We start from the raw sequence: 115,343 nt of genomic DNA, 5'->3' as shown, positions 1-115,343 counted from the left end.
GACTTCGCGAACGCGTCGCCACCGTCGAGCCAGGAGGCCTCGTAGGGGTTCGACTCGTTGCGGACCTGGCCGACCAGCTTGACGTCGGCCGGGTCACAGGCGCCGGCCTTGTCGCTGCCGCCGGTGCCGGCGTTCGACTCCTCGCTGCAGCCGGTCAGCGCGATGGCCGCCAGCGACAGGCTCAGCAGAGCGACTGCGGGACGTGACTTGAAGTTCATCGTTGATCCTCATTTTCTTGACGCCAGATGCTCCGGCGGTTGGCCCGAGAGGTCAGGGGTCCGCTGTTGCGGAGATTAATGCGGGTTGCTTACTGCGGTGTGGCGGGGGTCACTTTTACGATCAGCGGGCCATCCACCCTCCGTCGACGACCAGGACGTGCCCGTTCACGTAGTCGGCCGCCGACGAGCTCAGGAAGACCGCCGCACCGGCGATGTCGTCGGGCGTGCCCCAGCGACCGGCCGGGATCCGCTCGAGGATCGCGCGCGAGCGGTCCGCGTCGGCGCGGAGCGCCGTGGTGTTGTCGGTGGCCATGTAGCCGGGCGCGATGGCGTTGACCTGCACCCCGGCGGCGCCCCACTCGTTGGCGAGGGCCTTGGTGATGCCGGCGACGCCGTGCTTGCTGGCGGCGTACGAGATGACGCGGATGCCGCCCTGGAAGGCGAGCAGGCTCGCGATGCTGACGATCTTGCCGTGCCCGCGCTCGACCATGGGGCGGCCGAGGTGCTGGCTCAGGAAGAACAGTCCGCTGAGGTTGATGTCGACCACGCGGTTCCAGGACTCGGGAGTCAGGTCGACGGTGTCCTCTCGCTCGATGATGCCGGCGTTGTTGATGAGGATGTCGACCTCGTGCGTGGCCGTGATCTGGGCACACACCCGCTCGATGGCGGCGTGGTCGGAGACGTCGAGGTCGATGACCTCGACCTCGCGGCCCAGCTCGGCGACCTGGTCGCGGGTGCCGTCCTGGCTGCCGGCCAGGCCGACCAGCACCAGGTCGGCGCCGGCCTCGGCCAGCCCGAGCGCGACGCCCTGGCCGAGCCCGCGGCCGGCCCCGGTCACGACCGCGGTCTTGCCGTGCAGGTCGAAGGGGGAACGCCGTTCGGTGGCGGTCTGGGTGGTCACAGGTCCTCCAGGGAGACAGGGGTGAGGTCGGTGTACGCGTTGTTCTCGCCGGCCATCGCCCAGATGAAGGCGTAGGAGCCGGTGCCGGCGCCGGAGTGGATCGACCACGGGGGCGAGATGACGCCCTGGCGGTTCCGCAGGACGAGGTGGCGGGTCGCGCCCGGCTCGCCCATGAAGTGGAAGACGCGGTCGTCCTCGGGGAGGTCGACGTACATGTAGACCTCGGTGCGCCGGTCGTGCAGGTGCGGGGGGAAGGTGTTCCAGACGGAGCCGTCGGAGATGACGGTGACGCCGAACTGCAGGACCGAGGTCTGCAGCTCCTGCCCCCAGGCGTAGCGGTAGAGGCTGCGCTCGTTGGCGCACGCCGGGGTGCCGAGCGCGACCGGCTCGACCTCCTGGTGGTTCAGCAGCACCGCCGGGTGCGTGGCGTGGGCGTTCGCCGAGACGAAGTAGAAGGCGGCGTCGGCACCCGCGAAGGTGACGTCGCTGCCGCGGCCGACGTACAGGCCGTCGAGGTGGTCGAGCTCGAACTTCTCGCCGTCGACCAGGACGTGACCCGAGCCGCCGACGTTGATGACGCCGAGCTCGCGACGCTCCAGGTGCTTCTCGGCACCGAGGACCTCGGTCCAGGCCGGCAGGTCGAGCTGGCCGGTGCCGGGTACGGCGCCGCCCACCACCATCCGGTCGTCGTGGGTGTAGACACCCTGGACCTCCCCGGCGACGAACAGGTCCGCCAGGAGGAAGTTGTCCCGCAGGTCCGCGGCGGACGCTGTCTCCACGCTCGAAGGGGCTGTGGAATATCGGACCTGAATCACGCGGGAACTCCTCGGTCTTATGAACTACGTTCGGCTATGTGAACTGGCAGGAACGTACACGTGGCCGTCATCACAGGTCAAGTGATCGAAACTGGTTTACGGATGTGAACTGGCGTACTGTCATGCCACCATTGACCGACGACCTGACCATCACCTCGGAAGGCCCTCCGCGATGCAGCTGGAGAAGACGATCAACGGCGGCCCCGCCGCCGCCCCCGTCAAGTCGGCAGCGCGCGCGCTCGATCTGCTGGACGAGATCGCCGCCAACGGACCCGGCACCCAGCTCCAGCTCTCGACGCGACTCGGCATCCCCAAGAGCAGCCTGCACGCGCTGCTGCGGACGATGACCGACCGCGGCTGGCTCGAGACCGACCCGACCGGCAGCGTCTACAAGCTCGGCATCCACTCGCTGGTCGTCAGCTCCGCCTTCCTCGACGGCGACTCCGTCCTGGCCCGGGCCTCGCACCTGCTCGACGAGGTCGCGGCCGCCACCGAGGAGACCGTCCACCTCGGTCGGCTCGACGGGGCCCACGTCATCTACACCGCGAAGCGCGAGTCCGCGCACCCGCTGCGGATGCACTCCGCCGTGGGTCGCCGGCTCCCGGCGTACGCCACCGCCCTCGGGCGGGCGATCCTGGCCGAGCAGCCGCTCGACGAGCGGGCCGGTCACGTCCCGGACTCCATCGCCCCGATGACCACGCACACCACGACCGACAAGGGCGCGGTGCTGGACATCATCGACCGCGCCTCGCAGGTCGGCTACGCCGTGGAGAGCGAGGAGTCCTGCCTCGGCGTCCGCTGCTTCGGCGTCACCCTGCCCTTCGGGCGCGAGGCCGTCGACGCGATGAGCGTCGCGGTGCCGATCAGCCGGCTCGGCGACGGCCGCGAGGACTTCATCATCGAGACCCTGCTGAGCGTGAAGGCCCGCCTGTCTGTCGTGAACGACAACAGCATCGTCCGCTGACCCCTACCGGACGCTCCGGTCCCGGATGCCCCGCAGCATCCGCGCGCTCATCACGCCGCTGACCCCGCTGAGCACCGCGACGAGCACCCGGGCCGCGCGCGTCGGGCAGCGGTAACGCTCCCGGACCACCAGCCGGGAGCCCCCGGTCCCACTGTCCGGGAGCACCACGAACGCCCAGCCGAAGTCGTACTCCAGCCGCGACCGGCCGGTCGGCTCCGGCCCGCTCAGGACCAGCGCCCGCCCCGGACGGACCTCCCGGACCGCGAGCGCGACCCGCGGGTGCAGCCGCACCTCGTCCCCGACCCGGACGTCCTGCCACTCCGGCACGACCCGGTCGGCGTTGACGATCCGGCAGCCGACCAGGTTCTCCAACCAGGCGTGGCTGTAGAACCCGGCCCGGCCCTGGCCCAGCTGTGCGATCCAGGGCCAGACCGCCGCGGGTGGCGCCGCGATCGCGATCTCGCGGGTCGTGACCCGGTCGGCGTCGGGGAGCAGCTCGTCGCCGGGCAGCGTCTCGTCGTGCACCGCACCAGCCAACCGCGATCGCGACCGCCGGGGCAGGGCCGAAGGTCTCGGTCCGACCGGGACCGTCAGTCGTCGACCCGCACGGAGCACCACACGGTCTTGCCGGACTCGTTGGTGCGGGTGCCCCAGCTCTCGCTGAGCACCTCGACGATGTTGAGGCCCCGGCCGTTCTCGTCGCTCTCCTCGGGCCGGCGCCGCCGCGGGCGCAGCTGCGCGCGGTCGCGGACCTCGAGCACGACCTGGTGACCGGTACGACGCAGCCGCAGGTCGATCGGCGGCCGGGCGTGCACGAGCGCGTTGGTCACCAGCTCGCTGGTGATGAGCACCAGGTCGTCGACCGCCTCGGCCCGGACGCCCCAGCGACCGAGCTGGTCGGCGACCGCGCGCCGGGCGTCGCGCGGGGCGGTGCCGACCTCGGCGAGGCGGGCGGTGAAGGTGAGCTCCTGCGGCTCCTCGACCTTCACCAGCACCAGGGCCACGTCGTCGTCACCGCCGTCGTCGCCGACCAGGCTGCGGACCAGGGTCTCGGGCAGCCGGCGCAACGGCTGGTCGCCGTGGGCGCGGACCAGGTCGGCCAGCTGGGAGATGCCGGCGAACAGGTCCTCGCCCCGCCGCTCGACCAGGCCGTCGGTGTAGAGCACGACGACGTCGTCGGCGCGGACGTCGTACACCTCGGCGGTCATGCCGAAGTAGCCGGCGCCGAGCGGCGGGCCGGTCGCCTCGATCCGAGCCATCGTCTCGACCAGGTCGTGACGGGCCAGCAGCGGCGGGAGGTGGCCGGCGTTGGCGTAGGTGAAGGTCTGCTCGGCGGCGTCGTGGACGGCGTACACGCAGGTGACGATCTGGTCGGCGGCGAGCTCCTGGACCAGGTTGTCGAGGTGCTCGAGGACCTCCGCCGGCCCGAGGTCGAGGGTCGCGAACGCCCGGACGGCGGCGCGCAGCTGACCCATCACCGCGGCCGCGGGCACCCCCCGCCCCATGACGTCGCCGATCACGAACGCGGTGCGGCCCGCACCCAGGTCGATCACGTCGTACCAGTCGCCGCCGACGTAGGTGCCCTCGACGCCGGCGCGGTAGAACGTCGCCACCTCGAGGGAGTCGACCTCGAAGTCGCTGGCCGGGAGCAGGCTGGCCTGGAGCTGCTCGGCGACCCGGCGCTCGCGGACCGCGGCCTCGCGCTCGGCCTCGGCGGCGACCAGGCGGCGCCGGGTGACGTCCTGCTCGGTGACGTCCTGGAAGGAGCCGCGCAGGATCCGGGCCCCGTCCGCGCGCGGGACGACCTCGCCGCGAGCGTGGAACAGGCGCTGCTCGCCGGTCGGGAGCACGATCCGGGTCTCGTACTCGATGACCTCGCCGTCGATGGCCTCGCCGAGGCGCTCGCGGACCATCGGCAGGTCGTCGGAGTGGACCAGGGACTCGATCACCGCGGTGGTGCCGAGCCGATCCATGGTCTCGCGGTCCATCTGCATCAGCTCGTGGAACGTGTGCGAGGCGACGATCGTGTCGGTGTCGAGGTCGATCTCCCAGCTGCCGATCCGGGCCAGCCGCTGGGCCTGGTCGAGCAGCTCCTCGTTCAGCTCCAGCGCGTGCCGGACCCGCTGCTCGCGGTCGAGCTCGAGGTTGACCCGCACCCGGGCGAGCAGCTCGCGCGCCGAGAACGGCTTGACGAGGTAGTCGACCGCGCCGGCGGCCAGGCCCTCGAGGGTGCCCTCCTCCCCCGCGCGGGCCGACAGCATCACCACGGGTACGACGGTCAGCACCGGGTCGGCCTGCATCCGCTGGAGCAGCCCGAAGCCGTCGAGCCGCGGCATCATCACGTCGGTGACGACCAGGTGCGGCCGCCGCTCGGCCATCAGGGCGAGCGCCTCGACGCCGTCCGAGGCGACGCTCACGTCGTACTCCTCGCGGAGGATCCCCGCGACGTAGGTGCGCATGTCGGCGTTGTCGTCGACGACCAGCACCCGGGGCTGGTCGGCCTGGTCGGCCCGGTCGGGGTCCGGTGCGACGGCGTCGGTCGCGTCGTCGTTCTCCGGCAGCCAGCTCAGCGCCTGCGCGACCATCTGCCCGGTCCGCCCGTCGACGATCGCGCCCGCCGAGGTGTCGTCGACGAGGTGCGCCGGGTCGAGGTGGTCGCGTCCGAGCGGCACCGCGACCGTGAGGGTGGTGCCCTCGCCGAGCCGGCTCGCCACCCCGACCGTGCCGCCGTGCAGGGCGACCAGCTCGGCGACCAGGGCCAGGCCGATGCCGGAGCCCTCGTGGGTACGCGACCGCGCGCCGGCCACCCGGTGGAACCGCTCGAACAGGTGCGGGACCTCGGACTCGGGGATGCCGCTGCCGGTGTCGCGCACGGTCAGCACGGCGCGGTCGCCGTCGACCCCGAGGCGGACCGAGACCTCGCCCTCGAAGGTGAACTTCAGCGCGTTCGACAGCAGGTTGAGCACGATCTTGGCCCAGTGGTCGCGGTCGACGTACGCCTCGGTGCCGGGACGTACGTCGATCTCGAGCCGCAGCCCGGCCCGCTCGGCGGCGGATTGGAACATCGCCGCCAGCTCGCCGGTGGCCTGACCGAGGTCGGTCAGGCGGAGCTCCGGGGCGGCCCGTCCGGCCTCGAGCCGGGAGAAGTCGAGGAGCGTGTTGACCAGCTGGAGCATCCGCTGGCCGTTGCGCAGCACCGTGGCCAGCCGGTCGCGGTGGACCGGCGCGAGCGGCTCGGCCGCGTCGGCGAGGGCGTCCTCGGTGGGGCCGAGGAGGAGGGTGAGCGGGGTCCGCAGCTCGTGGCTGACGTTGGCGAAGAAGTCGGTCTTCGCCTGGTCGAGGCGGGCCAGGGTCTCCGCCCGCTGCGTCTCGGCCTCGATGGCGCGAGCGTCCGAGACGGCCGCGGCGAGGTGCCCGGCGACCAGGTCGACGAAGCCCCGGTAGGCATCGTCGAACGGGCGGTAGCGGTTGAGCCCGGCGACCAGGAAGCCGTAGGGGTGGGCCTGGGCCGGCTGCAGCAGCGGGGTGAGATAGGCCTGGAGCGGCGGCTCCGGCCAGGCGCCGCGCGGCAGGTCGGCGAACCGGTCGAGGCCGTCGACCAGGGCCTCGCCCTCCCACAGCAGCGGCGCCGGCCACGTCGCCGCAGGGTCGTCGGCGGCCACGAGCGGCGGGAACGCGGCGTGCTCACCCTCGACCCCGGCCGCCCCCGCGAGCCGGGCCGTGCGGCCGTCGTCCTCGAAGAGGTAGACCGCGGCGAACGGCAGCGACCGCGGGTCCTGGGCGAGCTGCGCGCACGCCGTGCGTACGGCGTCGCGCTCGTCGCGGGTGCCCGCCACCCGGATGCCGAGGTCGCGCAGGGTCGCCATCCGCCCGGTCGCCACCACCTGCTCGGTGTCCTCGGTGACCACGCAGAGCATCCCGGCGATCTGCCCGTCGTCGTCGGCCAGCGGGCTGTAGGAGAAGGTGTGGTAGGTCTCCTCGGCGTACCCGGAGCGCTCGAGGAAGAGCAGCAGCGCCTCGTCCCAGGTGGCCTCGCCGGTCGACATCACCGTCTCGATGCGCGGCGCGATGTCGGTCCAGATCTCCGACCAGACCTCGGCGGCGGGCCGGCCCAGCGCCCACGGGTACTTCCCGCCGAGCGTGTCGCGTCGGTAGGCGTCGTTGCAGAAGAAGGTCAGCTCGGGACCCCAGGCCATCCACATCGAGAACTTCGACGTGAGCAGGATCCGGACGGCGTTGCGCAGGCTGAGCGGCCAGCCGTCGGGCCGACCCAGCGGCGTGCCCGACCAGTCGACGCGCAGCAGGTCCGCGCCGACCTCGCCGCTGGCGGCGAGCACGTCCTCCATCGAGCGCGCGGGGCTCACGGCGACCGCGGTCCGCGGCGGGCCAGCAACGGCCGGAGCACCAGCGCGAGCAGCAGCACGCCGCCGCCGAGGACGCCCCACCACACGGCGTCGCGCCGGGTCGCGGCCATCGTGTCGACCTCCGGCTCGGGGGCGACCGCCCGGCGGTCGCTGCGCTCGGCCGTGGTGTCGAGGGTGCCGTCCTCGGCCGGCGTGACCGGACGACGCAGCGCGTCGAGCGGCTGGACGACGCCCGCCCCGGTCATCGGGCTGCGCACGTCGGTGCGACCGTCGGCCGTCGAGAGCAGGCGGGCCACGAGCTGGTCACCCGTCGCGTCGGGGTCGGCCGTGCGCATCAGGGCGAGCACGCCGCTGACCTCGGCCGCGGCCCAGGAGGTCACGACGTCGTCGACGGTGCAGGTGCCGCCGTCGACGCCGACCGTGACGCCGCCGACGACCGGGGCGGCGACGTCGGTGCGGCTGTTGGGCAGCACGTACGCCGCCGCGTCCTCGCGGTCGCCGAGGCCGTCGACCGTCGCGCTGACGGCGACCACCGACGGGTAGCCCGCCGGAAAGACCCGGAGCGCGGCGTCCTGACCGGCCTCCGGCGTGCCGAAGTCGTCGTACAGCGGCTGGTCGTCCTCGGTCGGCCGGTTGCCAGCGGCGGCGACCACGACGACCCCACGGCGGTGCAGCCGGGTGAGCAGCTTCGCGATGCGGGGGTCGGGCTGGTCGACGAAGAGCGAGACGTTCACGATGTCGACCTCGCGGTGCGCCAGCACGACGCCGAGCCCCTCGACCAGGCCGTCGGCGCTGACCGGCTTGCCCTCGGTGCTGGCCGCGTCGCCGGAGTCGAAGACCCGGACGTCGAGGATCTCGGCGTACGGCGCGATGCCGACGAGCCCGCCCGCGTCGTCCGCGCGCGGGGTGCCCGCGATGAGCCCCGCGACCGCGGTGCCGTGCCAATCGTCGAGCTCGCCCTGCCGACCGGTGACGCTGACGTGCTCGGAGACCCGCACGCCCCCGCTGGCCGTGACCCCGGAGTCCAGGACCGCGACGGTCACCCCCGCGCCCGGCTGCTTGCCGCGCGCGGCGAGGTAGGCGTGGGCCTCCTCGATCCGCAGCTGCTCGAGCGGCGCGCTCTCGCGGGTGGCCGCGGACCGGGCCTCGCCCGCCTCCTTGACCTGGACCGCCCCGCAGTCCTCCTCCACCGCCATCGCCGGGGCGGCCGGCAGGATCACCGGCACCGACGCCGCCAGCGGAAGCAGCAGCACCGCGGGCAGCAGCCTCACTCGCACGTGCGGCTCGCCCCCTGCTCGCCCTGCACCGGCGGACACAGCGCGCTGTCGCGGGACAGCGGGACCCCGGGCTCGAAGAGCTCGACCCACGGGTCGGGCACGAGCGGGGCGTCGTACGAGCCGTAGCCGAGCTGGTCCGCGGCCCCCGGACCGACCAGCGGGTAGGCGACACCCTTGGCGTCGACGACGTACGACGAGCGGCTGGTCGTGCTGTCCCAGTCGCCGACCCGGACGTAGGCGCCGTGCCCGGGGTCGACCGAGACCCGCTCGGCGGGGGCCACCAGGTCGCCGGCCGAAGCCGCGTCCGTCGGGTCGGTGGCCAGCATCGCCACCGGCTTCTCGCCGTCGGCGGTGACCAGCAGCGCACAGTGCTCGTCGAGCTCGTCGTCGAGGAGCCGGTCGGGCCAGTGCGCCGCGTCGAAGGGCGGGAGCGAGCCGCTGACCTGGGGTGCCGCGTCGAGGGTGACCGGCGTGAGGTCGAGGGGCTGAGCCAGCGACGGCTTGGCCGTGGTCTCGTAGACGGCCTTCGCGAACGGGTCCAGGTCGGCCGGGCCGTCCTTGGTCAGCAGCTGGAACGACTCGCCGTCGAGGGTGATGATCTGCCCGATCCGGGACCCGGTCGGCAGCTGGCCGGGACCCTGCTCGGGCGCGGGGTCGCCGTACCCCTCGAGGCCGAGGCTCGAGAAGGCGAGCGGCCCCCCGACCGGGAAGAGCCGCAGCCACTTCTCGGGGACGTCGCGGGCCTCGTCGGTGATCGGCAGCCCGAGCGCGCGGAGCAGCGGGTCGAGCGGCACCCCGGCGGGCAGCGCGTAGCTGTAGGCCCGCTGCGGCTCCCCGGACTCGTCGCGACCGGTCGCGATGACGTAGTAGCGGTCCTGGCTCATCACGACGAAGCCCTTGTCGGGGATCGGCTGGACCACCGGGTCGTTGGACATCGTGACCGCCATCCCCCCGTCGGCGGAGGTGCACGCCGACCAGCCGCTGTCGATCAGCCGCGCGGTGTCGGGGACGGTCTGCGGGGCGCCGAGGATCCCCAGGTCGGAGCCGAGGTCCTGGGCGGCGATGGTGTCCTCGGCGAGGATCTTGGGCTCGAGGTCGGGACCGAGGATCAGCTGGGCCGAGGTGATGTTGAGGATCGAGTGGAGCTCGGGGTCGTCGCTCTCCTCGAGGATGACGTAGAGGCCGCCCTTGTCCTCCGAGATGAGCAGCCCGGGCTTGTTCCAGTCCTCGGGGTCGCGGCCGACCAGGATCCCCGCGACCGCGGCGCCGGCCACGAGCAGCACCGACAGCGCGAGGCCCCCGACGATGGTCCGGCCCGGACGGGCCGGCTCGACCTCGCGCCCGCCCGGCGCGCCCGAGACGAAGGCCGTGACCAGCCGGCGACGGCTGAAGGCGTGCGCCTCGACCAGGTCGCGCTTGGTCGCCACGCCTCAGCCGCCGATCGACGACAGGACGCCCGTGGACACCACGAGCAGGGGCAGCAGCGCCAGCAGGCCGATGGTCTCGACGACGTCGCCGAGCCGGCCGCGGCGCACCGACGGCGGCGAGGGCAGCAGGGTCACGGCGAGCAGCACGGCGCCCGAGGCCGCCAGCGCGACGGCCGCGGTCGGGCGCCAGTCGGGCCACCAGGCCAGGACCGAGACGGCCACGACCGCCAGGCCGACGACGCCGGAGACCAGGCCGACGAGGACCTCGGCGCCGGTGCGGTACTGACGGGTCCGGAGCATCACCAGGCAGCAGGCGACGATCGCGAGGACGGTCCCGGTGACGCCGAGCCGCACGGCCAGCGGCGCGATCATCACGAGCAGCAGGCCGACCGTGCCGGAGATGGCGACCAGGATCTCGTGGGCGACGCGGGCGTCGGCCCGGACCCGCTGCGGGTCGACCTCCGCCGGGTCGGCGGTGATGTCGGCGTCGGTGTAGAGCTGCTCGACGGTGGTGCCGGTGACCCCCAGGGCCAGCCACGGGAAGACGCTGCCGGCGAGCACGACCAGGACCAGGGCGGTGGTGAGGACCACTTCGGCGTCCACGTCGGCGACCCGCATCAGCAGGCCCGTGGCGAGCACGACCGCGCCCACCACCACCGGCGGGATGACCAGGGTCCGGCCGTCGCCGATGCCGACCAGCGCGAGCAGCCCGGCGAGCAGCGCACCCGCGCCCGCGCACGCGAGGGGGAGCCCGAAGAAGGGCTCGTCGGTGAGGAGCATCAGCCCGGAGACCGCGGCGTACGCCGTGCCCATCCAGGCGACCGCGACCGCGGCCTCGCGCTCGTGCTGCACGCGCGAGAGCACGACCGCGCCGCCGACCAGGACCACGGAGACGACGACCGCGGAGACGGCGGCCAGCAGCGAGCCGCGCTGGATGAGCAGCGCGATCGCCCCGAGGGCCATCAGCAGGGCCGCGGCCCACAGCGCCGTACGGCGACCGGCCTCGGGGCGCCACGGCTCCAGGTCGCGCTCGACCACGTCGGTCATCGCCTCGACGACGTCGTCGTAGACCCGGGGCGGCTCGTCGTCGACGCCGGCGGAGACGGAGAGCAGCCCGCCGTCCTCGATGCCCTGGATGACCAGGCCGCTGTCGAGGGCCAGGACCCGGCCCTCAGCGGTGACGAGGCGGTAGCCGCCGTAGACCGTCAGCGCGTCGAGCAGGCCCACGCTGCGCGCCAGCTCGGGGAGCAGCTCGGCGACCGGGACCGAGCCCGGCAGCACGAGGTCGACCCGGCGGGTGCCGGAGGCCACGGTGACGCGGACCAGGCCGGAGGCCCCGACGGCGGGCGCCTGGGTCATCGAGTCTCCTTCGAGCGGGACGGTGAGGGTGATGCCGGTCGTGCAGGTCGTGCGGGTCGTGCAGAGAGAGCACCGCCCGGACCGGCGTCAGCCGGTCCGGGCGGAGTGCCCGAGGGGCGGTCAGGCCTTGATCTGGAAGGCCTGCGCGCCGCGCTGGTCGGCGGCCGCGTAGTCGGCGTTCGACTGGTAGACGGTGCGGCTGCTCTCGTCGAGCAGGTCCTTCATCTCCTGGATGGCCCAGTCCCACTTCGCCTTGGCGGTGTCGTAGGCGGTGCGGGCGTTACCGGCCCACTCGTTGCGGAGAGGGCTCAGCTCGCTCTCGAGCTGGTTCATCCGGTTGTCGATGTCCTTGACCTTCTTGTACATGTCCTGCGCGGCCTGGTCGAGACCGGCGTGGTTGACGCGGATGCCATCGAGATCCATGACTAGCTCCTGAAGGGTGAGGGCCGGCGCTCAGACCGCGTCGAGGCGGCCGGCGGTGCGGACGTAGTTGGAGGACTGGGTCTCGTCGGTCGAGACGTTGTCGTGCTCGGTCGAGACCAGCGAGGCCTCGAACTCGTTGAGGGCCTGGACGATGACCGTCTGCTTCTCGGTCCAGGCCTGGTGCAGCGTGAAGAACGCCGCGCCGCCCTGGCCGACCCACTTGCCCTTCAGGGCGCTGATCTGGTCGTCGAGCTGACGGGCCAGGCCGTCGAAGTCACGCTTGGCGTCGGCCACGAGACCGGCGGCCTTGGTCAGGGTCTTCTCGCCCTGCCCGAACTCGGATGCTCCTTGCGACATCTCGCCTGCTCCTTCCCCGTGGCGGTCGATCACCGCGCGCCGAGATCTGTGGTGATGGTGGTTGGATCGACGTGGCCGACCACGAGTCGGTCGGACACGGCTGGATCTACCCGAGGCACCCTCGGGTAAACCTCAAGAAGTCAGTTCCCACAGGCCGCGGAACAGCCCCACGGCCACGAAGACCGCTGCGATGGCACCCGAGCCGGCGAGTCCCTCGGCGACCTCGGCCCGGCGCGACCACCAGGCCGATCGCCAGCCGCGCCCGGTGGCCACGGCCACCACGACGACGACCGCCGCGAGCCCGACGGACACCATCGCGAGCGCGGTCAGCTGGCCCTCGCCCAGGCCGGGCAGGAGCTCGACGGCGAGCGCCACCCAGGCGACCAGCCCCGCGGCACGCAGCAGCACCCGCGCCGGGACGTGCCGGTAGCTGCGGGCGGCCAGGAGCAGCGCGGCGCCGACCAGACCGACCAGCACCCGGGCGCCGATCCGGTCGATCGGCAGCGTCGCCGTGGCGAGCAGCATCGGCGCGGACACGGCCACCAGCGCGAGGACGGCGGCCGCGGACGCGACGACGAGCCGCGTGCCCCGTCGGGCGATGTCGGCCACCGCGCCCGCAGGGACGACGGTGCGGCCGCGCCGGCCGGTCGGCCGCTCGCGGGCCGACCAGGCCGTGACGGCCAGCCGCTCCAGGTCGAGCAGGTAGTGGTCGGGCACGTCGACCGCCAGCGCCGGCACGAAGCGCGACATCAGCACGGCCGCCACGAGCAGCAGCGCCCAGGGCACCCGCGGGGGCAGATCGGCGAGCGTGCACAGTCCGGTCAGCACGAACACGCCCGACCCCACGAGCATCCAGGTCCGGAGCACCTCGTCCGCGCTGCGGTCCAGCGCCCGGGCGACGGCCGCGACGACCGCGGCCGTCAGGGCCGCGACGCCGACGGCGACGGGGAACCGCTCGGCATCGGGGTGCCAGGCCAGCACGAAGGCCGCCGAGGCGCCGAGGACCGGACCGACGGCCAGCCGCTGCGGGGCGAACCGGCCCCCGGGCAGCAGGGTGATCAGCACGCCCAGCCCCAGCAGCCCGAGGGTGATCTCCTGCAGCAGCTCATCGTCGGACCGGGCCGCGCACCAGCCGGCCAGGACGGCGACGGCCGCGGCGACCGCGGACCACCACACGCCCGCCCGCCCGGACGGGAGCGGGGCACCGGACTGGACCAGTGGGACGGCGCCGACCGTGCCGGGAGGCGCGTCGGGCGGGGTGGCCACGAGCAGGTCGCCGGGGCGCACCCCGGCGTCGGCGAGGGTGCCCTCGACGGGGAACGGGCGGCCGAGACGGTCCCGGAGCGCGGGGCGGGGCGTGCCCGCGAGTGCGGCGTACTCGGCCGCCACGTCAGCGGCGGTGGCGCCCGGGGGCACCATCAGGTCGAGGACGCCGGCCGGTCCGTGCACGCTCACCGGGAGGTTCTCGGCGAGCCGCCGGGATCCGGCCATGGGCGTCGCCTCCTCGGGCACGACGGGGGGCCGCCGGGCATCGGCGGTGCTCTGGAGAGTTGCCCCGCCGCGCGCGGGGGAAACCACGCGACGTTTGCGAAGACGGCCGGGAGGAAGTGTCTCCCTCGTGAGTACGACGCTGCGGCGGACCCGCCTGGACGAGCCGGAGCTGCCGACCGGACAGATCGTCCTGCAGGCGCCGCCCGAGATCCAGCCCCACGAGGGCGCCGGCGGCGTGCTCATGAACGCCATCCCGATGCTGGGCAGCCTGGGCTCGATCGTGCTCGTCGCGACCATGGGCAGCGCCACCGCGGGCCGCAGCTACATCGCCGCGGGCATGTTCCTCTTCGCCACCCTCGGCTTCATCGTCGTGCAGATCGACCGGCAGCGGAAGCAGCGCACCCAGCAGGTGACGGGCTCGCGCACCGAGTACCTCCGCTACCTGGCCAACGTCCGCAAGCTGGCCCGGGAGGCCGCCGACCAGCAGCGCCGCGCCCTGACCTGGCACCACCCCGACCCGTCCTCGCTGCCGTCCCTGGCCGAGGAGCGGTCGCGGCTGTGGGAGCACGGCGCCTCCGACGAGCGCTTCCTCCAGATCCGCTACGGCCTGTGCCACCAGCCGCTGTCGCTGGAGCTGGTGCCGCCCGAGAGCGCCCCCATCGACCAGGTCGACCCGGCGGCGGCCTCGGCGCTGCACCGGCTGCTGGTCGTGCACCGGCTCCAGCCCGACCTCCCGGCCTCCATCGACCTGCGCGCCTTCGACCGGGTCGAGGTGTGCGGACCCGAGGAGCCGGTCCGGTCCCTGGCCCGGGCGCTGATCTGCTCGGCGACCGCCTTCCACTCCCCCGAGCACCTCGTGGTCGCCGTGCTCGCCTCCGACCAGACCCTCGCCCACTGGGACTGGGTGAAGTGGCTCCCCCACGCGGCCAGCCCTCAGGAGTCCGACGCCGTCGGCCCGCGGCGGATGGTGTCGACGTCACTGGCCGAGCTGGCCTCCCTGCTCCCGCCCGACCTCGGCGACCGGCCGCGGTTCGGGGCCGACGAGCGGCAGCCGACGCCGCACATCCTGCTCGTCACCGACGGGGCCGAGCTGCCGCCGGGCAACCACGTCGTACCCCCGGACGGGCTGCACGGCGTCACCGTGCTCGACCTGCCGACCCGGTGGGACGCCCTGGAGGACTCCAGCCGGCTGCGGCTGCAGGTCGAGGACGGCGAGGAGCGCGGGGGCCGCCCGGCGATCTCGGCGCTGCGGCTGCGCGAGGAGCCGATCCGGGCCCGCGCCGACCAGTGCGACCTCGCCACGGCCGAGGCGTTCGCCCGCCGGCTGGCGCCGCTCCACACCGTGACCCTGGTGGCCGACCCCGACAGCACGGCCGGCGAGATCGCCGGCCCCACCGACTTCATGGACCTGCTGGCGCTCGGCGACGTACGACGCTTCGACCCCGGGGCCGCCTGGCGACCGCGGCCCGCCCGCGACCGGCTGCGCGTGCCGATCGGCCTCGGCGAGGGCGGCGCGCTGGTCCACCTCGACATCAAGGAGTCGGCCCAGCAGGGCATGGGTCCGCACGGCCTGGTGATCGGCGCGACCGGCTCCGGCAAGTCGGAGTTCCTCCGCACCCTGGTGCTCGGCCTGACGATGACCCACTCCCCCGAGCAGCTCAACCTGGTGCTGGTCGACTTCAAGGGCGGCGCGACGTTCGCGGGGATGTCGGAGCTGCCGCACGTCTCGGCCGTGATCACCAACCTGGCCCAGGAACTCACCCTCGTCGACCGCATGCAGGACGCGCTGTCGGGCGAGATGGTGCGCCGCCAGGAGCTGCTGCGCGAGGCCGGCAACTTCGCCTCGGTGCGCGACTACGAGCGGGCCCGCACCAACGGCGAGGACCTGGCCCCGCTGCCGTCGCTGTTCATCGTGGTCGACGAGTTCTCCGAGCTGCTGACGGCCAAGCCCGAGTTCATCGACCTGTTCGTCGCCATCGGCCGACTGGGACGCTCGCTCGGGCTGCACCTCCTGCTCGCCTCGCAGCGGCTGGAGGAGGGCCGGCTGCGCGGGCTCGAGTCCCACCTGTCCTACCGGATCGGCCTGCGTACCTTCAGCGCCCAGGAGTCGCGCGCCGTCCTCGGCGTCCCCGACGCCTACGAGCTGCCGCCGGTCCCGGGCCTCGGCTACCTCAAGCCGGACCCGACCACGATGCTGCGCTTCAAGGCGGCGTACGTCTCCGGGCCGCCGTCGGGCGTCCAGCGGGTACGCCGCGACGACGGCGGACACGTCGAGGGCATCCTGCCGTTCACGATCGCGGAGGTGCTGAAGCTCGACGTCCCCGAGCCGGAGCCCGAGCCGGTCCCGGTCGCGCAGGAGCAGGACGACCAGGCCTCGCTGCTCGACATCGCCGTCGAGCGGATGGAGGACCGCGGACCCGCCGCCCACCAGGTCTGGCTGCCGCCGCTCGACGTACCCGACACGCTGGACCGGCTGATGGGCGACCTGGCTCCCGATCCCGAGCTGGGCCTGGTCTCGCAGCAGTGGCGTCGGGTCGGCGGGCTCACCGTGCCGCTCGGCATCATCGACCGCCCGCGCGAGCAGCGCCGCGACACCCTCAGCGTCGACCTCAGCGGCGCGGCCGGCCATGTCGCGGTGGTCGGCGGCCCGCGCAGCGGCAAGAGCACGCTGCTGCGCACCGTCGTCACGAGCATGTCGCTGACCACCACCCCGCTGGAGTCGCAGTTCTTCGTGCTCGACTTCGGCGGCGGCACCTTCGCGCCGCTGGCCAAGCTGCCCCACGTCGCGGGTGTCGGCACCCGCGCCGAGCCCGACGTCGTACGACGGGTGATGGCTGAGGTCCAGGGCATCGTCGACCGCCGCGAGGCCTACTTCCGCGCCCAGGGGATCGACTCGATCGAGACCTACCGGTCCCGCCGCGCCCGGGGCCGGGCCGACGACGGCTGGGGCGACGTCTTCCTGGTGGTCGACGGCTGGAGCACCCTGCGGGCCGACTTCGACGACCTGGAGATGGAGATCCAGCAGCTGGCCGCGCGCGGCCTGACCTTCGGCCTGCACGTCGTGGCCGGCGCGTCCCGCTGGGCGGACTTCCGGGCCGCGATGCGCGACGTGTTCGGCACCCGGCTGGAGCTGCGCCTGGGTGACGCCATGGACTCCGAGGTCGACCGCAAGGCGGCGGCGCTGGTGCCGACCGGTCGTCCCGGCCGCGGCCTGATCGCCGGCAAGCTGCACATCCTGGCCGCGCTTCCCCGCATCGACGGCGTGACCGAGGGCGACTCGCTCGGCGACGGCGTCGACGACCTGATCGCCCGGGTGACCGCCGCGTGGCAGGGCCCCGCCGGTCCCAAGCTGCGGCTGCTGCCGGAGCGGATCGGCCTGGAGCGGATCCGCGAGCTGGCCGGCGTACCGACGACCGACGACGGCGGCGAGAAGGACGGCGGGCGGCTGCTCGTCGGCATCGACGAGAAGGAGCTGGCCCCGGTCTCACTCGATCCGGACGCCGAGCCGCACCTGCTGGTCTTCGGCGACGGCCAGTCCGGCAAGAGCTCGCTGCTGCGCTCCTACGTCCACGAGGTGATGCGCACCCGCACGCCGAAGCAGGCGCAGCTGGTCGTCGTCGACTACCGGCGCTCGCTGCTCGGCGAGGTGCCGGAGGAGTACCTGCTCAACTACCTCACCTCCGCCAGCCAGGCCGGACCGGCGCTGAAGGACCTCGCGGCGTACCTCGAGAACCGGCTCCCCGGGCCGGACGTCACGCCCGACCAGCTGCGCAACCGGTCGTGGTGGTCGGGGGCCGAGGTGTTCGTCGTGGTCGACGACTACGACCTGGTCGCGACCCAGCAGAGCTCGCCGGTCCAGGTGCTGCAGCCGCTGATGGCCCAAGGCCGCGACACCGGCCTGCACGTCGTGGTGGCCCGGCGCTCCGGTGGCGCGTCGCGCGCGCTCTACGAGCCGGTGATCCAGTCGCTGCGCGACCTCGCGATGCCGGGCCTGCTGCTCTCGGGCGCGCCCGACGAGGGTCCGCTCATCGGCAACCTGCGTCCCTCCCCGGCGCCGCCGGGCCGGGGTCGGCTGGTCACCCGCGAGCGCGGCCTCGAGGTCGTGCAGACGGCGTGGACGGAACCGTCCCTCTGATCAGGACGCCGGGACGTGCGTGTGCACGCCCGGGCCGGTGATCTTCACGCCCGGCAGGTCGTTGAGGTCATAAGACATCTCGAACGTACGGCGGTAGCCGGTGTGGGCGATCCGCCAGCCCTCGGGCGTGCGGACGTAGCGGTCCTCGTAGAACGCGGCGCCCTCGAGCATGAACTTGAACGCCTCGACGATCACCTTGTCCTGGAGGTACCAGCGGCCGGTGGCCGTGTCGCCCTCCACGGTGATCTCGGGGTGGTGGGCCTGGTGCAGGGTCAGCATCCCCTCCCCGAGGTTCTCCCGCATGTAGGCGACCAGCGCACCTCGGTCGTCGAAGACCAGGCCGTTGTAGTCGCCCGTGGCGTCGGGGTGGAAGCAGGCCTCGAAGTCGTCCCACTGCTTGGTGTCGAGCGCCCGGAGGTAGCGGTACTTCAGCTGCGCGATCGCGGTGATGTCGTCCACGCGACCAATCTAGAACATGTTCTTGTTGCTGTGGTGGTGATCACCTTTCCCGGAACATGCTCGTAACCGGCCATCAACACCCTGCTCACGTTCGCAGCGCACCCTGGGATCACCGCTTGGAACGATCCACACCGATGATCCACCCCACGGACCCAGGAGGCCGAGATGGAGAACCCCACCACGACCGACGTCATCGTCGACAACGAGCTCGCCCGCTTCAGCGATCACCGCAACGAGCTGCGCACCCGCCACTCGCAGGCGCTCGCGAAGCTGATGGACGAGCGCGCCGACCTCTACGGCGTGAACGCGCTGGCGGACCTGGTGTCCGACTCGCTGCGCTGGTCCGCCTGATCACCGACCCCCGGCCGCGTCACCGTCGCTCCCCCCCAGCCACGGTGGCGCGGCCGAGGCACGTCCTGACCAGGTCTCGTTAGACTCCCCCGCGTGATCTTCAAGCGCATCGGCGACGGGCGCCCGTACCCCGACCACGGGCTGTCCTCTCGAGCCTGGGCGGCGGTGCCACCCCGGCAGGTGCGCCTCGACGAGCTGGTCACCACCAAGGACACCCTCCAGCTCGCCGCCCTGCTCGACGAGGACTCCACGTTCTACGGCGACCTGTTCGCCCACGTCGTCGAGTGGCGCGGGGAGTACTACCTCGAGGACGGTCTGCACCGCGCGCTGCGGGCGGCCCTGCAGCAGCGCCACGTCCTGCACGCGCGCGTCCACCCGGTCGGAGCCTGAGCCCGTGTCCCAAGCCGCCCGCACCGCCACCACCCTCCTGGTCCTGCTCGCCCTGCTCGTCGTGGGGCTCGCCTGGGGCTGGTCGGCCGCCACCTCGCCGCTGCCCGAGTCCGCCGTCGAGGTGGACGACTGCACCAGCACCGACGTCAGCGAGGGCGACACGGTCCAGGTCGACCAGGTCCTGGTCAGCGTCCTGAACGCCGGCAAGCGCAGCGGCCTCGCCAGCCGCACCATGCAGCTGCTCGTCGAGCAGGGCTTCGCGGCCGGCGACCGCGGCAACGCCCCCGACAACGTCGAGGTCGGCAAGGCCCAGATCTGGACCGACGAGCCGAACAGCCCGGCGGTCCGGCTCGTGCAGTCCTGGCTCGGCCGCGGCGTCGAGGTGGTGCCGGCCCCGGTCACCACCACCGTCTCCGGCGTGGTCGTGGTGGTCGGCGACGACTTCCGCGACCTCTCGTCGGCCGGACGGGACAAGGCGACCTCCAAGGTCGCCACCACGATCTGCAGCCCGCCCCCGCCCGAGCTCGCCAGCTAGCGCCCCCGCCGACCCGTCACTGAATGACCGGGATCCGCGGCGTGTCGGTCGGCGATCGACGGGTCGATCCACGCGTCGGGCCGGTCCGCGCAGCGCCGAGTCGTCGACCTCGGACCGACACGCCGTACAAAACGGTGCTGGAGTGACGGGTCGGCGTCGCTAGTCGGCCTTCTCCTCGGGGAGCCACTGGGCGAGGCGGCCGCCGAGGCTGACCTCGCGGAGCCGGTCCTCGGTCTTCCAGCGCAGCCGCCGGGGCGTGACGACCAGCAGGTCGTCACCGTGGCGCAGGACGGTACGACGCTCCGGCACCAGCGTCGTCTCGCCCCGGACGATCATCGACACCGACGCACCCACGGGCAGCCGCAGCTCGCCCACCTCGACGCCGTGCATCCGCGACGCGGGGCTGATCGTGATCTGCAGCAGGTCGGCGGCCACCCGTTCGAGCGGGGCGGCCTCGAGCTCGAGCTCACGCGGCTCGGAGCGGCGGGCAACCCGCAGCACCCGGGCGACCACGGGCAGGGTCGGGCCGGTCAGCAGGGTGTAGACGACGACCATCACGAAGACGATGTCGAAGAGCTTCTCGGCCCCGTCGATGCCGTCGGCGAGCGGGATGGTCGTGAAGACGATCGGGACCGCACCGCGCAGGCCGGCCCATGAGATGAAGCCCAGCTCGCGCCAGGGCATCGGTTGCACCAACGAGCTGATCAGCACCGAGATGGGCCGGGCCACGAAGGTCAGCAGCAGACCGGCCATCAGGGCCAGGCCGACGACCTCCCAGGTGAGCCGGTCGGGGCTCAGCAGCAGGCCGAGCATCACGAACAGCCCGATCTGGGCGATCCAGGCGATGCCCTCGGAGAACGATCGGGTCGCGGCGCGGTGAGGCAGCTCGGAGTTGCCGAGGACCAGCGCGGCGACGTACACGGCGGCGAAGCCGGAGGCGTGCACGGCCGCGCCCGCGCCGTACGCGAGGAGGGTGAGGACAAGCACGGCGATCGGGTAGAGGCCGGACGACGGCAGCGCCGCGCGGCGCATCACCCAGGCGCCGCCGACGCCGACCGCGAGACCGATCAGCACGCCGACGACCAGCTCGAAGAGGATCAGCGCGAGCATCAGCAGCGGGCCGTCCTCGGCGGCGGCGCCGGACGAGACCAGGACGACGAGCACCACGACCGGGGCATCGTTCAGGCCGGACTCGGCCTCGAGGACGCCGGTCAGCCGGCGCGGCAGCGGGACCGCGCGGAGCACCGAGAACACCGCGGCGGCGTCGGTGGCGGAAGTCGCGGCGCCGAGCAGGATGGCCAGCTTCCAGTCCATGCCGAGCAGGTAGTGGGCGCCCACGGCCACGATGCCGACGGAGATGCTGACCCCGACGGTCGCGAGCATCACCCCCAGCCGCATCGACGGCTTGATCTCGCGCCAGTTGGTCGTGAGACCACCCTCGGCGAGGATCAGCACCAGCGCCCCGAAGCCCAGCGCGTGCGCGAGCTCGGCGTCCTCGAAGTGGATGCCGAGGCCGCGCTCGCCGAGCAGCACCCCCATCAGGAGGTAGACGAGCAGGCTCGGGAGCCCGGCCCTGCTGGAGGCCCGGACCGCGAGGATCGCCGCGAGGGTGACGGCCGAGCCGACCAGCAGGAACAGGTCCAGCTGATGGGCGTCGAAGGTCATCTCACCTCAGGTGTCGGCGTGGCACGTGGGGCGAGTCTACCGTTCCCGGAGACTGCCTCCGGTCACCGGTCGCTCAGGTGGTCGGCGTGTAGCCGGGGCGTCCCGAGGCGTCCCACTCCTCCCAGAACGAGGTGAACTCCTCACCGAGGAACGGGTCGCCGCCGGTCATCATGATCCCGCCGCGGCGCACGGTCCAGTCCCACGGCGCGAGCTCCTGCGCGGCCGCCAGGTGGGCCTTGGCGGCCTCGGTGCGCCCGCCCCGCTGGAGGTACGCCGCCACGCGCCGCTCGGCCAGTGCGCGCTGCTCGTCGTCCGTGCGCTCGGGCAGCGCGCCCGCCGCGCTCTCGGGGAGCACGCCGTCGCGCGCCCAGGCCCGGAGCAGGTCGTGGTGCTGCTCGCTGGGGATCAAGGTGTAGTCGACGAACTGGTCGTCCCCGGGGGCGATGGTGGGCGGCTTGACCACCCGGTCGTCCTCGTCGACCCAGACCACCGACGGCACGTTGGTGATGCCGTACCGCTCGGCGGTGACGTGGGCGGTGTCCACCGCCACGGGGTACGACGGGGACGCCGCCTCGATCCAGGGGCGGCTGTCCTCCGGATCGGCGTCGAGCGCGACGGAGAAGATCCGCAGCCCGGTGTCGGCGAGCTCGTCCTGGAGCTTCTGCCAGCCGGCCAGCTCGTGGCGACAGCCGCACCAGCTGGCCCAGGTGACGAGCACCCGCTTGTGGCCGGACTGCTCGTCGAAGGAGACCGGGTGGCCGTCGACGTCACGCAGCGCGAGGCTCGGGGCCCGTCCGTCGGCGACGTCCTGCTGACGGGCGGCGGCGGAGGGCGCGAGCGCGGCCACCCCCTCGGCCGGGTCGTGCGCGAGCAGGAGGCCGAGCGCGGCCGCCCAGGCCGCGAGGTCGATCCGCCCGTCGTCGGCCGCGACCACCTTCCCGAACAGCGGGACGCACACGTCGCCGCGGCACAGGCCGGCCGGCTTCAGGTCCCAGCCGGTCGCGGCGGTCAGGTCGGCGGCGTCGACGTACGTCCCGTCGGCGCGGACGTCGTGCGCGCTGCCGTCGACGTCGATCAGGGTGAGGGTCTCCACCTGCCGAGGATCGCACGGAACTGGAACATGTTCTACCTTTGCCGCATGAGCAAGGGCACCGCGCTTCCCGACGTCCTCCCCGCCTCCGTGCTGGCCGACGACACCCCGTCGTACGACGTGGTCGTGGCCGGGTTCGGCATCGCCGGCGGGTGCGCGGCACTCGAGGCGGCCCGGGCCGGCGCGCGGGTGCTGCTGCTGGAGAGGGCGGCGGTGCACGGCGGGACCTCGAGCATGTCCGGCGGCCACTTCTACCTCGGCGGCGGCACGGTCGTGCAGCGCGCGACGGGACAGGAGGACTCGGTCGAGGAGATGTACCAGTACCTCGTCGCGGTCTCCAAGCAGCCCGAGCACGACAAGATCCGCGCCTACTGCGAGGGCTCGGTCGAGCACTGCGACTGGCTGGAGGCGCTGGGCTTCGAGTTCGAGCGGTCGTTCTACCCCGAGAAGGCGGTCATCCAGCCCGGCACCCAGGGGCTGATGTACACCGGCAACGAGAAGGTCTGGCCCTTCAAGGAGCAGGCCGTGCCGGCGCCGCGCGGCCACAAGGTGCCGGTGCCGGGCGACACCGAGGGCACCAAGATGGTGATGGACCTGCTCCGTGACCGGATCGAGGAGGCGGGCGTCGAGGTCCGCTACGAGACCGGGGTGACCAATCTCGTGACCGCCGACGACGCCGTGGTCGGGGTGGCCTGGAAGTCGTTCGAGCAGACCGGGGTCGTCCGCGCCCCCGCGGTGATCGTCGCCGCCGGTGGCTTCGTGATGAACCCCGACATGGTCGCCGAGCACACCCCGGCCCTGGCCGAGAAGCCCTTCACCCTGGGCTCGACGTACGACGACGGCCTCGGCATCCGACTCGGCGCGTCGGTCGGCGCGGAGCTCAAGCACATGGAGGAGCCGTTCATCACGGCCCCGATCTACCCGCCGGCCGCACTGCTCACCGGGATCCTGGTCAACTCCGACGGCGAGCGGTTCGTGGCCGAGGACAGCTACCACTCGCGCACGTCGCAGTTCGTCATGGAGCAGGCCGACCACACGGCGTACCTGATCGTGGACAGCGAGCACGTCGAGTACCCCAAGTTCCCGCTGGTGCCGCTGATCGACGGCTACGAGACGGTCGAAGAGCTCGAGGACGCGCTCGCGCTGCCCGCCGGCTCGGTGGCCAAGGCGCTGGCGCGTTACAACGAGGGCGCCGCCCGCGGCGAGGACCCCGACTTCCACAAGAGCAGCGAGTACGTCGCCCCGCTGACCACCGGTCCGTGGGCCGTCTTCGACCTGCGACTGGGCAAGGCGATCTACGCCGGCTTCACGCTCGGCGGGATCCGGGTGTCGGTCGACGGCGAGGTCCAGCGGCCCGACGGCTCCGTCGTACCCGGGCTGTACGCCGCCGGCGCCTGCGCGTCCAACCTCGCCCAGGACGGCAAGGGCTACTGCTCCGGCACGCAGCTCGGCGAGGGGTCGTTCTTCGGCCGGCGGGCGGGGCGGCACGCGGCGGGGAGAGTTTCATCGGCTAGCCGATGAAACTCACACCGGGACGACAAAGGTTCATCGTCCCGGCATGAGGCTCGTCGGCCAGCCGATGAAACTCACGCCCGGACGACGACGGCTCGTCGTCCGGGCGTGAGTCCCGGGGATCAGCGCACGCGGACCTTGGTCCGCGCGGTCGAGCCCTGGATCGAGCCGTTGCCGAGGTACTGCACCCGGATCGTGCGGACGCCCGGGCGAGTGGCCCGGAACCGGATCACGGCCCGGCCGTTGCGCACCTTCGCGGTCCCGACCCGCTTCGCCCCGTCGAGCACCCGCACCTGGCCGTCGGCGCTCAGGCCGCTGACGGCCACGCGGACCGTCACCCGCACCACGGCACCACGCCGGACCCGGGCCGGGCGGGTGACGCTCAGCCGGGAGGTGGCCTTCGCGACGCGCTGCGGCCGGACCACCTGGGCGGTACCGGTCGCGTGCCCGGCCTTGGTCGCGGTGACGAGTACGCCGACGCGGGCCCCGAGGTCCGCCCGGGTCAGCACGTACGACGTCCCCGTGGCGCCCCGGACGGGCGCGCCGTCGCGGGTCCACTGCACCGAGGTGCGCACCCCGGCGACGTCCCAGACGCCGGTGGTGGTCCGCAGGCGCTGACCGATCCGTGCCGTCCCGGTCACGACCGGGGCGGTGCTCGCCTGCGGTGCCGCGGCCGGCCCGGTCGGGACCGCGGCGAGGGTGGCCGAGGCCTCCGCACCGACGTTCCCGGCGAGGTCGGTGGCCCGGTGGGTCACGGTGTGGGCGGCGCCGTCGAGGGCGATCGGGTCGACGTACGTCGTCCACTCACCCGCGTCCACGCGGTACTCCAGCATGGCTACGCCGGAGCCGCCCTCGTCGTCGCCGGTCAGGGCGAAGGTGCGCCCGTCCCAGGTCAGCGCGCTGATCGGTGCCCCGAGGTCGACCTTCACCGTGAGGGTGCCGACCGGCGAGAAGGCGCCCCGGTCGGTGGCCCGGTAGTCGATCACGACGGTGCCCGCGGGCAGCGGGACCGCGGCGGTCCAGACCTGCCACTCGCCGGCGTCCAGCCGGTACTCGAGGCTGTCCGGCTCGCCGGTCGCCGCGAGCGTCAGCGCCGCGCCGGTCCCGTGCCAGCCGCCCTCCCCGGCCTGCGAGACCGTGGCGGTCACCGGGCCCTCGGCGTACTCGGCGTCGATGGAGACGGTCTGCGACCGGGTCTCCTCGACGTTGCCGGCCGCGTCGGTGCTGGCGAAGCGGACCACGTGGTCGCCCGCGCCGGTGATCTCCGGCGCGGTCTGCCCGAGCACCTGCCACTCGCCGTCGCCGATCCGGTAGCGGGTCGTCGCGACCCCGCTGCCCGCGTCGGAGGCCGCGATCGTCAGCCGCCGGGTCTCGTGGCCCGCCGCGATCGCGGCGAGGGTCGTGACCGGAGCGGTGGCGTCGATCCGCACGGTCATCGACCGCGGGGCCGAGGTGTTCCCGGCGGCGTCGCGAGCCCGGTACTGCAGGGTGTGCTCGCCATCGGTGTCGAGCACCACCGGTGCGTCGTACGACGTCCAGCCCGCGCCGCGGTCGACCTCCACGACCGGGGCGTCGTCCCGGTCGTCGGCCGCTGCGACGGTGGCCGTGACCGGACCGCGGTCCCAGCCGTTCTCGCCCGGCGTCTCGCGGTCCAGCTCGATCGAGGTCGCCGGCGCCCGCCGGTCGACGCCCGAGGTGACCCACAGGTCGGCCACCGACGGGTCGTAGAACCCCGTCGCACCGACCGGGAACTCGAACTTCACCCGGACCTTGCCCTGGTGCGCGAGCACCGCCGGGTCGTCGACCAGGAAGCGGTACATCTTGGTCGACTGCCCCGGGCCGGCGAGGGTCCGCTGGTCGACCAGCACGTCGTTGACGTAGACGTGGTACTTCTTCGTCACCGGGTTGTTGAACGTCTCCCGGACCTGCAGCACCAACGGCTCGCCGGGGATCGCGTTCACCTCGGCGGAGAACCACGAGCCCGGGTAGTTGGAGTGCGCGTACCGACGCGTGAAGCCGGCCTCGCTGCTGATCCCGCTGTTCGGGGCGGCCAGGAGGGCGTGGGCCTGCTCCGAGGTCGGCTCACCGAAGTCGACGTGGTCGAGCAGGACCGCCGCCTCCGGGACGTCGAGCTGCAACGTCAGCGGCGCGGTCGCGGTGGCCAGCACCTGGTCGCCGCCGAACGAGACCCGGATGTCGCGCAGGTCGCCCCCGACGTAGCCGATCGGGACGAAGACCCGGATCCGCTGGGTGATCTCGCCACCCGGCGCGACCGTGCGTACGGCGGGCGCCGCCTGCCGCCAGCCGGTCGGCAGCTCGGCCCGCAGCCGACCGGTCGCAGCGACCGACCCGGCGTTGCGGACCGTCGCGACGATCTCGGCGACCTCGTTCGAGAAGTCCACCGGGTGGGTGGCGGCAACGTCGACCAGGCTGACCTGGGAGTCGACACTCGCCCACTCCCGCTCCAGCGCGATCGGGTACGTCGTCCCGCCGTCGGTGAAGCTCAGCGTCACCCCGGCCCGGACCGGGCCGGAGGCCTGGCCGGACGGGACCCGTGTCGTGAACGTCAGGTCGGTGCTCGCCCCGGCCGCGAGGGCCGCCGGCGCGGTGTCGTCGCTGGCGACCGCCCAGTCGGCGACGGTGAAGCCCGCGGTGAACGGCCCTACCGGGGCGTCCCCGCCGTTGGTCAGGCGCACCGTGCCGGTGACCTGCTGGCCGCGGTTCACCGGGGCCTCGACCGGCGCCAGGGTCAGCGTCAGACCCCGGATCGCGAGGGCCACCTCGACCATCAGCGGCTCGATCGTCGCCAGCCGCGGCGTGAGGTCCGCGACGACCGTCTCGTCGGCCACCCGGTCGGCCAGCGAGCCGCGCAGGTCGCGCAGCCCGTCCAGCGCGTCACCCAGGTCGGCCCGGGCCGTGGCCCCGTCGGCGGCGGTGTGTGCCGCGGACGCGGAGCGGACCAGGGTCTCGATCGCCTCGATCCGTCCGGAGAGGTCGGACGCCTCCTCCGGCTCGAGGTCCCCGGCGGCCAGGTGGCCGTCCACCCGGTCGCCCAGGTTCAGCAGCTCGTCGAGGACGTCCTGGAAGACCCCGAGGTCGTCGGCGGCCTTCGGGCCGAACGTCCAGGCACCGGGGCCCACCCGGAAGGTGGCGTAGGTGCCGCCCGGCAGCTCGGAGCGGCCGACGTACTCGGCCGCCTCGGGGTGGCTCGGGACGTACTCCGCACGCACCGTGCTCGGCAGCGGGACCTGCACGGTGGCGGTCGTGTTGCCGGGCACCGTCACGGACAGCTCGGTGCGGCCGCGGCGGTCGTGCTCGAAGGCGGCCGAGATCTGGCCGCGCACCGTGGGCACCGTGATCTCGGCCGAGGCCAGGTCGCCGGGCTGCGGCTTGACCTGGAACTCGCCGTAGCCGTTGCTGAGCGGCTGGATGCCGAACAGGCCCGAGGGCACGTTGAACGCCGGCGAGGCGGCCCACGGGTGCGAGTAGGTCAGGTTGCTCTTCTGCGACGGGTCCCAGGCCTCCATGGTGGAGCCCGCACCGAGCCGGATCATGTTCATCCAGCTGCTGGTGCCCTCGTCGGTCAGCGCGTCCAGAGCCGCCTGGCCGTTGCCGCCGTCGTACAGGCCCTTCACCAGGAAGGCGGCGCAGTAGACGCTGCAGGCCATCCCGCGGGAGTCGACGAACTCGGCGACCCGGGCGACCTGGTCGTCCTCCGGCACGCCGAAGGCCAGGGCGAAGGCGCTGGCGTGCACCGAGTAGTGCCCGGTCTTGGCGCCGGCGGCGTTCATGCCGTCGTCGTACCGGCCGCCCTCGGCGTCGTAGAGCCGCTCGTTGATCTGGGTCCGCAGCCGGTCGGCCTGCTGGGTGAACTGCTCGGCCTCGGCGTCCTTGCCGAGGATCCCGGCCATCGCGGCCATGTCCCGGGTCGCGCGGTAGTAGAGCGAGTTGATGACGGTGTTGTACTCGCGGAACTGGTAGCCGTCGCGCTGGCTGGTCGGCCAGTCGACGATGTCGCAGTCGTTGCAGCTGCTGGAGCCGTTCGAGCCGGTGGTCTTGCGCACCAGGCCGGTCGAGGCCTCCAGCCAGGCCGGCCGCAGCTTGGTCTTCAGGTTGTCGTAGTAGTCGGCGACCTGCTCGGTGTTGCCGGTCTGGCGCCACGCGTCGTAGACCGAGAGCACCACGAAGATCGGCCACTCGGTGGGCCAGGTCCGGTTGCTCTTGAAGTAGTTCATCGAGTAGCGACCCAGCGACAGGTCCTCCATGAGGTAGAGCGACGAGAGCTGCTGGAGGTAGCCGTCGGCCTCGTAGTTGGTCCGCTCACGGGTCCAGGAGTCGGTGTAGAAGTTGACGTTCAGCGACTCGATCGAGTTCTTCGAGAGCTGGTAGACCTGGTTGAGGTTCTCGTCCGACGACGTGAACGACGACGCCTCCTGGTCGAACGGGTAGACCAGGGCGAGGGCCTTCAGGCTCTCCGCGGTCACCGGCTCGGTGGCCCCGACGATCTCCAGGTAGCGGAAGACCCGCATGCCCCAGGTCTCGAGGCGCTGCTGGCCGTCCTTGAGGGTGACGATGTCGCGGTACTTGTTGGTGGTGTTGAGCTCCCAGCGCACGGTGTTCGCGCTGGAGGTCACCTCACCGAACCGGAGCTCGACCCGGTCGCCGGCGGTGCCGTCGGCGACGTCGTACTGCACGCCGCCGATCCAGGTGCGGCCGAAGTCGACGAAGTAGTTGCCGTTGCCCTTGTCGACGATCTTCACCGGGTCGTGCAGCTGCTGCTCGACCTTGCCCATCGGCGTCGACTCGAGCTGCGGGATCGCGGGCCGCGCCACGGCGGGTGCCCAGGCGCTGTCGTCGAAGCCCGGGGACGCGAAGCCGAAGGGGAACTGGCGGGCGTCGAGGTTCTCCATCGGGGCGGTGAAGTAGCTGGTGCCGATGCTGCCGGCCTCGGGGAAGACGAGCGCCCCGTTGAGCGACGTCCAGCTCGGGCCGGACCCGAACACCTGGGTCGTCCCGTCGGTGTAGGCGACCTTCAGCTGCGCCTGGAAGCGACGGTTGGCGTTGGTGGTGTAGGCCAGCGCGGCGACCGCGTTGGTCTCGCCGCGCCGGAGCAGGCCGGTGACGTCGAAGCCGTCGTACCGGGCCTCGGTGCCGATCCGGTTGGTCGGGCCGAGGCCGACGAAGGTGCCGTTGACGTAGGTCTTGTAGACGTACTGCAGGTGGTTGCGGAACTCCGTGGCGGTGGCGTTCAGGGTCGCCCAGGCGATCTCCTTGTCGGCCAGCTCCACCTCACCGCGCAGGAACGCCCAGTTGGCGGGGACGTTGGCGGGGTTGACCAGGCCGCAGTTCTGGGCGTTGCCGACGTTCAGCACGCCGCCCGAGACCGAGCCGCACGGGAACGGGTTGGTGCCCTCGAACGCGTTCTCGAACAGGACCCGGGCGGTGCCGGTCTCGACGACCCGGAGGTCGTCGAGCTGGCCCGACTCGGTGTTGCCGGTGCGGACGCCGACGGTGCCGTTGACGTTGCGCGAGTCGGTGCGCTGGTCGACCTGGACGTTGTTGATGAAGGTGGTGAAGGTGGTGCCGGCCACGACGATCCGGAAGTCGGCCCAGGTGTTGGCCACCAGCGTGCCGGCGGGCAGCGGGACCGAGGCGCCCAGGGTGGAGTAGGTGCCGTTGACCTGCACGTGCGGCGTGAGCCGGTTGTCGGAGGCCCGGAACTGCCACATGAAGGAGTTGCCGGCGTCGAAGGCGCGGAACCGGACGCCCAGGGCGCCGGCGGTGATCCGCATCCGGCCGCTCACGGTGTAGTCGACCCACGGGGCCGCCGCTTCCCCGGGCAGCTGCGCGCTCGCCCAGATCGGCTCGCTGCCGGCCCAAGTGACGCCGGGCGCCGTACCGAAGGAGGTCACGTCGGACCAGGGCGAGGCCTGCGCGCCGTCCCAGGTGCGGACCTTCCAGTAGTAGCGCTCGCCGGCCACCAGGTCGGGGCCCCCGTGGGCCACGTTGAGCTGCTGGGTCGAGTCGACCTGCCCGGAGTCCCAGACGTCGCCCTCGTCGGCCTCGGCCTTCGCGGCGCTCGTCGAGACGACGATCCGGTACGCCGACTGCATGCCGGCGCCGACCTGCCAGGAGTAGTCCGGGTCGGTGAGGTCGCCGAGGTCGGCCGGCTCGGCCAGACCGTTCACGCGGAGCCCGCGCGGCTCCGCACCGGTCGCCGCCGCGGCGGCCTGGGCGGCCTGGGCGACGGGTGCTGCGGTCGCTGCCGGGGCGGAGATCGCCAGCCCGGCGGTCAGGAGGGACGTCGCCACGCTGGCGGCAAGGACGCGATGGATCAGGGAGTTCACCCGGGCACAATTCCTTCGTTTCACACGCCACCCCGAGCGACGCTGGTCACACTGTGACGGTCACCATATGAAACGTTTCGTTAATCCGCCACCCGATGACCGAATCTGGTCAGCGACACCATCCGGACAGCGCTCGACGACACGCCACCTACAGTCGGGCCCCGTGAGCCGCCTCGCCGTCGCCAGCCGCGCCAACGTCCCGCCGTTCCACGTGATGGACCTGCTGGCGGCGGCCACCGAGCGGCAGCGGACCCACGGCGACCTGCTCAACCTGCTGGCCGGGCAGCCGAGCACCGGGGCGCCGGGCCCCGTGAACGCGGAGGCGGTGCGGCTGCTGGGCAGCGGCGACCCGCTGGGCTACACCCCCGCGAGCGGGATCCGGGAGCTGCGCGAGGCGATCGCCGGCCACCACGCGCGGGCGCACGGGATCGCGGTCGACCCCGAGGAGGTCGTCGTGACGACCGGGAGCAGCGGGGGCTTCCTGCTCGCCTTCCTGGCCGCCTTCGAGGTCGGCGACAAGGTCGCGATGGCCCGGCCCGGCTACCCCTGCTACCGCAACGTGCTGACCGCGCTGGGCTGCGAGGTCGTGGAGATCCCGACCGGCCCGGAGACCCGGTTCCAGCCGACCGTCGACCAGGTCGCCGCCCTCGGGCCGGACGTCCGCGGACTGGTGGTCGCGAGCCCGGCGAACCCCACCGGCACGATGCTGCTCCCGAGCGAGCTGGCCGCGCTGGCGTCGTATTGCGAGAAGCAGGGGATCCAGCTGATCAGCGACGAGATCTACCACGGCATCGAGTACGCCGAGGAGCACCTGGCCCGCAGCGCGTGGGAGACCTCGCGGGAGGCGGTCGTGTTCTCCAGCTTCTCGAAGTACTTCTCGATGACCGGCTGGCGGATCGGCTGGATGCTGGTCCCCGACCGGCTGCGCCGCGCGGTCGACGTGCTGACCGGCAACTTCACGATCTGCCCGCCGGTGATCGCCCAGCGCGCCTGCCTGGCCGCGTTCGCGGACGCGTCGTACGCCGAGCTCGACGGCCACGTCGCCCGGTACGCCGGCAACCGCCGCCTCCTGCTCGACGGCCTGGCCCGGCTGGGCGTCACCCGGCTGGCGCCCGCGGACGGCGCGTTCTACGTCTACGCCGACGTCGGGCACCTCACCGACGACACGATGGCCTTCGCCCACGACCTGCTGGCCCGCACCGGCGTGGCGATGGCGCCCGGCATCGACTTCGACACCGTGGACGGCGGTCGCTTCGTGCGGATGAGCTTCGCCGGCCCGGGCGCCGACATCGAGGAGGCGCTCGAGCGGATCGCGCCGGTCTTCGAGCGGGGTCGCGCGTGAGCGCCGACGCGGACATCGCGATCACCGCCGCCCTCGCGGGGGCGGCCGAGGTGCGCTCGAGGTACGGCGCACCGGTCACCCGACACAGCAAGGGCGGGATCGACTTCGCCACCGAGGCTGACCTGGCCGCCGAGCACGCCGTGCGCGCGGTGGTGCGGGCGGCCCGCCCCGACGACGCGTTCGTCGGCGAGGAGGAGGGTCTGCAGGGTGACCCCGACGCCGTACGGCGCTGGCTGGTCGACCCGCTCTGCGGCACCCTCAACTTCGCCGCCGGGACCCCCGGCATCGGCGTCAACGTGGCCCTGCTGGTCGCGGGCGAGCCCGGTCCGGCCGCGGTCGCCGACCCGCTGACCGGCGAGGCCTTCTGGACCGACGGGACCGGTGCCTGGGTCCGTGGCGTCGACGGCACCGATGCGCCTCTCGTCCCTTCGGCGGACTCCCGGCTGGTCGACGTGGACGTCGACCATGAACGCGCCTGGGCAGCCGCCGTACTGGCCTCGCCCGGGCTGGCGTCGTACGCCTTCCGCGGGTTCTCCACCAGCCTGGCCCTGGTCTGGGTGGCGGCGGGGCGGCGCGCGGCGTACCTCCAAGCGGGCGACCTGCGCGGCAGCGTGCACTTCGCGGCCCCGCTGGCGATCTGCCGGGCGGCGGGGGTGGTGCTCAGCGGGCTGGCGGGTCAGCCGGTGCTGGCCGACGCCGGCGGGTTGGTCGCGGCTGCCGACCGGACCACGCACGCCCGCATGCTGGACGTCGTGTCCGAGGCGTGATCCGGGCGCCGTTTCAACCGCCCCCCGGAGGGAATGCGCCCCTCGGAGCGACGAGCGGGGAGGGCGAGGGCGATGTACGGCGACACCGAGGTCATGCGCCGCCGCGCGGGCCAGCTGCGCGAGCAGGCCGTCGACCTGCGATCGCTCGCCGACCGGGTCGTCGCCCAGACCGAGGCCGTCGCCTGGTCGGGCCGGGCCGCCGACTCGCTGCGCGAGCGGGTCCGCGACCGCGCCACCCACCTGCGCCGCTCGGCCGCGCGGCACGAGGCCGCCGCGGAGTCCCTGGAGCGCCACCTCCTCGAGGTCGACCGGCTCAAGGAGCTGATCGCCGAGAGCGAGCAGCAGGCCACCCGACTCGACCCCGACTCCTTCGCCGCCCCGCCCCCGGGCCACCGCGGCTGGCTGAGCACGGCGCTGCCCGGCCGGGCCGGGGGCGACGGGCCGTGACCCTCATCGACCTCAGCGCTCCCCCGCCGGTGCCCGCCGGCATCCTGGACGCGCTGCCGCGCCGGGTCGCCCTGACCCTCCTGGAGCTCCAGCACGTCGCCGCCGCGGCGGGTGGCGCCCCGCTGCCGTTCGAGGTCCGCGACCCCGAACGGCCGGACGGCACCGGCCTCGACGACCGACTCGGCCGGAGCCGTCCCGCGTCCGACGCGGCGGCGTACGCCGAGGCGCTGGCCGCGCTCCACGACCCGGTCTCCTCGCTGGCCCGACGCGGCCTGGTCGATCCGGAGGGTGCGGTCGACCCCGGCCTCGCCGGCGCCGTCGGCCTGCTGGCCAGCCCGACCGTGGCCCTCGACCTGGAGGTCGTCGCCGAGGGCGTGCACGCCCGCGCCTGGCACCGCCTGTCGGCCGACGCCGTGGCCACCCTCGCGACCGTCGACGGCCTGGTCTTCGAGCTGGCCTGGTTCCCGGCGGCCCAGTGGCCGATCGAGCTCGCCCGGATCGCGGCGCTGCCGGAGGAGGCCGCCCTGCGCGACTCCGCCGTCCCACGCGTGGTCGAGCTGCCCTACGAGCTCGCCGACGCCGCGGCCGAGGCGGTGCGGACCGACCGCGCCGACCTGCTGGCGGTGCTGGCCGAGCAGCACGCTGCCGTGACCGACGCGACCGGCTCCCCGCTCAGCGCGGTCGACGCGGGGGCCGTGCTCCGCGGACTGGCCCTCGAGGCGCGCGGCCGGCTCCGCGCCATGGTCGCCGACGCCTCCCGGACCCCGACCGCGACGGTCGGCGTCGTCTCCTGGACGCTGCTGGCCGACGGCTGGCACGCGCTGCGGACCCGCCGCGCGGCCGACGGCGACCGCGTCGAGGTACGCCGGGTCGACGCCTCCGACCTCGCCGCCGAGCTGGCCCCGGTGCTCGCCGAGGTGGCCCGATGACCGACGAGCCCCGCGTGACCGACCCGTACGACGACCTGGTGCGGCTGGCCGACGTCCTCGACCGGGTCGGGGCCGAGGTCCGCGCTCGCTCCGAGCTCGGCGACGCGGTGCTGGGCGACCCCGCGGTGGCGGAGTCGGCCGAGCTCGCCCCGCCGACCTGGAGCCAGGTCGAGGAGGACGTCCGGGCCGCGACCGGGGGCCGCCAGGGCCTGCGCGGGCGCTCGCTCGAGCTGGACGCCGACGCGGTGGTGCTGCGCGCGACGGTGCTGACCTACCGCTGGATCGACGAGCTGCAGCGCGCGGCGTACGAGACGATCGGGACGATCGCCGGGCGGGCCATCGGCTACCTCGCGCCGGAGGTCGCGCTCGGCGGGGCGATCGTGTCGGCCGGGCTGATCGAGACCGACGCGCTCGACCGCGACGACGTCGCCGGCTACCTCGGCGAGCTGGCCGAGAACAACCCCGAGCTGATGGACCACGTCTCCAGCGGGGGCGGCGGGCTGCTCGACGGACTGCGGATGCGCTCGCTGCTGACCTCGGCCGCACTGGCCGGCGACGCCGGGGCCGGTGCCGCGCGAGCGGGCATGCGCGCCCTCGGCGCCGGGCCGTTCGACGCCGGGTTCGGGCCGGCCCTCCGCGACGTCGCGGGCGGCCTCACCACCCCCACCCCGGCGGCGGCCGAGGCCGGGTCCTCGGTGCCGGTCGAGCGGCTGCCCGGCTCGATCGCCGACCTGATGCGCCGGCTGGGCCGCGAGGAGCAGCCGGTCGCGGTGGAGCGGCTCGGCCCCGGCCGGTACGTCGGCTACCTCCCCGGGCCGACCGGCGGACCGGGTCGCCGGCTGCGGCTGGTCGGCGGCGACCTGTCGTCGTACTCCTCGCAGGTGGTGCGGGCCCTGGAGGCGGCGGTCGCCGGGGACGACCGCCACCCGCACGTCCTGCTCGTCGGCAGCGGCCAGGGCGGCATGACCGCCACCGAGATCGCCGTCGCGGCGCCGTCGGCGGCGTTCACCGTCGACCAGGTCGTCACGGCCGGTGCCCCCTCGGCGCAGCTGCCACTGATCCCCGACGGCACCCACGTGCTGAGCGTCGAGGACCGTTCCGACCCCGTCGTACTCCTCGGCTCGCTGCTCAACGCCGGCGCCGCGAACCGGGTGACCGTGGTCTTCGACAGCCGCGAGGAGGGTGACGACGACGTCCACGTCGCCGGCGGGCTGGCCTGCGACGCCGCCCGGCACCCCGAGCTGGTGGCCGTCGTCGACCGGCTGCGCGCGTTGGGCTACCTGAGCGCCTGAGTCACGCGGGGTCGTCCGGCAGGGCGGCGAAGGCGGCCTTGGTGTCGCGGTACCAGCCGAGAGACTTCTTCGGGTGCCGCCAGCGGCCCTTCATGGCGTCCCGGGCCTCCTGGTGGGTCGCGTCGCCCGCCTTCTCGGCCTCCTTCAGGTGCTGGTCCTGGGCGTTGATGACGTCGTCGGCGCTCTCGCCGTGGTGCTCGAGGTCGCAGGGCCCTCCGAGGGCTCGGCAGGTCATGGTCTTCACGGTCGTCTCCTTCGGGTTGGTGTGCTGATCTGCTGACGAGTGGGAGCGGTCGGGTGTGACCGGCTCAGGTGCGCGGCATCCCGCCGTCCCGTCGTACGACGGTCGCCAGGACCTCGGGTGCGGCGCGGAAGGTGATCGACCGGACCAGGCCGTCCTCGATCGTGAAGTCGAAGACCACCTTGGCCTCGCCGAGGTGGAACCAGGCGGTCCCGGGGCGGTCGCCCACGAGGACGGGCAGGGCCGCGTGGGCGCTGCCGTTGAAGAACGTCGCCACCTCGTCGCGCCCCTCGATCCGGCTCGGGGTGCCGGCCAGCACGGCGGCGTCGTCGGCGCTGACGCCGGCGTCGGGGGCGAGCAGGCGGAGCAGCCGCTCGAAGTCACCGCCCTTGGCCGCGGCCATGAAGGCGTCGACCACCTCCCAGTCGGCCAGCCGGTCCTCGGGCCGGGGCTGGGCGACCTTGGCCCGGGCCCGCGACGCCAGCTTCCGCGCGGCCACCGGCGTCGTGTCGAGCAGGGTCGCGATGGTCGGGAAGTCGAAGCCGAAGCTGTCGTGGAGCACGAAGGCGACCCGCTCGCGCGGGGCGAGCCGGTCCAGCACGACGTTCAGCGCGAGGCCGACGGTGTCGGCCAGCACGACGTCGTCCGCGGGGTCGTCGGCCGTCTCCTCGGGCTCGACCTCGTCGGCGGGCACGGGCGTCCGGGCCCGCAGCCGGTCCAGGCAGAGCCGGGTGGTCACCGTCGTCAGCCAGCCGGGCAGGTTGTCGATCTCGGCCGTCGTGCCGTGCAGCCGCAGCCAGGCCTGCTGGACGACGTCCTCGGCCTCGGCGTGGTCGTCGAGCACCCGCGCGGCGATCCCCACCAACCGCGGCCGCTCCGCCTCGAAGCGCTCCGTCAGGTCCACGGTCGTCCCCTTCCCTCGATGACTGGTCATCTTCCTGACGGGTGGGCCGCGGCGAAGGTGACCGGGTCACAGGATGTCGTGCACGAACTCCCCGAGCTGGGTCAGGTTGCGACACTCGGCCATCGGCACGACCTCGCCGTACGCGCGGGCCGCGGAGTCGCCGGTGTCCCAGTGCCGGCGGTGCTCGGGGTTGAGCCACCAGGAGTGCCGGGCGGTCGCGGCCATCTCCTTCAGCGGGCCGAGCGCGAGGTCGCTGTAGTTGGAGCGCGCGTCGCCGAGGACCAGCAGCGAGGACTTCGGCCCCAGGGCGTCGGGGTGATCCTCGGCGAACTTGGTGAACGCCCGGCCGTAGTTCGTGCGTCCCCACAGGGCGGCGTGCGAGGTGCTGGCGGCCAGGTCGGCCATCACGTCGACGACGTCCGCCCCCGGGCGGAAGTGCTGGGTGACCTCGTGGACGTGGTCGATGAAGGTGAAGGCCCGCACCTTCTGGAACTGGTCGCGGAGCGCGAAGACCAGCAGCAGGGTGAACTGCGCGAAGTTGGCCACCGAGCCGCTCACGTCGCACAGCACGACCAGCTCCGTGCGGTGCGGCCGCTTGGGCTTGTGGTGGGTGGTGAGCGGCACGCCGCCCGTGGACAGCGAGGCCCGGACGGTACGACGGAAGTCCAGCGCCCCGCGCCGGTGCGCGTGGTGCTCCTGGGTCATCCGGGTCGCCAGCCGGCGGGCCAGTGGATAGATCTCGCGGCGCATCTCCTCCAGGTCGGACCGCCGGGCCTGCAGGAAGTCGAGCCGGTCGATCGTCGGCCGTACGGCGACCTTCGCGACGTGGTCGGGCCCCTTCTCCTCGGCGATCCGCCGGCGGGCGTCGTCCTCGACCATCCCGGTGAACCCGCCGAGCCGCCGCCCGGCCACCCGCTGCGCCTCCTCGCCGGTGCGGCCCTGGGCGAGCAGCGCGGCGACGATCTTGTCGACCAGCTCGCTCGGCGCGACCCGCTGCAGCGCGGTGTAGGCCGACCAGCTCGACAGGCCCGGTCCGCGCCCGGGCATCGCGCCGAACCGGCCGACCATCTCGGCCGCGAGCCGGGCCAGGGTCTGCTGGTCGCCCTCGGCGAGCGCGTCGAGCAGCTGCTCGCGGAACGCCGCGAGCGCCGGGCCGTTGTCGCGGGGGCCGGCCGCGTCCTCCCCCGCCCCGGCCTCGTCGTCGGGCCCGCGGTCCGCCCCGGCCCCGACGAGCCGGGGGAAGTACAGGTCGAAGAGCGTGTCGAACGTCGGCCGGAAGGACGGCTTCTTGACCAGCGTGGCGGCGTACCCCTCGCGGAGGGTGGCGCGGTCGTCCCACGGCAGCGCCTGCAGGGCGGCGACGGCGTCCAGGTCCTCGGCCAGCGACACGGGCAGCCCGGCGGCCCGCAGCGCCTCGAGGAAGGCGAGGTGGCGGTCGAGCAGCCCGGACCGGCTCACTTGCGCAGCCGCAGCTCTCGGACGGCGCGGTCGGTGTCGGAGGCGTGCTTGAGCACCACCCCGAGGGTGTCGTCGACGGCCTTGTCGTCGAGGTCGCGGATCTCCAGCGCGACCAGGGTCCGGGCCCAGTCGACCGACTCGGCGATCGAGGGGGCCTTCTTCAGCTCCAGCTCGCGCAGCCGGCCGACCATCGCGACCAGCTGCTCGGCCAGCCGGTCCTCGAGCTCCGGGACCTGCGACGACACGATCTCGCGCTCGCGCTCGGCGTCGGGGTAGTCCAGGTGCAGGAAGAGGCAGCGCCGCTTGACCGCCTCGGACAGCTCGCGGGTGGCGTTCGAGGTGAGCACGACGAACGGGCGTCGTACGGCGCTGACGGTGCCGAGCTCGGGGATGGTGACCTGGAAGTCCGAGAGCACCTCCAGGAGCAGGCCCTCGACCTCGACGTCGGTCTTGTCGACCTCGTCGATGAGCAGCACCGTCGGCTCCTCGCGCCGGATCGCGGTGAGCAGCGGGCGGGTCAGCAGGAACTCGTCGGTGAAGATGTCGTCGTGGGTCGCGTCCCACTCCTGCTCGCCGGACGCCTGGATGCGGAGCAACTGCTTCTTGTAGTTCCACTCGTAGAGCGCGCGGGCCTCGTCGAGCCCCTCGTAGCACTGCAGCCGGACCAGCTCGGCGCCGGTCGCGCGGGCGACCGCCTTGGCCAGCTCGGTCTTGCCGACGCCCGCCGGACCCTCCACGAGCAGCGGCTTCTCGAGCGAGCCGGCGAGGAAGGCGGTGGTGGCCGTGGCCCGGTCGGCGAGGTAGCCCGCGGTGCCGAGACGGTCGACGGCGTCGGCGGGCGAGGCGAACCAGGTCGTCATCGCCCCATCCTCACCCACGCCCCGTCACCCGGTGCGGCCTGTGTCGTTGAACGGAACATCATGGCGCCCCGCTCCCTCCCCGCCCTGCTGCTCGTCGGCCTGCTCGCCGTCGGGCTCTCCGGCGGCGGGTCCGCCCCGGCGCCGGCCACCGAGGACAGCTACGAGCGGGTGGTCCGGCCGCTGCTCGTGCAGCACGGCTGCCGCCCGGTGGGCTTCGACGCCGTCGAGCGCCCCCGCGCCGCCCTGGTCCGCACGCCCCGGGGCCGCCTGGTCCTGGTCTCCGCCGCCCGCGGCCGCGCCGTGTACGACGGCCGCCGCTCCGGCGTCCTTGTCGCGGTCTGCACGCAGCGGCCCTGAGGTCCCGCCCTCCGGTGGGCTAGTCCGTCACAGGAGGGTTGCTAAGAGGGCTCTTGCCAACCCTCCTATGACGGACTACCCCGCCGACCCCTCCACGGCCCGCGCCCCGTCGCGGTGCCGTGCGGCGAGCTCGCCGTAGTAGGCGGCGTTGGTCTCGACCCAGAACTCCGAGGAGGTGCCCTCGATCGGCTTGCGGGCCGACGCCGGCGAGCCCGCCGCCACCACGCCGCCGGGGATCTCGGCCCCGGGCGTCACCACCGAGCCGGCGGCGACGAGGGTGCGCGGGCCGACGGTGGCGCCGTCGAGCAGGATCGAGCCGTTGCCGACCAGCGACTGCTCGCCGACCGACGTGCAGTGCACGACGCAGGCGTGGCCGACGGTCGCGTTCGGGCCGACCACGAGGGTCTGGTCGGGGCCGGCGTGCAGGACGGAGTTGTCCTGGATGTTGCTCCCCTCGCGGACGACGATCGTGCAGACGTCGCCGCGGAGGACGGCGCCGTACCAGACGCTGGCGCCCTTCTCGACGGTCACGTCACCGATCAGGGTGGCGGTGGGGGCGATCCAGGCGTCGGGGTGGACCGAGGGGCGACGCCCCTCGAACTCGATGAGGTGCATGGGCTCATTCCACACGGTCCGGGCGCCGGAAGGGGGTGCCGGTCCCGAGACCGGCACCCCCGACGGGCTCAGCGGAAGACCACGCGCCCGTTCTTGCGGACCACCAGGTGGAGCACCTCGACGGTCCGCGCGTCCGTCCGGACCCGCAGCTGGTAGCGACCGGCCCGGACCGACCGGAGGGTGCGCAGCTTGCCCAGCGGACCGCGGGCGACGACCTGGTCGCCCCGCTTCAGCACGCTCCAGCGCCCGGCGACCTGGCGGTAGCGGACCTGGCAGCGCACCTGGCGCCGCCCGTCGCGGGACCGTACGACGCAGCTCACCCGCGCGGTCTTGCCCCGGGGGCCGCGGAGGCCGCGAGGACCACGGTCACCCCTGTCCCCCTTGTCGCCCTTCACGCCGCCGGGACCCTGGGGCCCCTGCGGACCGCTCGCCCCGGGGGTGCCGGACTCGCCGCCCGGACCGGTCGGACCCGTCGGCCCGGTCGGACCCGTCGGTCCCGGCGGTCCGGTCTCACCCGGCTCGCCCTGCTCCCCGCGCGGGGCCACGGTGCTGAGCCCGGACAGCGGGACCTCCACCCGACCCTCGGCGGTGTTGGTCTCCAGCACCAGCTCGCCGGTCGAGGTCACCTCGGCCACCGACGGCGAGAACCGCACCAGGACGGCGCACGAGGCGCCCGGGGCGATCTCGGCGTCCCGGCACTCCTCGCCGGCCAGCACGAACTCACCGGCCGGGCTGGTGCCGGTACGGCGGAGCGCCACGTCGGTGATCCGCAACGGCTGGTCGCCGGTGTTCGTGACGACCACGGTCTGGCCGACCCCGGTCGTGCCGACCGGCTGGGTCGGGAACACCGGCGTCGGCGCGTCGACACGGGGTCCGGGGCCGGAGAACGGGACCACCCGGACGACCCGCTCGCCGACGACCGGCGCGAGCGACGACTCGTCGGTGAGCTCGCGCATCGACTCGCTCGACACCCGCAGGGTCACCGAGCCCGCACGCAGGCCGGTGAGCTGCCGGGTCTGCGGGTCGAGGATCGCCACCTTGCGGGCCTCGCGGGCCGCACGGACAGCGGCCTCGCCGGTGCCGACGGCGAGGTTCTCGTCGCCGGACCAGTCGACCGAGACCGGGTAGGACAGCGGCACCACGCGACTGCCGGGCGCGACGCCCGACGGCTGCACCAGGTGTCCGCCGACGGTGGCGGTCCGGCTGACCTCGACGGTCTCGGGGGCGTCGACCACGGTCTCCTGCGAGAACGCCTTCACGTCCGCGGTCAGCCACTGCTGGGCCGCGGACGCGTCACGGTCGACGCCCCACTCGAGCCAGCCGGTGATGCCACCGCGGTCCGGCACGCCGTACGGCGACTTGCCGGAGGACGGGAGGACGACGTACGGGACGCCCTCGACGCGCTGCACGTTGGCGATCTGCGCGTGCGAGCCCACCATCGCGACGCCCTTGTCGCTGGTCGCGCGGAAGTCGGAGAGCAGCTTCTTGACCAGGCGCACCTCGGTGCGGTCGGTCAGCTGGCTCGACTTGGTCGCGGCCGGGTCGTCGACGGGGTGGTGGGCGAAGACCATCACGTTGTCGACGGCCTCGTCGGCCGCCGCGTCGGTGAGGGCGTCACGCAGCATCGGCAGCTGCTCCCAGTCCGAGGCGCGCAGGTTGCCCAGCGCGCTGTTGAGCAGGATGAAGCGGGTGCCCTTGTGGTCGAAGGTCCGGTACGGCGTCCCGAACTCCGCCTCCCAGTTCTCCAGCGTCGACTGCACGTTGTTGAGGCCGTAGGACTCGTGGTTGCCGGGCACGTAGTAGCAGGGGATCTTCCCGCTGGCGTGGTCGGGCGTGCTCTCCGGGTCGGGCTCGGCGCCGACCGCGATCAGATCGCACCCGGCGGCCTCGAGGGTCTGGCGCGCGAGGGTCACGTCGGCGGGCAGGGCCCGGTCGATGATGTCGCCGTTGAGCACGACCAGGTCGGGCTGCTCGCGCCGGATCCGGGCGAGGGCCGCGGCCGCGACCTTCGTCAGCTCCTGGGAGTCCGAGGTGAACTGGACGTCCGAGAGCGTCGCGAACGTCCAGTCGGCGTCCTCGTCCGCCTCCCCGTCGGCGGAGAACAGCGGGTCCGAGCGGAGCGGGTCCTGGGCGGGCAGCTCGATCTCGGACGGGACGTCGGCCTCGACGCCGCCGAAGACGAAGCTGCCGGCCCGCTGCTGGTCCACGGCGGTGTTGATGCCCTGGAAGGAGTTCCAGCGCACCGGGAAGGTCACCCCGGTCGTCGGGATGGTGAAGGTGACGTACTGCCACGGGTCGCCGGGCCCGACGCCGAGCGGCTCCAGGCCGGTCCCGTAGAGGCCGTGCGACTTGGCTGCGGCGTCCCAGAAGCCGGCGTAGGTGAGACCGGCGGGGACGAAGACGTCCGACTTGACCTTGATCCGGACGCGGAGGGGCTGGCCGGGGACCTCCACCCACCGGTTCGCGGCGCCGGCGGCGGTGATGCCCTTGTTGCGCGCCTGGACGAAGTCGAGGCGCACCCCCTCGGCCACCTTGCTGATGCTCGTCACGGAGGAGACCGGGTTCCCGGTCCACCGGCCGGTGCCGGCGGCCTCGTCGTCGAACGCGTACGGCGTCACGCTCTGCACGCCCACGGTGATGGGCAGCCTGACCGTCTGCCCGCCCGCGGAGGCGACCAGCACGGTGCCGCCGTCGGTCAGCGGGGTGATCCGCAGGCCGGTGCCGGACGGCTGGACCCGGATGACGCGCTCGTCGTACTCGAGCTCGAGGTCGGGCAGCTCGACCGGGGCGGTGAAGCCCTGGGCGTCGCGCCCCGTGACGGTGACGCGTACGGCGTTCGCCGCGACCGGGTCGGTGATGGACAGCCGGTTGCTGGAGGTCTCCAGCGCCTGCAGGCGACCGAGCACCCGCACCCGGGTGGAGCCGGTGGCCCCGTCGGCGGTGCCGCGGACCGTGATGGCGCCGGACGCGTCGCGCGGGGCGGCCAGCAGGCCACTGTCGATGGTGCCCTGCGAGGTGCTCCAGCGGACGTCGCCGCGGGCGAGCGGGACCGGCGTCAGGTGGTCGTCGACGGCCTTGGCGGTCAGGGTCCGGTGCATGCCCGGGAAGACCTGGGCGTCCTCGGGGGCGGGGGTCACGACGAGCTCCTCGACCGTGCCGGTCCCGGGGCTCACGAAGACGCCGACGCCGTTGGGGTCGAGCCGCTCGGCGCCGTCGGACGGGCTGTTGCGCACCGTCGCCCGGGTCTCGCCGAGGGGCCGGGCGACCATCGTGGTCGACCCGCCGCCGTCGAGGTTGAACGCGGTCTCGGCTCCCTGGCTGACCATGAACGCGGCCAACTGACGCATGGTCATGCCGTTGACCGGCGCCTGCCGACCGTCGTTGGTGACGAGCAGCATCGTGCGCCCGCCGTCCTTGAAGCCGATCACCGTGCGCGGGTGCACGTCGTTGTCGAGCTCGCTGTCGGGGCGGGCCACGCCGTCACGGACCAGCTCGCGGTTGGAGCCGATGACGAACTTCATCTGCTGGGCGACCGTGTCGCTGAGGCCGTAGTCGAGCGAGGCCGGGTCGCCAGCCGTCAGCGCCCGGATCGCCGCGGCGCCCGCCTCGCGCCCCACGAGGACGAAGGCCCCGTCGGGGATGGCGCCGGTGCCCGCGGCCGCGGGGTCGACCGAGACGACGACGCCGTCCTGCACGAGGACCGAGGCGACGTCGGCGACCCCGGGGACGGCGACACCGCGGTTGTACTCGCCCCACCCGGAGGTGAACGCGATGATCGAGCCCGCCGGCGTCCCCTCGGGGTTCTTGTTGGGCGCGTTGAGCGAGACGACCGGGTGCGTCGTACCGCCGAAGGTCGCGGAGGCCTGCAGCGCCATGTCGACGGCGCGGCCGATGCCGTCCCGGCCGACACCGACGTGGTTCCAGGAGCCGACGTCGGAGGACTTCAGGAGCCGGCCGTCCTTGACCGACGCCCCGCGGGGGGCGCCGGAGGCGTCGATGTCGAAGAAGTCGCCGTTGACGCCGGCGACCGCGCCGGCGGCGTCGGCCTTGCCCGAGATCGGGCCGCGGTCGGTGACGTGCTCGCCCGCGAGCAGGTCACTCGACACCGCCGGGTTCGCCAGGTCGGCCGTGAGGACCTGCTGGTCGAACCAGCCGGACGGCGTGACGGTCGTCAGCCGCCGCAGGCTGATGCCGGGACCGAGGGACTCGGTCTCGTCGGTGAGGGTCAGGCTGTCGGCCGCCGCCAGGGCGGGGGCCCGAACGGACGTGGTGACAGGCGGGGCGGCAGCGGCCTGGGCAGGAGGCGTGGCGGCGAGGGTGCCGGCCGCGACGCCGGTGACCGCCAGCACCGAGATCGACGACCACCACCGTCGACTCGGGCGTAGGGAAACGTGGGGCATGGGGGTCCTTGGGATCCGTGCGGGCGCCCCGCGGTCGCGAGGCATCCCTTCCTCTCACCGGGAGACCACGAGCCCCTGCCCAAGATGGTTCTTTAAGGTAAATGTCCGACGAACGACGACGACTACTCCTGCTCGCGGATCCGCGCCCTCTCGCGCTGCGCCAGGCGGCGTACGGCGGAGCCCCGGACGCCTCGGCGGATCGCGTCGGCCAGCACCGCCCCGGCCTGCTGCTCGCAACCGCAGGCCCACAGCGCCGCGGCCCGCTGGACGAGCAGCAGCGCGAGGGCGTCGTCGGTGTTCGTCATCCCCTCGGTCAGCTCGACCAGGTCGTGCGGGCGTTCGGTGCGGCGGTAGAGCTCGGCCAGCGCCAGGGCCGCGACGACCGACGGGTCCAGGTCCTCGGCCACCTCCACCGCGGCGTCGAGGTCGCCGAGGTCCCGCTCCACGGCGACCAGGGCCAGGCCGACGGCGTCCCGCGAGATCGGTACGGCGGCCTGGACGTCCTCGGTCAGGTCGATGCGCACCGTCGCGTGGGCGAGGTGGTCGAGCAGGAACGGGTGCCGCTCCACGGGACAGCCGGCCTGCCAGGCGTCGCGCAGCAGGGGTCGCGCCGAGCCGGCGTCGGCGGCGTACGCGGTCAGCCCGGCGAGGCTGGCCCCGAGCACGGCGTGACCGCGGCGGGTGGCGACCTCGTGCACGCGGTCGGGGTCGCCGAGCAGCAGCGAGCGGTGCAGCCGGTGCTCCCAGGGCGGGCAGCGCCGTCCGGGCGGGCGGGGTGACCGCTCCGGCGCGAGGGGTACGACGGAGCGCAGCGCGAGCGGCCGCTGCACGCCCGTCCCGGGTTCCCGGAGGGTGAGGCGGACGCCCGGCAGGACCTTGTAGGCCGTGCTCCGTCGGAAGCCCATGACGGCGTGGTACCCACCGTCCGGCCGACTATCGGACAGTTTTCAGCCCGCGACGTGACCGACCCGGGAGCGGTCGAGGGCCCCGGAGAGGGCGTCCAGGGTGACCGGCTTGCTGACGTAGTCGTCCATGCCGGCCGCGAGGAACCGGTCGCGGTCGCCGGAGAGCGCGTTGGCGGTCAGGGCCACGATCCAGGGCTGCACCGGCAGGTCGGTGTCGCGGATCAGGCGGACCGCCCGGAGGCCGTCCATCACGGGCATCTCGACGTCCATCAGGATGGTGTCGAAGGCCCCGGTCCGCACCGCCTCGACCGCTTCGCGGCCGTTCTCGACGACGGTCGGCACGATCCCGATCCGACCGAGCATCCGGACGACGACCTTCTGGTTGACGACGTCGTCCTCGGCGACCAGCACCCGCCGCTCGGAGTGGTCGAGGATCGCCTGCGCGGCGCGCGGCACCGGCGGCGGCTCCTCCTCCACCCGGTCGTGCACCATCCGGATGGTCACGGTGGTGCCGACCCCGACCTCGGACTCCAGGTCGATGGTGCCGCCCATCGCCTCGACCAGCCGGCGCGAGATGGCCAGGCCGAGGCCGGTGCCGCCGTACTGCCGGGTGCTGGAGGCGTCGCCGCGGACGAAGGAGCGGAACAGGTCGGGGATCCGCCAGCGCGGGATGCCGATGCCGGTGTCGGTGACCCGCAGGACCACCTCGAGCCGGTGGCCCCACGGCGAGCCGACGAGGTCGCAGTCGACGCTCACCGAGCCCTGCTCGGTGAACTTCATCGCGTTGCCGACCACGTTGACCAGCACCTGGCGTAGCCGCATCGCGTCGCCGCGCAGTGCGGGCGGTACGTCGGGCGACTGGCGCAGCCGCAGCTCGATCCCCTTGGCCTCGGCGTTCGCGACGAACATGGTGAGCGTCTCGTCGAGGAGCTGGGCCATCGAGAACGGCTGGTTGGCGTACTCGAGGCGGCCGGCCTCGAGGGCGGAGTAGTCGAGGACGTCGTTGACCAGGGCCAGCAGGTGGTTGCCGCTCTGGTGGGCGGTCTCGGTGTAGTCGCGCTGCTCCTCGTCGAGCTCGGTGAGCAGCAGCAGGTCCGTCAGGCCGAGTACGGCGTTCAGCGGCGTGCGGATCTCGTGGCTCATGGTGGCCAGGAAGCCGGCCTTCTCCTGCGCCGAGGCCTCCGCGGCCTGGCGCGCGGCGGTGAGCAGCTCCTCGGCCTCGTGCCGCTCGGTGATGTCGGTGAGGACGCCGAAGAAGCCCTCCAGCTCACCGGCGTCGCTGTGCAGCGGCGAGAGGTCGAGGGACACCCAGAACTCCTCGCCGTCGGCGGTGTACTGGGCCAGCTCGGTGCGGATCGGCAGGCCCCGCGCGCCGGCCTCGTCGATCTGGCGGAGCACCTCGCGGCTGGTCGTCTCGCCAGTGAGGAAGTCGGCCGCCCGGCGGCCTCGGATCTCGTCCAGCCGGTAGCCGGTGGTGCGCTCGAACGCCTCGTTGACCCAGGTGACGTGGCCCATGCGGTCGGTCGCGACCAGCGCGCTGTCGGTGGCCTGGACGACCCGGGAGTAGAAGGTGAGCTCCTCGTTGAGCTCCTCCAGGTTGCGCAGCGCGGAGAGGCGGTGCCGGTTGGTGCGGACCAGGAGCCAGGCGCCGATGACGGTGAAGGCGATGCCGGCGATGAAGAGCAGGCTCAGCAGCACCAGCATCCGGCGCATGTCCCACAGCATGTCGGCGGTGGTCTCGCTGGCGGCGGCCGCCTGCTGGCGGCGGTTGATCTCGCCGGCCGCGGCCAGGGTGTTGTAGTCCTCCTCGAGCCGGCTGATCCCCTCGATCGCCGCCAGCCGGGCGTCGGCGGCCCGGTCGCCCTTCCCGAGCGACTCGCGCACGTAGGGCCGGACCTGGGTCAGCCAGCGGTCCTCGACCTCCTGGGCCTCCTGGACCAGGGCCTCGGAGCCGAGCACGTCGCGCTGCTTGGGCAGCGCGCTCTCGCGGACCCGCTGGGTCACGAACTGCTCGCCCAGGCGCACGTCGGCCGGCCTGGCCCGCTCGAGGAGCAGCAGCTCGAGTCGCAGCAGCTCGCGCTGCACCTGCCCGAGGGTCCGCGGGTCCGCCTCGATCAGCGCCTGGGTCTCGTCGATCCGTCGGGCCGTGTCGCGCGACCCCACCACCAGGTCGGCCGAGACCGCGACGCTGACCGCGAGCATCAGGAACCCGAGCACGCCCAGGGCGACGCCGCGGGGACCCTGCCCACGGAGCAGACGCATCATTCGACCTCGATGCTCCTCAGCTGCCAGATCCAGCGGGGGTCGTAGGTGACGGGGTCGAGCCCGTATCCCTCGGTCGGGTAGACGAAACGGGTGGGCCCGTAGTTGGCGACGCTCATCCGCTTGCCGTTCATGCGGGTCGCCAGCATCGGCGGCAGCTCGGTGGCGTCGGTGACCGGCACGTCGACAAGGTAGTCGTTGAGGGCCTCGGTGCGCATCGTGGTGCCCTCGTCGGCGCCGGCGAGCGCCAGGACGGAGCGCACCAGGGGACCGCTGAAGGTGGCCCGACCACCGGTCGCGAGGTCGTCGTCCACCGCGTACTCGACGATGCCGAGGGAGTCGAGCTGGGCCAGGTCGAGCCGGAGCTCGTCGCCGACGTTCGTCGTCGTACCTCCCCGGACCACGAGGACCACCTTGCCGGACGGCCGCGGGACGGGGTCGCCCGGGTGCAGCGTGGCCTCGGAGACCCGGAGGTCGGCCTGCTCGTCGTCCCCGCCGGCGCCGGCCACGGCGACCGCGCCGACCGCGTCGTCGCCCGACGCCGAGCACCCGACCAGTCCGAGGAGCAGCAGGACGGAGGCCAGCAGGGTGAGGGCGGGGCGGACGTACGACGGACGGGCAGGAAGCATGCCCTCAGGCTGGTCCACGCAGCCCAAGGGATCGACAAGCGAAGTTCAGGATTCCGACAAGATCAATCGGCATTCGTACTCCCGCCCTGGTCGGACCTCTTAGGCTCGACGCATGGAAGCTGTCGACCGTGCGGTGCTGGACCGCCTCGCGGACGAGCTGGGGGACCACGAGGCGGTCGTCGAGATCGTCCGCGGGTACCTCGACCTGCTCCCGAGCCGGCTCGACGAGCTGGACATCGACCCGGCCACCGAGACCGGCGACGAGGCCACCCGCCCGCGCAGGCTCGCGGCGCACACCCTGAAGTCGGGCGCGATGCTGCTCGGGGCGAGCGCCCTCGCCGGTGCCGCCGAGCAGGTCGAGCACGGCGGCGGGTCGGTCGAGGCCGTGCGCCTCGAGGCCCGGTCGGCCGCCCGCGACTGGCGGCGCTGGCTGGCCAGCGCGCTGGCGCGGAACCCGCGCCACCAGTAGCCGACCCTCGTGGGTCAGGTGCTGGGGTCGAACTTGTAGCCCACGCCCCGCACCGTGCGGATCGGGTCCTCCTGGGCGAGGGCCTCGCGGAGCTTGCGGCGCAGGTTGCCGATGTGGACGTCGACGACGTGGGCGTCGCCCTGGGCGTGACCCCAGACGGTCTCCAGCAGCTGGACGCGGGAGAAGACCCGTCGCGGCGCGCCGCTGAGCACGTGGAGCAGGTCGAACTCGATCCGGGTCATCGCGACCGGGTCGCCGTCGACGGTGACCTCGCGGGCGTCGGCGTTGAGCTCGAGGCGGCCGAACGAGGAGCCGCTGCCGGTCTTGGGCTGGCGCGGACGTCGCCGCATCGCGGCGATCCGCGCGGACAGCTCGACCGGGGAGTAGGGCTTGGTGACGTAGTCGTCGGCCCCGACGCGGAAGCCGACGATCTTCTCGACCTCGGCACTGCGGCCGGTGACCATCAGGACGTAGGCGTCGCTGAAGGTGCGCAGCTCGCGGCAGACGTCGAAGCCGTCCATGCCGGGCAGCGCCACGTCGACCAGGACCAGCTCGAAGTCCTGCTCGCGAGCGGCCATCAGGCCCCGCTCGCCCGAGGTCGCGACGTGCACCTCGAAGCCTTCTTGCTCCAGGATCCGGCGGTTCAGACGCACGAACTCCTCGGCGTCCTCCACCACGAGGGCCTTCGGCGCTAGCATTTTCCCACCTTAGTCACGGTTACAGGGAGGTGAACCGGTTTCCGGGTCTTCCTGGACGGCACGAACGATCGGGCTGATACTCCGGGGCGATCTCTGCCGCCCCGTCCGCGCTGGAAACCGTCGCCGTTGCCCTCTCCCGCAACGACATCCTGACCCCTGAGCACCTTTGTCGACCGAGATCGACACCCGCACGCTCGTTGCTGCCGGGCCAGGACTCCAGGACGGACGAAACCCCTGACGGGATCTTTCCCGTCAGGGGTCCCCCTGATCCTTCGTACTGGCGGTGGCGGAGGGATTTGAACCCTCGGTGGGCTTGCACCCACAAACGCTTTCGAGGCGTTCTCCTTAGGCCGCTCGGACACGCCACCGCCGAGGAATGTACCGGAGGCGCCCGGGGGCGACGAAATCCGTCCGGTGTCGTCGAGGGTCAGGCCGGCGCCCAGGCCGGGTCGCGACCGGTGGCGCCGGCGAGCCGGTCGAGGGCGGGCGCGTCGTCCGGCACCGGCACGGGCGGGCCGAAGAGACCGCCGTCGTCGGCCGGCTCGTCGGCCGCGCCACCCTCCGGCGGCTCGAAGGAGGCGACGAAGCCCAGGCAGGCCTCGACGGCGGCCGGGTCGGCGTCGTACGGCTGGCCGGTCGCGCGGGTCAGGTCCCAGCCGTGGACCACCACCTCGTTGACCGCCACCAGCACCGCGACCTCGCCGGGCAGCTCGACGGGACCGGCCATCGTGAGGCCGTCGTACGCCTCCGGGTCCTGCCAGGCCTCGGCGAGCCCGGCCAGCCTCCCGGAGATCCGCTCGCGCCAGCCCTCCCCCAGACGAGCGCCGTCGCCCGCCGGCTGGGCCCCGCCGGCCAGCACCTCCTTGCGGGCGGCGGCGGTGAAGGCGAGCGCCAGGCCGTCGACGTGGTCGAGCAGGTCGGCGACGGAGTACGCCGGGCAGGGCGTCGGCCCGGCGAGCTGCTCGTCGCCGATCGCGGTCACCACCCGCGCGAGCTCGCGGCAGGCGGGACGGAGGTCGAGGATCGTCATGGTGGTGCTGACCGGTCGCGGGCCGGGATCTCATCGGCTCTCGCGGACTGTCGGTGGCCAGCCCTAGCGTCCAGCCATGACCCTCTCCCTCGGCATGATCAACTTCGACAGCACCGACCCCGGCCCGCTCGCCTCCTGGTGGGCGGAGCAGACCGGCGGCGAGGTCGCCGACCCGTTCGGCGGCACCTTCTTCCTGGTCCGCGGCGGCGACCTGCCGCTCGTCCTGGCCTTCCAGCTGGTCGGCGACCCCACCCCGGGCAAGAACCGCCTCCACCTCGACCTCGCCGCCCCCGACCTCGACGCCGAGGTCGCCCGACTGACCACGGCCGGCGCCACCCTGGTCGGCGACCGCGGCGACGAGAACTTCCGCTGGGTCACCCTCGCCGACCCGCAGGGCAACGAGTTCTGCGTGTCCTCGCTCGCCGACGCCGAGGCCGAGCTCAGCGCGGGCTGAGCACTGGGCGGGCCATGATGGTTCCCGTGGCCGCGTCGACCGATCCGTCCCCGCCCGTCGTCTTCGGCGCCGGGGTGGCCCTGGGCGTGCCGATCGGTGCGGCGCTCCTGGTCAGCTGGTGGATCGACACCACGTGGAGCGTCGCTGTCGCCACGGTCGGCCTGGTCGCAGCCGGGCTGCTGAGCTGGCGACCGCCGGGACGTCCGCTGGCCGTCGGACTGGTCTGGGGGACCCTGATCGGCGCACTCGTGGTGTACGCCGCGTTCTGGGCGATCCTGCCGATCGACGACTGACGGGTCCGCTCACCCCCCCCGGTGGTTGAGCAGGTCGCGCTAGCGACCGTGTCGAAACCCCCGCACCCGACCGCCCACCTCGATCAAGACGACCCGGCCGGTCCGATGCCGCCCGTCAACGACTGACGCGTCCGCTCACTCGCCCACAGCCGGAACATCAGGTACGCCGCCACCGCGCAGAGCAGGTGCCAGATCGCGTGGCCCTGGATCAGCGAGTGCGGGTCGCACCAGGCGGACTTGGTGACGTTCCAGATCGTGAAGGCGAGCAGGATCGAGCCGAGCGCGCCCGCGCCCCACCGCAGGTCGGTGCGCAGGCCGTCAGCGCGGCGGCGCCAGAGCCGGACCTCCATCACGACCGCGGTGAGCAGCAGGACGGCGAAAGCCACGTTGCCGGCGAAGTCGACGACGGGCACGCGGCCGTCGTACAGGCCGACGAGCTCACAGCCGGCGACGAAGAGGCTGAACAGCTGGGCGAAGAACACGCGACCCTGACCGACCCAGCGCATCAGGGCGTAGCCGGCGGAGAAGGAGGCGACGAGGTACATGCTGAGCATGTCGAGGTGGCCGCCCCACTCCGACTGGGTCGCGTGCATGGCGGCACTGGCCGGGCCGAGCAGGACGACGACGCAGGCGTACGCCGTCGCCAGCCCGCGGTGGCGCGGCAGCACCTCGCCGAGCCGGTCGGCGCGGCGGGCGTGCCAGGCGATCAGCAGGCCGGCGACGACGAAGCCGAGGTTGGAGAACGAGTTGGCCGGCTGCTTCACGTGCCCGTCGCGGGGGTGCTCGCAGAAGTTGGCGCCCCGTCCGACGTCGGCGCCGAGCCAGCCCTGGCCGACGGCCAGCACCAGCAGCCCGACCGACACCACGGTCACGGCGCCCGTCAGGGCGAGGGGGCGGAGGGACCGGGTCGGCACGCGCTCAACCTAGCCGTTGACACGCCAACGAGGCCGTGTGTTGACCCGTCAACCTGCTCTACCCTGATCCGCGTGGCCGGGCTGGACGAGGGTGAGCGCGAGCTCTGGGACGCCTGGAAGCGGTCGACCGAGGGCGTCCGGGCTCGGATCAACGCGGAGGTGGCCGGCGAGACCGGGCTCTCCGAGGCGGACGTCAGCGTGCTGACCCACGTGCACGACGGGGGCGGCGGGGCGTTGCGCCAGCACGAGCTGGCGGTCGCGATGGGCTGGCACCGCAGCCGACTCTCCCACCACCTCAGCCGGATGCAGGAGCGCGGACTGGTGACGCGGGAGAGCGTCGCGGGCGGGGTCGAGCTCCGCACCACGACCATGGGCCGGGCCGCGCTGCTGCGGGCCCGACCGGTGCACGCGGCCGCCGTACGACGTCATCTGGTGGACGCCGTGCCGGCGCGCGATCGCGAGCGCCTGCTGACCCTCCTGCACCTGCTGGCCGACTGACAACCGCGTTGTCACGTCACCTCAGCGGCGCCGCGGACGCACCCACGGGACGGTGAGCTCGGACGGATACCGGTCCGAGCTGTGCAGCCGGATGACGGTCAGCGCGCCGGGCAGGTCGGGGACGCTCGGCAGCAGGTGCGGAACGTCGAAGGCCTGCACGGAGATCCGCAGCCGGTGACCCTTCCGGATCTTGGCCGCGGTCGGGAAGACCTCGACGTCCACCCGGCCGACCTGGCCGGGCTCGAGGCGCTTCTTCGAGGCGCGGGTGAACGGGTGGTAGGGCTGCAGCAGCTTGCCTCCGACGTACCGGCTGCGTTTCTTGTCGAGCTGGCGCAGCGAGATGACCTGCCAGCCGCCGGTCAGCCGGGTGACCTTGCCCGACGGGGCGACGTCGGAGACCGAGACCGCGAGCATGCCGTCGCCGGTGGGGCTGGAGGCGAAGAGCTTGGCGTTGATCGGCCCGGACAGCCGGACCGCCTTCGTCACCGGCCGGGTCTCGTAGACGATCCCCGCCCGGTCGTTGAGCGCGTTGTCCTCCCAACACGGCAGGTCGGCCAGGATCGCGCGCGGCAGGCCCGCGGTCCACTGGTTGGCCGAGCGGGTGCAGAGCCCGGCGACGGGCACGGGCGGTACGTCGGCGGTCCCGGCCTGGGCCTTTCCGCTGGTCAAGACGCCGTTCCGGACACCCGTGACCGCGCCGCCGGAGAGCCGGTAGCTGCGCGCCGTGGTGTTGCGGGTGACCCACCGGTCGGTCTCGCGCCACACGCCACTGCCCTGCTCGTACGTCGTGACCGCCGGGATCCTGCGCACCTTTGTTGACGTGTCACCACGCAGGTAGCGGTCGAACCAGCGCAGCTGCAGCTCGGCGAGCGACCCGTGCCCCGCCTTGCCGACGTCGGCGCCGGACGAGCCCTGCAGGTGGTCCCAGGGCCCGACGATCATCCTGGCCGGCACCTTCCTCTTCTGCAGCTGCTCGAAGAGGAGCGGGGTCCCGCGCTGGAAGAGGTCCTGCTGGCCGGCGACCAGGAAGGTCGGCACCTTCACCCTCTTGACGACCTCGATGGGCGAGCGCTGGCGGTAGAAAGCGCCGTCGTACGCCGCGTCGCCGCCGAGCAGGGCGTCCAGCATGAGCGGGACGGTGAACGTGACCGCGCCGTACAGGTGCTGGAGCAGAGCGCCGAAGCCCGAGCCCGGGTCGGTCGCCGTCACCGCGGGCGGCAGCACGCCGGTGGTGGTGACCAGGCCGAGCCAGAGCGGGATGAACCCGACGTCGATGGCCCCGCCGGACGCGACGACGTCGCGGTAGACGTCGGCCGCCGGCACCTGCGGGAAGATCGCCTTCAGACCCTTGGGACGCTGGGCGGCGGTGAAGATCTGGTTGATCCCCATGTACGACGGCCCGCGCATCCCGACCCGGCCGTTGCTCCACGGCCGCTGCCGCGAGTGCGCCCACTCGATCACCTGCTTGCCGTCGAGCTCCTCCTGCCGGCTGAACGCCTGCCACACGCCCTCGGAGCTCCCGGTCCCGCGCGCGTCGACGGTGAGCTGCGCGTAGCCGCGCTGGACGAGGTACTCCGACCCGCTCCCACCCCCGAGCGCTCCACCCGAGCCGAGGATGCCCTTGTTGTAGGCGGTGATCGTCACGACCACCGGGAACCGCTTTTTGACGGCCACCCCATCCGCATTCGCCGGGAGGATCAGGTCACCGCGCAGGATCGTGCCGTCCCGCATCGGGATGGCCAGGTCCTTCTGCGTCACCGTCTTCGGGTACGTCGCCTTCCGCGGCTTCCAGACCTTCGGCTTCGTGGCCTTCTTCGGAGCCTGCACCTGCTGGACCGCTGACGGCGCCGCCGCCGTCGCCTCCGTCGGTACGGCGGCCAGGGTCCCGGCCAGCAGGGCAATCGTGGTCAGTGGTGCGGACAGGCGTCGCAGCATGAGGTCCTCCCGAGGTCTCCTCGGGTCAACGCGCGGGGATGGCGGTGGTCACGCCTCGGTGACCCGCGTCGTGATGCGCGGCACTCCGCCCAGATAGACGCTGGGTCGAACGATCAGCAAGCACGGATCGAGCACTGCGCGTAGTGCACTCGCCTGATCGCGCATGAGCAAAAGCGTGATCAAGCCCCTCGGCGCCTGGCTGCGACTCGTATGGCAGTCACGAAGGGCTCGTCCTCGGCCTGTACGTCCCTCGCGAGCTCGGAGAACGGCCTCATCGACTCGTGGTCCTGCCCATTGAGTTCCATCCACGCCGTCCACGCGTCGTGGACGTCGCCGGCCGTCACCTGGTCACCCTTGACGTTCATGAGTACGGCGTACAGGAGGAAGAGATCATCAGCGTCGTCGGGTACTTCCGTCCCATCCGGGACGGAGGCCCGCACTCTCATCGCGTCGTCAGCCAGGTAGCTCATTGGTTCGAAAGGTACACGGCCAGGATCAGGTTCATCGCCACAAAGAACCACGGGACCACCCGTTCGATGGTTCCAAGCTCCGCATACCGTGGTCGCCAACGCGAGACGGGATCCTGCTTGAGCGATTCCCATTCTGCAGAGAAGACAGCGACGGGCAACCGCTTCTCTAGATTGTTGATGACGTCGAACTTGGCACGATTCAGATCGCGATAGCTGCGAAGCTGGAGGAACCAAGTCACGCCAGTTGCAGCACCGACGAGACAGATGGCAATCACGATGCCCCTACTTGGCTCGGTCGGCAAGGACGTCACGAAGCCCAAGATCGCAAGACCGGCCGTCTGCAGACCCAGGTAGAAGGTGTTCGCCGTGCTCCGCCGAGCGGAGACGCGATCAGCCATCTCGACAGCCATCTTGTACAGATCCAGAACCTGGCTGGCCTCGACCGCGCCGTCTGAGGCCGTGTTGATCATCGCGAGCCCGCGATCAGCAACTTGAGGTTCGGCCAAGTCCAGTCGTACACCTTGTCGCTGGTGAGGGCGGAGGTAGGGCGCTGGTTTATGCCGCTTGCACGACCAGACAGGAGGAAGTACGGGATCGATTCATCCCGGGCGAGCGTCAGCTCAGCGGCGACTCCGGCGGCCGAGCGTGTGTGATGACCGCAGATGATCGCGACCGTGTCGCTGGCGCGGATGCGGCGTCGGGCCTCCTCCTTCCAGCCCGTTGAAGCGACCTTGATGGACCAGTCAGCGATGACGAAGGGCGAACCAGAGTTCTTGGCCTGCCCCACCAACAGGGTCTTGAGGTCGCTGTCGTGGTCGTAGTCGAAGCTGATGAAGACTCGTGTCGCAGCCATGTGTTCTCCCCGTCAGTGGTTGTCGTCGAGCACAGAATGCCAACAGTCACCGACAGTCCGGCGTGAATACGATGAACTGCGGAGTATCAGGCCAGCAGCGGCCGGGTTCTTTCCGTATGACTGGATCCGATCGAGCGCCGAGGGCGGCCGTTGCGACACGGTCCGCCTCTGCTGCGCCGTGACGGCTGCACCAAGGCATTGAGAAGCTGTCCGCAAACGCGTACACCTCGGCCTCACGCTCGCTGGATGTACTGGAGTCCAGCACTTAGTGCTCAGCAGTGTTCCCATCGCCGGGACCTAATCAAAGTCTGTTCCCGTCAGCCCCCGCGACTGAGTCCGCATCCACCGACAAGAAGTCCAGATCCCACGTCGATCCGGAGCCACTACGCGCCGCAGACCTACAACACCCTATGGTGCGCAGCATGAAAACGACTCTTCGCGAATGGGCCGTGGCAACAGACTGGGGCAACGCGCCGTCCTGGGTGGCGGTATGTATCGCCGCCACCGTTGGGGCTTTCACTATCGTGGGCGTTCTGACGGCAAGAAACTCCTACCACGACAAAATCTGGCAAGATCAGGTCGCAGTAGCTCGCAAGGTATTTGCGATCACTGCGAGCCAGACTCAGGTGTCTAAGGGTTCAACTGTTCTTACGATAACCGTGACGAACGGTAGCGACGAACCCGTGGCTATTCGCTGCATTGGAGCGGTATTCGACGGTAGTATTCATCCAGTCACTCAAGACGAGGACATCCTGCCACCTGGTAAAACTGATTCGCACAAGTTGTCACTTAAAGGAGGCGACGCTGCGGGTGCGTTGCCTCCGTACGCCGTCCTTGAGTTCAGCGATTCGGCGAACCTCACCTGGCGTCGAATGGGATTGTCCGCACCGAAGCTTGCGCCGGAGCCGGATGTGCGGTGGGGTCGCTGGTGGGGCTTCTCAAAGAAGCCTCCACTGGCCGTTCGCAGGAGCGGTCTCTCTCGTCGAGGGCGCAGACGCCGCCTTGCCCGCAGTCGCGGCTAGATCGACGCACGACCGGGTTCGGTGCCGCGAATGGCAGGCCATGGCACTGCCGGCCGCGCGTTCGACAGGGGTGCGTCTTAGCGCCGCTTACGTCGCTGCCAGCCGGCCCCACTAGACCTTGAGCGCCCCGGGTGCCTCTCGGATCCAGTCGGCAATCTCGCCGCCGACTCCCTCGGTCAGTCTCGAGCCGCCTGGTGACCCCACTCGAGGGCGCTCTCACGGGATCGCGCGCGACCGCGAAGCGGGATGGTCGCCTGTGAGCGGTCCGTCGTACCGCGCTGGGCGGCCCGCCGGGCCCCGGCGACGACGTGCACGCGCTGCGTGAACACCACGAAGCGAGCCTCCTCCGGGAGGCTCCCCGCCGGCGTCACGTTCACCGCTAGCCACAACCCGTCCGGCTCGAAGCCGACGACGGCCTTCCCGGTACCGGCGCGGCCCTTGCTCACTGCGGACGAGGTGACATGGAGGTCGAACTCGACCGCCCGGGCGTGCGCACCGCGGGTCCTTCGCAGCAGCTGCATCGCCTCGACGAACGCCCGCGCCTCCGACGAGATGAGGCCGGCCGGGATCCACGGCGCCCGTGGGCCGGTGGCGTCTATCCCGGGTCGGACCTTGTCCCCGTTGACCCAGACATCTCCCCAGCTCATTGACGCATCCTCGCACCGGTCTCCGGCACGGTGTCCAGAGGAGGTGACGGTCGGTCGACTGCCGCGGATGAGGAATGTCGCAGGAGACGATGATCAGCATCGGCGGTTGCCCCGTGCTCATACCTCTCGACCACCCACGTCACGCGCGGGGCAACACAGTCGTACAGCTCGACACTCCCCTCAGACACTGAACGACATGAGAGCGAGTGTCACGATGATCCTGACCTTCGACGATTGACCAGGTGCACGATGTTCTTCCGCCGCAGGCGACACGATCCGCCACCACGCGTGGCGACGTACCGTCCGTCGCGCGCCAGCCAGCGGCAGGAGAACATGCGGCTCCGGTACACCGCGGTCCTGCCCTCGCTGCTGCTGATCGGCGGTGCCACCGCCGGGGTGCTGTCCGCCGACGACCGGCGCTACGCGCTGCTGGTGTACGGCGGGCTGTTCGCCGTGGCCGGCCTCATCGCCGCGCCGATCGTCGCGGTGCTGTCGGTCCGCAACCGGATGCTGTTCACCAACAGCTCCATCACCGTGACACCCGAGACCGTGACGCACGTCGACCGTCGGGGCAGGTCGACCACGTTCGACCGCAGCGACCCCGCCCTGACCGCGCTGCTGTCGTGGGTCGAGCCGACCGCGCCCCCGTACGGAGGAGTGTTTCCGCCGAAGACGCTGCAGCTGTTCATCGCGGACAGCACCCATCAGGTCCGCGTCGCCGGAAGTGACTGGGACACGGGCGACCTCAGGGCGGTGACGGAGGCCGCCAACGGTCACGTCGCCGACCACGTCAGCACGGCGCGGCAGGTGAACGAGGCGATACCGGGTGCGATGAGCTTCCGCGAGCGCCGTCCCTTGACGTTCGCGCTGGCGGTCGGCTTCGGCTCGGTTGCCGCCCTTCTCCTGGTGATCGTCCTGATCGCGCTCGTGCAGGGCTGACCGCGGCGTGGTCCCTGGTGGCCACGCCGGGCGCGCCTACACCGACAGCGTGCTGACGGTCTTGGTGATCTGCCCTGCCCTGTTCTCGAGGAACACCATCTGGCCGAACTCGACGTACGACCAACCCTCGGCGTCCTCCGTCAGGGCCTCCGAGGCGAAGATGGCGGCCGTGGCCTCGCCCACCTCGCACGCCTCGAAGTCGAAGGACGTGTCGTCGCTCGGAACGTGTCGCCCCGTCAGCAGGTACATCGGCTCCAGGACCATCGAGAGGGCGAAGTCGTCCGTGCCCGGAGCGGCCTCTCGCAGCTTCTTCCAGTCGCCCGCCGGGTTGGTCTCGCCCTGGTGGCCGAGACCGACGTTGACCCCGATGATCCGGTTCGGCGAGACCAGGGCCATCTTCAGCTTGGTCAGGCCGGGGAGGTCGAGGTCCTTCATCGCCTGGGCGATGTGGCGAACCATCTTCTCGAACGCGCTTCGGACGTCCTCGTCGCTGTTGCCGTCGAGCAGGGAGAGCAGGAGCACGTAGAGGAACTCCGTGTCCGTCGTGCCCCTCATCTGCTTCAGGTACCTGTCCTCGCAGTGCTGCAGCAGCTCCCGCTGCAGGAGCATCCAGTTCGGCAGCTCGCCGTTCTGGGCGACGATCCAGGGGGTCTCCTCGAAGGAGAAGGGGTGGCAGTTCTCGTCGACCAGGACGGTCGACGAGTTGTAGAGGGCCGCGCGCACGTGGCCGAGCATCGTGCTCGCACGCAGGCTCGGGATCATGCGCCCGGCGTTGTCGTCGTAGAAGGCGGCCATGGGCCGTCGGTAGATGAACGGGGCCTCAGGCTTCAGCAGGTGCTCGCTCCAGACCCCGAAGCCCCAGCCCGCCAGCTGCAGATCCGGGTAGTGCTCAGGGTCGAGGGCTTGGTTGACCAGGCTGTTCGACGGCGTGAGCAGCAGTTCTTCGAGCGGGATCTCGGGTCCGATGTAGGCGAGCACTCGGCACATGTACTTCCCTCACTGACGTCGGCGTCCCGGAGCGTCGCCACCCTACGGGCGGACCGGACGTCGTTGCGCCGCTCCTGCGCCCAGGAAGGTCCCGCGGGACTCGGGCGAGCCAGCCCTGATCACCGCGGACGCCCCGATAGCGTCCGGGGGTGTCCAGTCGCCGCCGATCCAGTGCCGGCCGCCGCGGCTCGTCACCGCGGAGGAGCGGGAAGGGACAGCAGCGCCCGTTGCCCGAGGCCGGGCCGGGCGAGCGGCTGTGGGTGATCGACGTCCCGTACGGAACCCAGGTCGACGGCGCCACCTGGCACCCGGCGGTCAAGACCCACCTGTACGTCGGCCAGACGCTGCCGGCGCACCTCGCGCCGTACGCGCCGGGGCCGTACACGCTGGGGCGGTTCGTCGAGAACACGCTCAACCCCGACGATCCGACGCCGGCCCCCGAGGCGACCGACGCGTTCGAGCCGCGGAGGATCCAGTTCGAGGCGGCGGACGCGATCGCGGAGCGGGCGGCGGCCGGCGGGCGGATGTTCCTGCTGGCCGACGAACCCGGGGTGGGCAAGACGATCTCCGCGGTCCTCGGCGCGATCGCGGTGGGCGACCTCCGCGGGGCGCACAAGGTGCTCGTCGTGGCCGACCGGCCGGCGGCGATCACCATCGGGCACTGGTGCCGGACGATCGCGGCGCTGGGCGACGGCGGGCTGGAGTGGGTGGTGATCACCTGGGACCGGCTGGAGAAGGTCGCGGACCACGACTGGGACGTGATCATCGCGGACGAGGCCCACGCGCTGCGTCGTACGACGACGAAGCGGTGGAAGCTGTGGGCCAAGGTCTCGGGGCACGGGCGGGCGCACGACCGGGCGCCATTCGTCATCGCGACGACCGCGACGCCGGGGCACACGCCGCTGGAGCTGCCCTACCTCGCGCCCGCCTACGCGCAGGTGCTCGGCGAGCCGATGAAGGAGTGGACCTCGGCGACGCAGCCCGGGCCCACGTTCACCGCGGCGCTCGAGCGGCACGGGGTCGGCGTGGAGCCGGGACGGTACGGCGCAAGCTGGACCACCGATCCGGCGCGCCGCGCGGCGGACCTGAAGCTGGTGCGCGGCTGGCTCGCCGACGAGCGGCCTCCGGCGATGCTGCACCGCGCCGCGCCGTGGGGGCCGGTGCCGATCTCCGGCATGCCGGTGGCGCTCACGCCGGCGGAGCGGGCGTCGTACGACGCCGAGTGGGGCGAGTTCTGCCGCGAGATGGACCTGGCACGGCGCGGCCGGAACGTCGCGAAGGGGCGGGCCGCGCTGCTGCGCTTCCGGCAGAAGGCCGGGCTGATCCGGGTCGACTCGACGGTCGCGTGGATCGCCCAGCAGGTCGAGTCTGAGCGGCAGGTGGCCTGCTCGGTCGAGTTCGTCAGCACCGCCGCCGACCCCATCGCGGACCGGCTGCGGGACTCCGGCCTCGACGTGGCCACGATCTATGGCCGCGACCGGTTCGACGCCGAGGCCGAGCGGCTCCGGTTCCAGACCGGGGAGGCGAAGGTCTGCGTCTTCACCACGGTCGCCTCGATCAGCCTGCACGCCGGCGAGACCCTCGCCGACGGCCGACAGGCGAGCACGCAGCCGCGGGTCGGCGTCTTCCACCAGGCGCGCTTCTCCGGCATCGCCGCACGGCAGGTGACCGGTCGCACCCACCGTGACCACCAGGTCTCGCCGTGGCACATCGCGTACGCCGAGGGCACCGTCGAGGAGCAGGTCGGCCGGGTGATGGTGGAGCGGATCGCCGCCGCGTCCGACACGGTGGGCAGCGACACCGCCGGGCTCGCCGACGTCGCCCATCTGCTCGGGGCCGACTGGCTGCCGGCCACCACGCTGACCGACGACGGCACCTGACGAGGAGCAGGCGTCAGGGGATCAGCACGACCGGCGGATCTCGACCTGCCGGCACCGATCCCGACCGGGGCCGCCGTCGGCACGGTCGCGGCTGCTCTCGCCGCCGATCAGGAGGTCGTCGCCGCCGCGACCGATCAGGACGTCGCGACCTCCGCCGCCGCTGAGGACGTCGTCCCGCGCGCTGCCGCGCAGGATGTCGCCGTAGTTGCTGCCGATCACCCGCTCGATGGACCGCAGCCGCCCCCGCCCGGCGCGGCTCCTGCCGGTGCCGGCCGCCAGGTCGACGACCGAGGGGTCCGAGCCCAGATGCAGCCGGTCGATGCCGGAGCCGCCGTCGACCGAACCCCGGCCGCAGACCTCCGGGCACGAGGGGTCGCCCTCGGCGACGACGCCGGGCAGGAGCATGACATCGGCTCCCGATCCGCCGTACGTGCGCACCCAGGTGTGCGTCGGCCGGAAGTTGTACTCGTAGTCCGAGGAGCCGGTGACGGTGTCGTTGCCGCTGCCGCCGCGGGCGAAGCCCTTGATGCTGATGTTCAGTACGTCGTCACCCGCCTCGCCCCAGATCCGCGAGATGTCCAGGTCGGCCTCGTCGTCACCGGCGCCCAGGCGCACCGATCCCCGGATCCCCTTGACCTCGTCGTCACCGGCTCCGGTCCGCACGTCGTCCAGGGCCTTCGTCCGGCCGTCCGGGTGATTGCCGGTGTCGTAGTAGTCGGCGCCGGACGAGCCGATGAACGTGTCCGCGTAGTAGCTGCCGCTGGCGGCGGTGATCCCCTCGAGCTCGTCCCGCCCGGCTCCGCCACCGGTCGCGACACCGGCGTCGAGACGGATGGTGACGGCGTCGGTGGCATCGCTGAAGTCGGCGATCGTCGCGTAGGCGGCGACGGTGTTGGGGATGCCGGGAACGCCGACGATCCGGTCGTCTCCCGCACCGCCCAGGAGGTAGGTGGAGTTGCCGGCCAGGTTCTCGTCGAGCGGGCCCACGGAGTCCACCAGGGTGTCGTCTCCTGCTCCACCGCTCGCCCGGGCGCTGGTGCCGGCGCGCGTGCAGATCAGGTCGTCGCCGCCCCGGCCGTCGACCTGGACCTGATACTCGCCCGCGGTGCTGATGACGTCCGGGCCGTCGGTGCCCGTCAGCTCCTGGTCGCGCTCGGTGGCCACGATGGTGGCGACCCGACCCTGGCACATCTCGACCGCCGCCGACGCCGGGGCGGCCGAACCCGTCGCGACCAGGCCCGCCGAGACGACGACGCCGGCCGTCGCGAGAGCCATGGCGGGCAGCGCGGATCGGGTACGGCGCGGGGTGGATCCGGTCACGGGGAAGGTCTTCATGCCAGGTCCGATGCACCCGGACGCCGATCGGTTCGCGACCCACCGTCAACCAGAGTCGGCTGGGCGCGCCGCCTAGTCTTCTGGCAACCCACGACGACCCTGAGGAGACCCATGCGCAGCGACCTGTTCGGCACCAACCTCGAGTCCACCAGCGGCGACCGGTTCGGGCTGCAGAACCCCCGGATGCTGCGGGTCGCGCTGGACGGCGAGGTGATGGCGCGACAGGGCGCGATGATCGCCTACCAGGGGCAGGTCGACTTCGCCTACCAGGGCTCCGGCGGCATGGGGAAGTTCCTGAAGAAGGCCCTGACCGGCGAGGGCGTGCCGCTGATGAAGGTGACCGGCCGCGGTGACGTCTTCTTCGCCGACGACGCGTCCGAGGTCCACCTGGTCAACCTCGACAACGACTCCCTCACGGTCAACGGCAAGAACGTCCTGGCCTTCGACAGCACGCTGGCCTGGGACATCAAGCGCGTCGAGGGCGCGTCGATGATGGCCGGCGGCGTCTTCAACACCACCTTCACCGGGACCGGCACCGTCGCCATCACCACCCACGGCGAGCCGGTCGTGCTCAACGTCGACGCCCCGACGTACGCCGACATCCAGTCCGCCGTGGCCTGGTCGTCCTCCCTCACCACGGCGGTCCGTCGTACGGCGGGGGCCGGCGCGCTCATCGGGCGCGGCTCCGGCGAGGCGTTCCAGCTCGCGTTCAGCGGGCAGGGGTTCGTCGTCGTCCAGGCCAGCGAGGGCCGGACGGTGCCGACGCACTCGCACTGAGCCCCGCCGAGGTCGGCGCGAACCGATCGCTCCGCCCGAGCATCAGACGGTGTGACCAGGTCGCCGACATCGGGAGAAGCCATGACCGTCCACCCCGCACGCACGCTCTTCGCAGGAGCGGCAGCCCTCGTCACCACGGGGCTCACCGTCGCGCTGCTGAGCGCACCGACACCAGGCGCTTACGCCGCCGTCCCGAGCTGCTCGGGACAGACCCCGACGCTGGTCGCGACCGAGGACGGCCAGCGGCTCGACGGTACGGCGGGTGCCGACGTGATCAGCACCGCGGGCTTCGACGGGGTCCGCGTGGACGCGAAGGGGGGCGACGACCTGATCTGCAGCACCGCGTTGACGAACTCGGCGGTCCTCGCCGGAGCGGGTCACGACACGATCATCGACGAGATCGGGCCGACCAGCGTCGACGGATACCTGAAGGAGACCTGGGTGCGCAGCGGTCCGGGCGACGACCGGATCGTCGGTGGTCCCGCTACGAAGACCCACGCTGCCTACCTCGAGTCGACGACCGGAGTGGTGGTCCGCCTCGACCTTGGCACCGTGGCGGAGGGCCCGGACATCGACACCCTGGTCGGCATCCATCACGTGCAGGGCAGCAATCACCGCGACCTCTTCGTCGGCTCGGCCGGCGACGACGTCTTCGACACGGGCTACTTCCCCAGGCGAGGCACGAAGAGGGACCGCGACGTGGTCCGGACCGGAGCGGGCGACGACACGGTGACGGGCCGGCACGCGCGGATCGAGCTCGGCCCGGGCGACGACGAGGCGGTGGTCGCGAGCGCGGACGTCTTCGGCGGCCCCGGCGACGACCGGATCAACCTCGAGACCGGCGGCGCCGCGCACGGCGGCGAGGGCGCCGACGTCCTGAGCAGCGGGAACGACTTCGACGAGGGCGGCGAGCGGCCGGTGGCGGTCCGCCTGCTGGGCGGACCAGGCCCCGATCGACTCCAGCCCGCGACGGCGTACACGGTCGAGCAGGAGCGCTGCCCGAAGGTCTGCGCCCGCTCGTTCCTCGACGGAGGCACGGGTCGCGACACCCTGGTCCTGGTCGAGAACCGGTCGCGGGTCGACCTCGCCGCTCGTCGCTACCGCGCAGCCGCGGCCCGGGCGCGCCTGCGGTCCCTGGAGAACGTCCTCGGCACCCCCACGGCCGAGGTCATCCGCGGCGATGGCCGGCGCAACGTGATCGAGGGCAAGGGCGGGAACGACGTCCTGGCCGGCCGCGGTGGGCGCGACGTGCTCCTCGGAGGACGGGGGCGCGACCGGGCCGACGGCGGACCCGGGCGCGACCGCTGCCAGGCGGAGCGGGTCAGGTCCTGCTGACCAGGGCCTCGGCCACCGACCTCGCGACGGCCGTCCCGTCCGCACCGACGCCGCGCAGCCCCAGGGCCAGGTGACCCGAGACAACGAGGACGAGCGCGTCGGCGAGCGCGGGCGCACCGGACCCGGCGAGCGGCTCGGCGAGCGCGGCCAGCCGGGCGCGCATCGAGTCGGAGTCCTGCTGGATCGCGGCGGCGAGGACGGCGGGCGGGTCGGCGTACTCGGCGGCGGTGCCGAGGAAGGCGCACCAGCGAGCGGCGTCGGGGCGCCGCTGGAACTCGTCGAGGGCGTCGAGGACGGCGAGCAGCCGGCCGCGGTCGTCGGTCGCGCGGGCGACACAGGCGTCCCAGACGGCGATCCACTCCCGGTGGCGGCGGTCGAGGGCGGCGGCGACCAGGCCCTCCTTGCTGCCGAAGGCGCGGTAGAGGGTGGCGGGCGAGACACCCGCGCGCTCGAGGATCGCGTCGACCGGGGTGGCCACGACGCCGCGGGTGAAGAGGAGCTCGTCGGCCGCGTCCAGGAGCTTGGTGCGGGTGCTGTCGCGGGTCGCCACCCCGTCAGCCTAGACTCGGCAAAGTGAAACGCCCGTTTTCGTTTGAGGTACGCCGAGGAACCGCGCTCATCGTGGTGGCCACGGGGCTGATCGCGAGCACCTACGGGCTGGTGCGACTGGCGTACGGGCTGTTCCTGCCGGACGTCCAGGAGTCGCTGGCCATGGGCGACGCGGTCGCGGGGCGGATCTCGTCGGGCGCCTCGGTCGCCTACTGCGTCGGCGCACTCTGCGGGCTGGCCGCGCCCCGGCACGCGCGGGCGCTGGTGGTGGCCGCGCTGGCGACCGCGTCGATCGGGTCGATCGGGATGGCGGTCGCGGGCGCCGTACCGCTCTTCGCCGCCTCGGCCGTCCTCGCCTCCAGCGGGGCCGGGCTCGCGTCGCCGGCGCTCGTGGTCGTCGTGGAGCGCAACGTCACCGAGGTACGGCGCGACCGCGCGCAGGCCGCCGTCAACGCCGGGACCGGTCCCGGGCTGGTCGCCGCCGGGGCGCTGGCGCTGGTCCTGCTCCCCCACTGGCGGGTCGGGCTCACGGTCAGCGCGGTCGTGACCGCGGCGGTCGGGGTCGGGGTCCTGCTGCTCGACCGGGGCGGCCCCGGCCGCGCGACGGCGGCGGGCGGGGCGTCGTACGGATGGGTGCGCGGGCTCGCGGTCCCGGCCGCGGCGGCGCTGCTGCTGGGGACGGGGTCGGCCGTGGTGTGGACCTACGGGCGGACGCTGCTGGTGGACCGCGGGGCCAGCGACGCGGCGTCGACGCTGGCCTGGATCGCCCTCGGTCTCGGCGGCACGCTCACGGTCGCGACGGCGCGCGCGCTCAGCGACCGGCGTCCGGAGGTGGCCTGGCTGGTCACCGCGATGGCGACCGCAGCCGCGACGGCCGCGCTCGGACTGGCGGCCGACCGGCTGGCGGTGGCGATCGTGGCGTGCACGGTGTTCGGGTGGGGGTTCGTGGCGGCGACGTCCGCGCTCATCGCCTGGGCCGGGCGGGTGGTGCCGGAGCGGGCGGGACCGGGTACCGCGCTGCTGTTCGTCACGCTCGTGCTCGGCCAGGCCGTCGGCTCCTCGGCCGCGGGCGCCGTGCTCGAGGCGAGGGGCACGACCGCCGCCTTCCTGCTCGCGGCCGCGGTCACGGGCGTCGCCGCCGCGGCCGGGATCAGGCGTCCAGGAGGGCGGTCAGGCCCTCGCCGCCGCGACCTGCGTCGACCAGCTCCTGCAGCCGCTCCACCACGGGACCGAGACCGCCGTCGCCGAGCGGCAGCAGCCGCTCACCGCGGAGGCTGCTGAGCAGCGCGAGGTGCTCGCGCAGGTCGGCGGGACCGCGCGGGAAGGTCCGCGTGCGGAGCTGGTCGATCACGGGCGCGACGTCGACCCGGACGTGGTCGAGCTGCGCGGCGAGGTCCGGGACCAGGCCGGCCGGGTCCACGCCCGCAGCGGCCAGCGCCCCGACCGCGCGGAGCAGTCCGAGCTGGGCGTCGTACCAGAGACCGAAGAGGACGAGGTCGAGCGTGGCCGCCGCCTGCGGCTGCTCGCCCACCCAGCACACGTCGCCGAGGAGGTCGAGGCGGCGCGGTGCTCGTCGTACGACGGCCGCGGGCCGCTGACCAGCAGGCTCCCGGCCCCGCTCGCGTAGGCGTCCGGCGACGACCGGACCCCGGCGCCGAGGAGGATCCCGCCGCGCTCGCGCACCCGCCGGTCGTTCATGGCCACCTGGGACGGGGTGCCGGTGGAGAGACCGACGACGACCGTGCCGGTCAGGTCGTCGAGAGCCCGAGCACGCCGCCGAGGGCAGCCTGATCGGTGACCGCGACCAGCACCAGCGCCGAGACATCGACGGCCTCGGCGGCCGAGACGGCCCGCCGGGCACCGGCACTCACGAGGGCGTGGGCGCGGTCCGGCGTGCGGTTCCAGGCGACGACGTCGTACCCGGCGCGCAGCAGGGCCGAGCCGGCCGCGGTGCCGATCGCGCCCGTCCCGAGGACGGCGGTGGTGGTCATGTCCTCGACGCTGGGAGCTCAACCTCGCTTGAGGTCAAGGGCGGACGCGGACGCGGACCTTCCGCACCGTCCTCTTGATGTTGACGCTCTCGGCGCCGGGGATCTCGACACGCAGCCGGTGCCGCCCCGGCGACAGCCCGGGGACGGTGAGTCGGACGCGGGACCCGACCGCCTGCTTCAGCGTGAGCAGCCGGTGCGGGCGGGCCTGGTCGTAGACCTTGACCCAGACGACGTGCGGCGCCACCGACCAGTGCGGCAGGCCACCGATCTGCACGCGCAGGCGCGGACCGGAGGCCCGGACGGACAGGCGCGGACGGAGCTGGGCGACCCGGACCACGGCGGTGGTGCTGCTGACTGCCGCTTCCTCGGAGTCGGGCTGGAAGACGACCTCGAGCGAGTTCCGTCCGGCCCCGAGCCAGGCCGGCAGCCGCAGGCCGGCCCGCCCGCCGACGACGGCGGCCGACGCCATCATGCCGCGCCCCTGCCTGATGAGGACCCTGCCGGCGCTCGCACCGGTGGTGCGGATGCTCAGGGCGGTCGGCGTCCCCCAGACCGCGGAGCGCACCTGCGTCGCGGCGACCGTGGTCGGCGCCAGGACCGGCGGAGCCTGCAGTTCGCCGACGGCGATCGCGGCCGCCGTGACCGTGGCCTCCAGGTCGTCGGGGCTGGTGAGGACCAGACCTCGGACGACGGTGAGCCCGGAGGCGTCGGTCTCCGTGACCGCGAGGCGGACGACGGTGCTCGTGCCCTCGAGTTCGTACGACGTGCCCGGGGCGATCGGTCCGGCGGGGACCGGGTGCCCGAGGACCGTCCCGCCCTCGGAGCGCACCACGACGCCGGTCGAGGTGGCCACGGTCTCGAGGTCCGCCAGCTCGACCTCGGCGTCGGTGTCGGGGAAGAGGTGGAGGTACCCCAGCGAGCTCGCGACCCGGGTCTGCGACAGGGAGACCTCGGCGTCCGTGGCCTCGACCCGCCCCTCGAGGTCGCCGACGTCGGTGACGGCCATCCCCTGGTCGGTCTCCGGCCCCCCGGACACGAGCGGCTCCGCGGCGAGCTCGACCGCGCCGGTGGCCTCGACGCCGAAGGCGTACCAGTCACCGGGCTCGACGACCACCCCAGCCGGCGACGGCACGGCGTACGCCGTTCCGCCGAGCAGCGCGATCGACAGCGCGCCGACCAGGATCCGGGTTGCTCGACTCACGATGAGACCTCCACGACACGTGACGTGTCCGGCACCGTAGTCCGTCGACCGCCCGCACGCGGTGCTTTCGCGACAACCTGGCCGAGCCGCGCGGGCGTCAGGACGCAGACCGGATCCCGCTGGCCCGCGGGGGCGTCGTACCCGAACGGACACAAGTCGTCCTTGCGCGCCGACCCTGAGCCTGGCGGGCGGCTCCCGCGGCCACTTGTGTCCGTCGGTGTACGACGCGGGTCAGGGCGCGAAGGCGCGACGGACGGTCTCGCGCAGGAAGGCGCGGCGCTGCTCGTGCACCCGGGTCGGCTCGTCGGCGGTGGCGGCGTACACGTTGCTGACCGGCGACCAGGCCATCGACATGGCGATCACCATGGCCATCACGTCGAAGGGATCGGCCGGGGCGACGGCGCCGGACTTCTGGGCGGAGGCGATGCCGTCGAGCTTGGCGCCCTCGCGCCGCTCGTTGTCCATGAGATGGCCGGCGGGGGTGCGCTCCAGGCGGGCCCAGGTGGCGAGGCGGATCAGCTGGGGGCGCTCGACGTACTCGTCGTAGAGGCGGACGGCCCAGTCGGCGAGGTCGTCGGGCGAGATCGGGACGATCTCCATGATGCTCTGCATCGAGGCCTCGAAGACGGCGTCGAAGAGCCGGTCCTTGCCGCCGAAGTAGGCGTAGAGCTGGGCCTTGTTGGTGCTGGCTGCGGCGGCGATCCGGTCGACGCGGGCGCCGGCGATGCCGTGCTGCGCGAACTCCTCGGTGGCCGCGGCCAGGATCCGCTGGCGGGTCGCCTCGCCCTTGCCCGTCATGGGTCGTAGGTTACGTTGGCCGGAAGTAACTAACCAGTTGGTTTTAGGAGACGATCATGCGAAGCACCCCGGCCTTCCAGGCGACGGCCCCCGGCAGCGGGCTCGAGCTCGTCACCGTCGAGCGGCGCGAGCTGCGCCCTGACGACGTGGCGGTGCGGGTGACCCACTGCGGGGTCTGCCACACCGACCTGCACGCCGTGAGCAGCCAGGACCCGGACGCGTTTCCCGTCGTCCCGGGACACGAGTTCGTGGGCGAGGTCGCCGCGGTCGGCGCCTCCGTCACCGAGTTCGCGGTCGGCGACCCGGTCGCGGTCGGCAACATCGTCGACTCCTGCGGGGTCTGCGCGATGTGCGTGGCCGGGCAGGAGAACTTCTGCGCCGAGTTCCCGACCCTCACGTACGGCGGCCGCGACCGGGTCGACGGCGCCCGGACGCTGGGCGCCTACGCCGGCGAGTACGTCGTCCGCGACCGCTTCGTCTACCACCGCCCGGCCGGCCTCGACCCGGCTGCCGTCGCGCCGCTGATGTGCGCGGGGATCACCGTGTGGGAGCCGCTGCGGCGCTGGCAGGTCGGCCCGGGCTCCCGGGTCGGCGTGGTCGGGCTCGGCGGGCTCGGTCACCTCGCGGTCAAGCTCGCGCACGCCCTCGGCGCACGGGTCACCGTCTTCACCACCTCCCCCGGCAAGGCCGACGACGCCCGGGCGCTCGGCGCGGACGACGTGGTCGTCTCCACCGATCCCTCCGCGATGGCCGCGGTGGCGAACTCGCTCGACCTGGTGGTCGACACCGTCTCGGCGGCGCACGACCTGACGCCGTACCTCGGGGTCGTCGCGCTCGACGGCACCCTCTGCTCGGTCGGCCACCTCGGGCCGATCGAGATCGAGACGATGGCGCTGCTCATCGGGCGCAAGAGCCTCGCCTCCGGCGGCAGCGGCGGGCGGCCGCACACGCAGGAGCTGCTCGACTTCTGTGGGGAGCACGGGATCACCGCGGACGTGGAGGTGGTGCCCTCGCGGGAGGTCGGCACCGCCTTGGAGCGGTTGGGACGGAACGACGTGCGCTACCGGTTCGTGCTGGATCTGGCCGACCTGGGCTGAGGTCGGCGGTCGGGTGCAGGGGTTTCGACACGGTCGCTGCGCGACCTGCTCAACCACCGGCCGGTGGTTGAGCAGCGAAGGCGCTCTGGCGCCTGAGCGTGTCGAAACCCCCGCAGCCGACAAGCGACCCCGATCGAGGTCGGTGCACGGTCGCGGTCGGGTTCGACACGGTCTCTTGCGCGACCTGCTCAACCACCGGAGGGGGTGGCGGCGAGCTCGTCGAGGTTGGCGATGGCCGGGGCGGTGACCGCGGACAGGCGGGCGAGGGCGTCGTCGAGTGCCGGGGAGCCGGGGTGGTCGGGCGGGATGCGGGCGGGGTTGAGGGGGACGCGGTTCGCCCAGTCGCGGATGTCGGGCTCGGCGTTGAAGGCGGCGGTGGCGCGGGAGCCGAGGACGTTCATCCGGGCCCAGTCGGCCAGGGTGTTGCCGTACGACGACGGCGGGGCGATCCGGTTCTTGTCGGCGTCGTCGGCGCGGGTCGCCTCGACGTACCCGGCGAGCGCGGCGCCGAAGCACGGGAAGCCCGCGCGGACCGGCTGGACGGTGATGACGTCCGGGCGCCAGATCGGGACGAGCGGGGGCAGCTTCAGGCCGTCGGCGGCGCAGTTCACGACGAGGGCGTCGGGGGCGAGGGCGACCGTGCCGCTCTCCAGCTCGAGGCGACCGGGGCGGACCGACAGGAGGTGGCCGAGGCGGACGACGTGCTCGACGCTGCGGAGCAGGTCGAGCTCCCAGCGGCCGAGGGTGGGGGCCTTGGCCATCGTCGGGGTCACCGACCGGTCGATCCGCATCATGATCCCGGCGTCCTCCAGGGCGAGGAACAGCGCGTCCAGGGACGGGGCGGTCGCGGCGGCACCCATCAGGTCGGCGACCATCGCGAGGTAGACGGCCGGGTCCGGCTGGATCTGGGCCCGGTCCAGCATCCACGGGTCGCGTGGGCGCACCCAGCAGATCGCGTCCGGGTCGACGCCGCGGCCGAGCAGCCAGACCACGGCGTCGGTGGCGGTCTTGCCGGACCCGACGACGACGTACTGGCTCGGGTCTTCCTCCACCCGCGGCAGGTCGTTGACCGGGATCACCCGTACGCCGTCGACGGCGAACCGAGGCGGCGTCTCGGCCGGGATGTCGGGGGCGAGGTAGCGGGCGTCGACCACCCGGCACCCGTCGGGTACGACGGACCGCGCCCCGGTCTCCTGCGCGACGACCGTGCGGTCGTCGTACTCGTGGCCCGCGAGGAGCCGGACCCGGCCGGTGCCGACCAGGCGCTCCAGGACGTCGTCGAAGTAGGCCTGGATGGTGGGCTGGTCGGCCCGCTCGTGCAGACCGGCCTCGGGGCCCTCGGTCTGGATCCGGCCGCCGCCGAGCAGGGTCGACGCGACGCCGTAGAAGGTGGACGACTGGTGCAGGCGGACGAACGGGTACGCCTCGCGCCAGTGGCCGCCGGGACCGGTCCGGCGGTCGACGAGCGCGACCCGGGCGCGCGGGTCGTGGTCGACCAGCGCGTCGGTGAAGGCCAGGCCGGAGGCGCCGGCCCCGACGACCAGATAGTCGGCGTCGATGCGGGTCACCGACTCAGGAAAGCACCGACCAGGTCGTGGTAGCCAGCCGGCTGGAGGAGGAAGGAGTCGTGGCCCCGGTGCGAGCGGGCCGTCCGGAAGTCGACAACAATGCTGCTCACCAGGTGGTCGCGAGCCAGGCGACCACGCTCGCGAGCACGACCAGGACGGCGTTCAGACCCGTCACCCGGGCCTCGCCGCGCGAGAGGTGCAGGGCGGTGGCCAGCAGCTGCAGGACCAGGAAGCCGAGCGCGGCGACCAGCGCCAGGACCGGCGCGACACCGGTGAGCGGCGGCAGGACGAGGCCGACCGCTCCCAGGACCTCGACGGCCCCGACCGCGCGGACGAGGGGCATCGGGATCGTGTCGACCCAGCCCATCATCGGCGCCAGCTGCTCCTGGCTGCGGACGACCTTCAGCCCGCCGGAGTAGAGGTAGAAGGCCGCCAGCAGGCCGGCCACGATCCAGTACGCGATGTCCATGGGGTCCATGGGACGGATGCTGGAGCAGAATCGAGGGGCGTACAAAAGGCACACCGGTGTGCCTGATCGAGGAGGAGGCACCGTGACGGCCTACGAGAAGACCTGCCTGATCCGCGGCGACGGCGGGCGTGCCGTGCGGGCGGTCCTCGACCGGATCGGCGACACCTGGTCGCTGCTCGTGGTCGCGACGCTCGACGGCGAGCGGCTGCGGTTCTCCGAGCTCCAGCAGCGGGTCAGCGGCATCTCGCAGCGGATGCTCACCCGCACCGTGCGCCAGCTCGAGCGCGACGGCCTGGTGTCGCGGACGTCGTACGGCGAGGTGCCGCCGCGGGTCGAGTACGAGCTCACCCCGCTCGGCCGCACCCTGCTCGGCCCTGCCGTCGCGCTCGCCGAGTGGGCGGTCGCCCACAACCGCGACGTCGACGCCAGCCGGGCGTCGTACGACGAGCGCTGAGGCTGCCGCGGGGCGGGGCGGCCGGGTGAGTTTTATCGGCTAGCCGATAAAACTCACGCCTGGACGATGAACCTTTGTCGTCCCGGCGTGAGGTTCGTCGGCTAGCCGATGAAACTCACACCGCCCCCTGGAGACGACTCGGGCCGGCGGATCAAGGACCGGCCCGAGCCGTGATCAGAGCCGGCTGGCCAGCCGGTGGTAGGCGGCGTTCCAGCGCAGCTCGCGCTGGAAGGACCGCGGGGTGGTGTCGGCGTCGATGGTGACGAGCTCGACGCCGGTCATCTCGGCGAAGTCCTCGAGGACCTCGACGCCGATGGCCTTCGACAGCACCGTGTGGTGCGGGGCGCCGGCCATCAGCCAGGACTCGGCGGAGGTGGCGAGCGAGGGGCGGGGCTCCCAGACGGCGCAGGCGACGGGGAGGTTCGGCAGCGCCGCGTCGGGCTCGACGACGTCGATCTCGTTGACCGTGAGGCGGAACCGGTCGCCGAGGTCAGAGAGGCCGGCGACGACGGCGGGGCCGGGGTCGGCGGTGAAGCGGAGGCGGACCGGGTCCTCGCGGCCGCCGATGGAGAGCGGGTGGATCTCCAGGGACGGCTGGGCGGAGGTGATGGTCGGGCAGACCTCGAGCATGTGGGCGCCGAGGATCTTCTCCTCGCCGGGGACCAGGTGGTAGGTGTAGTCCTCCATGAACGACGTGCCGCCCGGCAGCCCGGCGGCCATCACCTTCATGCCGCGCAGCAGCACGGACGTCTTCCAGTCGCCCTCGCCGCCGAAGCCGTAGCCGTCGGCCATCAACCGCTGCACGGCCAGGCCGGGCAGCTGGCGCAGGCCGCCGAGGTCCTCGAAGTTGGTCGTGAACGCGCCGAAGCCGCCCTCGCCCAGGAAGGCGCGCAGGCCGAGCTCGATGCGGGCGCCGTACCGCAGCGACTCGTGGCGCTCGGCGCCCGGGAGCAGCGAGGCGTCGACGGCGTAGGTGTCGGCGTACTCGGTGACCAGCTTGTCGATGTCGGCGTCGGCGACCTGGTCGACGACCGCGACGAGGTCGTTGACGCCGTAGGTGTTGACCGAGACCCCGAAGCGCAGCTGCGCCTCGACCTTGTCGCCCTCGGTGACCGCGACGTCGCGCATGTTGTCGCCGAAGCGGGCGAGCTTGAGCTGGCGCAGCTCGCGCCGGCCCACGGCGGCCCGGGCCCACTGGCCGATCCGCGCGGCGACGACGGGTGAGTCGACGTGGCCCGCCACCGTCTTGCGCGGTACGCCGAGCCGCGACTGGATGTAGCCGAACTCCCGGTCGCCGTGGGCGGCCTGGTTGAGGTTCATGAAGTCCATGTCGATGGTCGACCACGGCAGCTCCATGCCGGCCTGGGTGTGCAGGTGGAGCAGCGGCTTCTGCAGCGCGTCGAGGCCGGCGATCCACATCTTGGCCGGCGAGAAGGTGTGCATCCAGGTGATCATGCCGACGCACTCGGGCGCGCTGTTCGCGGCCAGGACCTGGCGGTGGATGGAGCCGGCGTCCAGCAGGACGGGCTTCCAGACGACCTTGATCGGCAGGTCGGAGGTCGCGTCGAGGCGGGCGGCGATGCCTTGGCTCTGGGCGGCGACCTGGTCGAGGGTCTCGGGCCCGTAGAGGGACTGGCTGCCGGTGAGGAACCAGACCTCGGGAGTCGGGGTGGTCATGGGAGGGATTGCCTTCCGTTGAGGAGCGGGACCGAGCGCGCGGTCAGCGCTGGCCGTAGACGTTCTGGTAGCGGTCGTAGAGGGAGTCGACGTGGGTCTGGTCGATGGCCAGCGGCGTGCCGAGCTGGCGCGCCTTGTGCACGGTGCGGGCGACGTCCTCGCACATCACCGCGGCCTTCACGGCGGCCTTCGCGGTCGGGCCGATCGTGAAGACGCCGTGGTTCTGCATGAGGACGGCCGGCGAGCGGTGGTCGCGCAGGGTGTCGACGATCCCCCGGCCGATCGAGTCGTCGCCGATGATCGCGAACGGCCCGACCGGGATCTCGCCGCCGAACTCGTCGGCGCCCATGGTCAGCACGCACGGCACGGCCTCGCCGCGCGACGCCCACGCCGTGGCGTACGTCGAGTGCGTGTGCACCACGCCGCCGACGTGCGGCAGCTCGCGGTAGACGTAGGCCTGCGCCTCGGTGTCCGAGGACGGCGCGTGCTGCCCCTCGACGACCCGGCCCTGGAGGTCGCAGACGACCATGTTCTCGGGGGTGAGGTCGTCGTACGAGACGCCGGACGGCTTGATGACGAGCAGGTCCTGGCCGGGCACCCGGGCGGACACGTTGCCGGCGGTCCACACGACGAGCCGGTAGCGGGTCAGCTGCTCGTGCAGCGCGCAGACCTCGCGCCGCAGGGTCGTGATCGTCGCGGCGACGTCAGCGGTGATCGTCATCGGGTCTCCCCCTCGGCGCCCTCGGAGGTACGGCGGGCGACCGCGTCGCGGCGCAGCGCCTTGAGGCGCCGCATCGTGGTGGTACGACGGCCGAAGTGGTCGTGCAGGTCGAGGTAGACCTCGAAGAGCCGGTCGTAGGCCTGCGCGCGGGTCTCGTCGGGCAGGTAGACCGACGGCCGCACCTTGCCCATCGACTTCGCCGCGGTCGGCACGTCCGGGTAGCAGCCGGCCGCGACCGCGGCGTGGATCGCCGAGCCGAGGGCCGGGCCCTGCTCGGAGTCGATGATCGACAGCGGCAGCCGGGTGACGTCGGCGTAGGTCTGCATCAGCAGGGCGTTCTTGGCCAGGCCGCCGGCGACGATGAACTCCTCGACCGGGATCCCGCTGTCGCGGAAGGTCTCGACGATCACCCGGGTCCCGAAGGCGGTCGCCTCGAGCAGCGCGCGGTAGACGTCCTCGGGCCGGGTGGCCAGGGTCTGCCCGATGACCAGGCCGGAGAGCTCGTGGTCGACCAGCACCGAGCGGTTGCCGGAGTGCCAGTCGAGCGCGACCAGGCCGTGCTCCCCGACCTCCTGGACGGCGGACAGCCGGGTCAGGTGCTCGTGCAGGGACTCCCCCGCCTCCGCCGCGGCCTCGGCGTACGACGCGGGCACCCCGAACTTCGTGAACCAGCCGAAGATGTCGCCGACGCCGGACTGGCCGGCCTCGTAGCCCCAGGATCCGGCGATGATCCCGCCGTCGACGACGCCGCACATGCCGGGGACCTCGCGGAGCACCTCGGCGCTCATCACGTGGCAGGTGGAGGTGCCCATGATCGCGACCATCTGGCCGGCCCGGACCGCCTGCGCGGCGGGGGCGGTGACGTGGGCGTCGACGTTGCCGACCGCGACCGCGATGCCCGCGGGCAGCCCGGTCCAGGCGGCGGCCTCCGCGGTCAGGCGGCCGGCCTGCTCGCCGAGCTGGCCGATCCGGTGCTCCAGCTTGTCCTCGACGAAGGTGCCGAAGCCGGGCGCGAGCGCCTCGAGGTAGTCGGTGGTCGGGTAGGCGCCGTCCTGGCGCTGGCCCTTGTAGCCGGCGGTGCAGGCGTTGCGGACGTACTCGCCCGACAGCTGCCAGACGATCCAGTCGGCGGCCTCGACCCAGTGCTCCATCCGGTCGTAGAGGTCGCGATCCTCCTCGAAGAGCTCGAGGCCCTTGGCGAACTCCCACTCCGAGGAGATCAGCCCGCCGTACCGGGGCAGCCAGGGCTCGGCCCGCTCCTCGGCCAGCCGGTTGATCCGGTCGGCCTGGGGCTGGGCGGCGTGGTGCTTCCAGAGCTTGACGTAGGCGTGCGGGCGGTCGTCGTACCCGGCCTCGACGAGGGGGGTGCCGTCGGCGAGGCAGGGCACCATCGTGCAGGCGGTGAAGTCGGTGGCGATGCCGACGACGTCGGCCGGGTCGATGCCGGCGGCCTCGATCGCGGCCGGTACGGCGACGCGCAGCACCTCGCGGTAGTCCTCGGGCACCTGCAGCGCCCAGTCGGGGGGCAGCGGACGGCCGTTCGGCAGGCTCGTCTCGAGGACGGCGTGCGGGTACTCGTGCACCCCGGTGCCGAGCTCGGCCCCGTCGGAGACGCGGACGACGACGGCGCGGCCCGAGAGCGTGCCGTAGTCGACGCCCACGACGTACTGGTCGGACATGGTCTAGTTCCTCTTCTTCGTGCGGGTCTGCGTGCGGGAGGGGGGCGGGCCGCTGCTGGCCCGGACGACGAGCTCGGGGCCGATCAGCCGCTCGGGGCCGGGAGTGCCGGCGAGGGCGGCCTGGATGATCTCGATGGCCCGGCGGCCGACGGCGGTGAAGTCCTGGCGGACGGTGGTCAGGGGCGGGATGAGGTACGCCGCCTCCGGGATGTCGTCGAAGCCGACGACGCTGACGTCGCCGGGGACCGAGAGACCCGCCTCGGAGAGCGCACGGAGCAGGCCCAGCGCCATCTGGTCGTTGGCGCAGAGGACCGCGGTGACGTCGTCGCGGCGGGCGATCTCGAGGCCGGCCTCGTAGCCGCTGCGCGCGGACCAGTCGCCCTCGACGGGCGCCAGCGGGCGGAGGCCGGCGGCGAACATCGCGTTGCGGAAGCCGGTGTGCCGCGAGCGGCCCTCGGTCCACTCCGGCGGTCCGGCGAGGTGCAGGATCTCGGTGTGGCCCAGCTCGATCAGCAGGCTGGTGCCGAGCTCCGCGCCGGCGACCTGGTCGACGCCGACGGTCCAGCGGGTCTTGCTCTCGTCGCCCTCGACCACGATCACCGGCGTCCCGAGGTCCTCCTGGGCGCGGGCCACCTCGAGAGCGTCGTCGGTGCCGCCGATCAGCACGATCGCCTCGACGCTCTGGTCGCGCAGGTGGCTGATCGCGTCGACCAGCTCGTCGCGGTTCAGGCTCTGCAGGTTGGCCGAGCTGACGTAGTAGCCGGCCTCGCGGCCGGCGGCCTGGATGGTGCGGTGCACGGTGCTCGGGCCCCAGTAGCCGGACTTCGAGCCGATGACCCCGATGGTCGCGGAGCGCCGGGTGACCAGCGCCCGGGCGGCGCTGTTGGGCCGGTAGCCGAGCTGGCGGATCGCCTGCAGCACCCGCTCGCGGGTCTCCGGGCGCAGGTTGTTCTGCCCGTTGATGACCCTCGAGACGGTCTGGTGCGAGACGCCGGCCAGCCGCGCCACGTCGGCCATGACCGGCGTGCGCTCGACCGTCGGGCGCGGGGCGAGGTCGGTCACGACTGCCGCCGGGTCGCGAACCGCTGGACGACGACGAAGGCCAGCAGCAGCACGCCGGTGATGATCCGGATCCAGTAGGAGCTCAAGGTCCCGTCGAAGGAGATCAGCGTCTTGATGATGCCGAGCACGAGCACGCCGAGCAGCGAGCCGACGACGTACCCCCGGCCACCGGTGAGCAGGGTGCCGCCGATGACCACCGCGGCGATCGCGTCGAGCTCCATGCCGACCGCGTGCAGGCTGTTGCCGGAGAGGATGTAGAGCGAGAAGAGCAGGCCGGCGAGCGAGGCGCAGAAGCCGCTGATGACGTAGACGCCGACCTTGGTGAAGGCCACCCGCAGGCCCATCAGCATCGCCGAGCTCTCGCTGCCGCCGATGGCGTAGACGGTGCGGCCGAAGCGGGTGCGGGCCAGGACGTACGCCGCGATGGCGACCGTGATCAGTGCGACGATCGCCGTCCAGCGCAGGTAGTACTCGCCGAAGTAGACGGTCTTGAAGGCCAGCTGGGTGAAGGTCTCGTCACTGATCGAGATCGACTCGACGCTGATCAGGTAGGTCAGGCCGCGGGCCAGGAACAGCCCGGCCAGGGTGGCGATGAACGGCTGGATGTCGAAGTAGTGGATGAGCAGCCCCATCAGCAGCCCCAGCAGGGTGCCGGTCGCGAGCACCGCCGCGATGGAGAGGTACGGCGACCAGCCCATCTGCAGCGTCTTCGCCGCGATCATCGTGGACAGCGCCACCACCGAGCCGACCGAGAGGTCGATGCCGCCGGTGAGGATCACGAACGTCATGCCGACCGCGAGCACGATCAGGAACGCGTTGTCGATCAGCAGGCTGAGCAGCACCTGCGGGTCGGCGAGGCCGTCGTACCGGACGCCGCCGGCGCCGAACAGGCCGACGAACAGGGCCAGGGTGGCGATGACGGGGAGGAAGCGGGTGGGCGGCGTGTAGCCCTTGACCCGGTCCCAGGTGGACGAGGTGGGGAAGGTGATGGCGCTCATGCGACGGAACCTGCCTTCGCGGGGACGGGAGCGGCGGGGCCGGTCGGGACGGTCGGGCCGCTGCGGCGGGAGCGGAACACCGCGCGCGCCTTGGGCGACTGGAGGAGGCAGACGGCGATCACGACGACGGCCTTGAAGAGGTAGTTGAGCTCCGACGGGATCCCGATGTTGGGGATCGTGCGGGCCAGGGTGGCGATGAACAGCGCGCCGATGAACGTGCCGGTCAGCGAGAACCGGCCGCCGGCGAGCGACGTGCCGCCGATGACGACGGCGAGGATCGCGTCGAGCTCGATCCACAGGCCCAGGCTGTTGGCGTTGACCGAGTTGGTGTTGGCCGCGATGACCAGGCCGGCGATGCCGGCGCAGAGGCCGGCGAAGGCGTAGACGGTCCAGATGATGGTGCGCGAGCGGACGCCGGCCAGCCGGCTGGCCTCCGGGTTGATCCCCACCGCCTCGATCAGCATGCCGAGCGCCGTACGGCGGGTCAGCAGGGCGGTGAGCAGGAAGACGCCGACGGCGACCAGGAAGGCCAGCGGGAGGGTGAGCACGAAGCCGGACGCCAGGTCGCTGAACCAGCTGTTGTTGACCGTGGTGATCTGGCCGTCGGTGATGGCCATCGAGATGCCACGACCGGCGACCATCAGGATCAGGGTCGCGATGATCGGTTGGATGCCGAGCACCGAGACCAGGAAGCCGTTCCACGCGCCGAGGAGCAGGCAGACGACGAGCGCGTAGGTGCAGGCCATGATCGCCGTGGTGGCGGCCCCCTCGTCGGCGGCGCCGACGATGCGGGTGCAGGCGACGGCCGCGGCGATGGCGGCGATGGCGCCGACCGAGAGGTCGATGCCGCGGGTGGCGATGACCAGGGTCATGCCGAGGGCGACCAGCATCACCGGCGCGCTGTTGCGCACGATGTCGACGAGGTTGCCGTAGAGGTGGCCGTCCTGCATCCGGATGTTGAAGAAGGTCGGCGTCGCGACGACGTTGACGACCAGCAGCGCGACGAGGGCCAGCACCGGCCACATGAGCTGGTGGCGGACCACGCGCTGGACGAGGGTCGGGGACTCAGGCACGGGTCTCCTCCTGCTGCTCGGGCTGCTGCTCGGAGCGGGCCTCGCCCGCGATGATCTCGAGGACGTCGCTGACGCTGACGTCGTAGTTGGGGCGCTCGTCGATCTTGCGGCGGTCGCGCATCACGACCAGGCGGTCGCTGAGGCGCAGCACCTCCTCCAGCTCGGCGGAGATGAAGACCACCGCGAGACCCTCGGCGGCGAGCTCGGCGACCTTGGCCTGGATCTGCGCCTTGGCACCGATGTCGATGCCGCGCGTCGGCTCGTCGAGGATTAGCACCTCGGGCTCGGTGATCAGCCACCGGGCGAGCAGCACCTTCTGCTGGTTGCCGCCCGACAGGTTGCGCATCAGGGCGCTCGGGTCGGCGGGCCGGATGTCGAGGGCCTGGATGTACTCGTCGACCAGGCGGGTGCGGGTCGACTGCGGGATGGGCCGCAGCCAGCCGCGCGAGGCCTGCAGCGCGAGCAGCATGTTGTCGGCGACGGTCAGGTCGCCCACCACGCCCTCGGCCTTGCGGTCCTCGCTGGAGAACGCGATCTTGCGGTCGATGGCGTGCCGCGGGCTGCGCAGCCGGCGACGCTCGGAGCGGAAGGTCAGCTCACCGGTGTCGACGGTGTCGGCGCCGAAGAGCAGTCGGGCCAGCTCGGTGCGGCCCGAGCCGAGGAGTCCGGCGATGCCGATGACCTCGCCCTCGAAGAGCTCCAGGTCGGTGGCCTCCAGCGAGCCCTTGCGGCCGATCCCGAGGGCCTGGAGGACGGGGGTGCCGACCTCCGCCTCGGTGTTCGGGGGCTCGCGGTCGAGGCGCTCGAGGGCCTCCAGCTCGCGGCCGATCATCAGCTTGACCAGCTCCAGCTGGCTGGTCTCGGAGACCATCCGCTCCTCGACCAGGCGGCCGTTGCGCAGGATGGTCATCCGGTCGGAGATCTCGTAGATCTGGTCCAGGAAGTGCGACACGAAGACGATGGCCACGCCCTGCTCGCGCAGACGGCGCATCACCTCGAACAGCTTCGCCACCTCGTCGGAGTCGAGGCTGGAGGTGGGCTCGTCGAGGATCAGGACCCGGGCCTCGACGTCCACGGCGCGGGCGATGGCGACCAGCTGCTGGATCGCGATCGGGTGCTCGCCGAGGACGGAGGCGGGGTCGATGTCGAGGCCGAGACCGGTGAGGGTCTCGCGCGCCCGGCGGTTCATGGCCCGGACGTTGATGGCGCCGAAGCGCCGGGGCTCGCGGCCGAGCAGCATGTTCTCGGCGACGGTCAGGTTCGGGACCAGGTTGACCTCCTGGTAGACCGTGCTGATGCCGGCGGACTGCGAGGCGGCCGGGGACGAGAAGGAGTGTTCCTCCCCGCCGACCAGGACGGTGCCCGAGTCGATCGTGTAGACGCCGGTGAGGGCCTTGATCAGCGTCGACTTGCCGGCGCCGTTCTCGCCCATCAGGGCGTGCACCTCACCGGGGTAGAGGCGCAGCGACACCTCGCTCAGCGCGCGGACGCTGCCGAAGGTGATCGAGATGTCCCGCATCTCGATCACGGGGGTCCGGGCGGTCGGGGCGGCGGTGCCCGTCTCCGAGGGCTGGACGTCCATCTGCGTCATCTCGTTCCTCTCCCTGCTGGTGGGGCTGCCCTCGCGTGCGTCGGCCGGGCCCGTCCGGAGGTGACCGGACGGGCCCGACGACATCAGGCGGAGCGCGTCACCCGAGCGACGTGGTTGGGGTGGTGGTCGGGTTGCGACCGGGGGTCAGAGCAGTCGGCTCAGTACTGGCGGTCGGCCAGGACTTCCTTGGCCTGCTCGGGGGTGAAGGTGCCCTCCTCGGTGAGCACCCGGGCCTCGACCTCGTCACCGGCGACGACCTTCTTGGCCAGGTCCATCAGCTGCGGACCGAGCAGCGGGTTGCACTCGACGATGAAGTTGATCTTGCCCTCGGAGAGAGCGGTCATCCCGTCCTTGACGGCGTCGACGGTGATGATCTTGATGTCCTCGCCCGGCTTCTTGCCGGCGGCCTCGATGGCCTCGATGGCGCCGAGGCCCATGTCGTCGTTGTGGGCGTAGACGACGTCGATGGTGTCGTCGGACTGCAGGAACGACTCCATGACCTGCTTGCCGCCGTCGCGGGTGAAGTCGCCGGTCTGCGAGGCGGTGACCTCGATGGTCGGGTCGGCCGCGATCTTCTCGGCGAAGCCCTCGGCGCGGTCGATGGCGGGAGCGGCACCGGTGGTGCCCTCGAGCTGGACCACGTTGACCTTGCCGTCACCGTTGGTGTCGGAGTCGGCGGCGTTCTCGACGAGCCAGTCGCCGGCCCGCTCGCCCTCGACCACGAAGTCCGAGCCGAGGAACGACTTGTAGAGCGAGGTGTCCTCGGAGTCGACCGCGCGGTCGGTGAGGATCACCGGGATGTTGGCGGCCTTGGCCTCCTGCAGGACGGCGTCCCAGCCGGTCTCGACGACGGGGCTGAAGGCGATGACGTCCACCTTCTGCTGGATGTAGGACCGGATCGCCTGGATCTGGTTCTCCTGCTTGCCCTGGGCGTCGGTGAACTTCAGGTCGATGCCCTCCGCCTCCGCCGTCTCCTGGATGGACTTGGTGTTGGCGGTGCGCCAACCGCTCTCGGCACCGACCTGGGCGAAGCCCATGGTGATCTTGCCGTCGCTGTCTCCGCCCTTGCTGTCGGCGTCCGAGTCGCCACCGCAGGCGGTGAGCGCGAAAGCGCTCAGGGAGATCGCGCTCGCGGCGATCAGGGTCTTCTTCAGCACTGGTTTCTTCCTCCAGATCGACGGGCTCTCGCCCTGTGACCGGTGTCACTGATGGATGAGTGTGAGCGCTAACATTCCACCTCGTCAACCCCCGGCGATCAGAAACGCCTGAAAAATGTGAACGCTCACTTGGGGGTCTGGACCTGTATCCCGTTCGCGGCCGCCGTCCGCTAGCGTCCACCGCCGTCCATCCGAGGAGATCGTGAGCACCTTCCTGCGAGACCGCCGTCTCAGCCGGGCCCTCAGCGCCGAGCAGCTGGCCGGCCAGCTCGGCGTCCACCCCACCTCCGTGCTGCGCTGGGAGCGCCGCGAGCGGCTGCCCGGGCCGGGCCACATCCACGGCCTGGCCCGGTCGCTGGCCGTCGACCCGGCCGCCGTCGCGCGCTTCTTCGACGAGGCCCGCACGGACGCCCCGGACCCCTCCCCCGGCGTCCGTGCGCCCGGCCTGCGCCGGCTCCGCTCGGCCGCCCGGCTGCCCGCGTCCCGGGTCGCCGAGGCGGTCGGGGTGGAGCCGGCGCACGTCTACCGTTGGGAGGCCGGGCGCACCCGCCTCCCGCTGCGTCACCTGCCCACGCTGGCCGAGCTGCTGGCCGTCGAGGCGGCCGAGCTGCGGACCCTGCTGAGCACGCCGGCACCCCCGCCCGCGGTCGTCGACCGACCGCTGCGGAGGCTGCGGCGTCGTACCGGGCTGTCGCAGGAGGCGGTCGCCCGGCAGGTCGGCGCGAGCCGGCACAGCGTCGGTGCGTGGGAGCGCGGGCAGGTGCCGCCGCTGGGCGTCGTACGCCGGCTCTCGCGGGTGTACGGCGTGCCGGTGGCGACCGTCGCGCGGGCCGCCGGCGTCACCCCGCCGCCGCTGCTCGACCCGCGCCGCTGGACCCCCGGCGACCTGCCCGAGGCGCTGCGCACGCTGCGCGCGTGGAGCGGTCGGACGCAGGCCGAGCTGGCCGCGCGGGTCGGCTGCAGCGCGGACGCCGTACGGGGGTGGGAACGGGGGCGCGGGGTCCCGTCAGCGGTGCTGCGGACCCGCCTGGAGGAGGCCTACGGGCTGCCCGCGGGCGCCCTGCTCAGGGCGTGCCCGAGAACTCCCACTCCAGGGTCGCCCGGTAGGTCTCACCCGGCCTGACCTGCGCGGACGGCCACTCGGGCCGGTTCGGGGAGTCCGGGAAGAGCTGCGGCTCGAGGGCGATCCCGTCGCCCTGGCGGTAGCGGCCGCCGCGGGTCGACGGGTTGCTGCCGTCGAGGAAGTTGCCGGTGTAGACCTGCAGCCCGGGCTGGTCGGAGCGCAGCTCCAGCGCGATCCCGGACCGGGGCGAGACCAGGGTCGCGTGGGTCCGCAGGCCGGTGCCGCGGACGACGTAGTTGTGGTCGATCCCGTGGGCGTCGAGCAGCTGCGGGTGGTCGCGGCGCAGGGCCGGGCCGAGCGGGGCGGGGTCGCGGAAGTCGAACGGGGTGCCGGCGACCGGGGCGTGCCCGCCGACCGGGATGGCGGTCGCGTCGACGGGGGTGTACTCGTCGGCGGGGATGCCCAGGACGTGGTCGTCGACGGTCCCGGAACCCTCGCCGTCGAGGTTGAAGTAGGCGTGGTTGGTGAGGTTGATGACGGTCGGCGCATCGGTCGTCGCGGTCATCTCGACGCGGACCACGCTGCCCTCGACGCGGTAGCGGACCTCGACCTCGACCTCGCCGGGGAAGCCCTGGTCGCCGTCCGGGCTGACCAGGCGCAGCACCACCTCGTCGGGGGTGTGCGCGACGACGTCCCAGAGCCGCCGGTCGAAGCCGTCGGGGCCGCCGTGGAGGCTGTGCCCGCGGTCGTGGGCGCCGACCACGACCTCGCGGCCGTCGAGCGGGAAGCGGCCGGCCGCGATCCGGTTGGCGTAGCGGCCGATCGTCCCGCCGAGGTACGACGTACTGGCCAGCCGGTCGGCGACGGACGCGTGGCCGAGCACCACGTTGCGGCGGGTCTCGTCGGCGCCGGCCACCTCCAGCCGATGGACGGTCGCGCCGAGCGGCAGCACCTCGACCACCACCCCTGGCGCGGCTCCGACAGTGAGGGTCCGGAGGGGCTGCTCAGGGGCCTGCGTCATGATGTGAACGTTAACATCAGCGGGTGCCCGGGCCGGTGGTCGAGGCGCGCGTCACCAGCGACGGAGTGATCAGCCCCGACGTCGGCTTCTCGTCGCCCCGCAGCGCCCGCAGCGCGAGCTCGACGGCGCTGCGACCGAGCGCCGAGAACTGCTGGTTGACCGTGGTCAGCGCCGGCCAGAAGTACGCCGCCTCGGGCACGTCGTCGAAGCCGACCACGCTCACCTGGCCCGGCACGTCGACGCCGTGCTCGTGCAGCGCCCGGAGCACGCCGAGCGCCATCGTGTCGTTGCCCGCGAAGACCGCGGTGACCGAGGGGTCCGCGGCGATCCGCAGTCCGGCCTCGTAGCCGCTGGTGGCGGACCAGTCGCCGACCAGCTCCGGGCCCGGGAGCAGCCCGCGGCGCTCGTGCGCGGCGCGCCAGCCCTCGCGGCGCTGGCCGGCCTCGACCCAGTCGGGCGGACCGGTCACGTGGGCGACATGCCGGTGTCCGAGGTCGAGCAGGTGATCGGTCGCCAGGGCGGCGCCGATGTGCTGGTCGATGCCGGCGGCGAGCGCCTGACCGGCGCTGACGCCCTGGGCGAGCACGACCGGGACGGGCAGGTCGAGCGAGAGCGCGCTGTCGATGGCCGCGCGGTGGGCGACCGCCACGACCAGCGCCTCGACCGCCTCGTCGAGCAGCCGGTCGACGGCGCCCTGCAGCGACTCCGGCGCGAAGTCGGAGACACCGACCAGCGAGACGTCGTACCCGGCGTCGTGGCCGGCCTCCTGCACCGAGACCGCGATCATGCTCGGGCCGTGCAGGGCCAGGTGGGCCGAGATCATCCCGATCCGCCCGGAGCGGTTGGTGGCCAGCATCCGCGCCGCGTTGTTGCGCCGGTAGCCCATCTCCTCGATCGCGGCGAGCACCTTGACCCGGGTGTCCTCCTTGACCAGCGGCGAGTCGTTCAGCACCCGCGAGACCGTCTGGTGCGACACCCCCGCGTGCGCGGCCACCTCGGCCATGCTCGGCGACCGCCGCCCGCTCCTGTCCCTCTGACCCGGCATGCCCCGCATCGTAGGGGGCCGAGTCAGCACCAGTAGTGCTGACTCGGCCCGCCATTGCTGCTGACTCGGTGGGCGGGGTGGGGGCTACCTCCTCCGGGCCTTCAGAGTGTCGGTGGCGGAGGAGCCCTGGAGGGTGGGGGTGGTGGGGACCGTGGCGGTGACCTTCCAGGTGCCCGCGCGCAGCCGGGGCAGACGCCAGGAGGCGGTGCCGGTGCGGCTGAGGGCGAGCTGGCGGGTGGCGGTGGCCTTCCCGCCCCGGGCCAGGACCACGCGGACCCGGGCGGGGAGCTGACCGGCCGGGTCGGTGGCGACCCGGACGGTCGCCCGCCGACCCGACACGGACACGCGGGTGGTCGAGACGGCGCGGGTCACGGTCAGCGGGACCGTGTCCTCGTCGGCCCGGTGGCTCGCGTCGCCGTCGTAGCGGACCACGAGGGTGTGGGTCCCGGTCCGGCCGAGGTCGGCGGAGTCGACGACCACGCGCAGCCGGCCGGCCGCGAGCGTGCCCGCGGCGAGCCGGCGGCCTCCGGAGAGCACCCGCACGGTCCCGGTCGGGGCGGAGGTCCCGCCCTTGACCCGGACGACGACCGGCACGGCCGCGCCGTACCGGACCGAGCTCGGCCCGACCGCGGCCACGACGGTGGTCGCGGCCAGCTCCGAGCCGGCCGGCGGGACGACCAGCGCGTGCGTCGCCTCCACGTTGCCGGCGACGTCGACGGCGCGGTACTCGACCGTGCCGCCGGTCCCGTCCACCGGGACCGGTCCGTCGTACGGCGTCCACGCCTCGGCGCCGGCGACCCGCGTCTCCACGCGGGCCACTCCCGAGGTCGCGTCGGCCGCGCGGACCGTGACCTGGCGGCCGACCGCGGTGGCCCGGCTGACCGGGTCGGTGGTGTCGACCAGCACCGGGACGTCGTCGGCGACGGACAGGTTGCCGGTCGTGTCGAGCGCGCGGGCGGCCACGGTGTGCCGCCCGTCGCCGGGCACGCTCACGGTGGCCGACGAACCGGCCGTGGTGGTCCAGGCGCCGCCGTCGAGCGCGGTCTCCACCGACGTCACGCCGGTGTCGTCGGTGGCCGTGACAGCGACCGAGGCCGGGTCGGTGACCCACCAGCCGTCCTCGCCATCCGGCTCCTGCTCGAAGCTGACGACCGGGTCGGCCGCGTCGGTGACGGTGACCGTGGCGACCGGGCGGTCGGCCGAGCCGCGGGTGACCGAGCCGGTGACGGTGAACGTCCCCGGCCCGTCGTACGACGAGGGCGCGACCGCGTCCCAGGTGACCGCGACGGGGCCGGTGGTGCCGTCCCCGAAGGTCGCGGGGACCGTCGCCGGCAGCACCGGCGCGACCCCCTCGCGGGTGCGCACCGCGGCGTCGCCGACCGAGGCGACCAGCAGCTCGGGCTGGAAGGCCGCCCGCATGCCGTCGAGCTCGGCCTGGGTCACCGGGATGACGGTGCCGTGCCGCGGGCTGGCCGGCAGGTCCGCCGACGGGACCGAGGTCCAGTTCCCGGAGCCGATGTCGTCGGTGCGGAAGGCCAGGTAGCCCTGGCCGCCGTGGTAGCTGGGCTGGTCGATGAACATGTACCAGCGGTCCTCGACCTCGTTGTCGCGGAACACCGTCGGCCCCTCGCCGCCGGTGAACGTGCCGCCCCACGGGTTGGGCTGGTTGAGGCCGACGTCGGCCTTGACCAGCTGCCAGCCCGTCGCGGGCGAGGAGGTGGTCGGCAGCGAGCCGGTCACGGTCGCCCGCAGGTCGGTCGAGCGCTCCTGACGCGGCCGCATCACGGCCTCGTCCTTGACCACCCGGTAGTAGGTGTCGCCGTCCTGGACGACGGTCGCGTCGATCATGCCGCGACCGGTGCCGCGCTTGACGTCGATCCAGGGCTGCGGGTCGCTGAAGGTCACGAAGTCCCGCGTCGTCACGTAGACCATCTCCTGGTACGACGTCGCGATGTCGCGGCCGGCGGTCTCGGCGGTCGGGTAGAACGCCGAGGCCCAGTAGACGACGTACTCGCCGGCCTCCTCGTCGTAGAACGCCTCGGGCGCCCAGGTGTTGCCGGCCAGGTCGGACGAGACCTTCACGTGCCGCTGCGGCGACCAGTTGACGAGGTCGGTGGACTCCCAGATCTCGAGGTACTTGCTGCCCGTCTCCTGGGCGGTGCCGAAGTCGTTGCCGCCGTAGATCTTCAGGTCGGTGGCCAGCATCCAGAACCGGTCGCCCTCGTGGGAGCGGATGATGAACGGGTCGCGCAGCCCGCGCTCGCCGTACGTCGACTCCAGGACGGGGTCGCCGTCGTTGAGCTCGTCGTAGTCGAGCGGGTCGTTGCCCTTGCTCGCGCCGAGGTAGATCTTCTCGCCGTCGTCGGTGCTCTCGCCGGTGAAGTAGGCGAACGCGTAGGCGTCGTAGTCGGCCGGCGCGGGCGCGGGCTGGACCCGGACCACGATCGGCCGCGAGGCGGTCGCCGCGTTGCGGGTCGCGGTCACGGTCAGCGTGACGTCGACCGGCTGCGCGCCGTACGCCGGGCGGGTGACGACGCCGGTCGCACTGACGACGGCCGGGGCGGACGAGGCCCAGGTCAACGCCGTCTCGTGCCGCCCGGCGGTCGGCAGGGTGAGATGGCCGCGGACGTCGTCGGGCTTCACGAGCGTCACCGCGGCGACCGCCGCCTGCGCCTTGCCCGCGTCATCCTGTTCCTCGGCCAGGACCGTGACCGCGAAGTCCTTGGTCCGGGTCACCGCGCCGCGGGTGACGGTCGCGGTGAGGGTCGCCGTCCCGTCCGGCTGGCCGTACGACGGCCGCGTGACCACGCCCGCCGCGGTGACGGCCGCGGCGTTGCTGGTCGCCCAGCTGATCGTGCTGCCGTTGGTGCCGGTCGCCGGCAGCGCCAGGTTCGCGACGACGGCGCTGGTGTCGCCGAGGGTCAGCGCGGTGCGGTCGGCCTCGGCCGCGGCGGTGCTGGTGTCCTGCGCCGACGACGCCGCCTCGGCGCCGGTCAGCGCGCGGGAGTAGATCCGGAAGTCCCGCAGCCGACCCTTGAACGACGCGTCGCCGGCGTACGCCGAACGGCCGAGGACGTTGCGCGTGGTGGTGCCGTCCGGCGTGCCGAGCAGCCCCGGGTTGGTGGTGAGGCCGGTGTTGGACGCAACCAGCACGCCGTCCTCGTAGAGCCGCGCCGCGCCCGGGGCGGCCGGCGTACCGCCGTCGATGCTGAGCGTCAGGTGCCGCCACTGGCCGCGGGCGACGTGCCCGGCGCGGGAGACGCTCTGCTCGCTGGCGAAGCCGTCCTCGGCGATGGTCCCGCGGTAGCGGCCGTTCGCGTCGTTGGTGGTGAACAGGTAGCCGGTCCCGTTCGGGTACGTCGCCAGGTTGCCCAGGTTGAACATGAACCAGTTGCCACTGGTCAGGGTCGGGTCGACCCAGGCGTCGAAGTCGACGGTGACGTCCTCCAGCCCGGCGAGCAGGTTGTTGGGCAGCGTGATCGCGTTGCCGCCGCTGCTCGCCCCGCCGCTGAAGGTGAAGCCGTCGCCGGCGTTCCAGGACGCCGTCCCGGCCACCGTGCCGTGGCGGCCGTTCCCGGACGAGTCGACCGCGGTGGTGCCACTGGTCTCGTCGAGCTTCCACCAGCCGACCAGGTCGGCGGTCAGGTCGCCCTCGACGGCCGTGGCCGGCGCCGGCGTCCCCACCACGGCCAGGCCGGCCGCCGAGACGGCCAGCGCGGCCGTCCCGGCGAGCCACGAGCGGAGCGTCCCCATCCTCATCGTCGACCTCCTTCCCCGGCTCATCGGCCGGCCTTGGTGACCCGCAGGGCGGAGCTGCCCGACGAGGGGGCGACGCCGGCCGAGCCGGCGTACGTCGCGGTGACGCGGTAGCTGCCCGCCTTCAGGCGCGGGAGCGTGGCGGTGGCAGCCCCGCCGCGGAGGGGGACCGTGGCCCGGGCCACGACCCGGCCACCCTTGCGGACGACCACGGCCACGCGGCCGGTGGCGGCCACGGCGGAGCGCACCTTCACGACCGCCTTGGCCTTCTTCCGCGCGGTGGTGCGGCGGGCGGTGACCGTCGTCGACGACGACGCCCTGACCACCCGCACCGAGACCCCGTCGGTCGACGCGGTGTGCCCCGCGTCGCCGGCGTAGGCGACGGTCAGCGCGTGCGCGCCGACCCCCAGCGTCGCGGCGGGTACGGCGAGGGTCGCCCGCCCGCCGGCCAGCGTGGCCGTCGCCCGGACCCGCGAGCCCTGCAGCAGCCGGACCGCGCCCGTCGGCGAGCCGCCGGTGACCCGCACCTGCACCCGCACCGTGCCGCCGATCGCCACCGGGTCGGTGCCGACGACGCCGGCGGTCGTGGTGACCGCCTGCGGCGCGCCGGCGGCCGGCACCTCGAGGGTCCCGGGCTCCTCGGTGTTGCCGAGGGCGTCGGTGCCGCGGTGCTGCAGGGTCGTCGCGGCCGCGCCGACCTCGACCGGCCCGTCGTACGACGTCCAGGGACCGGTCCCGAGCCGGTACTCGATCCCGTCCAGCCCGGCGCCCGAGTCCGCGCCGGTCAGGGTGACCGTGCGCTCCTCGTCGTCCCAGGCCGCCCGGGTGACCGGCGCGGTGGTGTCGATGCCGACCACGACCGGCCGGACCTCCCCGACGTTGCCGGCCGCGTCGACGGCCCGGACCCGGACCGTGTGCTGCCCGTCGCCGGTGACCTGGACCGTGCCGGTGGCGCCGGCGATCTCGGTCCAGGACCCGTCGTCGACCTGCACCTCGAGGTGGTCGACGGAGCGGTCGTCGGTCGCGGTGACCCGGACGGTCGCGGGCTCGGCGTACCAGCCGTTGGCCGAGGTGCCCTCGACGGCCAGCTCGCCGACGACGGGGGCGACCCCGTCCACCGTGTGCATCCGCAGGAAGGTCACCGACGACGCGGGGAACTCGTAGGTGAACGCGCCGTCGATGCCCGAGACCTCGCGGGTCCGCGGCTTCACCGTGTTCGGCGCGGCCTTGGTGTTGGTCGCCGACGGGGCGGCGGCCATCGTGGTGACGGTCGCGGTCGGCTCGACGTCCACGTCGGTCACGGTCACGTCGGTGCGCACCGGCGCGGTCGAGGTGTTGACCACCTTGGCGACCACGTCGCCGGTCGCGGTGTCGCGGGTGACGACCTGGAAGAGCTTCTCGCTCGCGTCGGCCTGGTCGTAGGTCAGCTGCAGCTCGCCGTCCTGGTAGAGCGAGATGGTCGTCCCGCTCACCACGATCTTCAGGCGGTACGTCGTCCCCGTCGTCACGCCGACGTCCTCGAGCGCCTTCACCTCGGCGGCCGCGCCGCCGTTGGCCCGCTGGAGGACCGAGCGGGTGTTGTTCCAGCCGCCCAGGTTCCACCAGTAGTAGTCGTTGGCGCCGCCGGCCGCGAAGCCGACCATGAAGCCCTCGGACCCGGCCAGCTTGGTCGCGTCCAGCTCCAGCGTGTAGTTGCTCCAGTCCTTGCCGTAGGCCCCGATCGGGACGCTGCGGGCGTCGTTGACCGAGGTCGACGACTGGACGTAGCGGCCGCCGTTCACGGCCCAGCTGCCCGACCCGGGCGCCCACTGCGAGGCGTTGTCGAAGGTGTCGGAGAACAGCGTCTCGCCCGAGCCGTTGGCCTTCACCGTGACGTTGTCGTAGGCCGCGCTGGTCGACCAGGTCGACAGGAAGACGCCGCCGTCGATGTCCTCGGGCGCGTTGACCGCGCCGTCGAACGTGCTCGGCACGACCTCGTCGCCGGGGTTGGTGCCGAAGAGCTTCTGGATCTCCCAGTTCGGGGTCTCCCACGACTCGTCGTTGTCGTACCAGATGGCGTCCGGGTTCCACTGCACGTGCGACTCGTTGGCCAGCAGCGGGGCGTACGACGCCAGCCGCACCACGTCGGCGTTCCGCGTCAGCGCCGTCATGTACGACGCCTCCGCCAGCGCGTTGCCCCACGTGTTGCCGCGCGAGGCGTACTCGCCCAGGAAGACCTGCGGCCCCTCGCGGTCGTAGTCGTCGTAGCGGTGGTTGTTGGCCAGGAACCACGACGGGTCGCGGTAGTAGTGCTCGTCGACCAGGTCCACCTTCTGGGCCCGGTTGAACGCCCAGAGGGTGTCGAAGCGGCTGCCGGAGGAGTCCGGGCCGGAGTTCGAGATGATCTTGATGTCGGGGTAGCGCGCCGCGATCGCGTCGCGGAACGCCGGGAAGTTGGCCTCGAAGGTCGTGGTGTTCTCCTCGTTGCCGAGGCCGATCATGTCGAGGCCGAACGGCTCCGGGTGCCCGAGGGCCGCGCGCTTGGCGCCCCACTCGGTGGTCACGTCGCCGTTGGCGAACTCGATCAGGTCCACGGTGTCGTCGACCCAGCGCTGGATCAGCTGCGGGTCGTGCATCTCCGGGATCGTCGAGCCGCAGCCGTTGGCGCCGACCGAGACGACCGGGAGCGGCTCCGCACCGAGGTCCTCGGCGAGCTCGAAGTACTCGAGGTAGCCGATGCCGTAGGTCTGGTTGTAGCCCCAGAAGTTCTTGTTCGTCGGCCGCTCCTCGACCGGGCCGATGGTCTCCTTCCACTGGTAGGTCCGCTGGCGGTCGGCGTACCCGCTCTCCTCGTAGGTCTTGAACGTGCCGACGTTGGTGACGCAGCCGCCCGGGAAGCGCAGGAAGCCGGGGTCCATCGCGGCGACCTTCTCCATCAGGTCCTTGCGCAGCGGCGAGCGGCCGTTGACCGGGCCGACCCAGGTGTCGCGCGGGAAGACCGAGACCATGTCGAGCGCGACCGTCGACGGCGCGCCCGCGAGGACGGCCAGCCGACCCGCGTCGGAGGTGCCGGTGGCGGTCAGGGTGACGTCGTACTTCTTCCAGGTGCCGCTGCCGTCGAGCGCGACCGTGCCGGTGGCGAGCACGCCGGTGCCGGCGTTGTCCTCGACCCGGACGGTCAGGGCCTGGGCGGTGGTGGACCGGGCCCAGACCGACGCGTCGTACGTCGCCCCGGCCTTGACCGGGAGCCCGTTGTTGAAGCCGATGTTGCGCACGCCGTCGCCGGCGGCCGCGGCCACCAGGTTCAGGTAGTTGCGGTTCATCCGGTTCAGTCGGCCGTCGTCGTTCACGACCGTGCCGGTGGTGCCGGCGCCGCTGCGGTTGAGCACCTGCCAGGCGGTCAGGCCGGTGAAGCCGGCGGCGTCGGTGGCGTTGAACTCGAAGGAGCGGTTGCGCACCAGCTCGGCGTAGAGCCCGCCGTCGGCGGCGTAGTTGATGTCCTCGTAGAAGATGCCGAACATCGAGTCGCTGATCTCGGCCCCGGTCCCGTCGCCGTCGATCGACAGCGTCGCGGTGCTGTCGTCGACCTCGGCCAGCACGAACCGGACCGCGTTCGCCTCGGTGCCGGTCACCAGGGCGCCGCCGCTCCCGGCGGTGAGGTACGACGCCGCGTCGCTCGCCGCGCGCAGCACGACGGCGCCGCCGCCCGCGTCGACGATCCGCAGCGGGGTCGGCGTCCCGGTGCCGAGGCGCAGCGCGCCGCCGGACAGCACGACCGGCCGACCGTCGTTGCGCAGCGCCACGTCACCGTCGGAGAGGTCCTCCGCGGTCAGCCGCAGGCTGGCGGTCGGCTGGTCGGCGCTCAGCTCGAGCGCGTCCCCGTCCGCCACCAGGTACGGCGCGCCGCCCTCGGCCTGGAGCACGAAGCTGCCGGTCGGGACCACCGCCGACGGGGCGGCGTGCTCGATGGTGAAGCTGTCGAAGGCCGCGGGCAGGACGGTGCCGTCCTGGGCGGCCAGCGCGTAGAGGCCGACCTGGGTGGTGTCGAAGCCGACCGTGGTGGAGCCGGCGGGCGCCCAGGCGGTGCCGGTCCAGTAGCTGGTGGCGATGGTGCTGCCGGCGCGCTGCAGCCGGATCCGCTCGACGGCCGAGGCCGGGCGGTCGGTGAAGGCGTTCGCGGTGAAGACGCCCGCGGACTCGACGTCGTTCTCGATGGCGATCCCGGACGGCGCCAGCGACCCGACGAAGGTCAGTCCGGAGCGGACGTAGTTGTCCATGTCCTTCCAGGCGATCAGGCCGGCGCCCTGGTAGACCTTCGCGACCGCGGCCGACACGTCGGCCGTGGCGGTGAAGTCACCGGCCGGGACGTCGAGCATCACGACGTTCTTGGCCGTGTTGTTGGTCTGCCAGGTGTCGCCGGGCTGGCCGGTGATCCGGAGCGACCCCCCGGAGACGGCCAGCGCCGACGGCTGGGGGTTCACGACCTCCCAGCGGCGGTCCAGGGTGCTGCCGTCGAAGGTGTCGGTCCAGGTGACCGGCTCGTCCGCGGCGCCGGCCGGGGCGGTCGTCGCGACGACGGCGAGGCCGGCCGCGAGCAGGGTGGACACGGCGGTGACCGTGGCGGTGGTGCGTCTCATCGGCGGGGTCCTCTACTTGACGGTGACGGTGGTCGTGGCGCTGCGGCTGGGCAGAGCCCAGGCGGTGCCGAGGTAGGTGGCGACCAGGCGGTGCCGGCCGCGCTTCTTCAGCGGCACCCGGACCGTGGCGGTCCCGGCGCGCAGGGTCAGGGTCCGCAGGACCCGACCGTTGTCGGTGATCCGGACGGCGCCGGTCGGCTGCACGCCGGTGACGGTGACGGTGAGCCGGACCTGCTTGCCCCGGCGGACGCGGGTGGCCGAGGCCCTCAGCCGGGTGGCCGAGGCGGCCCGGGCCACCGCGGCGGTGCGCGCCGAGGTGGCGGTGCCGGCCGGCCGGGACGACGCGGTCGCGGTCACCCGGACGGCGAACCGACGTCCGGCGTCCCCCGGCCGCAGCGTGTACGACGACCCGGTGGCGCCGGCGACGGGGACGCCGTCGCGGAGCCACTGCCGCGTCAGCACGGCGCCCGGCACGTCCCAGGTGCCGGTGGTGGCGCTCAGCGTCCGGCCGACGACGGCAGCGCCGGCGACCCGCGGTGCGACGGTCGCGACCGGGGCGGGCGGGACCGGCAGCGGCTCGACCGTCACGGTCGCGGTCACGACGTTGTCGATCGCGGTCGTGCTGGTCAGCGGCTGGCCCACGCCCGTGGCCTGGTTCAGGTTGTTGGCGATCGCCTTGACCCGGCCCTCGACGGTGAACGAGCCGGCCGTGGCGTAGGCCGCGGGCTCGACCGCGTCCCAGGCGACGGGGACGTCGTCCGTGCGGCCGTCCTCCAGCACCACCTCGGCGGTGGCGGGCAGCTCCGGGGCGGTGCCGGCGTCGGTCGTGACGTCGACCTCCTGGGTAACCAGCTCGGCGACGTCGCTCGCGCGGACCTCGTCGTACTGCGCCTTGGTCAGGGAGACCACGCCGCCGTGCTTGGTGCTCGGGGGCATCACGAAGCCGGTCGAGGCGACGTCGACCTTGGTGAAGCCGGCGTCCAGGTCGGTCGTCTCGTAGGGCCGGTAGCCGATGCTCGGGATGACGTCGACGTAGGCGTACCAGTGGTCGCGGCTGTGGTCCTTGAAGATGGCCGGGCCCTCGACGCTGCCGTAGTCGGCCTGGCCGAGGTTGGTCTGGATCTGCGTCCAGGTCGTGGTCGGCTTCCACCAGTCGGCGGCGGTCGTCTTCTCGTAGTAGATGCCGCGGCCCGAGCCGTTGTCCTTCGAGAGCCGGTACGTCGTCCCGCCGTTCTGCAGGACGGTCGTGTCGATGACGTCGGCGCCGGTGTCGATCATGACGCCCTGGTACTCGTAGTCGGTCGCGAAGTCCGACGTGGTGCCGTAGAGGATCCGGCTGTAGGTGCTGCCGGTGTGGGCGGTGTCGGCCGGGTCGAAGAGGGTCGAGGCCCAGTAGACGACGAACTTCCCGAGCGAGGGCTCCCAGGTCGCCTCGGGCGCCCAGGACATGCCGGCGGTCGGCGGCGAGACCTTCAGCTGGCGCAGCGGGCCCCACTCGACGAGGTCCTTCGACTCCCAGACGTTGAGGAACTGGCTGCCGCGGCGCGACCAGGTGCCCCAGCCGGCGTTGTCGCCGCCGAAGACCCGCAGGTCGGTGGCGATCAGGTAGTAGGTCTCGGTCTCGGGGTTGTAGGTCAGGTAGGGGTCGCGGACGCCGGTGGTGCCGAGGTTGGAGGCCAGGATCGGCTCGCCGTCGTTGAGCGGCAGCCAGTGCGTCGGGTCGTCGTCGCGGGAGACGTCGAGGTAGATCTTCTCGGCGTACCCGGCGGAGTCCTCGATGAAGTGGACCATCAGGTAGCCGTAGGGGTCCTCGGGGTCGGCCTCGGGCAGCACGGTCACGGTGATCGTCTTCGTCGCCACCAGGCCGCGGATCGTGACGGTCGCGGTGAGGTCGACCTCGACCGGCTCCGAGCCGGTCGGCGGCTGGACGACGTCGCCGTCGGTGCCCACGACCGCCGGGTCGGCGGAGGTCCAGGTGATGGTGCCGTTCCCGGTCGGCAGCGTGGTGTCGCCGTTGACCGTGCGGTCGCCGATGCCGGCGAGCAGCGCCTGGGCGCTGGCCTGCAGCTCGGTGGCGTGCTCGACCGCGTCGGCGTCGGACAGCGCGGTCACCTCGGCAGGCGCCAGCGCGCGGTCGTAGACCCGGAAGGCGCCGACCCGACCCTTGAAGTTGGGGTCCGGCCAGGGCGCCCGGCCGATCGTGTTGAGGGTCTGGTCGACGATGTCGGCGGGCGAGTACGGCATCGCGCCGCTGGCGACCTCGGTGCCGTCGACGTACACCGCCGCGGTGTCGGTGGCGCCGTCGACGGTGACCGTCAGGTTGGTCCAGCGCTGAGCCTGGGTCGCGCAGCTGCCGGCCTGGACGAGGCGCTCGGTGCCGGCGCTCTTCAGCCCGACCAGGGTGCGCCGGCCGTTGCCGCAGTTGAGCGACGAGAAGAAGTAGCTGCTCGTCGCGTCGTTCCCGATGTTCCAGAGGAAGTGGAAGCCGTTGAGCATCGTCGGATCGGCCCACAGCTCGGTCGAGATGGTCGCCTGCTGCTTCCCGGCGAGCAGGTCGTCGGGCAGCTCGACCCAGCTGCCGCTGGTCTTGGCCCCTCCGGTGAAGCCGAGCGAGCCGTTGCCCCAGAGCGTGTCGCTGCCCTGGCGCAGGGTCGCGTCGCGGGCGTCGGTGCCGGACGCCGAGCCGTCGGCGGTGTTGTGGACGACGGTGCCGGCGGTCTCGTCGAGCAGGTACTCCGCGACCAGGCCGTCGCGGGGCGCGGCCGGGTCGTCGGCGGCGAGCGCGGGGGTGGGCGCGGTGGCGGCCAGGCCGGCGCCGAGCAGGGCGCCGGTGGCGGCGAGCGCGGCGAGGCGGCGGGTCGGGAGCTTCATCGAGGGCCTCTCGTGGACAGGCGGTGGACGGGCGGCGGAACAGGAGCGGGAGGGACGGGACGCGCCGCTCCGGGGGAGAGTCCGGAGCGGCGCGTCCCGCCGTCGGTCACCGACGGACGGTGACCGTCGTCGCCGAGCTGCTGGGGGTCGCCCAGGCGGTGCCGGCGTACGTCGCGACCAGGCGGTGCTTCCCGGTCTTGGTGAGGCGGACCTTGACGACGGCGCGGCCTCCGGTCAGCCGGACCGTCCGCAGCACCCGGCCGCCGTCGCGGACCGTGACGGTGCCGGTCGGCGTGACGCCGGTGGCGCCGACCCGGACGACGACGGTCAGCGGCTTGCGGGGGCGCACCTTCCGGGCGGCCGAGACCCGCAGGGCGGTGGCCGCCCGGGCGGTCGGCGCCGTCGCCGCGGAGCCGGCGGTCCCGGAGGCGTGACCGGCCTTCGTGGCCGCCACCCGCACCGAGATCCGCTTGCCCGCGTCGGCCGGCCGGACGACGTACGACGTCGCGGTGGCGCCCGGGACGGCCACGCCGCCGCTGAGCCACTGCACGCGGGTCTGCGCGCCGGCGACGTTCCAGCTGCCGGTGGTCGTGGCCAGCCGGCGACCGACCATGGCCGTCCCCGTGACCCGCGGGGCGACGGTGGCCGCCAGCGCCTCGGGCTCCGGCTCGACCGGCTCGTCGGCCTCCTCGACGCTCAGCCTGTAGACCCGCGAGGTCTCGTGGTCCTGGGCGAACGACCGGATCTCGACCGTGGTCGACCCGTCGGCGTCGAGGCGGACCGTGCGCGGCTCCGCGTCGTCGACGAGGACGCCGTCGACGCGGACCAGACCGCCCGCGACGTGCGGGTCGAGGTCGAGCGCGACCTGCTCGGTGCCCTCCGGGACCGAGAGCGTGTACGCCGTGGTCGCGGGTTCGAAGGCCGGCTCCAGGGTGCCCGGGGTCGCGGCGAGCGCGGCCAGGGCCGGGTCGGCGTCGTACACCTCGGGCCGGGAGGTGCGGAGCCCGAAGACCCCGCCGACGAACCCGCCCGTCGACTGGAAGCGGACGGTGACCTTGCCGTCGGCGACCGCGGCCGCCGGCAGCGCGTCCTGCTGCCAGTAGAAGACCCCGGATCCCGCCGCGTTGCTGACGGTCTGGGTCTTCAGCTTGGTGCCGTCGACGTAGATGTCGAACGAGCGGTTGACGTCGCCGGTGTAGTAGCGGACGCCGAGCAGGTTCTGCGCCGCGGCCGGGTCGACGGCGAGGTCGTAGCTGAACCAGCCGCTCGGCCCGAACGCGTGCCGGAAGGTCTGGCCGTTGAAGGAGCCGACCTCGCTGCCGGACGACTGGACGTTCTTGGCCGCCTCGGAGTTGTTGTTGTCGAAGACCATCAGCGAGTCGACGGCGAACTCCATCGCCCGCGCCGCCTGCTTGGCCGCGAGGATCTTGGCCTGGGCGGCCTCGGAGTCCTTGACCTCGTAGGACAGGTAGAGGGCGTAGCGCTCGTCGTGGCGGCGGTAGTGCGGCGTGAACCGCAGGTCGGCGGCGTCGACGGTGTTCGCGAGCCGGAACTGGACCTGGCCGTCGGCGGTGTCGGCGACCCGGACGACGTTGTCGGCCACGTCCTGCTTCCACGCCGCGACCGAGGCCGCGTCGACGACCACGCTGGTCCGCGCGTCGGCGTCGACGCGCGGCACCCGCACCCCGATCCCGACGCCGGTGTAGGCGTCCAGCGACCGGGTCCCGAGGCCCGCGCTGAGCAGCACCGGGCCGTACTTCAGGGCCAGGAAGTCGGGGTCGTCGTCGGTGTCGACGACCCGCACCTCCATCGGCAGCGTGTAGTCGACGACGTCGCCGGCCTCGACCGGCAGCACCACGAAGCCCTTCTTGACGACCGGGGTGACGGCGGCGCCGTCGACCTTCAGCGTCGGGGCGCCCGCGACCCAGTCCGGGACCCGGAGCCGCAGCGTGCCGGCCGCGCCCGAGACGGTGAACCGGACGGTGTCGTCGTTCGGCAGGTCGGCCTCGGTGGTCACGGTCATCCCGGCCGCGTCAGTGAACGACGAGCTCCAGAACATCGTGACCCAGGTGGCGCCGGCGCCCGTGTAGTAGATCGAGTCGCCGAGCTTGGAGAAGTTCTCCATGCCGGTGCCCGTGCAGCACCAGAAGTCGGTGACCGGCTGCGAGTAGAGCTTGTAGTAGCCCGGCGCCATCGCCTGGAAGTACGTCGTCATCCCGGTCTCGGGGTTCTGCGAGGACACGATCGTGTTGATGAAGGTGTTCTCGTAGTAGTCGGCGTACCGGACGTCGTGGGTGAGCTTGAACAGCTCGCGGGCCAGCTTGAGCATGTTGTACTCGTTGCAGGTCTCCGCGGTCTGCGGGTTGCCCGTCTCCCCCATCTCGGTGGCGAAGCGGGCCAGCGAGTCGGGGTCGTGGAAGTGCTCGGACTGGCTGTTCGCGCCGGTCGCGTAGGTGTGGTGCTGCTCCACGATCCGGAAGAAGTTCTGGGCCGCCGCCAGGTACGACGGCAGCGCGTCCTTCTCGGCCTGGGTCAGCGTCGCGTAGAGCTCCGGGTGCTGGGTGAAGATCGTGTAGCGCTTCAGCGCACCGAGCAGCTTCGGGATGGTGGTGTTCGCGTGCTTGCCCGGCAGCACGTCGGTGCCGGCGGCCAGCGCGGTGAACAGCGACCTCTCGTCGAACGCCTCGGCCGCGGCCTTGAAATGCGGGTTGCCCCCGCTGGCCAGGTAGAGGTCGTAGAGGGAGTCGTTCATGCCGCCGTACTCCGTGCGGAGCATGACGCTGGTGTCGGCCAGCGTGGAGACCCGGCCGTAGAGGTACTCGCCGAAGCCCTCGGCCACCTCGAGGGCGAGGGTGCCGGTCTCGTCGTCGACGTACCGGTCGATGGCCAGCAGGCCGGCCAGCACCTTGTGCAGGTTGTAGTAGGGCACGACCACCGGGTCGTCGGAGGCGCCGCGGCCCTCGACGGCGTTGAGCGCCGAGTCGCGGAACGGGCCGACGTAGCCCGCTCGCGCGGTCCCGTCGTACGACGCCTGCACCTCGGCCAGGCCCTCGACCGCCTCGACGATCTCGGTGTGCAGCGCGGCCTTGACCGTCGGGTCGGTCGTGCTGGCGTAGGACATGGCCAGCGCCGACATGTAGTGCCCGAAGGCGTGCCCGCGGAAGTTGCCGGAGACGTTGCCGTTCTCCCAGCCGCCGTACCCCTGCGCGGTGGGCGGGGTCAGCCCGGCGGTCTTGTAGAACCAGAACAGGAACTTCTCGCTGTCCAGGCTGAGCAGGTACTCGTGCTCCTTCTCGGCGGCGTTGGTGAGGTACTCGTCGGTGACCAGCACGTCGAGGCCGGAGTCGGAGAGCGTCTCGCGGACCGAGGCCACGGTGACGTCGTACTCCCGGGTGACGGGCGGGCCGTCGAGGAAGCGCACGGTCGCGGTCAGGGTCACGACGACGTCGTCGTCACCGGCGCCGGGCGGGGTGACCGCGCCGGTCGGGGAGATGACGTCCTCGTCGCTGGAGGCCCAGGTGATCGCGGAGCCGTTGGCCCCCGCCGACGGGAGGGCCAGGGCGACGGACGCCGTGTCGGGCAGGGACACCGTGTCGGCGTCCATGTTGGCGAGCGCCTCCTTGTTCAGCACGCCCCCGCCCTGCTCGTAGAGCGCGGCGGCGTCGGCGTGCGTGGCGACGCCGGCGTAGAGCCGGTACTCGTCGAGCGCGCCCTTCAGGAACGCCCCGTTGTACGACGGCCCGTTGAAGCCGATGGTCTTCGGCAGCGCCGGGTTCGCGGTGACCACGCCGGTGGAGCTGCCGCCGACCGCGTTCGCGACCACGGAGGTGACCGGGAGGCCGTTGCGGAAGAACCGGACCTGCTGGGTGGTCTCGTCGAGGGTCACCACGATGTGCGTCCACTGGCCGACCGGGAAGAACGTGTCGCGGTTGGTCGAGCCCACCTTGACCTTGTAGGGCTGGCCGGTCGACGGGCCGACCGAGAGCGCGAGCGGGACGCTGCCGCTCTCGGAGGTGAGGTAGAAGCCGTCGCTGTTGTAGGCCTGCTTGTTCCAGGTGATGACCTCCTCGCCCGCCATCGCGACGTCCGGCTTCAGCCAGAACGACAGGCTCAGGCTGGACGGCTGGAGCGCGGTGCTGGCGCCGAGGTCGAGGTAGGTGTTGGCCAGCTTCACCGCCTTCGAGCCCTCGGTGACACCGGGGACGTAGGTCACCGACGGGGTGCCGGCGCCGGGCGCCTTGGCGGTGACCGGGTGGGCCAGGCTGCTGCCGTCGGCGAGGGTGTCCTCGAAGCCGAGCGCGAGCACGGGGGCGCCGACGCTGAGCTCGGCAGCGGAGGCGGGCCGGACCACGACGAGCGTGGCCAGGGCGACGGAGAGAGCCAGGACGCCGGCCCGCAGGAGGTGTGACAGTCGACACATGGGGAGGATTGTTAGCGCTAACACTGCTCGCGTCAAGGGGCGGATGTGAACGCTCACACCATCGGCCCGCCGGGATAGTCCCCGACGTTCTGCGTGAACTGGGCCTGCCGGACGTCAGGGACTATCCGAAGGGGTGAGCGTTCACATCCGGGCCGGGTACGACGGGCTGCGGGCACGCCGATGGCCGCCACCCCGGGGCGGGGTGGCGGCCCGTGCGGCTCGCGGTCTCAGCGCTTCGTGACGCGCACCTTCAGCTGCTTGGTCGTCACGATCCCGGCCCGGTCGGTGACCCGGACGGCGACCGTGTGCCGCCCGGGCCTCTTCACCGTGACCGTCGACCGGAGCACCTTCCAGGCGCCGCCGTCGACCCGGTAGCGGACGCTCGCGACCCCCGAGCCGGTGTCGCGGGCGGTGGCCGTCACAGTGACCTTGCCGCGCGCCTTGCGCTGCTTCAGCGCCAGGCTCGGGGCGGTCGGGTCGAGCCGCACCGCGAGGGTGCCGACCGCGGAGACCAGGCCGGCCGCGTCGACCGCGCGGTACTGCACCGCCGTGGTCCCCACCGGCACCGCCACCGGGGCGGAGTAGACCCGCCAGGGCCCGGTCCCGACCCGGACCTCACGCCGGACGACGCCCGAGCCCGCGTCCGTCCCGGCCACCACGACCCGCACCGCGCGGGTGGTGAACCAGCCGGCCGTCCCGTTCGGTCGCGCCGGCGTCGTCGCGGCGGTCGCCCGCGGCGCCGTGCCGTCGCGGCGGACCGTCCTGGTCACCGGCTCCGAGGTGTTGCCGGCCGCGTCGGACGCCCGGAACGACACCTCGGTGACGCCCTCCGGCAGGCTCAGCGGCCCGTCGTACGACGTCCACGCGCCGGCGCCGATCCGCTGCTCCAGGGCCGCGACCGCGACGTCGTCGGTGGCGCTCGCCGTGACCGTGACCGGCCGGGTGTGCCAGCCCGCGGCCCCGCCCGGCTCGGCCGGGTCGACCGTCACCGTGACCACCGGCGCCGTGGTGTCGGGCGCCGCCCGGACCGTGACCGTGGTGCTGACCGCGCGGTTGGCCGGGGCCACCTCCTCGTCCTTGGTCATGTCGAGGATCGGCATGCCGTCCGCCGCCCAGTGGATCCGCCGGACCGCGGCGTCGCGCGAGCCGCCGTTGTTCTTCGCGTGGTAGACGAGGATGTCGTTGCCGTCCTCGTCGACGGAGAACATGCTGTGGCCCGGACCGGTCTGCTGGATCGACGGGTCGGACTTCAGCACCGGGTAGACGTGCTTGGTCCACACCGCCGGGTCGGTCAGGTCCGCTCCGGCCGGCGCGGTCAGCAGGCCCACGACGTAGGTGTTGTCGGTGGCCGAGCCCGAGTAGGTGAGGTACATCGTGTCGCCGTGGCGGACGACGTACGGCGCCTCCGCGACCGCGGCCGTGTTGTGGTCCCACCCGAACTCCGCCGCCGTCAGCAGCCGCGGCTCGCTGGTGAGCCGCGCCGGGTTCGCCGGGTCGACGGTGGCCACCCACAGCTGGGCGTCACCGGTGACGCCGCCGGCGATGTAGCGCTGCGACCAGGACACGTAGCCGACGGTCTGGCCGCCGCGGGTGTCCTCCCAGTAGGTCATGTCGAGCGAGATGCCCGGGTGCTCGGCGTCGAGCTGCAGCCGGCCGCCGTCCTTCTCCTGGACGACCTGCGGGGTGCCCCAGGACGCGGCCAGGGTCGGATCGGTGCCGGTCAGCCGCATCACGTGCGACTGGACGTTGCACCAGCAGTTCTGGTCGACGCCGGAGGCGAAGAACACGTAGAGCTGGCCCTGGATCACGTGGAACTCGGGCGCCCAGAGCGGGCCCGGGACGTTGCCGCCCTGGGTGAGGATCGTGCTCTCGGGAGCCGTGCGCAGCCCCAGCACCGTGTCGGCCGTGCGGACCCGCAGGTCGGCCTGCGCGCCCTCGGTGGTGGCGATGAACAGGTACTTGCCCTGCCAGCGGACCACCGCAGGGTCGGCCCGGCCGACCAGGAACGGGAACGGATAGTCGGTCTGCTTCACCGTGCCGGTGACCGTGTAGTCGCCCGGGGTGTCGGTGTCGACCGCGGCCAGGCTGGCCGGGTCCCAGGTGATGGCGCGGGTCGCGGTCGAGCCGTCGTCGTACGACAGCTGAGCCCGCACGTCGGCCAGGTCCACCTCGCCGCCGGCGGCGACGTCGACCGGGTCGACCTCGACGCCGGTGTTGGCGATCCGGCCGAAGCGGACCCGCAGGCCCTCGGCGGTGGCCGCGTCGACGACCAGGTTGTTCACCGGTACGGCGCCCGTCGCGGTGGTCGTCGCCGGCGTCTCGTCGGTCACCGGGCGGCCGTTCGCCGGCGCGGTCGGCGCCTCGTCCAGGTCGTCGGTGGTGGCGTGGCGCGCCGTGCCCGAGGGGGTCTCCCACGAGATCAGGTAGCGCTTCGCGGCGGAGTCCCAGAGCACGCGCGGCTTCCGCACGCCGCCCGCGGCCGGGTCGACCTCGAGCAGGCCGACCTGGGTGAAGTCGCGCAGGTCGGGCGAGGTGAACAGCAGCATGCTGGTCGCGGCGCTGCTGTCGGGGCTGCCCCCGGACAGGGTCCGGGTGGCGACCACGCCGTACCCGCCCTCCGCGGTGCGGAAGACGTAGGGGTCGACCAGCGTGCGGACGTCGTTGAGCTCGACCGTGGCGGTCGGGACCGCCTGGGCATAGACGATGCCCTGGTTCTCGTTGAGCGCCGTCAGGCCGGTCCGCTCGGCGCCGAGCGCCAGGTGCAGGCCGTGGGCCAGGTTCGGTCCGTAGGTCTGCGTGGCGAGCGGCATGCGGGTGTAGCCGAGCACGAACCGCGCGGCGGCGGCCGGCAGCACGGTCACCGTGAACGCCTTGGTCACCGACTGCGCGCCGGCGGCGGAGACCACGGCCGTGACCGTGCCGCTGGTGCGCTGGGTGGCCGTGACGACGCCGTCCGCGACCGTGAGGCCGGGCGTCGCCGTCGACCAGGTCGTGGTGATCCCGTCGACGTCGAGGACCGGCAGCCGGTCCCCGGAGGCGACCACGGTGGGCGCGACCAGCAGGTCGGCCGCTGCGGCCACGACGGCGTCCCGACCGGGGACGGTCACCGCGAACTCCTTGCTGGCCGTCCGGGCTCCCCGGGTGAGGGTGGCGGTCAGGGTCGCGGTCCGGGCGGCCCCGGCCACGGTGATCGCGCCGCTCGCCGATACGACCGAGGCGTCGCTGGTCGCCCAGGCGACCGTCACCCCGTCGGCCAGCGTGGTCGGGAGCGTCAGGTCGCCGGTGACGGCGGAGGTGTCGCCGAGCGACAGCCGCTCCCGCGCACCGGCCAGGATGAACGCGTCGTCGGCCGCCAGCTCGCGGACCTGGTCGTCGCTCAGCGAGGCGTCGAAGATGCTGAGCTCGCGGAACGAGCCCTTGAACGCCGCGTCCGCGGCGTAGCCGGAACGACCGAGGTAGCCCTCCAGCGTCCCGGCGGCCGCGTAGTCGGCGAAGGTGCGGGACTTGGCGACCGAGCCCACCCGCACGCCGTCGACGTACGACGTGAGCGTGCCCGCGGTGAAGACGGTCGTGTAGTTGACCCACGACCCGCGCTTCGCGGTGGTGGCCGGGCCGGACACGCCGACCTCGGTGGTCCACGGCTGCGTCGCGTTGACCCCGTTGGTCATCACCGAGCGGGCCGAGCCGTTCGGGCCGGTCGGGTTCAGCAGCCAGTAGTTCGCCGGCAGGCTGTTGACCGGCGGCGTGCCGAAGCCGATGGCCGCGCCGTTGCGGGCCGGGGTGTCGCTCTTGACCCAGACCGAGACGCTGACGTTCGGGCTGGCGGTCGGGAGCAGGCCGTTCGGCAGCTTCACGTAGTTGGTCGCCGACGTGCTGCCGCCGGGCAGGGTCACGCCGTCGTCGTACGTCACGGTGCCGACGGCGGTGGCGTCACGGTCGCCGACCGTCTCCTCGAGGTCGCTCTTCAGCGGGTAGTGCACGAGCGGAGCCGGCAGCACGAGGGTGGTGACCTCGACCGGCGCGGTGGCGGCGCCGTACCCGGCGGAGTTCCGGGCCGCGACGGTGACCTGGTAGGTCTCGCCCGCGGTCAGGCCGGCCAGCGAGACCGACGTGCCGGTGACCTCCTGCTCGGAGACCTGGCTGCCGCCCCGGGTGACCCGGACCCGGTAGCCGGTGACGTCCGCGCCGCCGTCCTGGGTCGGCGCGGTCCAGCTGACGACCGCGCCGGTGCTGCTGCGCTGGCTGACGACCGGCATGCCGGGCACGCCCGGCACCTCGATCGGGACGGCCTCGACGTGCACGGTGACGCTGACCGCACGGTCCGCGGGCAGCTCCTCCTCGGCCGTCACGTTCAGCACCGGGGCACCGGTCGCGTCGAAGTGCACCGTCCGGGCGCGGGCGTGCCGGCTCGGGTCGGTGAGGCCGCCGTCGGTCGTGTCCGCGGTCGTCCGGGCGTGGTAGACGATCACCGGGTTGCCGAGCTCGTCGACGGTGAACGAGTTGTGACCGGGGCCGGTCTGCCCGGCGGGCAGGTCGGCGGTGGTGAGCAGCGGGTGGTTGGTCTTGGTCCACGACGCCGGGTCGAGCAGGTCGGCGTCCTGGTCGGCGGTGAGCAGGCCGACGCTGTACTTGTCGTCGACCGTCGAGGCGGAGTAGGTCACGTAGACCTGGTCGCCGCGCTTGATGACGGCCGCACCCTCGTCGATCTGCTGGTTGGTGGCGGTGTTGCCCTCCCAGGCCAGGTCGGGGTAGGCGATGATCCGCGCGTTCGAGATCAGCTGGCGCGGGTTCTCCGGGTCGATCTCGGCCATCAGCAGCGCCGACGACGGGGCCGACTGCGCCCAGATCACGTAGTGCCGCCCGCCCTGCTCGAAGTAGGTCATGTCGAGCGAGAAGTTCGCGAAGGCGAGCGTGTCACCCGACTTCGCCAGCATCGCGCCGACCTCGACCCAGTTCGCCGGGTCCATCAGGTCGCCGCCGGTGTGGCGCAGCATCATCGGCCGGATGTCGAAGACGTTGGAGCTGCGGCTGGCGGTGAACAGGATGTACCAGCCGCCGTCGATCTTGGTCAGCTCGGGCGCCCAGACGTAGCGCTGCAGCGCCGAGTTCGCCTCGTCCCAGAGCACGGCCTCCTGAGCGTCGGCCAGGCCGGCGATGGTGTCGGCGCGCCGCAGCACGACCCGGTCGTAGCCCTCGGGGTCGCTGCCGATCGCGGGGTACGACGCGGTCAGGTAGTACCTCCCGTCGTCACCCACGGTCACGTCCGGGTCGGCCCGCTGGTGCGCGAGCTTCTCCGGGTACGCCGTGCGCCCGACCGTGCCGGTGACGACGTACTCACCGGGGGTGTCGGTGTCCACCGCGGCGACGGACGCCGCGTCCCAGGTCACCGGCTGGACGGTGTCCGACCCGCCGTTGCTGTAGGTGACCGCCGCGCCCTTCGGCAGCCGCAGGCTGCCGCCGGCAGCCATGGCGACGTCGTCGACCGGCTGGACGCCGGTGGCGTGCATGCGGGTCCAGGCCTGCCGCACCGCGGCGTACTCGCTCGGGGTGACGCCGATGCTGGAGGTCTCGATCGCGCCGGCCGGGAAGGTGGCGGCGGCGGCTGCCGACGGGGCGGCGACCTCGACCGGGGCCGAGAAGGTCGCGAGGTCGGCGCTGGTGACCTGGTAGGTCTTCCCGTCGCCGAGCGCGGTGAAGGTCAGCCGGTAGGCCGCGATGCCGTTGTCGTAGGCGACCGCGACGGACCGCGCGTTGAGGCCGAGCCCGTTGAACGCCACCAGCCGCTGGTTGCGGAAGGTCACCAGGTCGGGCGAGTCGTAGAGGTAGACCGACGAGCTGTTGCTGTTGACGGTGGCGACCACCCCGAAGCGGCCGTCGGGCCTGCGGAAGATGCTCGGGGAGCCGAGCTTGACCGCGTAGCTGTCGGCGTAGCGCACCGGGCGGCCGTTGTTCAGCGGGGCGTACGTCGTCGCGCCGCCCTCGGCCAGGGCCAGGTGGATCGCGTCGGTGCGGTTGGTGTCGCCGGTGGCGATGTAGCTGCCGACCCGGCCCGCGTCGGCGGCCAGGACGTGCACGTCGAAGGTGCGGGTGCGGGTGTGGCCGTCGCGCGAGAAGGTCGCGGTGAGGGTCACGGGGGTCCGGGTCGCGGGCCGGGTCACGGCGCCGTTCGCGGCGAGCACCCCGGGGGCGGAGGACTGCCACGCGACGTCGACGCCGTCGACCTGGGTCCGCAGGGTGATGTCGGACGCGATCTCGCTGATCGCGACGTCGTACGCCGCGGCCACGCGGACCACGTCGGCCTCCGCGTTGTCGGCCAGGACCGTGACGACGAACTCGCGGGTGACCTGCTTGCCGCCCTTGGTGACGACGGCGGTCAGGGTGACGTCGACGTCGGCACCGCTCGGGCGGGTGATCGCGCCGGCGCTGGTCACCAGCGTCGGGTTCGAGCTGGTCCAGCGGACCTGGGAGCCGCGGGCGCCGGCGGTCGGGAGGGCCAGGTCGGCCGCGGCGGTGGCCGGGACGCTCAGCGCGGCAGCGTCGGCCGTGGCCTGGTCGTAGGCGTACTGCGCGGCGACGGAGGCGTCGGTGAGGGCCTTGGTGTAGACCCGCACGTCGCGGACGCCGCCCTTGTAGAAGACGTCGGCGTACGACGACCGCCCGATGTAGCCGACCAGGTTGGTGCCGAAGCTGCTCAGCGCGGTGGCGTGGGTGGCCGAGCCGACCTTGGCGCCGTTGTAGTAGCCGGTGATCCGGGTCGGCTCGATGACCGTCGTGTAGAGCCCCCAGGCGCCGGCGGTCGTGGTCGGGCCGGCGACGCCCCGGCTGGCGGTGGTCGGCGAGATGCCGGTCTCGGTGCCCCAGGGGGCGGAGGTGCTGGTCGTGCCGGTCGTGACGACCGTCTTCAGCAGCCCGGAGGGGTTCTTGGGGTTGAGCAGGAAGTAGCGCGACGGCGGGTTGGCGGCCGCGCCGTAGAAGAGCGCGGCGTAGTTGCCCGAGCCGGTCTCGTTGCGCAGCCAGGCGGAGATCGTGACCGTGTCCTGACCGTTGAGCAGGCCGGTCGGCATCTGCACGTAGGCCGCGCTCGAGCCGCTGGCGCCGCCCGGGAGGGTCAGCGCGTCGCCGGAGACCGTGGCGCCGGAGCCGCGCAGGGTGGCGGCGTTGCCGTTGCCGGAGGCGTCCGGGACCGTCGTGCCGGCTGCGGTGCCGAGGCCGGCGAACTGCCAGCTGGCCAGCAGGTCGAGGTCGACGGTCACCGGCGCGGAGGCCGGCGAGGCGGCGGCCCCGTCGGCGTCGAGCGCGGTCACCGTGGCGGTGTAGGTGCCGTCGTCGAGGCCCGCGAAGGCGTACGACGTGACGTCGGCGCCGACCTGGTAGGACGCGACGACCGCGTCGTTCGCGCCGCGCACCTCGACCAGGTAGCCGGTGACCGGGGTGCCGCCCGGCGCGGCCCAGGCGACCGTGACGGACTGACCGTCGGTGGTGGCGGTCGGGGCCGCGGGAGCGGTGGGGGCGGCCCAGGCGGTGGCCGGCAGGACCAGCCCGGCCAGCATCAGCGCGAGTGCGGTGAGAGCCACCAGCAGCGGCACGGGGAAGACGCGACGGGGCGCGACGGACGTCATTTCAGCGGGCTCCTCGGACGACGACGAACGGCAGCCCCCGATGTGACAGCCGACACAAGGCCTGCATTGTTAGCGCTAACACTGGCGCAGGTCAAGGATCGCTCTTGTGAACGTTCACAACTTTGCTCAGGTCGTTCAGACCGGCACTTCTTCGCCTGAGCGGACCTCTTGACGGCCCCATGTGCCCACGGTCACACTGCCCCTTTGTTAGCGCTCACACTCGCCCGACCGGCCCCGCCGACGAAGGACGCACCATGACCCCAGCACCGCCCCCGTCCACCCTGCGAGCCCTGGCCTCGGCCGTGGTGCTCGCCCTGTGCGGAGGGCTGTTGCTGGCGACGCCGGCGCCGGCCCGCGCCGCCGCGGCCGACGTCACCGACGGCCTGCTCCTGCGCTACGACCTGACCCAGGCGTCCGGGACCACGGTCACCGACTCCTCCGGCAACGGACGGGACGGGACCGTGGTCGGCGGCGGGACCTGGAGCGGCGCCCAGGGCCTCGCCCTCGACGGCGTCGACGACCACGTGAAGCTGCCGAACAACCTGATGGCCGGGTTGTCGTCGATCACGGTGTCGACCGACGTGTTCATCGAGTCCTCCCAGGCGACGCCGTACTTCATCTGGGGTCTCGGCAACCCGGCGACCTCGGGCGCGGGGACCGGCTACCTGATGGCCAGCGGCAACGGGTTCCGCGCGGCGGCCACGCCCGGCAACTGGTCCGGCGAGAAGGTCACCGCCCGCACCTCCGGCGGCAACCTGGCCCGCGGCGTGTGGAAGACCGTGACCTACACGCAGACCGGCACCACCGGCACGCTCTACGAGGACGGCGTCCAGGTCGGCCAGAGCACGGCCGTGACCGTCCTCCCCAGCGCGATCGGCAACGGCACGACCACCAACAACGTCCTGGGCGAGTCCAACTACGCCACGGACAACACGCTCAAGGGCAAGGTCAAGAACTTCCGGATCTACTCCCGCGCGCTGAGCGCCACCGAGGTCGCCGACATCTCGCTGACCGACGCCAACCGGGTCGCGGGCGACCAGGACGCCCTGTCCCTCGGCGACGTCTCCGCCGTGACCGCGAACCTCGCGCTGCCGACCACCGGCGCCTTCGGCTCGGCCGTGGCCTGGGCCTCGAGCAACCCGTCGGTCATCAGCACCACCGGCGCCGTGACCCGACCCGGCGTCGGTGCCGACCCGGCCCAGGTCACCCTGACCGCCACGATCACCAAGGGCGCGTCCAGCGAGACCAAGACCTTCGCGGCCACCGTCCTCCCGGCCGACAGCGACCAGTCCAAGGCCGACGCCGCGGCCGCCGCGCTCGCGCTCGTGCACGCCGACGACGTCCGCGGCCACCTGACCCTGCCCGCCACCGGCCGGCACGGCAGCACCGTCACCTGGGCGTCCTCGGCGCCCGCGGTCGTCTCCACCACCGGCCTGGTGACCCGCCCCGCCCACGGCGCCGGCGACACCAGCGTCACCCTGACCGCGACCGTCACGGTCGGGGCGGCCACCGCCACCCGTGCGATCCCGCTGACCGTGCGCGAGAAGCGCGCGGCCGCGCCGTACGCGGGTTATGCGTTCAGCTACTTCGCCAACAACTCGATCCAGGGCGAGAAGATCTACTTCGCGGCCAGCAAGGGCAACAACGCGCTGCGCTGGGACGAGCTCAACGGCGGCCAGCCGGTGCTGGAGTCGACGTACGGCGAGATGGGCCTGCGCGACCCCTTCCTGATCCGCTCCCCCGAGGGTGACCGGTTCTTCCTGATCGCCACCGACCTGTCCATCGGCCGCAACGGCGACTGGGACCGCTCGCAGCGCACCGGCAGCCGCTACCTCGAGGTGTGGGAGTCGACCGACCTGAAGACCTGGTCGGCGCAGCGGCACGTGCTGGTCTCGCCGCCCACCGCCGGCAACACCTGGGCCCCGGAGGCCTACTGGGACGCCGAGCTCCAGCAGTACGTCGTCTTCTGGGCCTCCAAGCTCTACGCCGAGAGCGACGTCAACCACACCGGCAGCACCTACAACCGGATGCTCTACGCCACGACCCGGGACTTCGTGACCTTCAGCGAGGCCAAGATCTGGCAGGACCGCGGCGAGTCCCGCATCGACTCGACCGTGATCAAGGAGGGCGAAACCTTCTACCGCTTCACCAAGGACGAGGGCGGCGGCGGCACCGGCTGCTCCGACATCATCCAGGAGAAGGCGTCCTCGCTGACCGCCGTCGACCAGCCGGGCGCACCGACCTGGCAGTTCATGAAGGGGTGCATCGGCAAGGGCGCCGGCACCTCAGCGGTCGAGGGTCCGACGGTCTTCAAGCGCAACCCGGGCGACACCTCGGGCGGCCAGTACTACCTCTTCGTCGACGAGTACGGCGGCCGCGGCTACATCCCGCTGACCACCGACGACCTGGAGAACCCGGACTGGAAGGTCCCCACCGGCTACAAGCTGCCCGCCAGCCCGCGCCACGGCACGGTCATCCCGGTCACCCAGGCCGAGCTGGACGCGCTGCGCGCCGACCTGCCCGCTCCCCCGCCGCCGGTGCAGAGCACCGAGGACGGACTGGTGGCGTCGTACCCGCTGAGCGGGGACGCGAAGGACACCAGCGGCCACGGGTACGACGGCACCCTGGTCGGCGACACCTCGTTCGTCGACGGCGCGCTGAACCTGGGCGGCACCACCGGCCACGTGAAGCTGCCGGACAACCTGATGAGCGGCCTGGAGGAGATCACCGTCTCCACCAAGGTGTGGGTGGACCCCGCCCAGACCGGCAACTACTTCGTCTGGAACCTCGGCAACACCGGCACCGACGGGGTCGGCAACGGCTACCTGTTCACGACCGGCAACAGCACCTACCGGGCCGCGATCGCCTCGGGCAACTGGACGACCGAGCAGGGCATGACGTCCGGCTCGGCGCTGGGCCGCGGCGCCTGGAAGACGCTGACCTACACGCTCGGCGACGGGGCCTCGACGCTCTACCTGGACGGCCGGCAGGTCGCCCGGAACGGAGGAGTCAGCCTCAAGCCCGGTGACCTCGGCGACGGCGTCACCACGGCCAACTACCTCGGCCGCTCGGCGTACAACGGCGACAACCGGCTGCGCGGCAAGCTGCGCGACGTCCGGATCTACTCGCGGGCCCTGTCGGCCGGCGAGGTGGCCGAGCTGGCCGCCGCCCCGACCGACATCGTCAACGTCACGCTCGGCTCGCTGAAGGCGCCGGTCACCATCGACGGCACCGCCGGCACGGTCACCCTGCCGGTCGAGCCGGGCACCGACCTGACCACGCTCAACCCGACGTACGTCGTGCCCGCGGGCGCGACGGTCACCCCGTCCGGCCCGGCCGACTACACGTCGCCGGTCCAGGTCACCGTGACCAACGGCGGCGCGAGCCGGACCTGGACGGTGCGCGCGGTCGTGATGCGCTCGCCGGTGCTGCCCGGGCTCTACGCCGACCCGAACATCGCGGTCTTCGACGGGGTCTACTACCTCTACGCGACCACCGACGGCACGCCCGGCTGGGGCGGGAAGGACTTCTACGTCTGGAGCTCGACGAACCTGGTCGACTGGACCCGCTCGGAGCAGCCGTTCCTCACCCTGGACGGCGCAGGTGGCAACGTCCCGTGGGCGACCGGCAACGCGTGGGCGCCGACGATCATCGAGCGGGGCGGGAAGTACTACTTCTACTTCTCCGGCCACAACCCGACGTACAACCGGAAGACCATCGGCGTGGCCGTGGCCGACAGCCCGACCGGGCCGTTCACCGCGCAGCCGCAGGCGATGATCCTCAACAACGAGTCGGTGACCTCCGGCCAGGCGATCGACCCGGCCGCGTTCCACGACCCGGTGTCCGGCAAGTACTACCTCTACTGGGGCAACGGCTCGCCGGTGATGGCCGAGCTGGCCGACGACATGCTGTCGCTGAAGCCGGGGACCATCTCGGCGATGAGCGGGCTGACGTCGTACCGCGAGGGCTCGTTCATGAACTACCGGAACGGGATCTACCACCTCACCTACGCGATCGACGACACCGGTTCGCCGAACTACCGGGTCGGCTACGCCACCTCGACCAGCCCGACCGGGCCGTGGACCTACCGCGGCGTGATCCTGGAGAAGGACGAGTCGCAGGGCATCCTGGCCACCGGCCACAGCTCGATCGTCCAGGTGCCGGGCACCGACGAGTGGTACATCGCCTACCACCGCTTCGCCATCCCGGGCGGTGACGGCACGCACCGGGAGACCACGATCGACCGGCTGACCTTCGGGGAGGACGGGCTGATCCAGAAGGTGGTGCCGACCCTGTCGTCGGTGGCGCCGCTGGCCTACACCGACGGGCCGGTCACCGCGACCGTGTCCGACGCGGGCTCGTCCGGCTGGTACGGCGCGGCCGCCGCGCTGACGCTGTCCGGCTCGGCACCGACCCTGCAGTACCGGCTCGGGTCGGGCGAGTGGACGACGTACACCTCGGCGGTGGACCTGCCGGCCGGCTCGTACGACGTGGCCTACCGCGCCCGCGGCGCCAACCTGCAGTGGAGCGAGACCTGGACCGAGGCGGTGAAGGTCGACGACGTCGTCCCGACCGTGACCGCGGCCGTGGCCGACCGGGTCGTGACGCTGACCGCGTCCGACGCGGACTCGGGTGTCGCGCTGGTGGAGTACCACCTCGACGGCGGCGGCTGGCTCGCCTACACCGGCCCGGTCGAGCTCGACGGCGCGGCGCACACCGTGTCGTTCCGGGCCACCGACGTCGCCGGCAACACCTCGGCGGTCGACACCGTGTCGGTCGACGCGGCGTCGGGCCCGACGGCGCCGTCCGCCACCGCCCTGCCGGTGGTCAGCGGGTCCGCCGTGGTCGGTCAGCAGCTGGCGGCCACGACCGGCCGCTGGTCCGTCGACGGGCTGTCCTTCGGCTACCAGTGGCTGCGGGACGGGGTGGCGATCCGGGGCGCGACCGCGTCGCGCTACCGCCTCGCCACCGCCGACGTCGGGCGCCGGATCTCGGTCCAGGTGACCGCCCGCGCCGGGTCCGGCCCGGCCGGGGTCGCCCGCTCGGTCGCCACCCGCGCGGTGGCCAAGGCCACCGGCACGGTGACCCTGAAGGTGGCGCGCACGGCCAAGGCCGGTCGTCCCGTGACGGTCCGGATCACCCTCGCCGCCCGCCCCTCGTCGGTCGCCGCCCGCGGCGCCGTCACGCTGCGGGTCGACGGCAAGGTCGTGAAGCGGGTCGCGAACGCGGGCCGGACCACGACGGTCAAGGTGCGGCTGAAGGCCGGCAAGCACACCCTGAAGGTGGCGTACGCCGGCTCGGCCACCGTCACCGCCGACACCGCGACGGCGGTGGTGCGCGCGCGGCGCTGACGCCTGCTGGTCACGCCCCGGCGGTCCTCGCGGACCGCCGGGGCGTGCTCCATTTCGGGGGCACGGGAGACTGGCCGGCATGAGTGGCGTGGTCGTGGTGGGCGGGATCAACCAGGACGTGACCGTCCGTGTCGAGGCCCGGCCGGCGCCGGGCGAGACCGTGGTGGGCGACGGACCCGCGGTCAGCGCGGGCGGCAAGGGCGCCAACATGGCGGTCGCGGCGGCCCGGGCCGGGGCGGCCGTCGTCCTGTGCGGGGCGGTCGGCGACGACGCGGCCGGCCGGACGCAGCTGGGGCAGCTCGCGGCGGCCGGCGTGGCCACCGACCGGGTGGCGGTACGACGCGACGCGGCCACCGGGACCGCGCTGATCGTGGTGACGCCGGACGGCGAGAACGCCATCGTGGTCGGTGCCGGCGCGAACGCGACGCTGGCCGACGACGAGGTCGCCGCCACCTGCACCGGCGCGGCCGTCGTACTCGCCCAGACCGAGGTCGGCGCCGGACCGGTCGACGCGGCCGCCCGCGCGGTGGCCGGCGGCGGCGGCCGGCTGGTGCTCAGCCCGGCGCCCGTCGTACCCCTCGCGTCGGAGACGCTGGCCCTCGCCGACCCGCTGGTCGTGAACGAGTCCGAGGCGGCCGACCTGTGCGGTGAGTCGAGCGCGGCGGCCGTCCTGGCCCGGACCGGCGCGCGGTCGGTGGTCGTCACCCTCGGCGCGGCCGGCGCCCAACTGGCCGACGCCACGGGCAGCCGGCAGGTCCCGGCCCCGCGCGTCGACGCCGTCGACACCACCGGCGCGGGCGATGCCTTCAACGCCGGCTTCCTCGCGGCCTGGCTCGGTGGGAGCTCCCTCGAACGCGCCCTCGCCGAAGGTATCGCCTGTGGTACGCTCTCGGTCCAGAGTGTCGGCGGCGCCGGCCATGAGCTCGATCCGCGCCAGGTCGCCGCTGTCGCCGACCAACTGCTTGAAGAGCCTCTGCGCCGCCATGGTTGAAGCCCTGCTCACTCGCGAGGCGGCCGAAGCCGCCGCCGTCGCACGCCGCCAGCGCGCGGAAAATGGCGCAATCATCGCCGATCTCGTCACACGCCTGCGCATCAAGCGCCCGGCCTTCGTCGCGACCTGCGCGCGTGGCTCCTCCGACCATGCCGCGAGCTATGGCAAATACCTGATCGAGCGCACGCTCGGCCTGCCCGTCGCCTCGCTCGGCCCCAGCCTCGCCTCGGTCTATGGCGGTGAGCTCGACCTCTCTCGCGCCGTGTTCATCGCCGCCTCGCAATCCGGCCGCAGCCCCGATGCCCTGCTGCTGACCGAGGCGGCGAAGCGGGCCGGAGCGCTCGTCGTCGGCTTCGTCAACGACGAAGCCTCGCCCCTCGCCGGCATGGTCGACGTGATCGTACCGCTGCGGGCCGGGACAGAACGGAGCGTCGCCGCGACCAAGAGCTTCCTCGCCACCTGCCTCGCCTTCCTGCATCTC

The 115,343-nt window shown here is 72.8% G+C and carries 82 protein-coding genes and 1 tRNA gene (1 of these 83 running past the window's edge); 27 read left to right on the top strand and 56 right to left on the bottom strand.

The window, feature by feature from the left end; all coding sequences use genetic code 11:
- From V7S47_RS24565 to kduI, 3 genes are all read right to left on the bottom strand, one after another.
- Positions 1–218 carry the 5' end (the start) of a sugar ABC transporter substrate-binding protein gene (locus V7S47_RS24565; RefSeq protein WP_336564062.1) on the bottom strand. It extends 871 nt beyond the left edge of the window, so 218 of the gene's 1,089 nt are visible here — the first part of the coding sequence; it begins with the start codon at positions 216–218; its stop codon lies off the left edge, out of view.
- Between the two features lie 121 nt (positions 219–339).
- Positions 340–1,119, bottom strand: coding sequence for a 2-dehydro-3-deoxy-D-gluconate 5-dehydrogenase KduD (kduD, locus tag V7S47_RS24560; RefSeq protein ID WP_090854189.1), 780 nt, complete (start codon positions 1,117–1,119; stop codon positions 340–342).
- Positions 1,116–1,898, bottom strand: coding sequence for a 5-dehydro-4-deoxy-D-glucuronate isomerase (kduI, locus tag V7S47_RS24555; protein ID WP_244509338.1), 783 nt, complete (start codon positions 1,896–1,898; stop codon positions 1,116–1,118). The genes kduD and kduI overlap by 4 nt, the downstream gene beginning before the upstream one ends.
- Positions 1,899–2,106: 208 nt before the next feature.
- Between kduI and V7S47_RS24550 the strand changes: the two genes are divergently transcribed.
- The gene (locus V7S47_RS24550) at positions 2,107–2,898 is read left to right on the top strand and encodes an IclR family transcriptional regulator (protein ID WP_090854194.1); all 792 of its coding nucleotides are present in this window, start codon (positions 2,107–2,109) and stop codon (positions 2,896–2,898) included.
- Positions 2,899–2,901: 3 nt separating this feature from the next.
- Here V7S47_RS24550 and V7S47_RS24545 read toward each other — a convergent pair whose 3' ends face one another.
- From V7S47_RS24545 to V7S47_RS24510, 8 genes are all read right to left on the bottom strand, one after another.
- A complete protein-coding gene (locus tag V7S47_RS24545) occupies positions 2,902–3,423 on the bottom strand; it encodes a hypothetical protein (RefSeq protein WP_336564061.1) in 522 nt (173 codons plus the stop codon).
- A gap of 65 nt (positions 3,424–3,488) precedes the next feature.
- Entirely contained in the window at positions 3,489–7,262 is a 3,774-nt protein-coding gene (locus V7S47_RS24540; protein ID WP_336564060.1) for a SpoIIE family protein phosphatase, read from the bottom strand.
- Positions 7,259–8,533 (bottom strand): S8 family peptidase, encoded by a 1,275-nt coding sequence (locus V7S47_RS24535; RefSeq protein WP_336564059.1) that lies wholly within the window; start codon positions 8,531–8,533, stop codon positions 7,259–7,261. Before V7S47_RS24535 ends, V7S47_RS24540 begins: the two co-directional genes overlap by 4 nt.
- Positions 8,530–9,966: a type VII secretion protein EccB gene (locus tag V7S47_RS24530; RefSeq protein ID WP_336564058.1), complete on the bottom strand. Its 1,437-nt coding sequence runs from the start codon at positions 9,964–9,966 to the stop codon at positions 8,530–8,532. The genes V7S47_RS24535 and V7S47_RS24530 overlap by 4 nt, the downstream gene beginning before the upstream one ends.
- Before the next feature lie 3 nt (positions 9,967–9,969).
- Positions 9,970–11,325: a type VII secretion integral membrane protein EccD gene (gene eccD, locus V7S47_RS24525; protein WP_090854209.1), complete on the bottom strand. Its 1,356-nt coding sequence runs from the start codon at positions 11,323–11,325 to the stop codon at positions 9,970–9,972.
- Positions 11,326–11,445: 120 nt separating this feature from the next.
- On the bottom strand, positions 11,446–11,748 hold the full coding sequence (locus tag V7S47_RS24520) for a WXG100 family type VII secretion target (RefSeq protein WP_090854212.1): 303 nt from the start codon (positions 11,746–11,748) through the stop codon (positions 11,446–11,448).
- 30 nt (positions 11,749–11,778) lie between these two features.
- Positions 11,779–12,105 (bottom strand): WXG100 family type VII secretion target, encoded by a 327-nt coding sequence (locus tag V7S47_RS24515; protein ID WP_090854215.1) that lies wholly within the window; start codon positions 12,103–12,105, stop codon positions 11,779–11,781.
- 132 nt (positions 12,106–12,237) lie between these two features.
- Positions 12,238–13,596 (bottom strand): hypothetical protein, encoded by a 1,359-nt coding sequence (locus V7S47_RS24510; RefSeq protein WP_336564057.1) that lies wholly within the window; start codon positions 13,594–13,596, stop codon positions 12,238–12,240.
- 127 nt (positions 13,597–13,723) lie between these two features.
- Between V7S47_RS24510 and eccCa the strand changes: the two genes are divergently transcribed.
- Positions 13,724–17,731 carry a type VII secretion protein EccCa gene (gene eccCa / locus V7S47_RS24505; RefSeq protein ID WP_336564056.1) on the top strand — a complete coding sequence of 1,336 codons (4,008 nt, stop codon included), beginning with the start codon at positions 13,724–13,726 and terminating at the stop codon, positions 17,729–17,731.
- On the opposite strand, the gene V7S47_RS24500 is transcribed toward eccCa, so the two are convergent.
- Complete coding sequence (locus V7S47_RS24500; RefSeq protein ID WP_336564055.1) at positions 17,732–18,190, bottom strand: nuclear transport factor 2 family protein; 459 nt, start codon at positions 18,188–18,190, stop codon at positions 17,732–17,734.
- 165 nt (positions 18,191–18,355) lie between these two features.
- Between V7S47_RS24500 and V7S47_RS24495 the strand changes: the two genes are divergently transcribed.
- The 3 genes from V7S47_RS24495 to V7S47_RS24485 all read left to right on the top strand — a co-directional run bounded on the left by V7S47_RS24495 (position 18,356) and on the right by V7S47_RS24485 (position 19,466).
- Entirely contained in the window at positions 18,356–18,541 is a 186-nt protein-coding gene (locus V7S47_RS24495; RefSeq protein WP_090854231.1) for a hypothetical protein, read from the top strand.
- 93 nt (positions 18,542–18,634) lie between these two features.
- Entirely contained in the window at positions 18,635–18,931 is a 297-nt protein-coding gene (locus V7S47_RS24490; protein WP_336564054.1) for a type II toxin-antitoxin system VapB family antitoxin, read from the top strand.
- Positions 18,932–18,935: 4 nt separating this feature from the next.
- The gene (locus V7S47_RS24485) at positions 18,936–19,466 is read left to right on the top strand and encodes a LytR C-terminal domain-containing protein (protein WP_336564053.1); all 531 of its coding nucleotides are present in this window, start codon (positions 18,936–18,938) and stop codon (positions 19,464–19,466) included.
- A 159-nt stretch (positions 19,467–19,625) separates the two neighbouring features.
- On the opposite strand, the gene V7S47_RS24480 is transcribed toward V7S47_RS24485, so the two are convergent.
- Both V7S47_RS24480 and V7S47_RS24475 read right to left on the bottom strand, forming a co-directional pair.
- Positions 19,626–21,131: a potassium/proton antiporter gene (locus V7S47_RS24480; RefSeq protein WP_336564052.1), complete on the bottom strand. Its 1,506-nt coding sequence runs from the start codon at positions 21,129–21,131 to the stop codon at positions 19,626–19,628.
- A gap of 73 nt (positions 21,132–21,204) precedes the next feature.
- A complete protein-coding gene (locus tag V7S47_RS24475) occupies positions 21,205–22,224 on the bottom strand; it encodes a TlpA disulfide reductase family protein (RefSeq protein ID WP_336564051.1) in 1,020 nt (339 codons plus the stop codon).
- Positions 22,225–22,269: 45 nt separating this feature from the next.
- On the opposite strand from V7S47_RS24475, the gene V7S47_RS24470 reads away from it, so the two are divergent.
- A complete protein-coding gene (locus tag V7S47_RS24470) occupies positions 22,270–23,742 on the top strand; it encodes an FAD-binding protein (RefSeq protein ID WP_336564050.1) in 1,473 nt (490 codons plus the stop codon).
- A 113-nt stretch (positions 23,743–23,855) separates the two neighbouring features.
- Here V7S47_RS24470 and V7S47_RS24465 read toward each other — a convergent pair whose 3' ends face one another.
- Positions 23,856–30,080, bottom strand: coding sequence for a family 78 glycoside hydrolase catalytic domain (locus V7S47_RS24465; protein ID WP_336564049.1), 6,225 nt, complete (start codon positions 30,078–30,080; stop codon positions 23,856–23,858).
- Between the two features lie 163 nt (positions 30,081–30,243).
- Between V7S47_RS24465 and V7S47_RS24460 the strand changes: the two genes are divergently transcribed.
- The 5 genes from V7S47_RS24460 to V7S47_RS24440 all read left to right on the top strand — a co-directional run bounded on the left by V7S47_RS24460 (position 30,244) and on the right by V7S47_RS24440 (position 34,857).
- The gene (locus tag V7S47_RS24460; protein WP_336564048.1) at positions 30,244–31,422 is read left to right on the top strand and encodes a pyridoxal phosphate-dependent aminotransferase; all 1,179 of its coding nucleotides are present in this window, start codon (positions 30,244–30,246) and stop codon (positions 31,420–31,422) included.
- Positions 31,419–32,189 carry an inositol monophosphatase family protein gene (locus V7S47_RS24455; RefSeq protein WP_336564047.1) on the top strand — a complete coding sequence of 257 codons (771 nt, stop codon included), beginning with the start codon at positions 31,419–31,421 and terminating at the stop codon, positions 32,187–32,189. The genes V7S47_RS24460 and V7S47_RS24455 overlap by 4 nt, the downstream gene beginning before the upstream one ends.
- Before the next feature lie 72 nt (positions 32,190–32,261).
- Entirely contained in the window at positions 32,262–32,636 is a 375-nt protein-coding gene (locus V7S47_RS24450) for a hypothetical protein (RefSeq protein WP_090854254.1), read from the top strand.
- The gene (locus V7S47_RS24445; protein ID WP_336564046.1) at positions 32,633–33,565 is read left to right on the top strand and encodes a hypothetical protein; all 933 of its coding nucleotides are present in this window, start codon (positions 32,633–32,635) and stop codon (positions 33,563–33,565) included. Before V7S47_RS24450 ends, V7S47_RS24445 begins: the two co-directional genes overlap by 4 nt.
- Entirely contained in the window at positions 33,562–34,857 is a 1,296-nt protein-coding gene (locus tag V7S47_RS24440) for a hypothetical protein (protein WP_336564045.1), read from the top strand. The genes V7S47_RS24445 and V7S47_RS24440 overlap by 4 nt, the downstream gene beginning before the upstream one ends.
- Before the next feature lies 1 nt (position 34,858).
- Here V7S47_RS24440 and V7S47_RS24435 read toward each other — a convergent pair whose 3' ends face one another.
- From V7S47_RS24435 to V7S47_RS24420, 4 genes are all read right to left on the bottom strand, one after another.
- A complete protein-coding gene (locus tag V7S47_RS24435) occupies positions 34,859–35,092 on the bottom strand; it encodes a hypothetical protein (protein ID WP_218856745.1) in 234 nt (77 codons plus the stop codon).
- Positions 35,093–35,165: 73 nt separating this feature from the next.
- Complete coding sequence (locus tag V7S47_RS24430) at positions 35,166–36,002, bottom strand: sigma-70 family RNA polymerase sigma factor (RefSeq protein ID WP_336564044.1); 837 nt, start codon at positions 36,000–36,002, stop codon at positions 35,166–35,168.
- Between the two features lie 66 nt (positions 36,003–36,068).
- Positions 36,069–37,460, bottom strand: coding sequence for a vWA domain-containing protein (locus V7S47_RS24425; protein ID WP_336564043.1), 1,392 nt, complete (start codon positions 37,458–37,460; stop codon positions 36,069–36,071).
- Positions 37,457–38,320, bottom strand: a complete 864-nt coding sequence (locus V7S47_RS24420) for an AAA family ATPase (protein WP_336564042.1) — start codon at positions 38,318–38,320, stop codon at positions 37,457–37,459. Before V7S47_RS24420 ends, V7S47_RS24425 begins: the two co-directional genes overlap by 4 nt.
- A gap of 60 nt (positions 38,321–38,380) precedes the next feature.
- Between V7S47_RS24420 and V7S47_RS24415 the strand changes: the two genes are divergently transcribed.
- Positions 38,381–38,677, top strand: coding sequence for a hypothetical protein (locus V7S47_RS24415; RefSeq protein WP_336564041.1), 297 nt, complete (start codon positions 38,381–38,383; stop codon positions 38,675–38,677).
- 75 nt (positions 38,678–38,752) lie between these two features.
- Here V7S47_RS24415 and V7S47_RS24410 read toward each other — a convergent pair whose 3' ends face one another.
- The 5 genes from V7S47_RS24410 to V7S47_RS24390 form a co-directional block, all read right to left on the bottom strand.
- The gene (locus V7S47_RS24410; protein WP_336564040.1) at positions 38,753–39,292 is read right to left on the bottom strand and encodes a gamma carbonic anhydrase family protein; all 540 of its coding nucleotides are present in this window, start codon (positions 39,290–39,292) and stop codon (positions 38,753–38,755) included.
- 68 nt (positions 39,293–39,360) lie between these two features.
- On the bottom strand, positions 39,361–43,692 hold the full coding sequence (locus V7S47_RS24405) for a phosphodiester glycosidase family protein (protein ID WP_336564039.1): 4,332 nt from the start codon (positions 43,690–43,692) through the stop codon (positions 39,361–39,363).
- Positions 43,693–43,814: 122 nt separating this feature from the next.
- Positions 43,815–44,597, bottom strand: a complete 783-nt coding sequence (locus tag V7S47_RS24400; protein ID WP_336564037.1) for a hypothetical protein — start codon at positions 44,595–44,597, stop codon at positions 43,815–43,817.
- A gap of 42 nt (positions 44,598–44,639) precedes the next feature.
- Positions 44,640–46,859, bottom strand: a complete 2,220-nt coding sequence (locus V7S47_RS24395; RefSeq protein ID WP_336564035.1) for a hybrid sensor histidine kinase/response regulator — start codon at positions 46,857–46,859, stop codon at positions 44,640–44,642.
- A complete protein-coding gene (locus V7S47_RS24390; protein WP_336564034.1) occupies positions 46,859–47,488 on the bottom strand; it encodes a molybdopterin-dependent oxidoreductase in 630 nt (209 codons plus the stop codon). Before V7S47_RS24390 ends, V7S47_RS24395 begins: the two co-directional genes overlap by 1 nt.
- A 112-nt stretch (positions 47,489–47,600) precedes the next feature.
- Here V7S47_RS24390 and V7S47_RS24385 point away from each other — a divergent pair, with 112 nt between their 5' ends.
- Positions 47,601–47,957 (top strand): Hpt domain-containing protein, encoded by a 357-nt coding sequence (locus tag V7S47_RS24385; RefSeq protein ID WP_336564033.1) that lies wholly within the window; start codon positions 47,601–47,603, stop codon positions 47,955–47,957.
- 14 nt (positions 47,958–47,971) lie between these two features.
- On the opposite strand, the gene V7S47_RS24380 is transcribed toward V7S47_RS24385, so the two are convergent.
- From V7S47_RS24380 to V7S47_RS24370, 3 genes are all read right to left on the bottom strand, one after another.
- Positions 47,972–48,655 (bottom strand): response regulator transcription factor, encoded by a 684-nt coding sequence (locus V7S47_RS24380; RefSeq protein ID WP_090854292.1) that lies wholly within the window; start codon positions 48,653–48,655, stop codon positions 47,972–47,974.
- A 278-nt stretch (positions 48,656–48,933) separates the two neighbouring features.
- Positions 48,934–49,023: transfer RNA gene (locus V7S47_RS24375), tRNA-Ser, on the bottom strand.
- 59 nt (positions 49,024–49,082) lie between these two features.
- Entirely contained in the window at positions 49,083–49,685 is a 603-nt protein-coding gene (locus V7S47_RS24370; RefSeq protein WP_336564032.1) for a TIGR03086 family metal-binding protein, read from the bottom strand.
- Between the two features lie 76 nt (positions 49,686–49,761).
- Here V7S47_RS24370 and V7S47_RS24365 point away from each other — a divergent pair, with 76 nt between their 5' ends.
- Both V7S47_RS24365 and V7S47_RS24360 read left to right on the top strand, forming a co-directional pair.
- A complete protein-coding gene (locus V7S47_RS24365) occupies positions 49,762–50,139 on the top strand; it encodes a VOC family protein (protein WP_336564031.1) in 378 nt (125 codons plus the stop codon).
- A 26-nt stretch (positions 50,140–50,165) separates the two neighbouring features.
- Entirely contained in the window at positions 50,166–50,432 is a 267-nt protein-coding gene (locus V7S47_RS24360) for a hypothetical protein (protein ID WP_336564029.1), read from the top strand.
- Between the two features lie 83 nt (positions 50,433–50,515).
- On the opposite strand, the gene V7S47_RS24355 is transcribed toward V7S47_RS24360, so the two are convergent.
- The gene (locus V7S47_RS24355) at positions 50,516–51,346 is read right to left on the bottom strand and encodes a ceramidase domain-containing protein (protein WP_336564028.1); all 831 of its coding nucleotides are present in this window, start codon (positions 51,344–51,346) and stop codon (positions 50,516–50,518) included.
- A gap of 72 nt (positions 51,347–51,418) precedes the next feature.
- On the opposite strand from V7S47_RS24355, the gene V7S47_RS24350 reads away from it, so the two are divergent.
- Complete coding sequence (locus V7S47_RS24350) at positions 51,419–51,844, top strand: MarR family winged helix-turn-helix transcriptional regulator (RefSeq protein ID WP_336564027.1); 426 nt, start codon at positions 51,419–51,421, stop codon at positions 51,842–51,844.
- 21 nt (positions 51,845–51,865) lie between these two features.
- Here V7S47_RS24350 and V7S47_RS24345 read toward each other — a convergent pair whose 3' ends face one another.
- From V7S47_RS24345 to V7S47_RS24325, 5 genes are all read right to left on the bottom strand, one after another.
- Positions 51,866–53,779 carry a CocE/NonD family hydrolase gene (locus tag V7S47_RS24345; protein ID WP_336564026.1) on the bottom strand — a complete coding sequence of 638 codons (1,914 nt, stop codon included), beginning with the start codon at positions 53,777–53,779 and terminating at the stop codon, positions 51,866–51,868.
- A gap of 179 nt (positions 53,780–53,958) precedes the next feature.
- On the bottom strand, positions 53,959–54,249 hold the full coding sequence (locus V7S47_RS24340) for a DUF7701 domain-containing protein (RefSeq protein ID WP_336564025.1): 291 nt from the start codon (positions 54,247–54,249) through the stop codon (positions 53,959–53,961).
- Complete coding sequence (locus V7S47_RS24335) at positions 54,246–54,719, bottom strand: RipA family octameric membrane protein (RefSeq protein ID WP_336564024.1); 474 nt, start codon at positions 54,717–54,719, stop codon at positions 54,246–54,248. Before V7S47_RS24335 ends, V7S47_RS24340 begins: the two co-directional genes overlap by 4 nt.
- A complete protein-coding gene (locus V7S47_RS24330) occupies positions 54,716–55,102 on the bottom strand; it encodes a hypothetical protein (protein WP_336564023.1) in 387 nt (128 codons plus the stop codon). The genes V7S47_RS24335 and V7S47_RS24330 overlap by 4 nt, the downstream gene beginning before the upstream one ends.
- 1,198 nt (positions 55,103–56,300) lie before the next feature.
- Positions 56,301–56,771, bottom strand: coding sequence for a hypothetical protein (locus V7S47_RS24325; protein WP_336564022.1), 471 nt, complete (start codon positions 56,769–56,771; stop codon positions 56,301–56,303).
- Between the two features lie 249 nt (positions 56,772–57,020).
- Between V7S47_RS24325 and V7S47_RS24320 the strand changes: the two genes are divergently transcribed.
- Positions 57,021–57,710 carry a hypothetical protein gene (locus V7S47_RS24320; RefSeq protein ID WP_336564020.1) on the top strand — a complete coding sequence of 230 codons (690 nt, stop codon included), beginning with the start codon at positions 57,021–57,023 and terminating at the stop codon, positions 57,708–57,710.
- Between the two features lie 36 nt (positions 57,711–57,746).
- On the opposite strand, the gene V7S47_RS24315 is transcribed toward V7S47_RS24320, so the two are convergent.
- The gene (locus V7S47_RS24315) at positions 57,747–58,697 is read right to left on the bottom strand and encodes a class II glutamine amidotransferase (protein ID WP_336564019.1); all 951 of its coding nucleotides are present in this window, start codon (positions 58,695–58,697) and stop codon (positions 57,747–57,749) included.
- Between the two features lie 227 nt (positions 58,698–58,924).
- Here V7S47_RS24315 and V7S47_RS24310 point away from each other — a divergent pair, with 227 nt between their 5' ends.
- Positions 58,925–60,577, top strand: a complete 1,653-nt coding sequence (locus V7S47_RS24310) for a helicase (RefSeq protein WP_336564018.1) — start codon at positions 58,925–58,927, stop codon at positions 60,575–60,577.
- 21 nt (positions 60,578–60,598) lie between these two features.
- On the opposite strand, the gene V7S47_RS24305 is transcribed toward V7S47_RS24310, so the two are convergent.
- Positions 60,599–61,912, bottom strand: coding sequence for a hypothetical protein (locus V7S47_RS24305; protein WP_336564017.1), 1,314 nt, complete (start codon positions 61,910–61,912; stop codon positions 60,599–60,601).
- Between the two features lie 111 nt (positions 61,913–62,023).
- Here V7S47_RS24305 and V7S47_RS24300 point away from each other — a divergent pair, with 111 nt between their 5' ends.
- Together V7S47_RS24300 and V7S47_RS24295 are read left to right on the top strand one after the other, a co-directional pair.
- Positions 62,024–62,689 carry an AIM24 family protein gene (locus V7S47_RS24300; RefSeq protein ID WP_336564016.1) on the top strand — a complete coding sequence of 222 codons (666 nt, stop codon included), beginning with the start codon at positions 62,024–62,026 and terminating at the stop codon, positions 62,687–62,689.
- Between the two features lie 81 nt (positions 62,690–62,770).
- Positions 62,771–64,024 carry a calcium-binding protein gene (locus V7S47_RS24295; protein WP_336564015.1) on the top strand — a complete coding sequence of 418 codons (1,254 nt, stop codon included), beginning with the start codon at positions 62,771–62,773 and terminating at the stop codon, positions 64,022–64,024.
- Here V7S47_RS24295 and V7S47_RS24290 read toward each other — a convergent pair.
- Complete coding sequence (locus tag V7S47_RS24290) at positions 64,011–64,574, bottom strand: TetR/AcrR family transcriptional regulator (RefSeq protein ID WP_336564014.1); 564 nt, start codon at positions 64,572–64,574, stop codon at positions 64,011–64,013. The genes V7S47_RS24295 and V7S47_RS24290 overlap by 14 nt on opposite strands.
- Positions 64,575–64,645: 71 nt before the next feature.
- Between V7S47_RS24290 and V7S47_RS24285 the strand changes: the two genes are divergently transcribed.
- Positions 64,646–65,854 (top strand): MFS transporter, encoded by a 1,209-nt coding sequence (locus V7S47_RS24285; protein WP_336564013.1) that lies wholly within the window; start codon positions 64,646–64,648, stop codon positions 65,852–65,854.
- 467 nt (positions 65,855–66,321) lie between these two features.
- Here the strand turns inward: V7S47_RS24285 and V7S47_RS24280 are convergent, their stop codons facing one another.
- The 3 genes from V7S47_RS24280 to V7S47_RS24270 form a co-directional block, all read right to left on the bottom strand.
- Positions 66,322–66,564 (bottom strand): NAD(P)-binding domain-containing protein, encoded by a 243-nt coding sequence (locus tag V7S47_RS24280; protein WP_336564012.1) that lies wholly within the window; start codon positions 66,562–66,564, stop codon positions 66,322–66,324.
- Positions 66,565–66,598: 34 nt separating this feature from the next.
- Positions 66,599–67,765: a hypothetical protein gene (locus V7S47_RS24275; RefSeq protein ID WP_336564010.1), complete on the bottom strand. Its 1,167-nt coding sequence runs from the start codon at positions 67,763–67,765 to the stop codon at positions 66,599–66,601.
- Positions 67,766–67,996: 231 nt separating this feature from the next.
- The gene (locus tag V7S47_RS24270) at positions 67,997–68,563 is read right to left on the bottom strand and encodes a TetR family transcriptional regulator (protein ID WP_336564008.1); all 567 of its coding nucleotides are present in this window, start codon (positions 68,561–68,563) and stop codon (positions 67,997–67,999) included.
- Between the two features lie 56 nt (positions 68,564–68,619).
- Between V7S47_RS24270 and V7S47_RS24265 the strand changes: the two genes are divergently transcribed.
- Positions 68,620–69,660: an NAD(P)-dependent alcohol dehydrogenase gene (locus tag V7S47_RS24265; RefSeq protein ID WP_336564006.1), complete on the top strand. Its 1,041-nt coding sequence runs from the start codon at positions 68,620–68,622 to the stop codon at positions 69,658–69,660.
- A 188-nt stretch (positions 69,661–69,848) separates the two neighbouring features.
- On the opposite strand, the gene V7S47_RS24260 is transcribed toward V7S47_RS24265, so the two are convergent.
- Together V7S47_RS24260 and V7S47_RS24255 are read right to left on the bottom strand one after the other, a co-directional pair.
- Positions 69,849–71,228 (bottom strand): NAD(P)-binding protein, encoded by a 1,380-nt coding sequence (locus V7S47_RS24260; protein WP_336564005.1) that lies wholly within the window; start codon positions 71,226–71,228, stop codon positions 69,849–69,851.
- A 106-nt stretch (positions 71,229–71,334) separates the two neighbouring features.
- Positions 71,335–71,706, bottom strand: coding sequence for a DoxX family protein (locus V7S47_RS24255; protein ID WP_336564004.1), 372 nt, complete (start codon positions 71,704–71,706; stop codon positions 71,335–71,337).
- A 73-nt stretch (positions 71,707–71,779) separates the two neighbouring features.
- On the opposite strand from V7S47_RS24255, the gene V7S47_RS24250 reads away from it, so the two are divergent.
- Complete coding sequence (locus tag V7S47_RS24250) at positions 71,780–72,151, top strand: winged helix-turn-helix transcriptional regulator (RefSeq protein ID WP_090854361.1); 372 nt, start codon at positions 71,780–71,782, stop codon at positions 72,149–72,151.
- A 174-nt stretch (positions 72,152–72,325) separates the two neighbouring features.
- Here V7S47_RS24250 and araA read toward each other — a convergent pair whose 3' ends face one another.
- From araA to V7S47_RS24210, 8 genes are all read right to left on the bottom strand, one after another.
- On the bottom strand, positions 72,326–73,828 hold the full coding sequence (gene araA / locus V7S47_RS24245; RefSeq protein WP_336564003.1) for an L-arabinose isomerase: 1,503 nt from the start codon (positions 73,826–73,828) through the stop codon (positions 72,326–72,328).
- Positions 73,829–73,871: 43 nt separating this feature from the next.
- Positions 73,872–74,549 (bottom strand): L-ribulose-5-phosphate 4-epimerase, encoded by a 678-nt coding sequence (locus V7S47_RS24240; RefSeq protein WP_090854367.1) that lies wholly within the window; start codon positions 74,547–74,549, stop codon positions 73,872–73,874.
- Positions 74,546–76,228 carry a ribulokinase gene (gene araB / locus V7S47_RS24235; protein ID WP_336564002.1) on the bottom strand — a complete coding sequence of 561 codons (1,683 nt, stop codon included), beginning with the start codon at positions 76,226–76,228 and terminating at the stop codon, positions 74,546–74,548. Before araB ends, V7S47_RS24240 begins: the two co-directional genes overlap by 4 nt.
- A 3-nt stretch (positions 76,229–76,231) precedes the next feature.
- A complete protein-coding gene (locus V7S47_RS24230; protein WP_336563999.1) occupies positions 76,232–77,290 on the bottom strand; it encodes a LacI family DNA-binding transcriptional regulator in 1,059 nt (352 codons plus the stop codon).
- Positions 77,287–78,288, bottom strand: coding sequence for a galactofuranose ABC transporter, permease protein YjfF (yjfF, locus tag V7S47_RS24225; protein WP_090854372.1), 1,002 nt, complete (start codon positions 78,286–78,288; stop codon positions 77,287–77,289). The genes V7S47_RS24230 and yjfF overlap by 4 nt, the downstream gene beginning before the upstream one ends.
- On the bottom strand, positions 78,285–79,361 hold the full coding sequence (locus V7S47_RS24220) for an ABC transporter permease (RefSeq protein ID WP_336563998.1): 1,077 nt from the start codon (positions 79,359–79,361) through the stop codon (positions 78,285–78,287). Before V7S47_RS24220 ends, yjfF begins: the two co-directional genes overlap by 4 nt.
- Entirely contained in the window at positions 79,354–80,952 is a 1,599-nt protein-coding gene (locus V7S47_RS24215; RefSeq protein ID WP_336563997.1) for a sugar ABC transporter ATP-binding protein, read from the bottom strand. The genes V7S47_RS24220 and V7S47_RS24215 overlap by 8 nt, the downstream gene beginning before the upstream one ends.
- Positions 80,953–81,110: 158 nt before the next feature.
- Positions 81,111–82,109: an ABC transporter substrate-binding protein gene (locus V7S47_RS24210; protein ID WP_336563996.1), complete on the bottom strand. Its 999-nt coding sequence runs from the start codon at positions 82,107–82,109 to the stop codon at positions 81,111–81,113.
- Between the two features lie 202 nt (positions 82,110–82,311).
- Here V7S47_RS24210 and V7S47_RS24205 point away from each other — a divergent pair, with 202 nt between their 5' ends.
- A complete protein-coding gene (locus V7S47_RS24205; RefSeq protein WP_090854378.1) occupies positions 82,312–83,232 on the top strand; it encodes a helix-turn-helix transcriptional regulator in 921 nt (306 codons plus the stop codon).
- Here V7S47_RS24205 and V7S47_RS24200 read toward each other — a convergent pair.
- The 7 genes from V7S47_RS24200 to V7S47_RS24170 form a co-directional block, all read right to left on the bottom strand.
- Positions 83,174–84,193, bottom strand: a complete 1,020-nt coding sequence (locus V7S47_RS24200; RefSeq protein WP_336563995.1) for an aldose epimerase family protein — start codon at positions 84,191–84,193, stop codon at positions 83,174–83,176. The two genes, V7S47_RS24205 and V7S47_RS24200, sit on opposite strands and share 59 nt — an antisense overlap.
- A 16-nt stretch (positions 84,194–84,209) precedes the next feature.
- Entirely contained in the window at positions 84,210–85,187 is a 978-nt protein-coding gene (locus V7S47_RS24195; RefSeq protein WP_336563994.1) for a LacI family DNA-binding transcriptional regulator, read from the bottom strand.
- A gap of 135 nt (positions 85,188–85,322) precedes the next feature.
- Positions 85,323–88,997 carry an immunoglobulin-like domain-containing protein gene (locus V7S47_RS24190; RefSeq protein WP_336563993.1) on the bottom strand — a complete coding sequence of 1,225 codons (3,675 nt, stop codon included), beginning with the start codon at positions 88,995–88,997 and terminating at the stop codon, positions 85,323–85,325.
- A 20-nt stretch (positions 88,998–89,017) separates the two neighbouring features.
- Positions 89,018–93,610: an alpha-L-arabinofuranosidase C-terminal domain-containing protein gene (locus V7S47_RS24185; RefSeq protein WP_336563992.1), complete on the bottom strand. Its 4,593-nt coding sequence runs from the start codon at positions 93,608–93,610 to the stop codon at positions 89,018–89,020.
- A gap of 12 nt (positions 93,611–93,622) precedes the next feature.
- Positions 93,623–96,481, bottom strand: a complete 2,859-nt coding sequence (locus V7S47_RS24180) for a LamG-like jellyroll fold domain-containing protein (RefSeq protein WP_336563991.1) — start codon at positions 96,479–96,481, stop codon at positions 93,623–93,625.
- Between the two features lie 106 nt (positions 96,482–96,587).
- On the bottom strand, positions 96,588–100,901 hold the full coding sequence (locus V7S47_RS24175) for a beta-L-arabinofuranosidase domain-containing protein (RefSeq protein WP_336563990.1): 4,314 nt from the start codon (positions 100,899–100,901) through the stop codon (positions 96,588–96,590).
- A gap of 227 nt (positions 100,902–101,128) precedes the next feature.
- Positions 101,129–108,520, bottom strand: a complete 7,392-nt coding sequence (locus V7S47_RS24170) for a family 43 glycosylhydrolase (protein ID WP_336563989.1) — start codon at positions 108,518–108,520, stop codon at positions 101,129–101,131.
- Between the two features lie 254 nt (positions 108,521–108,774).
- Here V7S47_RS24170 and V7S47_RS24165 point away from each other — a divergent pair, with 254 nt between their 5' ends.
- The 3 genes from V7S47_RS24165 to V7S47_RS24155 all read left to right on the top strand — a co-directional run.
- On the top strand, positions 108,775–113,871 hold the full coding sequence (locus tag V7S47_RS24165) for a family 43 glycosylhydrolase (RefSeq protein WP_336563988.1): 5,097 nt from the start codon (positions 108,775–108,777) through the stop codon (positions 113,869–113,871).
- A 79-nt stretch (positions 113,872–113,950) separates the two neighbouring features.
- Positions 113,951–114,862, top strand: a complete 912-nt coding sequence (locus V7S47_RS24160; RefSeq protein ID WP_336563986.1) for a PfkB family carbohydrate kinase — start codon at positions 113,951–113,953, stop codon at positions 114,860–114,862.
- A partial coding sequence (locus V7S47_RS24155) for an SIS domain-containing protein (protein WP_336563985.1) occupies positions 114,855–115,343 on the top strand: 489 nt, incomplete at its 3' end. The genes V7S47_RS24160 and V7S47_RS24155, both read left to right, overlap by 8 nt.

Source organism: Nocardioides sp. CCNWLW216 (genome assembly GCF_037120545.1).
Lineage (GTDB): Bacteria > Actinomycetota > Actinomycetes > Propionibacteriales > Nocardioidaceae > Nocardioides > Nocardioides lianchengensis.
This window is presented reverse-complemented; position numbering and strand designations above follow the sequence as displayed.

Bases quoted from the DNA above. Each gene is read 5' to 3' on its own strand.
- V7S47_RS24550 (WP_090854194.1), top strand. From the start codon at position 2,107: ATGCAGCTGGAGAAGACGATCAACGGCGGCCCCGCCGCCGCCCCCGTC.
- eccD (WP_090854209.1), bottom strand. From the start codon at position 11,325: ATGACCCAGGCGCCCGCCGTCGGGGCCTCCGGCCTGGTCCGCGTCACC.
- V7S47_RS24520 (WP_090854212.1), bottom strand. From the start codon at position 11,748: ATGGATCTCGATGGCATCCGCGTCAACCACGCCGGTCTCGACCAGGCC.
- V7S47_RS24515 (WP_090854215.1), bottom strand. From the start codon at position 12,105: ATGTCGCAAGGAGCATCCGAGTTCGGGCAGGGCGAGAAGACCCTGACC.
- V7S47_RS24510 (WP_336564057.1), bottom strand. From the start codon at position 13,596: ATGGCCGGATCCCGGCGGCTCGCCGAGAACCTCCCGGTGAGCGTGCAC.
- V7S47_RS24495 (WP_090854231.1), top strand. From the start codon at position 18,356: ATGGAGAACCCCACCACGACCGACGTCATCGTCGACAACGAGCTCGCC.
- V7S47_RS24480 (WP_336564052.1), bottom strand. From the start codon at position 21,131: ATGACCTTCGACGCCCATCAGCTGGACCTGTTCCTGCTGGTCGGCTCG.
- V7S47_RS24470 (WP_336564050.1), top strand. From the start codon at position 22,270: ATGAGCAAGGGCACCGCGCTTCCCGACGTCCTCCCCGCCTCCGTGCTG.
- V7S47_RS24450 (WP_090854254.1), top strand. From the start codon at position 32,262: ATGTACGGCGACACCGAGGTCATGCGCCGCCGCGCGGGCCAGCTGCGC.
- V7S47_RS24440 (WP_336564045.1), top strand. From the start codon at position 33,562: ATGACCGACGAGCCCCGCGTGACCGACCCGTACGACGACCTGGTGCGG.
- V7S47_RS24435 (WP_218856745.1), bottom strand. From the start codon at position 35,092: ATGACCTGCCGAGCCCTCGGAGGGCCCTGCGACCTCGAGCACCACGGC.
- V7S47_RS24420 (WP_336564042.1), bottom strand. From the start codon at position 38,320: ATGACGACCTGGTTCGCCTCGCCCGCCGACGCCGTCGACCGTCTCGGC.
- V7S47_RS24415 (WP_336564041.1), top strand. From the start codon at position 38,381: ATGGCGCCCCGCTCCCTCCCCGCCCTGCTGCTCGTCGGCCTGCTCGCC.
- V7S47_RS24410 (WP_336564040.1), bottom strand. From the start codon at position 39,292: ATGCACCTCATCGAGTTCGAGGGGCGTCGCCCCTCGGTCCACCCCGAC.
- V7S47_RS24405 (WP_336564039.1), bottom strand. From the start codon at position 43,692: ATGCCCCACGTTTCCCTACGCCCGAGTCGACGGTGGTGGTCGTCGATC.
- V7S47_RS24400 (WP_336564037.1), bottom strand. From the start codon at position 44,597: ATGGGCTTCCGACGGAGCACGGCCTACAAGGTCCTGCCGGGCGTCCGC.
- V7S47_RS24395 (WP_336564035.1), bottom strand. From the start codon at position 46,859: ATGCGTCTGCTCCGTGGGCAGGGTCCCCGCGGCGTCGCCCTGGGCGTG.
- V7S47_RS24390 (WP_336564034.1), bottom strand. From the start codon at position 47,488: ATGCTTCCTGCCCGTCCGTCGTACGTCCGCCCCGCCCTCACCCTGCTG.
- V7S47_RS24385 (WP_336564033.1), top strand. From the start codon at position 47,601: ATGGAAGCTGTCGACCGTGCGGTGCTGGACCGCCTCGCGGACGAGCTG.
- V7S47_RS24380 (WP_090854292.1), bottom strand. From the start codon at position 48,655: ATGCTAGCGCCGAAGGCCCTCGTGGTGGAGGACGCCGAGGAGTTCGTG.
- V7S47_RS24370 (WP_336564032.1), bottom strand. From the start codon at position 49,685: ATGACGATCCTCGACCTCCGTCCCGCCTGCCGCGAGCTCGCGCGGGTG.
- V7S47_RS24365 (WP_336564031.1), top strand. From the start codon at position 49,762: ATGACCCTCTCCCTCGGCATGATCAACTTCGACAGCACCGACCCCGGC.
- V7S47_RS24345 (WP_336564026.1), bottom strand. From the start codon at position 53,779: ATGCTGCGACGCCTGTCCGCACCACTGACCACGATTGCCCTGCTGGCC.
- V7S47_RS24340 (WP_336564025.1), bottom strand. From the start codon at position 54,249: ATGAGCTACCTGGCTGACGACGCGATGAGAGTGCGGGCCTCCGTCCCG.
- V7S47_RS24335 (WP_336564024.1), bottom strand. From the start codon at position 54,719: ATGATCAACACGGCCTCAGACGGCGCGGTCGAGGCCAGCCAGGTTCTG.
- V7S47_RS24330 (WP_336564023.1), bottom strand. From the start codon at position 55,102: ATGGCTGCGACACGAGTCTTCATCAGCTTCGACTACGACCACGACAGC.
- V7S47_RS24325 (WP_336564022.1), bottom strand. From the start codon at position 56,771: ATGAGCTGGGGAGATGTCTGGGTCAACGGGGACAAGGTCCGACCCGGG.
- V7S47_RS24320 (WP_336564020.1), top strand. From the start codon at position 57,021: ATGTTCTTCCGCCGCAGGCGACACGATCCGCCACCACGCGTGGCGACG.
- V7S47_RS24315 (WP_336564019.1), bottom strand. From the start codon at position 58,697: ATGTGCCGAGTGCTCGCCTACATCGGACCCGAGATCCCGCTCGAAGAA.
- V7S47_RS24305 (WP_336564017.1), bottom strand. From the start codon at position 61,912: ATGAAGACCTTCCCCGTGACCGGATCCACCCCGCGCCGTACCCGATCC.
- V7S47_RS24300 (WP_336564016.1), top strand. From the start codon at position 62,024: ATGCGCAGCGACCTGTTCGGCACCAACCTCGAGTCCACCAGCGGCGAC.
- V7S47_RS24295 (WP_336564015.1), top strand. From the start codon at position 62,771: ATGACCGTCCACCCCGCACGCACGCTCTTCGCAGGAGCGGCAGCCCTC.
- V7S47_RS24280 (WP_336564012.1), bottom strand. From the start codon at position 66,564: ATGACCACCACCGCCGTCCTCGGGACGGGCGCGATCGGCACCGCGGCC.
- V7S47_RS24270 (WP_336564008.1), bottom strand. From the start codon at position 68,563: ATGACGGGCAAGGGCGAGGCGACCCGCCAGCGGATCCTGGCCGCGGCC.
- V7S47_RS24265 (WP_336564006.1), top strand. From the start codon at position 68,620: ATGCGAAGCACCCCGGCCTTCCAGGCGACGGCCCCCGGCAGCGGGCTC.
- V7S47_RS24255 (WP_336564004.1), bottom strand. From the start codon at position 71,706: ATGGACCCCATGGACATCGCGTACTGGATCGTGGCCGGCCTGCTGGCG.
- araA (WP_336564003.1), bottom strand. From the start codon at position 73,828: ATGACCACCCCGACTCCCGAGGTCTGGTTCCTCACCGGCAGCCAGTCC.
- V7S47_RS24240 (WP_090854367.1), bottom strand. From the start codon at position 74,549: ATGACGATCACCGCTGACGTCGCCGCGACGATCACGACCCTGCGGCGC.
- araB (WP_336564002.1), bottom strand. From the start codon at position 76,228: ATGTCCGACCAGTACGTCGTGGGCGTCGACTACGGCACGCTCTCGGGC.
- yjfF (WP_090854372.1), bottom strand. From the start codon at position 78,288: ATGAGCGCCATCACCTTCCCCACCTCGTCCACCTGGGACCGGGTCAAG.
- V7S47_RS24215 (WP_336563997.1), bottom strand. From the start codon at position 80,952: ATGACGCAGATGGACGTCCAGCCCTCGGAGACGGGCACCGCCGCCCCG.
- V7S47_RS24200 (WP_336563995.1), bottom strand. From the start codon at position 84,193: ATGACGCAGGCCCCTGAGCAGCCCCTCCGGACCCTCACTGTCGGAGCC.
- V7S47_RS24190 (WP_336563993.1), bottom strand. From the start codon at position 88,997: ATGAGGATGGGGACGCTCCGCTCGTGGCTCGCCGGGACGGCCGCGCTG.
- V7S47_RS24185 (WP_336563992.1), bottom strand. From the start codon at position 93,610: ATGAGACGCACCACCGCCACGGTCACCGCCGTGTCCACCCTGCTCGCG.
- V7S47_RS24180 (WP_336563991.1), bottom strand. From the start codon at position 96,481: ATGAAGCTCCCGACCCGCCGCCTCGCCGCGCTCGCCGCCACCGGCGCC.
- V7S47_RS24175 (WP_336563990.1), bottom strand. From the start codon at position 100,901: ATGTGTCGACTGTCACACCTCCTGCGGGCCGGCGTCCTGGCTCTCTCC.
- V7S47_RS24170 (WP_336563989.1), bottom strand. From the start codon at position 108,520: ATGACGTCCGTCGCGCCCCGTCGCGTCTTCCCCGTGCCGCTGCTGGTG.
- V7S47_RS24165 (WP_336563988.1), top strand. From the start codon at position 108,775: ATGACCCCAGCACCGCCCCCGTCCACCCTGCGAGCCCTGGCCTCGGCC.
- V7S47_RS24160 (WP_336563986.1), top strand. From the start codon at position 113,951: ATGAGTGGCGTGGTCGTGGTGGGCGGGATCAACCAGGACGTGACCGTC.